Here is a 98,695-nt window from a genome sequence, read left to right as displayed (position 1 = left end):
GGGCCGGCCGGCGCGGCGCCGTGGCCGGCGCTCGGCGGGCCCGCGGGGGCGCCGCCGTCGCCGGGCGGGGGCGGCGGGGTCGACTTGCGCGGCGCGAACCAGTTGCTGGCCGGCTCCTCCGAACCCCCCGAGGAGGGCGGGGCCGACTGCGGGGGGCGCACGGGCAGGGGCGCCGGGGCAGGGGCCGGCGCGGGCGGCGCGGCGGACTCGCCGGCGCCCGGCGCGGCATGCTCGGCGCCGCCCTCGGCGTCCTTGACGGGCTTGCGCACGACGACGGGCGGGATCGGACGCGAACCCGGGATGTTGATCCGGATCCGGGTCGTCAGGGTGGTCTCGGTCTTCGGCCCGTCGGAGTCGGGCGTGGACGGCTTCGAAGTCACAGAGTTCTCCTCCGGGGTGGTCGCCGCAGCGTCCGTGGACGGATACTGGCCGGTTCCATACGGCGGCGTACCCGAGGGGTAGGCGGCTCCACCGCGCCCTTGGGGCCCGGGGGACGGACTGTCGGTTTCACGGCTCAAGGCAGGTTCTCCCGGTTGGCTCCGCCGCCCGTCATACCGTGCGCGGGCAGCTCGGCGGCCCGTCCACCATACTGGCCGTCGCCCGGGCGCAACTGTTCGCGGGGAATCGGGGATTCCCCTTGACCCGCTCCGAGAGGGTACTCAACGATCCGTCAAACCCCCTCAAGCCGTCCCCGATCGGATCGCGTCCACGCTCAACGGCACGTCACGGGCGGGGCTTCGCGGCCGAAACCGGCCGGTCGACCGGGCCGCGCATCGTGGCGCAGATCACAGCGATCACCGTCCCGCCCAATAGGTACGCGTACATGCCGATTCCGGACGAACCGAGCAGGAAGTCCCCTTCGGGGCGCGGCAGGCTGAGGAGTACGTAGGCCAGGAACCAGCCGATCACCGCGGCGCCCACGCCGATGCCGGTTCCGGTGGCGATCCGGCCCGCGAGGAACACGCCGAAGAGCGCCGCCAGCGCGAGCAGCAGTCCGCCCGGGAACCACAGGCCCACCACGAGCCAGCCCGCCGCGCCGGCCACCGCGCCGGCGACGAGCAGGCCGAGCAGGGCGGCGATCCGGCCGGGGGTCCAGGTGGTGGTCATGCCGACACCCCCGCGAAGAGGTCCCGCTCGCGTTCGCCGGCCGGTGCCCCCGGCTCGCCCGCGACGAGTTCGTAGTACTCGCGGGCGAAGAGCGGCTGGGCCAGGTCGTTCGACAGGGCGAAGAAGGGCCCGTCCACGGCGATCTGGGTGGCGTGCGCGCGCATCGCGGCGGCCTTGGCCGCGACGAACGCCTCGCCGGCGACCCCGTCGCCGATCTCGGCGGTGATGCGCTCGTCGGCGACGACTCCGGGCACGTCGTCCGGCGCGGCGAGGCCGGGGAAGGGCGCCTTGCCGGCGGCGCGCAGTCGGGCGAAGCCTTCCTCGACCACCGAGCGCGGCACCCGGTTCCAGTAGATCTTCCCGATCGTGTGCGCCGTGCCGAGATCGCGCCGGTACGCGCCCTCCGCGGCGAGTTCCGCCGCGCGCGTGGCGACGCGGTGGGCCTGGATGTGGTCGGGGTGTCCGTAGCCGCCGTCGGGGTCGTAGGTGACGAGGACCTGCGGGCGCAGCTCCCGGATGACCTCGACGAGGTACGCGGCGGCCTCGTCCACGTCGGCGGACCAGAAGGCGCCGGGGCGGTGGTTCTGCTCGGCGCCCATCATCCCGGAGTCGCGGAAGCGACCGGGGCCGCCGAGGAACCGGTGGTCGGTGACGCCCAGTTCCCCCATGGCCGCGGCGAGCTCGCCGATGCGATGGGGGCCGAGGGTGTCGTCGCGGTCGGCCGCGAGATGGGCGAGGTCGGGCGGGATGACCTCGCCCTCCTCGCCCAGCGTGCAGGTCACCAACGCGACGTGGGCGCCCTCGACCGCGTACTTGGCCATGGTGACGCCGTTGTTGATGGACTCGTCGTCCGGGTGCGCGTGCACGAGGAGCAGACGACGAGCGGGAAGACCGTTCATGGGGTCAGCCTACGAGCTGAGTCCTAGAACTTGAGGCCACTGATCATGCTGGCCACGTTGGACGTCAGCTGGCTGAGCGTCGGCGCGATGGTCGAACTCGCCAGATAGAAGCCGAGCAGCACACACACGACGGCGTGTCCTGCCTTCAGTCCCGACCTCCGAACCAGCAGGAAGACGACGATCGCCAGCAGCACCACGGCCGAGATCGAGAGTGCCACGGCGTTTCACCTCCACGTCGAGCGGACATCGGTACGCGCATTCGTGCCTCGGCGGACTCATACCCACCGTGCGCTACGGATCATAACTATCCGTACCAGCGCATCGATCGAATTCCGGCAGCACAAGGGGCGCACGCCGTGCATGCGCAGGGTCACGGGGGAGGCCGGCCGGGGAGGCCGTACGCCTGCCCGGCCGGCTGTCGGCACCCGCACGGCCGCACCCGACCCAGGCTGCCCGGTTCACATCTCGGGCCAGAAACGGTCAAGTTGCCACCAGGTAAACCGAGTTGTCGTCACCCTGGGCCAGGCTCTCCGCATATTCGGGGGTGGCTGGAAATGATCGCCGGGTGTGAGCCCCCGTGCTGCCACCGGCCCGATCGGCTACTCCTCGGACGGGGGGTCTCCGGGTGACGGACCGGCTGACGGAGGCTCCGGGGCCGGTGGGCCGGCGGGTGGCGGGTCCGGCGGCGGCGGGAGTTCGCCCGGTCCCGGGACCACCCGCTTCTCGGCCGCGAAGTGGCAGGCCGACGGGTGCGCCGCCGGGCCCGAGGGGAAGACCCGCGGGATCGCGAGCAGCGGCACCTCCGCCGCGCACCGCGCCTCGGCCTTCCAGCAGCGGGTGCGGAAGGGGCAGCCCGAGGGCGGATCGGCCGGGGAGGGGACGTCCCCGGAGAGGATGATCCGGTCCCGGTGGGCGCGGGCGTCGGGGTCGGGAACGGGCACGGCCGAGAGCAGCGCCTGGGTGTAGGGGTGGGTGGGGTGGTCGTAGATCTGGATGTCGCTGCCGATCTCGACGATCCGGCCCAGGTACATCACGCCGACCCGGTCGGAGATGTGCCGGACGATCGAGAGGTCGTGCGCGATGAACACGTAGGACAGCTCGAACTCGTCCTGGAGCCGGGCCAGCAGGTTGATCACCTGCGCCTGGACGGAGACGTCGAGCGCGGAGACCGGTTCGTCGGCGACGATGACCTCGGGGCGCAGGGCCAGGCCGCGGGCGATGCCGATGCGTTGGCGCTGACCGCCGGAGAACTGGTGCGGGTAGCGGTTGATGTACTCGGGGTTGAGGCCGACGACGTCCAGCAGGTCCTGGACCTTGCGGCGCCGGTCCCCCTTGGGGGCCACCTCGGGGTGGATCTCGTACGGTTCCCCGATGATGTCGCCGACCGTCATGCGCGGGTTCAGCGAGGTGTACGGGTCCTGGAACACCATCTGGATGTTGCGCCGTACGGCCTTCAGGGCCCGCCCGGACAGCCTGGTGATGTCCTCGCCCTTGTAGGAGATGGCCCCGGAGGTCGGGCGCTCCAGGTTGACCAGCATCTTCGCGACGGTGGACTTGCCGCAGCCGGACTCGCCGACGATGCCGAGCGTCTCGCCGGGGGCGAGGTCGAAGGAGACGCCGTCGACGGCCTTGACGGCGCCGATCCTCTTCTTGAAGAGGACGCCGCGGGTCAGCGGGTAGTGCTTGACCAGGTCCCGCACTTCCAGGATGGGTTCAGGCACCGATGCACTCCTTCCAGAAGAAGCACGCGCTGGTGCGGTCCGGGGCGACGTCGGCGAGCGGCGGGACCTCGGCCCGGCAGGCCGGCCGGGCCATCGGACAGCGGGGGTTGAAGGCGCAACCGGGCGGGATGGCGAGCAGGTTGGGCGGCAGGCCCTTGATGGCGTAGAGCTCCTGGCCCTTCTGGTCCAGGCGCGGGATCGAGTCCAGCAGGCCGCGGGTGTACGGGTGCGCCGGACGCTTGTAGATCTCGTGCACGGGGGCCGCCTCGACGATCCGGCCCGCGTACATGACGGCGATCTTGTCGGCGACGTCGGCGACGACGCCGAGGTCGTGGGTGATCAGGATGAGTCCCATGTTCAGCTCGTGCTGGAGTTCCGCGAGCAGGTCCATGACCTGGGCCTGGACGGTGACGTCGAGGGCGGTGGTCGGCTCGTCGGCGATGATCAGGGAGGGTTCGAGGGCCAGCGCCATCGCGATCATGATGCGTTGGCGCATGCCGCCGGAGAACTGGTGCGGGTAGTCCCCCACCCGCTGCCGGGCGGCGGGGATCCGCACCCGGTCCATCAGCTCGATCGCCCTGGCCTTGGCGTCCTTGCGGGACATCCCGCGGTGGACCTCGTACATCTCGCCGAGCTGCGCGCCCACGCTGAGGACGGGGTTCAGGGAGGACAGGGCGTCCTGGAAGATCATGGCCATCTCGGCGCCGCGGATCCTCCGGCGTTCCTCCTCCTTGGTCTTCAGGAGGTCCTTGCCCTTGAACAGGATCTCGCCGTGGGAGATCCTGCCCGGCGGCATGTCCAGGATGCCCATGACGGCCTGGGCGGTGACGGACTTGCCGGAGCCGGACTCGCCGAGCACGGCGAGGGTCTCGCCCTCGTCCACCGAGTAGCTGACGCCGTTGACGGCCTTGGCGACTCCGTCCCTCGTGTGGAACTCCACGTGGAGGTCGCGGACTTCGAGCAGCATGGTGCCCACTCCTCAGCGCAGCTTGGGGTCGAGGGCGTCGCGCACCGCGTCGCCGAGCATGATGAAGGCGAGCACGGTGATGCTCAGCGCGCCGGCCGGATAGAGCAGCATGTGCGGGGCGTTGCGGATCTGGGAGGCGGCGTTGGAGATGTCGATCCCCCAGGAGACCGTCGGCGGGCGCAGACCCACGCCGAGGAACGACAGGGTGGCCTCCAGGGCGATGTAGGTGCCCAGGGCGATGGTGGCGACGACGATGACGGGCGCGACGGCGTTGGGCGCGACGTGTCGCAGCATCATCCGGCCGTTGCCGGCGCCGAGGGCGCGGGCGGCCTGTACGTAGTCGTTCTGTTTGGCGGTGATCACCGAGCCGCGGGAGATGCGGGCGATCTGCGGCCAGCCGAGCAGCACGATGAAGCCGACCACGGGCCAGACGGTGGTGCTGGTGACCACGGACAGGAAGACCAGGCCGCCGAGGACGACCGGGATGCCGAAGAAGATGTCCGCGACCCGGGAGAGCAGCGAGTCGCCCCAGCCGCCGAAGAATCCGGCGAGCCCGCCGAGCAGGGAGCCGAGCAGGGCGGCGCCGAGGGTGGCGCAGATGCCGACCGTGATGGAGGCGCGGGCGCCGTAGACGGTGCGGGTGTAGACGTCGCAGCCCTGGGTGTCGTAGCCGAAGGGGTGGCCGGGCGAGGCTCCCTGTTGGGACTTCGACAGCTCGCAGTGCAGCGGGTCGCCGCTCGCGATGAGCTGCGGCCAGATGGAGATGATCACGAGGAAGAGGATCAGCAGCGAGGAGACGATGAAGACGGGGTTGCGACGCAGTTGGTACCAGGCGTCGGACCACAGTGAGCGGGCCTTCTCCCCCGGGCCGGAGGGTGCGTCGCCGAGTGGCTTCTCCAGGCTCTCGGCCTCCTCCAGCGCGAGATCCATGGGTCCGCCCTGTCCGGTCGGGGCGATGGCTTCCCCCTCTCCGGGTTGCAGCGGGTCGTAGGCGGGATGCTCCGGCTCAGGCATAACGGATCCTCGGGTCCAGGACCGCGTAGAGCAGGTCGACGAGCAGGTTCGCCAGGAGGAAGACGATGACGAGGATGGTCACGAAGCCGACCACCGTCGGGGAGTTGTTGCGCAGGATGCCCTGGTAGAGCTGGTAGCCGACGCCGTGGATGTTGAAGATCCGCTCGGTGACGATGGCGCCGCCCATGAGGGCGCCGATGTCGGTGCCGATGAAGGTGACCACGGGGATCAGCGAGTTGCGCAGCAGGTGCCGGGTGATGACCCGGCGGCGCGGCAGTCCCTTGGCGACGGCGGTGCGGACGTAGTCGGCCTTGACGTTCTCCGCGATGGAGGTGCGCGAGAGCCGGGTGACGTACGCGAGGGAGACCAGCGCGAGCACGATGCCGGGCAGGATCAGCTCACCGAAGGCGACCTCCCCGGAGACGGTGGGCCGGACCCAGCCCCATTTGACGCCGAAGAGGAACTGGAGCAGGTACCCCGTCACGAAGGTGGGCACCGAGATCACGACGAGGGTGAGCACCAGCACGGTGGTGTCGATGCTCCGGCCCCGGCGCAGGCCGCTGATCACGCCGAGGGTGATGCCGACGATGACCTCGATGACGATGGCGACCAGGGTCAGGCGCAGGGTCACGGGGAAGGCGGACGCCATCAGTTCGGTGACCGGTTGGCCGTTGAAGGCGGTGCCGAAGTCGCCCTGGAAGATCTGCCCCATGTAGTGCAGGTACTGCTTCCACAGGGGCTGGTCGAGGTAGAGGTCCTTGCGGATGCGCGCGGCGGTGGCGGGGTCGGGCGCCTTGTCGCCGAAGAGGGCGGCGACCGGGTCGCCCAGCGCGTACACCATGAAGAAGATCAGGAACGTGCTGCCGATGAACACGGGGATCATCTGGAGCAGCCGCCGGATCACGTAGCGTCCCAAGGAGTGCTCCGGGGTGTCGGTGGGCCCTCCGGAACCGAGGGGGTGCCGGAGGGCGCGGGATCCGTGTGGGGGTCAGCTGACCTTGATCGCGTTGTAGACCGGGACGCTGAACTGGTTGAGGGCCACGTCGGAGATCCGCTCGGAGTGGCCGGCGCTGCCGTTCTGGTACCAGAGCGGGATGGCGGGCATCTGCTCGGCGAGGATCTTCTCGGCGTCCTGGAAGGTGGCCGTGGCCTTGGCCGTGTCGCTCTCCTGGTTGGCCTGGTCGACGAGCTTGTCGAACTCCGGGTTGGAGAACTTGCCGTAGTTGGAGGAGGCGCCGGTGTAGTACAGCGGCTCCAGGAAGTTCTGGATGAGCGGGTAGTCGGCCTGCCAGCCCGAGCGGAAGGGGCCGGTGAGCTTGAAGGCGCTCTGCTGGTTGCGGAAGTCCGCGAAGGTGCCGACCGGGTTGACCGTGCAGACCGGGCCCTCGCCGAGGGCGTTGTTGACGCTGTTGCAGACGGCGTCCATCCAGTCGCGGTGCGAACCGGTGTCCACGTTGGAGGTGAGCGTCATCTTGCCGCCGGGCAGGCCGCCGGCCTCCTGGATGAGCTTCTTGGCCTCGGTGGGGTTGAAGACGCAGGCGTCGCCGCAGAGGGTGGCGTTGAAGCCGCCGTCCTCGCCGAGGGCCGGCGAGGTCCAGTCCTTGGCCGGGGTGCGGGTGTCGCGGAAGATCTGCTTGGTGATCTCGTCGCGGTTGATCGCCATCGAGATGCCCCGGCGGACCTTCTCCATGCCCTCCTTGCCCCACTGCGGGTCGTACAGCGGGAAGGTGAGGGTCTGGATGATCAGGGCGGGCTGGTTGATGTAACGGTCGCCGAGGTCGTTGGCGACGTTCTTCAGCTGCTGCGCCGGGATGTCGTCGACGAGGTCGAGGTTTCCGGAGATCAGGTCCGTGTAGGCGGTGTTGTTGTCGGTGTAGACCCTCAGGTCCACCCCGCCGTTCTGCGCCTTGTCCTCACCGGTGTACCCGTCCCACTTGCGCAGGTTCATCGCGGTGCCCTTGGTGTACGAGTCCACCGTGTAGGGGCCGTTGCCGATCGGCTTGGAGAGCCAGCCGGCGTGGTCGGTGAAGAAGGCCTTGGGCAGCGGGGAGAACGCCTGGTAGCCGAGGGTCTCGGGCCAGGTGGAGAACTTCGACTTCAGGGCGACCGTGAAGGTCTTGGCGTCCTTGACGACGAGTCCGGACATCGTCTTGGTCTTGGGTTCGCCGGAGGCTGGGTGCAGGTTCTCGTAGCCGACGATGTCGGAGAAGAACGGCGAGTTGTTCTGCTTGTTGCGCACGTCCGCGCCGTAGTTCCAGGCGTCGACGAAGGACTGCGCGGTGACCGGCTCGTCGTTGCTGAACTTCCAGCCGTCCTTCAGTGTGACCGTGAAGTTCTGACTGTCCGTCGTGTCGATCTTCTCCGCGACCATGTTGACGGCCGCGCCGGTCTTCGGGTCGTAGCGCTTGAGGCCCCGGAAGATCATGTCGAGGACCTTGCCGCCCTGCACCTCGTTGGTGTTGGCGGGTTCCAGCGGGTTCTGCGGGTCACCCCACGAGGAGCTGACGATCCCCGATTCGCCTCCGCCACCGTCGCTTCCGCCGCCGCCGCAGGCCGTCGCCGCGAGGGCGACGGCCACCGCACATGCGGCCCACTTGGCGTGGGTGGCTCCGCGCATGGAGTGCCTCCTAGGGATCCCAAGTCTCACTTAGGGGCCAATGTCACCCTATGAGGGGTCCCATACACCTCCGGTTGGACCGATTGCACCCTCGCGTCACCCGCCTGTCACCCCTGCGAGTGCAAAGGCAGCTCCCATGTGTCCACGGCGTAGTGCAGGCCCATTCCGTGCGCCTCGTACAGCGCCAGTGCGCCGCTCTCGTTGTGGGTGTCCACGCCCAGTCCCACGGTGTCCCGGCCGCGTTCCGCGTAGGCGGCGAAGGCGTGGCGCAGCAGGAATCCGCCGATGCCCCGGCCGCGGACGTCCCCGCGCACGCCGATGTGGCTGATCCAGCCCATGCTGATGCGGTCGTCCCGGGTGAGCAGGACGGCTACGTCGCCCCGCGCCGGCAGGGCGGCGATCCAGACCAGGGACCAGTCGAGCCGGCGGGCGTCGAGGTGGTCGAGCCAGGGTTCGTACGCGCGCTCCACGTGCCCGTAGTGCGCCGCGAAGGTCTCCTCGACCAGGGCGTGGGCCCGGCGGGGGTCGGCCGCGTCGGCGGCGCAGTGACGCAGGGTCAGCCCGTCGGGGGGCTGCGGCGACCGTTCGCGGGCGGCGTCGAGCCGACGGGTCATCACCTGGTACCGGCGCACGGAGCGGTAGCCGCGGCGGGTCAGGAGGCCGGTGTCGAGGGTGGGGTTCACGTTGAGCTGGAGCCGCAGTGCGGCGGCGCGGGTCGCGCCGGCCATCCTGCGGGCCCGGACCTCCATCAGCTCCAGGAGTCGTACGGCGGCCTCGGGGTCGCCGGGCAGCACGTAGTGGTCGCCCTCGACCCGCCCCGGCCGGGCGTCGGCCCAGACCAGCGCGTAGGCGACGAGCCGGCCGGCCCGGAAGGCGAGCCAGGAGTCCCTCGCCAGGTCGACGCCGGGGTGGTGCAGGTCGGCCTTGACCGTGCCGAGGTCCGTTTCCGGTCTGCCGATCTCGATGACGTCGACGGCGTTGAGCAGTGCGCAGATGTCGGACGCGTCCCCGGGCCCGGCGGGTCGGACGGTCAGCATGTCGGTCATCGGCCCACTGTCGGTGGCGGCGGGCCCCGAAGGCAACCGGCTTCCGTTCCCGCCCGCACGTCAGGGCGCCCGGTACCGGAAGGATCCGGTACCGGGCGCCCTGAAAAGACGTGCGTCCCGCGGGAGATCAGACGGCCAGGACGGCCTTCTCCTCCGCGAAGTGGCACGCCGACTCGTGCGCGGCCAGGGTGTCCAGGCCCTTGAAGCGCTCCGGGATCGCCAGCAGCGGCTCCTCGGTGGCGCACTTGTCCTGGGCCTTCCAGCAGCGGGTGCGGAAGCGGCAGCCCGACGGCGGGTTGGCCGGGGACGGGACGTCGCCGGTGAGGATGATGCGATCACGGCCCTCGCGGGCGTCCGGGTCGGGGACCGGGACGGCCGACAGCAGCGCCTGGGTGTAGGGGTGCGTCGGGTGCTCGTAGATCTGGCCGTCGCTGCCGATCTCGGCCATCTTGCCGAGGTACATGACGCCCACGCGGTCCGAGATGTGCCGGACGATCGACAGGTCGTGCGCGATGAAGAGGTAGGACAGGTTGAACTCGTCCTGGAGCTTCTCCATCAGGTTGATGACCTGCGCCTGCACCGACACGTCGAGCGCGGAGACCGGCTCGTCGCAGATGATGATCTCCGGGTTGAGCGCGAGGCCGCGGGCGATGCCGATGCGCTGGCGCTGACCGCCGGAGAACTGGTGCGGGTAGCGGTTGATGTACTCGGGGTTGAGGCCGACCACGTCCAGCAGGTCCTGGACCTTGCGGCGCCGGTCGCCCTTGGGAGCCACCTCGGGGTGGATCTCGAAGGGCTCCCCGATGATGTCGCCGACCGTCATGCGCGGGTTCAGCGAGGTGTACGGGTCCTGGAACACCATCTGGATGTTGCGCCGTACGGCCTTCAGGGCGCGCCCGGACAGCTTGGTGATGTCCTGGCCCTTGTAGAAGACCTCGCCCGCGGTGGCCTTCTCCAGGCTCATCAGGAGCTTGGCGACGGTGGACTTGCCACAGCCGGACTCGCCGACGATGCCGAGCGTCTCGCCGCGGTAGAGGTCGAAGGAGACCCCGTCCACGGCCTTGACCGCTCCGACCTGCTTCTTGAACAGGATTCCCTGGGTCAGCGGGAAGTGCTTGACCAGGTTGCGCACCTGGAGGATCGGCTCGCGCTCGGGGGCGTTCTTGGTGAGCTCAGCCATGGATCTGCTCCTTCCAGAAGTGGCACGCGCTGCCGCGGCCGGGCAGCACGGCGCCGTCCTGCTCGGTCACCTGCTGCAGGGTCGGTACGTCGGTGCGGCAGATGTCCTGCGCCTTGGGGCAGCGCGGGTTGAAGGCGCAGCCCGAGGGGATGTTCAGCAGGTTGGGCGGGAGGCCCTTGATCGCGTAGAGCTCCTGGCCCTTCTGGTCCAGGCGCGGGATCGAGTCCAGCAGGCCGCGGGTGTACGGGTGCGCGGGACGCTTGTAGATCTCGTGGACCGGGGCGTTCTCCACGATCCGACCGCCGTACATGACGGCGATCTTGTCCGCGACGTCGGCGACGACGCCGAGGTCGTGGGTGATCAGGATGAGGCCCATGTTCATCTCGCGCTGGAGTTCCGCGAGCAGGTCCATGACCTGGGCCTGGACGGTCACGTCGAGAGCCGTGGTGGGCTCGTCGGCGATGATCAGGTCGGGCTCCAGGGCCATCGCCATGGCGATCATGATGCGCTGGCGCATACCGCCGGAGAACTGGTGCGGGTAGTCGCCCACGCGCGCCTTGGCGGCGGGGATCTTGACCCGGTCCATGAGCTCGACGGCCTTGGCCGTGGCGTCCTTCTTGGACATCCCGCGGTGGACGCGGAACATCTCGCCGAGCTGGGCGCCGACGGTGTGCACCGGGTTCAGCGAGGACAGCGCGTCCTGGAAGATCATGGCGATCTTCTGGCCGCGGACCTTGCGGAACTCCTCGGCGGGCAGCTTCAGCAGGTCGGTGCCCTGGAACAGGATCTCGCCGTGCGGGATCTTGCCCGGAGGCATGTCCAGGATGCCCATGATGGCCTGCGCCGTCACGGACTTGCCGGAGCCGGACTCGCCGAGGACGGCGAGGGTCTCGCCCGCGTTCACGGAGTACGAGACACCGTTCACGGCCTTGGCGACACCGTCGCGGGTGTGGAACTCGACGTGCAGGTCGCGCACTTCGAGAAGGGGGGTGCCCTCCGGCGCCGAACGGGGCGCGGGGACGTTCGAGGTCTTGTCGATGATGGTCAACGTACGCCCTTCCTCAGCGCAGCTTCGGGTCGAGGGCGTCGCGCACCGCGTCGCCGACCATGATGAACGCGAGCACGGTGATGCTCAGCGCTGCGGCCGGGAACAGCAGCATGTAGGGAGCCTGGAGGAAGCGCGCCTGGGCGTCGCTCACCATGAGGCCCCACGAGATCTCCGGCGCCTGGACGCCGACACCCAGGTAGGACAGGGCCGCCTCGGCGGAGATGTACACACCCAGGCTGATCGCGCCGACCACGATGACGGGGGCGATGGCGTTCGGCAGGATGTGCCGGAGCGTGATGCGCCAGGTGCCCGCGCCGAGGGCGCGGGCCGCCATCACGTAGTCGTTGTGCTTGTTGGCCAGCACCGAAGACCGCATGATGCGGAAGATCTGCGGCCAACCGAGGGTCGCGAGGACCAACGAGACGGTCCAGGCGTTGCCCTTGCCGAGGCCCGACATGATCAGCATGCCACCGAGCATCAGCGGGATGGCGAAGAAGACCTCGGCGAAGCGGGAGAGCACGGTGTCGACGAAGCCGCCGAACCAGCCCGCGAGCAGACCCGACGTGACGCCTACCAGGACCACCATGGCGGTCGTGGCGATGCCGACGATGATCGAGTTGCTGGCCGCGTAGACGGTCTTCGCGTAGACGTCACAACCCTGCACGTCGGTCCCGAAGATGTGGTCGCCGCTGGGCTTCATCATCGAGTCGCGCAGGTTGCAGGCCGCGTACGCGTCGACGCCGGTGAAGATGCCGGGCAGCAGCGAGACCACTGCCATGAACAGCACCAGCGCGCCGCCTATGAGGAAGACGGGGTTGCGGCGGAGGTCGTAGAACGCGTCCGACCAGAGACTGGCCTCGCGCTCCTTCTTCCGCTTCCCGCCCTCCTTGGGGCTCTTGACGTCGGTGGAAGGGGCGCCGACGGTCTGGGTCTCGGTCAACTCGTCCCCCACCGTGGTTGTGTCACGCATAACGGATCCTCGGGTCGAGCACGGCGTACAGCAGGTCCACGATCAGGTTGGCGAGCATGTAGACGAGAACCAGGATGGTGACGATGCCCACCACCACCACGCCCTGCTTCTGCCAGACGTACATCGCCAGCGTGCCGCCGATACCGTGAATGTTGAAGATCCTCTCGGTGATGACCGCGCCACCCATGAGGGAGCCGAGGTCCGCACCGAGGAAGGTGATGATCGGGATCAGCGCGTTGCGCAGCGCGTGACGCACGACGACGCGGCGGCGGGGCAGGCCCTTGGCCGTGGCGGTGCGGACGTAGTCCGCGCGCATGGTCTCCATGAGGCTGGTACGGGTCAGTCGGGCCACGTACGCCAGTGAGGTCGTGGCGAGCACGAACCCGGGCAGGAGATAGGCGCGGAGACCGTCGTTCTCGTTGAAGGAGACGGGGAAGAAGTCGATTCCCCAGGCTTCCTTCAACTCGACGCCGAGGACGAGCTGGAGCACGAAACCGAAGACGAAGACCGGGATCGAGATCACGAGCAGCGTGGTGATCAGCACCAGCTGGTCGATGAACTTGCCGCGGCGCAGGGCCGACATGACACCGGCGGTGATGCCGACGAGGGCTTCGATGACGAAGGCGACGACGGCCAGGTTGACCGTGTACGGGAACGCCTCGGTGATCAGGTCGATGACCTGACGACCCTGCAGGGTCTCACCGAAGTTCCCCTGGAACAGGTTGGTGATGTAGTGCCAGTACTGGAGCAGGAACGGATCGTCCAGGTTGTACTTCGCCCGCAGCATGGCCGCGACGGTGGGGTCGGCCTTCTTGTCGCCGGCCAGCGCCGAAACGGGGTCGCCGGGCAGGCTGAAGGCGAGGTAGTAAATGAGGAACGTGGCACCGAGCAGTACAGGGATCGCCTGTATGAGTCGGCGGATGAGGTAGCGGCCCATCAGACCTCCAACGGAAGAGCAGGGGGAAAGGGCGGGCTGGCGGAAACCTGATTCCGCCTGCCCGCCCCCGCGGTCCCCTTGGTGAAGAGGGGTGTCAGCTGAGTTCGACGTTCGCCAGGTCCATGCGGCCCTGGGCGTCGACCTCGACGTTCTTCACGGACTTGGAGTAGGCCGAAGAAGACATGTACGTGAAGACGGGGATGTACGGAAGGTCGCGGATGATGATGTCATCGGCCTTCTGGTACAGCTTCAGGCCCTCCGCGGGGTCCTTCGCCTCGTCCGCCTGCTTCATGACGGCCTCGAACTCGTCGTTCTTGTAGTGGCCGTAGTTGGAGCCGTTCTCGATCGCGACCTTCGAGAAGATCGGACGGAGGTAGTTCTCGGCCGCCGGGTAGTCCATGGACCACGCCATGCGGAACGCGCCCTTGTACTTCGAGGCGCCCAGGTCGTCCAGCATGTCGCCGAACTTGGCGTACGGCTTGGCGGTGACCTCGATGCCGAGGTTCTGCTTCAGCTGGTTCGCGACGGCCTCGATCCACTCCTTGTGGCCGCCGTCGGCGTTGTAGCCGAGCTCCATCTTGTTGCCCGGGATGCCGCCGGCCTTCTCGAAGATCTCCTTCGCCTTGGCCGGGTTGTACGTGCCGAACTCGCCGAGCGCGCCCTTGCGGTAGCCGGGGACGATCGGGCTGATGAAGTCGTCGGCCGGCTTGCGGGTGCCGTTGAAGATGCTCTTGCCGATGGCGTCCCGGTCGATGGCCATGGAGATCGCCTGACGGATCTCCAGCTTGCCGAAGGTCTCGGGGTTCTGCTCGAGCGGCAGGCCGACGTAGCCGACACCGGACTCGGGCTTGTAGATGTAGCGCTCGCCGAACTCCTGGGAGACGGTGGCCATCGCCGAGATGGGGAGCTTGTCCAGGATCTGGATGTTGTCGGCGCGCAGGTCGTTGTACGCCGTGTCCAGGTTGTCGTAGATCTTGAAGGTGACGCCGGACAGCTTGGCGCGACCCTCGGCCGGGTACTTGTCGTACCGCTTGACCTTGATCTGCTTGTTGTGGTCCCAGACGCCGTCCATCTGGAAGGCACCGTTGCCGATGGGGGCCTCGCCGAACTTCTTCGGGTCGGCCTCGAAGGCCTTCGGCAGCGGGTAGAAGGCGTTGTAGCCCAGCATCGTCTTGAACTGGGAGAAGGACTCCTTCAGCGTGACGGTGAAGGTCTTCTCGTCAACGACCTTGAGGCCCTTGAGCTCCTTGGCGGTGGGCTTCTTGTCCTTGCCCGGGGCCAGCTCGTCGGAACCGTCGATCTTCGAGAAGAACGGCAGGCCCTCGGCGGCGTTGTCCTGGTTGGCACCCCAGTTCCAGGCGCGGACGAACGACTGGGCGTCGACCTTCTCGCCGTTGTGGAAGGTGAAGCCGTCCTTGATCTTGATCGTCCAGGTCTTCGAGTCCGTGGTCTCGATGGACTCGGCGACCGCGAGCTTCGGCTCGTTGGTCTTGTTGTCGTACTTGACCAGACCGGTGAAGAGCGCGTTGAGGACCTCGGCACCTTCGGACTCGGCGGTGTTCTGACCGACCAGGCCGTGCTGCGGCTCACCAAGCTGAACGGTGATGTTGCCGCCACCCTCGCCTGCGTTGTCCTTGCTGGTGCTGCAAGCCGTGGCAGCCATCGCCACGATGACGGCACCCGCGACCCACTTGGCGCTCGTTGCTCCGCGCATGGGTAATTGCCTCCTCAGGAGTCACTGTCGATTCGTGAAGGACCCGGCTCGCTGACACCCCTGACAGCGAAATCCGGTCCCATCGTGTGTGCTCGTGAGTCGACGCTCCCCACAGCGTGTGACCCATTGACCCGAGCTCAATGGAGCCATCCTCGGGGACTGCCAGACCGTAAACCACACTTAAGTGGTCTCGTTTTCACAACATCACCGCATGGCGAAAACCCGAAATCCGGACAAACGGATAGGAGACAGACACGTGCGAAACGGACGGTTAGCTCATCATCCGGAGTGTCACGGTCGGTATCCGGACACCAGAACGAAATAATCCGGTTGACAAACGCGAACGGCCCCGCCCCTCACGATGATCCGTGAGGGGCGGGGCCGTGCCACAGGGACGGGTTTCGGCCGGCCGCGGGGCGGCGGCCGACAAGCCCTGTGGCTACGTGCCTACTTGCCGGACTTGGCGCGCGAAGCGGTGCGCGAGCGGTCCTTCTGGTCCAGGACGACCTTGCGGATGCGGACGGCCTCCGGGGTCACCTCGACGCACTCGTCGTCGCGGCAGAACTCCAGGGACTGCTCCAGGGAGAGCCTGCGGGGCGGCACCACGTTCTCGGTGTTGTCCGCGGAAGCCGCACGCATGTTGGTGAGCTTCTTCTCCTTGGTGATGTTCACGTCCATGTCGTCGGAACGCGAGTTCTCACCGACGATCATGCCCTCGTACACCTCGGTGCCGGGCTCGGTGAACAGGACACCGCGCTCCTGGAGGTTGATCATCGCGAACGGCGTCACGGAGCCGGCGCGGTCGGCGACCAGGGAACCGTTGTTACGGGTCACCAGCTGTCCGAACCACGGCTCGTGGCCCTCGTGGATCGAGTGGGCGATGCCGGTGCCGCGCGTGCCGGTCAGGAACTCCGTACGGAAGCCGATGAGGCCGCGCGACGGGACGACGAACTCCATGCGGACCCAACCGGAGCCGTGGTTCGACATGTTGTCCATACGGCCCTTGCGGACGCCCATGAGCTGCGTGACCGCGCCCATGTGCTCCTCGGGGACGTCGACGGTCATGCGCTCGACCGGCTCGTGCACCTTGCCGTCGATCTCCTGCGTGACCACCTGCGGCTTGCCGATGGTCAGCTCGAAGCCCTCGCGGCGCATCTGCTCGACCAGGATGGCCAGCGCGAGCTCACCGCGGCCCTGGACCTCCCAGGCGTCGGGGCGCTCGGTGTCGAGGACGCGGAGCGAGACGTTGCCGATGAGTTCGCGGTCGAGGCGGTCCTTGACCTGGCGGGCGGTGACCTTGCGGTCCTTGACCGCGGCCTTGGCGTCCGCGCCCTTGCCGCTGCCGCCGCGGCCGACCATCGGGGAGGTGTTCGTGCCGATGGTCATGGAGATCGCCGGCTCGTCGACCGAGATCAGCGGGAGCGCGATCGGGTTCTCCGGGTCGGCGAGGGTCTCGCCGATCATGATGTCGGGGAAACCGGCGACGGCGCAGATGTCACCCGGGCCCGCCACCTCGGCCGGCTTGCGGGTGAGCGCCTCGGTCATCATCAGCTCGGTGATGCGGACGTTGGAGATCGTGCCGTCACGCTTGATCCACGCGACGGTCTGACCCTTGCGGAGCTCACCCTGCTCGACGCGCACCAGGGCGATGCGGCCGAGGAAGTTGTCGGCGTCCAGGTTGGTGACGTGGGCCTGGAGGGGGGCCTCCTCGTCGAACACCGGGGCGGGGACGTGCTCCAGGATGGTGGAGAAGAACGGCTCCAGGCTGTCGCTGTCCGCGGGGACGGTGCCGTCCTCCGGCTTGGTCAGCGAGGCGACGCCGTCACGGCCACAGGCGTAGACGATCGGGAACTCGATCTGCTCCTCGTCGGCGTCCAGGTCGAGGAAGAGGTCGTACGTCTCGTTGACGACCTCGTCGATCCGGGAGTCCGGACGGTCCGTCTTGTTGATGCAGAGGATGACCGGCATCTTCGCCTGCAGGGCCTTGCGCAGGACGAAGCGGGTCTGGGGCAGCGGGCCCTCCGACGCGTCCACCAGCAGGACGACCGCGTCCACCATCGACAGACCGCGCTCGACCTCTCCACCGAAGTCGGCGTGGCCGGGGGTGTCGATGATGTTGATCGTGATGGGCGCCCCGCCGTCCTTGGGGTGGTACTTCACCGCCGTGTTCTTGGCGAGGATCGTGATGCCCTTCTCACGCTCCAGGTCGTTCGAGTCCATCATGCGGTCGTCGAGGTGCTGGTGGGCGGCGAAGGCACCGGCCTGCTTGAGCATGGCATCGACGATGGTCGTCTTGCCATGGTCGACGTGGGCGACGATGGCGACGTTACGGATGTCGTGGCGCGTGGGCACTTCGGCGCTTCTCCCGGGATCGTGGATGGCGGCGCGTACGGTCCGGCACGCGAGCCTCGACCGGGCGGAAAACCTGCCACGGCCTTACCCCATCGTACGTCGGATGGCGGGAACCGGCTGCCGGGGGGTCTGTCAAGAGGCCGGACGACTGAGCGGGACCGAGGGTGAGGTGGGGTGTCTCGGTCGCGCCCGACGCCTGTGTCCACTGGGGATTCACGCAGGTCCACAAGGTGTTCTACAGGGTGTTCACGCGGGTCAACGGGTATCGACGACCTTGCCCGCCGGGTGTCCGGCGGGCAAGGGACTTGAGTCACTTCTGAGCTTGTGACCCGTGGGTCAACCTTCCGAACCCCCCTTTGTCACCACTTCTTCTCCCCGCGTCCTACTTCTTCTTGTTCTCGTCGCCCTTGGCCGGGGCGGCCTTCTTCCAGCCGATGTCCTGGAAGCGGGGGGCGCCCAGGCCGAAGGCGCCCGCGTTCACCAGGTTCGGTTTGACGGCGACCAGCTCGGGGCGCTGGTACAGCGGGACGGAGCCGGCCGCGGCCCAGATCCGGGCGTCGGCCTTGCGCATCAGCTCGCGGGACTGGTCCTCGTCCAGTTCGCCGACCGCCTGGTCGAAGAGCTGGTCGATGTGGTCCGTGCCGACCCGGGTGTAGTTCTGTTCGACGAGGAGGGATCCGTCGGCGGCGGGCTCCGGCTTCGCGAAGATGGGCCGGGCGTCGGTGGCCGGGTAGGCCGTCGCCGGCCAGGAGTACAGGGCCAGGTCGTACTGGCCCGAGGCGATGTGGTCCTTGAAGAAGCTCTCGTCCGCCACCTTGGTCAGCTCGGTGTTCACGCCGAGCTTGCGCAGCATCTGCGAGATCCGCTCGCCGACCGCCCGCAGGGCCTCCGAGCCGGGGCCGGAGGGAAGGACGAAGCGCAGGGTGAGCGGCTTGCCGTCCTTGGCGAGCACGCTGCCCGAGGTGTGGGCCTGCTTGGCCGGGGCCGGGCTGGCCTTGGCGGGCTCCTTGTCGTCCTCGCCCTCCTCGCCGTCGAGGGTCGGGCCGCGCTTCCCGTCGTCCTGCGCCTGGTCCTCGGTCCCGGCTTCCTCCTGGGCCCGGGCCTGGGCCTGCGCCTGACCGAGCAGGGTCTTCTCCTGCGCGGCCGCGAACGGGGCCGGGGCCAGCACCGGGGAGGGCCGCTCCTCGGCGTCGGGTGCGGAGGCGTCCGCGTCGACGACCTCGCCGTCCGGCAACCGACCCTCGGGCAGGTCCCACTCGCGTTCGCCGTCGGCGTCCTCGTGGTCGCCGGGCGCGCGCGCCGGCGCCTTGGCGTCGCCGGCCTTCCCGTCGTCCTGGCCGACGATGTAGAGGCCGTCGTTGCCGGTGCCCGGGCCCGAGGGGGTCTTGCCGTCGTCCTGCCCGGGGGCCGTCTTGTCGCTCTCGGGGCCGGCCTTGGTGCCCAGCGGCGCGGTGAGCTTGCCGCCCGGGCGCCATCCGGCGTCGGCGAGCAGGGCCTGTGCGGCCCGGGTGTCCTGGCCGCCGAGCGCGTCGCTGTTGTCGGCGTACGCGCGCTGCCCCGCGAGCGCCAGGTGGCTGCCCACCGGCTTCGCGGGCAGGCCGAGCGGCTTCAGCACGATCTCGGCCAGCGCCTTGCGGTCCAGGGCGCGGGCCACGGCCCGTCGGACCCGCTCGTCGGCGAGGGGGCCGGAGGCGCCGTTCATCGCGAGCTGCGTGTAGGCGGGCTCCAGCGACTTGCGCACCGTGAAGGAGCGCAGGGCCACCTGCTCGTCCGCGTACTTCGTGACCGCCTCCGCGTCCTTGCGGCGGGTCTCCTGTTCGGCGGCGGCCTTGCTCTCGTCCTGCCCGTACGCCACCGCCCAGGACAGGGTCGCCTGGGCGGCCGTCTCGGAGGTGCCCGGGCCGTGCGCGCCCTTGGCGCCCGAGGCGCGGCCCCCGTCGCGCAGGGCGAGGGCGATCCGGTCGGCGCCGGCGCGGTCGATCTCCGCCATGTCGAGGCGGCCGGCGGCCAGGGCGGCCGGGCGTTCGGCGCGGGGCACGGCCGTGAGGACCAGTGTGTCCAGCTTGGCGGGGCGACCCCACCAGCGGGCGTTGCGGGTGAGCGCCACCGTGCCGGTCTTCTTGTCGACGGCTCCGAGGTTGAAGGGTCCGGCGGTCACCTTGAGGGCGCCGCGGGCGCCTTCGTTGAAGGCCTCGGGGGTGCCCGTGACCTGCTTCGGATAGAGCGGGCTGAAGAGGGAGCGCCAGTCGGCGTAGGGCTTGGCGAAGGTGACCTTGACCTCCAGGTCGGTCTTGCCCCGCTCGATCTTCTCGATGCGCTCGTAGCCGGCGTTGCGGGCGGTCCAGTACGCCGAGTCCTTGCCGTTCAGGGACCTCCACTGGGCCACGAAGTCGGCGGCCCCGATCTCCCGGCCGTCGCTCCACACCGCCTGCTGGTTCAGCTTGTACAGCACGACCTGCTTGGGCTCGCGCTCCGTGACCTCGGCCTTCTCCAGGTAGTCCGGGTTGACCACCGGCCGTCCCTTGGCGTCCATGACGAACAGTTGGGGCAGTACCGCCCCGGCGATCCGGCCGGTGGTGGCGTCGGCGTCGGCCTGGAAGGTGTTCAGGGTGTTCGGGAGGTTGTCCACGGCCCAGCGCAGGACACCGCCGTCGACGACCCGGTCGCGGGTGGTCGTCGCGATGTCCTGGCCCGCGGCGGCCGGGCCGCCGTCGTCCTCACCCGCGCCGCATCCCGCGAGCAGCGGCAGTGCGAGGACTCCCGAGGTCAGGAGCGCCAAGGACCTGCGCCTTCTCTGGGTCATGGGTGGTACCTCCGGGGCGGGGCGTGGGGGTGCGTGAGCAGGGGGGAATTGATCACGTTCGGCGGTATATGGAGCTGATCACACTGGGTGCCGAAGCCCACTGAAATCCACGGCCCCCCGGGTCTCCCGCACCACACCCTCGCCACGCCGCGAACCCCACCCGTGCGGACCAATCGCCCCGGCGCGGCGGGCGCGCGTTCCCCCGGAAGGGGGACGGGGGCGGGGGGGCGGGGGCGCACGGATCAAGCCCTCGCGCCCGCAATCGGTGCACGTGCCTTCACAACCGGGGACGGGAGGGGCGACACTCTCAGGCGCCCGTGAGCACGGCCACCGCACCTGCGGAAGTGAGGGCAAGTCATGTCCCTGCACGATGATTTGACCGCCGTACGACGCGATCTCGACGAGCTTGCCCGCAAGGTCGAGCGGCTGGAGCGCACGGTGGGGCGTCAGGATCCGGGGGGCCGCCGGCCCGCGGCCCCCGACCCGTCCCGGATGGTGACCATCCCGGACGCGCCGTACGACAGCACGCTGTGGACGGACACCGACGACGAGGGTCTCGGCGCCCGCGACCGGCGTGCCCCCTGACCGACCCGGTACCGCGCCGCCCCCGGCGCTTTCCCCGCCGCACGCGCGTCCCGCACCACCCGCGTAGCACCGGCGCACGCCGTGGCGACGACCACTCCCTCATCACTCCACCCGGAGTCCCCCTTGGCCACAGGCACGGAACCATCCCGACAGCGGACCGGCGGGGTCCACGGGCCCTCCCGGGCTTCGATCGCCGCCCGACATCTGCGGACCGACCGGTGGTGGCTGTCGCCCGCCGGCACCGCGGCGGGACTGCTCGCCTTCATCGTCTACTCGACCTGGCGGGCCTTCTCGAACGCCGACTACTACGCGGCCCCGTACGTCTCGCCCTTCTACTCCCCCTGTCTGGCGGAGAACTGCGCGACGATGCGCGGCGGCCCCAACGCGGACCTCTTCGGCAGCTGGTGGGGCCTGTCCCCCGCCCTGCTGATCCTGATCTTCCCGCTCGGCTTCCGGCTGACCTGCTACTACTACCGCAAGGCCTATTACCGGGGCTTCTGGGCCTCGCCGCCCGCCTGCGCCGTCGCCGAGCCGCACGCGACGTACACCGGTGAGACCCGCTTCCCACTGATCCTCCAGAACGTGCACCGGTACTTCTTCTACGCGGCGGTGCCGGTCGCGGGGATCCTCACCTACGACACCGTGCTGACCTTCCGCGACGACCGTTACGAGTGGGGCCACATGGGCCTCGGAACGCTGTTGTTCCTGGTCAACATCGTGCTGATCTGGGCCTACACCCTGTCGTGCCACTCCTGCCGGCACATCATGGGCGGCCGCCTGAAGCACTTCTCCAAGCACCCGGTGCGCTACCGGCTCTGGGGGTGGGTGAGCCGGCTCAACACCCGTCACATGCAGCTCGCGTGGGCCTCGCTGATCAGCGTCGCCGCGTGCGATTTCTACGTCTACCTGGTCGCCGGCGGCGCCCTCACCGACCCGAGGATCTTCTGACATGGCTCAAGTCGACCGACAGCAGTGGGACGTGGTCGTGGTCGGTGCGGGCGGCGCCGGGCTGCGGGCCGCGATCGAGGCCCGCGAACGGGGCGCCCGTACGGCCGTGATCTGCAAGTCCCTCTTCGGCAAGGCCCACACGGTGATGGCGGAGGGCGGGATCGCCGCCTCCATGGGCAATGTGAACGAGGGCGACAACTGGCAGGTGCACTTCCGTGACACCCTGCGCGGCGGCAAGTTCCTCAACCAGTGGCGCATGGCCGAACTGCACGCGAAGGAAGCACCAGACCGGGTCTGGGAGTTGGAGACCTGGGGCGCGTTGTTCGACCGGACGCCCGACGGGAGGATCTCCCAGCGCAACTTCGGAGGACACGAGTACCCGCGCCTCGCGCACGTCGGCGACCGTACCGGCCTGGAGCTGATCCGCACCCTCCAGCAGAAGATCGTCCAGCTCCAGCAGGAGGACTTCAAGGAGTTCGGTGACCACGAGGCCCGGCTCAAGGTCTTCCAGGAGTGCACGGTCACCCGCGTGTTGAAGGATCGCAGCCTGAAGGACGGCGGGAAGGTCTCGGGGACCTTCTGCTACGAGCGCGAGAGCGGACGCTTCTTCGTCCTGGAGGCGCCGGCCGTGGTACTGGCCACGGGCGGGATCGGGAAGTCCTTCAAGACCACCTCGAACTCCTGGGAGTACACGGGCGACGGTCACGCGCTGGCCCTCCTCGCGGGCGCGCCGCTGCTGAACATGGAGTTCGTGCAGTTCCACCCGACCGGTATGGTCTGGCCGCCCTCGGTGAAGGGGATCCTCGTCACCGAGTCGGTGCGCGGCGACGGCGGGGTGCTGCGCAACAGCGAGGGCGAACGGTTCATGTTCGACTACGTCCCGGACGTCTTCAAGGAGAAGTACGCGGAGTCCGAGGAGGAGGGCGACCGCTGGTACGAGGACCCGGACCACAACCGGCGCCCGCCGGAACTGCTGCCCCGCGACGAGGTGGCGCGGGCCATCAACTCCGAGGTCAAGGCGGGCCGCGGCTCCCCGCACGGCGGGGTGTTCCTGGACGTCTCCACCCGGATGCCCGCCGAGCGGATCAGGCGGCGACTGCCGTCGATGTACCACCAGTTCAAGGAGCTGGCGGACGTGGACATCACGGCCGAGGCGATGGAGGTCGGCCCGACCTGTCACTACGTGATGGGCGGGATCGCGGTCGAGTCCGACACCGCGGCCACCCTGGGGGTGCCGGGCCTGTTCGCCGCCGGCGAGGTCGCGGGCGGCATGCACGGCTCGAACCGGCTGGGCGGCAACTCCCTCTCCGACCTGCTGGTCTTCGGCCGGCGGGCCGGGCTGCACGCGGCGGCGCACGCCGCCTCGTGCGCCGAGCGCCCGGCCGTCTCCCAGGCGGAGATCGACGCGGCGGCGCGGGAGGCGCTGGCCCCGTTCCACGCCGCGGAGGGCGCGGAGAACCCGTACACGCTCCACCAGGAGCTCCAGACGACCATGAACGACCTGGTCGGGATCATCCGCCGGGCCGGCGAGATGGCCGAGGCCCTGGAGCGGCTCGCGGGTCTGCGGGCGCGGGCGGCGCGGGCCGGGGTCGAGGGCCACCGGCAGTTCAACCCGGGCTGGCACCTGGCGCTGGACCTGCGGAACATGCTGCTGGTCAGCGAGTGCGTGGCCCGGGCGGCCCTGGAACGCACCGAGAGCCGCGGCGGGCACACCCGCGAGGACTGCCCGTCGATGGAGCGGGACTGGCGGCCGGTGAACCTGCTGTGCCGGCCGGTGGAGCCGGCTCCCGCCGATCCCGCGGCCGACCGGATCGAGCTGACGCGGGTCCGCACCGAACCCATCCGTCCCGACCTGCTCGCCCTGTTCGAGAAGGACGAGCTGGTCAAGTACCTCGCCGAAGAGGAGCTCTACGAGTGACTGACTACGACGCCCACTTCCGGATCTGGCGGGGCGACGCGGAGGGCGGGGAGCTGCGGGACTTCACCGTGGAGGTGCACGACGGGGAGGTGGTCCTGGACATCGTGCACCGGCTCCAGGCCACCCAGGCGTCCGACCTCGCGGTCCGCTGGAACTGCAAGGCGGGCAAGTGCGGCTCGTGCAGCGCGGAGGTCAACGGCCGGCCGCGACTGATGTGCATGACCCGCATGTCCGTCTTCGACCGCGAGGAGACGATCACGGTCACCCCGCTGCGGGCCTTCCCGGTGATCCGGGACCTGGTCACGGACGTGTCGTTCAACTACGAGAAGGCGCGCGAGGTGCCGGCCTTCGTGCCGCCGGAGGGGGTGGCCCCCGGCGCGTACCGGATGCGGCAGGTGGACGTGGAGCGCTCGCAGGAGTTCCGCAAGTGCATCGAGTGCTTCCTGTGCCAGGACACCTGTCACGTGGTGCGCGACCACGAGGAGAACAAGACCTCCTTCGCCGGTCCGCGCTTCCTCATGCGGGTGGCGGAGCTGGACATGCACCCGTTGGACGCGGCCGCCGAGGCGGGCCTGGACCGCAAGCGCACGGCCCAGGAGGAACACGGGCTGGGCTACTGCAACATCACCAAGTGCTGTACGGAGGTCTGCCCCGAGGGCATCAAGATCACGGACAACGCGCTGATCCCGCTGAAGGAACGCGTGGTGGACCGCTCCTACGATCCCCTGGTCTGGCTCGGGAACAAGATCGGCCGGCGTTCGAACCGGTAGCGGTCGCGTGCGTGCGATCCGGTGATCACTCCGGGTGCGGGGGCAGGAAACCGCCCATACGCTCCGAAATGTGACTCCGCCGAAGAGACGCACCACCGCCGGGCCGGCAGTACGGGCCGCACTCGCGCTCTGCGCCGCGCTGCTGGCGGTCGGCGGGTGGGGGGTGTCGTCGGCGCCGCCCGCCCGCGCCGACGATCCCGTGACGCTGTCCAAGCAGGGGCAGATCACCGACCGGGTCGGGGCGCTGGGCGACCGCGCGCCGGCCGTCGTCTCCGCGCTGGACAAGCTGTACGCCGACCGCAGGATCCAGCTCTTCGTCACGTACGTGCGCGACTTCTCCGGGCGTTCCCCCCAGAGCTGGGCGGACGCCACGGCGCAGAAGAACGGGCTCGGTCAGAACGACGTCCTGCTGGCCGTGGCGACCGGCGACCGGCAGTACGCCTACTCGGCCGACGTGGACTCCGGCTTCACCGAACAACAGCTGGCCTCCGTCGCGAGCACCGCCATCGAGCCCGCCCTGCGGGAGAACGACTGGGCGGGCGCCGCGATCGGCGCGGCCAACGGCTACAACGCCGTCCTGGGCGGCCTGCCCGTGCCCGTGCCCACGCTCACCCCCGGCGAGGCCGATCCGGGCGGGTCCACGAGCGACGAGGGCGCCGGGGACTTCGTCCTGCCGGTGGTCGTCGTCGGCGCGGCGGGCGCGCTCGGCGCGTACGCGTACAGCCGCCGCAAGCGCGGCAAGGGCGCCGGCGCCGGGCGCGGGACGACGACCGGGCCGGGCTGGGGCGGTCAGGGCGGTGCGGCGGCGCCCCTCGCCCTGCCGGACCTCGACGCGCGGGCGAGGGCGCTGCTCGTGGAGACCGACGACGCGGTCCGCACCAGCACCGAGGAACTCGGTTTCGCCTCGGCGCAGTTCGGCGAGGAGGCCGTGGGGGCCTTCACCGGGGCCGTGGAGTACGCCAAGGGCGAGCTGACGCACGCTTTCCGGCTGCGTCAGCAGTTGGACGACGCCTACCCGGAGGACGACGCGACCCGCCGCCGGATGCTGGACGAGATCGTGGCCCGCTGCACGGAGGCGAACCGACGGCTCGACGCCGAGACGGCCGACTTCGACCGGTTGCGGGACCTGGAGAAGAACGCCCCGCAGGCACTGGAGACCGTCGAGGCGCACTTCCGCGCGCTGACCGGCCGGACGACCACGGCCGTGGCCACCCTGACGGCGCTGACGGGTCGGTACGCGGACTCCGCGGCTGCCCCGGTCGCCTCCAACCCGGAACAGGCCAAGGACCGGCTGCTGTTCGCGACGACCAGCCTCGGCGAGGCGCGGGCCGCGATCGACGCCGGCGACAACGGCAGGGCCGCCGTCCACGTCCGGGCCGCCGAGAGCGCCGTCGACCAGGCGACGACCCTGGTGGACGCGGTGGAGCGGCGGGCGCGGGAACTCGCGGAGGCGGCCGGGAAGCTGCCCGTGGCGCTGAGCGAGACCGACACGGACCTCGCGGACGCCCGCGGTCTGCTGACGGGTACCGCGCAGGGGACCTCGACGGCGGACCTGCGCGGGCGGATCGGCCGCGCCGAGTCGGTCCTGGCGGACGTGCGGCGGGAGCAGGCGGCCGGCCGGTACGACCCGATCGACGCCTTGCGCCGGGTCGAGGAGGCCGACGCGGCCCTCGACGAGGCCCTCGCGGGGGCCCGTGAACGGGAGAGCGGCCGGCAGCGGGCGGCGGGCCTGCTGGACCAGGCGCTGCTGTCGGCCCGCAGCGCGATCGGCGCGGCGACGGACTACGTCACCACCAGTCGGGGCGCGGTCGGCAGCCAGGCCCGGACCAGGCTGGCGGAGGCGCAGCGCCACCTGGAGCGCTCCCTCGCCCTGACCGGCACGGATCCGGCGGGCGCGCTGGCGGAGGCCCAGCAGGCGGACTCGCTCGCGCGGCAGGCCCAGCAGCTGGCCGAGCAGGACGTACGGGCCTACCAGGACCCGTACGGCGGCGGCGGCCGGCCGCGGCAGGGCGGCATGGGCGGCGCGGTGCTCGGCGGGATCATCCTCGGCGAGATCCTCGGCGGCGGCCGGAACCGGGGCGGAGGCTTCGGGGGCGGTTTCGGGGGCGGCGGGGGTTCCTTCGGCGGGGGCGGCGGCCGCGGGCCGGGCTCCTTCGGCGGCGGCGGCACCCGCGGCCGCATGGGCGGCGGCGGCCGCTTCTGACGTCATCCCACCTCCGTCATCCCACCTCTACCCGGGAGTACAGGCACATGAGCAAGCAGACCATCCTCGGCCGTGTCACCCAGCTCGCCAAGGCGAACATCAACGCGCTGCTGGATCAGGCGGAGGACCCGCAGAAGATGCTGGACCAGCTGATCCGGGACTACACGAGCAACATCTCGGAGGCGGAACAGGCCGTCGCCACCACGATCGGCAACCTGCGGATGCTGGAGGCGGACCACAAGGAGGACGTGGAGGCGGCCTCGGAGTGGGGCGACAAGGCGCTCGCGGCGAGCCGGAAGGCGGACGAACTGCGCGCGGCCGGTTCGGCGGCCGACGCGGACCGGTTCGACAACCTCGCCAAGGTCGCCCTCGGCCGGCAGTTGCAGTCGGAGAGGGAGGCGAAGACGGCGGAGCCGACGATCGCCGCCCAGACGGAGGTCGTCGGCAAGCTGAAGTCCGGCCTGGACTCGATGCGGAACAAGCTGACCGAGCTGACGTCGAAGCGCGACGAGCTGGTGGCCCGCGCCAAGACCGCGCAGGCGCAGAACACGATGATGGACGCGGTGAAGAACATCGACGTCATGGACCCCACCAGTGACCTGAACCGGTTCGAGGACAAGGTCAGGCGCGAGGAGGCCATGGCGCTGGGCAAGCAGGAACTGGCCGCGTCCTCGCTGGACGCCCAGTTCGAGTCCCTGGACGACCTCGGCAAGACCTCGGAGATCGAGGCCCGCCTGGCCGCGCTCAAGGCCGGCCGGGCGGCCTAGGCCCTGTCGGGCCCGGGGCGGGGCGGCCGGCCCGGGCCCGGCCGGGCGGCCCGGGCCCCGGCGCGGGATCAGCCGTACATGCCCAGCAGCTGTTCCGCGGACAGTTCCGCCGGCCCACCGGTTCCGCCGCCCGGCAGGGGCAGCTCGAACCACACCGTCTTGCCGCGGTGGGTGCGGCGGGTGCCCCAGCCGGCCGACAGCAGGCCGACCAGTTGCAGACCGCGACCGCCCTCGTCGGTGTCCCGGGCGCGACGGCGGCGCGGCTGGGCGAGGTTGGCGTCCCACACCTCGCAGACCAGGGTGCGGTCCAGCAGCAGCCGCAGCCGGATCTCCCCCTCCCCGTACCGCAGGGCGTTCGTGACGAGTTCGCTCACGAGGAGTTCCGTGGTGTCCAGGAGCCCTTCCAGCCCCCAGGCGGGCAACTTCGCCCGCGCGAGTTCCCGTGCGCGGCCCACCGAGCGGGCCTCCCTCGGGAGCTGCCAGTCACCGACCGCGTCCACGGGCAGTCCCTGGACCCGGGCCATCAACAGCGCGATGTCGTCCTCCCCGTGCCGGGTGTGCAGCGTGTTCAGCACGTGGTCGCAGACCTCCTCCAGGGGCCGCGACGGGTCCGCGACGGCCTCCCGCAGCCCCCGCAGGCCCTCCTCCAGCGGATGGTCCCGGGACTCGACGAGTCCGTCCGTGTAGAGGGCCAGCATGGCGCCCTCGGGGAGTTCGATCTCCACCTCCTCGAAGGGTTCGCCGCCGACGCCCAGGGGCATCCCCGGGGGGATCTCCAGCAGCAGCCCGGGGCGCGGCGGCGCGCCTTCCTCGGCCGGTTCCACCAGCACCGGCGGCATGTGGCCGGCGTTGGCGATGGTGCAGCGCCGCGTGACCGGGTCGTAGACGGCGTAGACGCAGGTGGCCAGGTAGAGCTCCGAGCGGTCCGCGTCCCGCGAGTGCAGGGCGGCCCGGGAGGCCTGCTGGGATCCGCCGGGCGCCCCGAGTCCGCGCGCGACCTCGTCCAAGGCGCTGAGCACCTCGGCCGGTTCGAGGTCCAGGAGGGCCAGGGTCCGTACGGCGGTGCGCAGTTCGCCCATGGCCACGGCGGCCCGCAGCCCCCGGCCCATGACGTCGCCGACGACCAGCGCGGTGCGGTGGCCGGGCAGTTCGATGACGTCGAACCAGTCGCCGCCGACCTCGGTGGCCGCGTTGCCGGGCAGGTAGCGGCAGGCGATGTCCAGGCCGGCCGCCTCCGGGTCGCCGGGGGGCAGCAGGCTGCGTTGCAGTATCAGCGCCCGTTCGTGCTCGCGCCGGTAGAGCCGGGCGTTGTCGATGCACACGGCGGCCCGCGCGGTCAGTTCCACGGCCACCGCCCGATCCCGTTCGCCGAACGGTTCGCTGCCCTTGGTACGGGAGAACTGGGCCAGGCCGACCACCGTGTCGTGCGCGACCAGCGGCACGACCAGCGTGGACTGCACCAGGTCGTCGGAGCCGCCGCCCTCGATGAGGCGCGTGCGCGCCGTCCGCAGGGCCAGTGCCCCGGGCGAGGCCGCCGGATAGCGGTGGATCTCCCCCACGGCGACCGACGCGCCCGACCCCGACCCCAGGGCGTCGGACACGGCCGAGGCGAACGCCACCCGGCGCAGGGGTGCCGACGGCGCCCGTCCGGTCCCCTGCCCGGGCAGGGAGGGCACCCCCGGTCCCTGCGGCCGGGCGGGGCGGTCGTCGTCGCCGAGCAGCAGCCCCTGGTAGAGGTCGACGGAGGCGAGGTCGCAGAAACCGGGGACGGTGACGTCGAGGAGTTCCCGGGCGGTGGTCTCCAGGTCCAGGGAGTTCCCGATGCGGTGTCCGGCCTCGTTGAGCAGGGCCAGGTTGCGCCGTACGCCGGCGGCCTCGCGGGCGGCGAGGTGCCGACGGGTGACGTCGATGCCGATGCCGGCGACACCGACGGGTCGTCCGGTGCCGCCGTGGACGCGGTAGAGGTTGATGGCCCAGTGGCGGTTGTCCCGGCTGCGCGGGGTGGCTCCGGTGATCCGCAGGTCGGTGACGGATTCGCCGGTCTCCAGCACGCGACGCAGGGCGTCGGACATCCGGTCCGCCTCATGGGCCGGGAGGTAGTCGTGAACCGTCCGGCCGCGGTGTTCCTCGACGGCGCCGCCGAAGACGGTCGCGAAGCGGCGATTGGCGCGCTGCACGGTGAGGTCGGTACCGAAGAGCAGGAAGCCGAAAGGAGATTGACCGAATATCGCCTGTGAGGCCGCCAGATCGGATTCGATGCGTCGCAGCGCGCGCACGTCGACGACGACGCACAGCGCGGCCCGCTCGGCGGTCTCGGTCCGTGTGGGCATCACGTAGATCTCGGCGACGCCGTGCGCGCCGTCGCCGCCGGGGATGCGGAAGGGGATGAGGCCCGTCCATTCCTCGCCGTCGAGGATCTCCGCGACCTTGCGGTGTCCCCCGGCGCGCAGCTCGGGCGGCATGAAGGCGTCGACCGGGTCGCGGCCCACCGCCTGGGCGGGTGTCAGCCCGAACAGTTCCTCGGCGCGCAGGCTCCACTGATCGATGAGCCCGTCCGGGCCGATCGAGAAGGACGCGACCTTTATGTAGTCATATATCGAGCCAGGCGGGCTGGTGTGCCACAGGGCGTCGTGCCACGTCGCCCCGGACACTCGGGCCTGATGTGCCTGCGCAGGTATCTCGCTCACGCGACCGTCCCCTCCAGCTCACCGCAACCGGACCGGCCATGACCGAAGTATTCAGCACCACGGCCCCGGCCCGCATGGCGTTCACGATCACAAAAAGGTCCCGACTGTTTCGAGCCACCCCCGGTGATCGCCGGCCACCCTTCCCCTTGTTACTCACCAGGAAGTGCCAACTCGAACCACACAGTCTTGCCCGACTTCCCGTGCCGGGTCCCCCAACGCTGCGCCGAGACGGACACCAGGTGCAGCCCACGCCCCCCTTCGTCGTCCGGCGTGGCGACGCGTTCCCGGGGTGGATCCGGAAGCGGATCGGAAACCTCCACGAGAAGTGCCGGACTCGCGGCCGCGTCCTCGGCGGCCGAATCGCGTCGTTCGAGCCGGACCCCGATGGGGCCGGAGGCGTAGCGCAGGGAATTGGTGACGAGCTCGCTGACCAGCAGGACGGTCACGTCTCCGACGGAGTCCAGGCCCCAGGCCCGGAGCTTGCCCCGCACGGCGTGACGGGCGGTGCGCACGCTGCCGGGCTCGGCGGGAAAGGCCCACTCGGCGCATTCACCGTCTGTGTCGATCACGCCGATCACTTCCCGGGCCGCGACGACCCCAGTCGGATTCAGCAGGGACGATAGGGGGATGAGATGAAGATGAGATGGTGATTAATAGCGACATACCCGATATTCAGGGCCTCGTACCACTCCTTCCCCATGCCCCGGCCCGCCGTGGCGCATACGGCCTACAGCTCAAGCCTCACAGACCGGGGACCCGGTCGCCCGGCGAGCCGTCCGCGCGCGCCCGCCTGATCAAAGCGCGCGTGCGCCGGCGGGTCCGTCCGCCGGTCCGTTCGCCGTCCCGTCCGCCGGTCCGCGCGCCGGTCCGTCCGCCTGATCGGGGGACGAGCGCAGTCGGCGTCCGATCTCCTCGACCGCCGGGCGGTCCTGGTCGAGCCAGTCCACGGAGTCCAGCTCGTCCGGCCGGAGCCAGCGCAGTTCGTCGTGGTCCTCCAGCGGGGCCGGCTCCCCGGACAGCAGTCCGGCGGTCCACACGTGCAGGACCAGGTCGGGGCGCAACGGCCACTCCCCCGGGAGGCGCTCCAGGGCCTCGGTCTCCACGCCGAGCTCCTCGCGCAGTTCGCGCACCAGGGCCTCGGGGACGGACTCGCCCGGTTCGGCCTTGCCGCCCGGGAGCTCCCACCGGCCGGCCAGCTCGGGCGGCGCGCTGCGGCGGGCGGCCAGCAGGCGCCCGTCACGACAAAGGGCTCCGCCCACGACCACTCGTACAGTCATGGACGGAGCCTATGCCAGTGCGTCGACGGCCCGACGCTCAGTTCCTCGTGGCGGCCTGGCTGCCCTGAGCCACCCGCTCGACCCAGTAGAGCTGCTTGTGTGCTCGGTCGTCGAGACTGTCGATGACCTTCTGGGCCTCGGCCCGGGTGGGGTACCGGCCCACCCGGTAGCGGTTGCCGTTGTCGTCCTGACGTATGACCAGCCATGGGAGCAGGGCACCGCTGTCGTTCATCGCGTTTCACCCTCCGCCGATGTACCTGCCCGGGAAACCGCATTGCGCATATGCCCGAGCTTACGCCCGACCTTTACTGAGCGGATACGGTTTTTCACGAAGAGGTACCTCGCAGGCGTACGCATCCGGCCATGCGTACGGGTGCGCCGTGCGACCCGGCTCAGAACCGGCGCACGACCGGCATCGGAAGCACCACCGCGCCCCCGGCCGCGCCCTCCTTCGCGCCCTTGCGGCAGGCGTCCCCGCAGGTCGCGTCGAGGGAGCAGCAGAGCGAGCAGATCGGCCCGGATTGGACGGGACAATCGGCGATGTCGGGGAGTTCGTACGCCGTCTCACAGACGGAGCAGGTGTGCGTGGCGGTGATGTCCGGGACCTCGACACCGGGGCCGTTCACCCCGTTCGGCCTGGCCAGGTAGTACTTGCCCTTGGTCGCCCAGGCGATCAACGGGCAGAGCACGAGGGACAGTCCGGCGGCGATGAAGGTCGAGAAGGCCTCGGGGCCGGTCCCGAAGAGCCCGAAGAACGCAAGGATCGAGACGGTCGAGGCGATCACCATCGCGCCGAAACCCGCCGGGTTGACCGCGTACAGATAGGCGCGCTTGAACTCGATGTAGGGCGGGCTGAGTCCGAGTCGCTTGTTGATGACGAGGTCGGCCGCCACGGCGGCGATCCAGGCGATGCCGACGTTGGAGTAGAAGCCCAGCAGCTTGCCGAGCATGGAGAACATGTTCAGCTCCATCAGCGTCAGCGCGATGCCGAGGTTGAGGAAGATGTACCAGACGCGGCCCGGGTGGCGGTGGGTGACGCGGGAGAAGAAGTTGGACCAGGACAGCGAACCGCTGTAGGCGTTGGTGACGTTGATCTTGATCTGGGAGACGATCACGAACAGCGCGGCGGCCGGCAGGGCGAATCCGCCGAGCCAGGGCCGCAGGGCCTCGATCTGCGGGGCGATCGGCTCCAGGGCGTGCGTCGTGCCGACCGCTTCGAGCGCGACGAAGGCGAGGAACGCGCCGCCGAGCTGCTTGGCCGCGCCGATGATCACCCAGCCGGGACCTGCGGCGAGTACGGCGAGGTTCCACCGGCGGCTGTTGGCCGGGGTCTTGGCGGGCATGAACCGCAGGTAGTCGGCCTGTTCCCCGATCTGCGCGATGAGGGAGAGCGCGATGCCCGTCCCGAAGCCGAAGCCGATCCAGGAGAAGCCGGAGCCGGCGCCCTCGGTGCCGCCGAAGTCGGCGAAGGCGCCCCAGGAGCCGGGGGCGTGGAAGGCGAGCACGAGGAAGGGCAGCACGAGCCCGATCAACCAGATCGGCTGGGTCCAGGCCTGGACCTTGGCGAGGGCGCCCATGCCCTTGAAGACGATCGGGATCACGATGAGCGTGGTGATCAGGTACCCGACCTGGAGCGGCAGGCCGACGGCCTGGTGCATGGCCTGGGCCATGATCGAGCCTTCGAGGGCGAAGAAGATGAAGGTGAAGGAGGCGTAGATGAGCGAGGTGAGGGTGGATCCGAAGTACCCGAAGCCGGCGCCGCGCGTCACCAGGTCCATGTCCAGGCCGTACTTGGCGCAGGCGCGGGCGATCGGGATGCCGGTGAGGAAGATGATGGTGGCGGCGGCCAGGATCGCGGCGAGTCCGCTGGTGAATCCGTAGGCGAAGACGATGGAGGCGCCGATGGCGAAGTCGGCGAGGTACGCGATCCCGCCGAGCGCCGTGCCGGCGACGGTGCCGGGGCTCCAGCGGCGGAACGCGTGGGGGGCGTAGCGGAGGGAGTAGTCCTCGCGGCTCTCGTCGGCGGCGAGTTCGGCGTAGCTCCGACGGGGCGGCGACTGCGGGGGCGCGGCGGTCTCGGTCATACCGCCGGACGGTAGGGCCGAGATGTGACCCCCCGTCACACGGTGGCGTTGCCCGGGGGTTACGCCCCGGGCCGTCAGGTCACCGCCCGGTTAACGGTCCGGTACGGGCTGTCCGCCTTCCGGTGCGGCCTCCGGGCCCCCCGCCCGGCGGCGTCGGGCGCCACCCCGGGCCCGGCCGCCGATCCGGCCGGTCACCGCACCGGCAGGTGGTAGGCCAGGCGGTAGCGGTCCGCCGGGACCACGACGTCGGCGGTCTCCACGGCCAGCCCGGAGGCGAAGTAGGTGCGGCTCACCACCAGCACCACGTGCCCGGGCACCCCGCCCAGGGAGAGGATCTCCTCCGCGAGACCGGGCCGCGCCCCGACCTCCTCCACCACGTTGTCCACGACGACGTCGATCGCGGCCATCCGGTCCACCACCCCGGACCCGCCCAACGGGCCCTCCTCCGGCAGCATCACGGGCGTCCGACCGGTGACGGCCAGCGGCTCCCAGGAGGTCGACAGCATCATCGCCTCCCCCGCGTCGCGGAAGACGTACCGGGTGCGCATGACCCGGTCCCCCGGCTCGATGCCCAGCCGCGCCGCGATGTCGGCCGAGGCCTCCGTCTGCTCGCTGCCGGACTCCCAGGTGCCGCGGGCGCCCGACTCCGCCTGCTCCTGCCGGAAGGGCGTGGAGGCGCCCCCCGTGCGGTAGCCGGAGCGGGCGACCCGCCGGGGCACGGGCTGTTCGCGGACGTACGTGCCGGACCCGGACCGGCCCTCGACGAGCCCCTCCGCCATGAGGACCTTGCGCGCCTCCAGCGCCACGGTGTCGGAGACCCCGTACTCCTCGCGGATCCGGGCTTGCGAGGGGAGCCGGGCGTGCGGGGGCAGGGACCCATCGACGATCTTTTGTCGCAGATCCCCGGCGACGCGCAGATAGGCCGGCTGCTCACCGAAAGTCACTGGCCACTCCCATCAGGTTGACAGACAGCTACACCCTGGCAACCGACGGTTGTGCACCGCAAGCAAGGGCCAGAGTTTCACTCGAAGTGATGAAGCCAGGTCACTCAAACCCGTTACCGCGCGTTACACGGAAGCCCTCAGGTCGACTCCATCCGCGGACCGCGCGAGGGCTCGTCCCCCGGGTCCGCCAGCCAGTCCGGAACCCGCGTCGAAAGCCCGTACGCCCCGCGCAGTTCCTTCTCCGTGTCGACGTCGAGCGACCACACCGCCCGGTCCCACGCCTCGTCGAATTCGGCCGGCTTCGTCGCCCTCGCCGCGCGCTGCCACTCCTTGCGCGCCGCCTCGACCTCGCCCAGCTGCGCGCCCGCCGCGGCGCCGATCCCGGGCCGCCCCGAGACGCGTCGCAACAGCGCGGCCTGCACGGCGAGCGCCGTGTCGACCTCCCGGGCCCATGTGCGGCACTCGGACAGTGCCTCCTCGGGACCGCCCTCCGGTTGGCGCGCGAAGGCCTTGTCGACCCCGTTCATCGCCCGCAGGAACTCCGCCTGCTCCGGTTTCAGCATCCCGGCATCCTTGCGCAGGCTGCCCCGGTGTTCCTCACTCGACGTGCCGATGACGCACAGCAGACGCCGGTCGCCCTCGCGCCACAGCGCGCGCGTGGGGACGAAGTAGTACATCTCCGCGTAGGCGGGCACCGCCCACGTGTCCATCGCGTACGCGTCCTGCGCCTCCCAGCAGACGTCCGTCGCGGTGGACTCCAACCCGTCGTCGCCCGGGAAGGGTCCGTCGTCCAGGAGGGTCGAGGAGGTCACCTCGGCGTGGTGCACCTCCGTGCAGTCGACCGCGTGGACGAAGGTCGACTGCTTCATGAGGTCGCCGCCCGGAACGTTGAAGCAGTCGCCCGGCGCCATGTCGTCGATGGCGGTCCGGGAGCCCTCCGCGTCGTCGCGCGCGACCACCGAGGAGTCGAGGTACCGGGAGAAGGAGTCCGCGTACTGCTGCGTGACGTAGGCCGCGACCACGGTCATCACCACGGAGACGACCAGGCCCACGACGGCCAGCGCCCTGCCGCGCTCCCGCTTCCGCGCGATCTGCACCAGCGCCACGACGCCGAAGACGATGCCCAGCGGCGGCAGGCAGAGCAGGCCGACCAGCAGCGAGGCGAGGGCGAAACCGTTCAGCGCCGGCGGCCCCTGGGGCGGGGGCGGGGCCCACAGGGCCTGCGAGGAGGGCGGGGCCCACGGATTGGCCGGACCGGTGGGAGGGGTCGGCGGGGGCGGGTAGGTCACGAGGCGTGGTGCTCCATCACAAGGGCGCGAACGAATGCGCGAATAGTACGCAGCGGGGGCGACCGCCCTGTGGTCGCCCCCGCGGTTCATCGCCCGGCCGTACGGGTCTCCCCGCACCGCCTGCCCCTCCTCAGGGGCGCCCGGTCAGAACTGCAGCGCCCAGGAGTCGATCTTTCCGGTGTCCGCGCCCGCGAGGTCCGCGACGCGGAGCTTCCAGACGCCGTTGGCGACCTCGGAGGAGGCGTTCACGGTGAAGGTCTGGACGATGTTGTCCGCGCTGCCGCCGGTGCGGTTGCGCAGGTTGTACAGGGTGCCGTCGGGGGCGACCAGGTCGACCTTGAGGTCACCGACGTAGGTGTGCTTGATGTCCACCGGCACGCTGAGGGTGGCCGGGGCGTTGCCGGAGATCCCGCTGACCGTGATCGGCGACTCGACGGTGGAGTTGTCGTTGATCGCGTAGTCGGTCAGGTTCTCGAAGCGGGTGCCCGGGTTCGGCGGGGTGGTGGAGTTCCCCACGTTCAGCAGGCGGTTCGGGGAGCCGGTGCCGGCGCCGGTGACCACGTTCGGGGTGGCGGCGGCCACCAGGCCGGCCGAGACCTGCGCCGGGGTGCTCGTCGGGTTCTGCGACAGGTACAGGGCGGCGGCGCCCGCCACGTGCGGCGAGGCCATCGAGGTGCCGGAGATGGTGTTCGTGGCGGTGTCCCCGGTGCCCCACGAGGAGGTGATCGAGGAGCCCGGCGCGAAGAGGTCGAGGATGGAGCCGTAGTTGGAGTAGCTCGCCTTCGCGTCGGTGTTGGTGGTGGCGCCGACCGTGATCGCCTCGGGGACGCGCGCCGGGGACTTGGTGCTCGCGTCGGTGGACTCGTTGCCCGCCGCGACGGCGTAGGTGATGCCGGCCGCGATCGAGTTGCGGACGGCGGTGTCGAGGGCGGAGTCGGCGCCGCCGCCGAGCGACATGTTGGCCACGGCCGGCTTGACGGCGTTGCGGGTCACCCAGTCGATGCCGGCGACGACCTGGGCCGTGGTGCCCGAGCCCTGGTTGTTGAGGACGCGAACGCCGACGATCTTGGCCTTCTTGGCCACCCCGTACGCCGTGCCGCCGACGGTGCCGGCGACGTGGGTGCCGTGGCCGTGGCCGTCCTGGGCGGTGTTGTCGTTGTCGATGGCGTCGTAGCCGTAGGAGGCGCGGGTGCCGAAGTCGGTGTGCGAGATCCGGACGCCGGTGTCGATGATGTACGCCGTGACGCCCTCACCGGCCTTGTCCGGGTACGTGTAGCTGTTGTCGAGCGGGAGTGCCCGCTGGTCGATGCGGTCCAGGCCCCACGACGGCGGGTTGGGCTGGGTGGCGTCGACGGTGAAGGTGCGGTTCTGCACGACGGACTTGACGGCCGGGTCGGCGGCGAGCTTTCTGGCCTGCGCCTCGGAGACCTCGACGGAGTAGCCGTTGAGGGCGGCGCTGTAGGTCCGGTCGATGCTGGCCCCGTACCGCTTGGCGACGGCCTTCCCGCTGTCCGCGGTGGAGCGGGCGGCCGAGTCGTTCAAGGTCACGATGTAGCTGCCGGGGACGGCGCCCGAGGCGCCGGCGTTCTCGATGACGCCCTGCGGGCCGTCCGCCGCCGAGGCGGGTAACGCGGCGGCGGCGGCGAGCACGAGGGCCACGCCGGCGGTGGCGCTGATGCCGGCGATCTTCCGGCGGGTGTGACGCATCACGGACATGTGAGGGGTCCTCCTCATAGGTGGTGCGCTGCGGGGGGTGCGGTGCGTGGGTGGGTGCGATGCGGTGTGGTGCGGCGGGTGTGGCGGGTGTGGCGGGGCGCACGGGAACGGGACCCGAAAAGACATGGCCATGACAAGCCGTCGGATCCAACGGGCCCTCGCCTACGAAAGGTTGACCCACCCTCTCGCCATCCCACAAGAGGACAACGGACGCGTAACATCCGTGCCATACAACGGCCATGAAAGAGCAAAGGCGATCCGCACATGACGCACGCACTGCCTGGCTACGTCTGCCCCGAGGACGGCACCCGTGCCGACGTCCGCACGGCGCCGTGGTGCTGCCCGGTGTGCGCCGGACCCTGGGACCTCGACTTCACACCCGATCCGGCCGGCCCGCTGGAACCGTCGGCCGGACCCAACTCGCTGTGGCGCTACGGCGCCGCGCTCCCCCTGCCGGGGGCGTTCTCCGTAACCCTCGCGGAGGGCAACACTCCGCTCGTTCCGCTCGTGGAGCGGATTCACGCCAAGCTCGACTTCCTGATGCCCACGCTGTCCTTCAAGGACCGGGGCGCGGTCATGCTCGTGGAACTGGCCCGGCGACTGGGCCCGGAGCGGGTCGTCGCCGACAGCAGCGGCAACGCCGGAACGTCCGTCGCGGCCTACTGCGCCCGCGCCGGCCTGAGTTGTGAAGTTTTCGTGCCCGAGGGCACCTCGGAGAAGAAGACCGCGCAGATGCGGGCGCACGGGGCGACCGTCCGGGTGGTGCCGGGCGGCCGCGAGGCCACCGCCGCGGCCGCCCGGGCGGTGGCGGACGAGCCGGGGGTCTTCTACGCGAGCCACGTCTTCAACCCGTACTTCCTCCAGGGCACCAAGACGTACGCGTACGAGGTCTGGGAGGAACTGGGCGGGCGGCTGCCGGAAGCCCTGGTGGTCCCCGTGGGCAACGGCACCCTGCTGCTCGGGGCCGCGCTGGCGGCGGAGGAGCTGGCCCGGCGCGGGGTACGGCCGCCCGCGCTCATCGCGGTGCAGGCGCGGGAGGTGTCCCCGCTGGCGGCGGCCTTCCACGCGGGCGCCGAGGACGCCGCCCCGGTGCCGCAACGGCCCACCCTGGCCGAGGGGATCGCCATCCCGGCGCCGCCGCGCGCCCGGCAGATCCTCGCGGCGGTCCGCAAGTCCGGCGGGACCTTCGTGACGGTGTCGGAGGACCGGCTGCGGGCGGCCCAGCGGGACCTGGCGGCGCGGGGCCTGTTCGTCGAGCCGACGGCGGCGGCCTGCTGGGCGGCGGTCGCGCCGGGCGCCCCCTCGGACCCGCTCCAGGGTCGGACGGCGGTCGTCCCCCTGTGCGGCGCGGGCGCCAAGACGGGGCTCGCACCCTGACCGCCCGGCCGGCTGACCGCCTGCCCGCCCGCCCGGAGCCCCGCGGGGCCCGCCCGGGGGCGGCCGGGCGGCGGAACGGCCGGGCAGGGAACGGGCGGACACCGTGCCTGCCGGGCACCGGACACCGGACACCGTGCCTGCCGGGCATCGTGACGGAAATTCGCCGGCCGCCGGCCGCCCCGGCTGCTGGACTGACCCCGTGAACGACATCCTCGATCCCGCCCGCCGGGCCGCCCAGGTCGCCCGTGCCACCGCCTTCGCCGGCCTGCACACCCCCGCCTCCCCACTCGCCCTGGCCAACGCCTGGGACGTGGCCGGTGCCCGTCTCGTCGAGGCGGCCGGCGGGGCCGCCGTCGCCACCACCAGCGCCGGGGTCGCCTGGTCCCTCGGCGCGCCCGACGGGGACGCCCTGGCCCGGGACCGCGCCCTGGACCTCGTCGCCCGGGTGGCCGCCGCCGTGTCGGTGCCCGTCACCGCGGACATCGAGGGCGGCTTCGGCGCCGACGCCGCCGGGGTGGCGGAGACCGTGGCCGGGGTACTGGCCGCCGGCGCGGTCGGGATCAACATCGAGGACGGCAACCGGGCGCCCGCCGATCACGCGGAGCGGCTGGCCGCGGCCCGCGCCGTCGCCGAGACGGCCGGCGTCCCGCTCTACGTCAACGCCCGCGTGGACACGTACCTCTTCGGCCTCGGGGAGCCGGGTGGCCGGCTCGACGAGACCCTGAGGCGTGCCGCCGCCTACCTGGAGGCCGGCGCCACCGGAATCTTCGTCCCCGGAGTCACCGATCCCGCCACCGTCGCCGAGCTCGCCAAGGGCATCGACGCCCCGCTCAACGTCCTCGTCGGCCCGGGCGCCCCCACGGTGGCGGAGCTCGGCGCCCTCGGCGTCGCCCGGGTCTCCCTCGGATCGTGGATGGCCGAGGCCGCGTACGCCGTCGTCCGCCGGGCCACGGAGGAGATGCTCCGGGAGGGCACGTACACCTCCCTCGCCGGGTCCCTCCCCTACGGCGAGTTGAACGCCCTGCTCAAGGGCTGAGCACCGGGCCGGGGGTGAGGGTCGGGGGGATCGGAGATCGGGGGCAGGTCAGCAGCCGGGTTCGGCCCGGGGCCCGGGCGGGTCAGCCGCGCGCCGCGCTCTCGTACAGCGCCTTGGCGCGCTCGTCGTACAGCGCCGCCGTGGAGTCCACGTCCGTGTCCCCGCCGCTCAGCACCCCGATCAACCGGCCCGGCTGCCCCGACCCGCCCCGGTCGGCGATCCAGGGGCTGCCGCTCGTCCCCGTCCAGAAGCCCGAGCAGGCGATGTACAGCATGTCGGGGTCGTTCTCGTCGTGCCGGGTCTGGGTGGTGCAGGAGACGGGCTGGTTCCGCGGGTTGTGCCCGGACTCCGGGTAGCCGACGACGGTGACGTCCCGTTCGTACCCGGAGGTCCAGTCGGCCTTCGGTGCCTCGCCGCGGCCGACCCGGTCCTGGAGGCTGCGCCCGTTCTCGTCCGGCTCGACGGTGAGGAAGGCGAAGTCGACGGTGTCGTCGCCCCACTTCCTCCAGCGGTCGTCGACGTGGACCGAGCGGACCTTCCACACGCCGAGGGGCGGATGGCCGTCGCCCTCGCCGGAGAAGGCGGGCGCGAAGGCGAGCGCGCCGATGGCGAGGCCGTCGTGCGCGACCTGGCCGGGCACCCCGTCCTCGCCGGCGGGGACCACGCAGTGCGCGGCGGTGGCGACGACGTTCCCCTCGGGGCTGTCGACGACGCTCGCCGTGCACCAGTGCTCCCCGTTGGCCGTGAGCACCCCTACGGTGGGGAAGGGGTGCACCGGCCGCTCCTGGAACGGCTTGAGGAATCCGAGGGCGAACACGGCGGCGAACACCGCGGCGATCCCGGCGGCCGCGGCCGCGGACACGCCCTTCGCCCTCGTGCTCATCTCGCCTCGGGCGCGCCCACGCTGGTCGGGGTCGGCGCGGCCATCACCTTGCTGATCCACGCGAGGGAGCCCTCCTTCATGCCGCGTACGTACGACTTTCCGTTGTGCTCACCATCCTGGATCACCTGGAGGCGGGTGTGCACGGGGCCCTTCCCGTAGCTGTTCATGAACTTCTCGGCGAGAGCGCGACCGCTCTCCTTGGTGCCGATCTGGAAGTTGACGTATACGTCCGGGCCACCCTCCTTGATCAACTTCGCGGCCAGCCTCTCCGGGTTGTTCGCGTCCATGGCCTGCCTGTTCCCCTTCCACAGCGGGGAATCGGGGACCATGTCCACTCCGCTGGCGATGACCGCCTTGAAGCGGTCGGGGAACTTCAGGACGTGCTTGAGGGCACCGAAGCCGCCGGAGGAGGAGCCCATGAAGGCCCAGCCGTCACGCGAGTCGAAGGTGCGGAAATTGGCCCGGGTGAAAGCGGGGATGTCCTCGGCCATCCAGGTGCCCATCTTCGGCTGGCCGGGAATGTCCGAGCCGTCGAAGTGGTGCTTGGTGTCCGCGTTGATCACCGGCATGACGAGGATGAAGGGCAGGCTGGTACCGGTCTTCACCCCGTTGCTCACGGCCTGCTGCAGACCGAGGCCGGGACCCGTCCCCCAGTAGTTCTTGGGGTAGCCGCGACCGCCGGGGAGCGAGATCAGGACCGGGAAGGCGCTCTTGGCGTACCGCGGGTCGTCGTACTCCTTCGGCGCCCACACCCACACGTCGCCCTTGAATCCCGACTTCGCGCCGGTGATGGTCGTCTGGGCGATCTGGGTGCCGTCCGGCAGCCGGGAGCTACGGACGAACGAGGCCTTCGGACCGGTGGGCATGCGCACGCCCGGTGTGACGTCCCCGGTGGCCGCGGCCGGCTCGTGGGACGCGCCGAAGGACACCGGATCCCCTATGTCCGAGAAGACGCCGAACGCGTAGGCCGCCGCGCCGCCCCCCGCGAGGGCCACGGCGAGGGCTCCGCCGATCAGGGCCGGGCGCCTCCTTGGGCGACGTCGTCCGTCGGTCGCGAGATGCCGTCCATCGGTCGCATGGTCGGCGTCACGTTGTTGTTCTTGCAGCACGACTTCTTTTCCCGTTCCTTCTCCTGCGCTCGCACCGAGCGCGGGTCGGACCGACAGGTCCCCCCTGTGCACACCTGTCAGAGTTGTGAACGACGTGATGGGTTGCCTGGGAGCGGGGCGACGTGGCGCGCGCCACCCGGACCGGTGTGCGGACCGCTCGGGCGCGGGGCGGGGTCTGTCGGGGCCGTGGTCCGTCGGGGTCGGGGCCCGTCGGGGGACCTGTCGGGGTCGGGGCCTGTCAGGGGGGTCTCGGGGTGGGTCACCCGGCTTCCGGCTTCGGGCCCTTCAACACCTTGCTGATCCATTCCAGCGAGCCTTCCTTCATGCCGCGCACGTAGTGCCAGCCGTTGTGCTCGCCGTTCTGTATGTCCCGGATGGTGATCTTGACGGGACCCTTGCCGTACTCCCGCTGGAACTGGAGCATCCGGTCCTTGCCCGTCTCCTTCGTCCCGACCTGAAAGTTGATGTAGACCTCCGGGCCGTTGGCGTCGATCAGCTTCTTGGCGAGCTTCTCGGGATCGTTCGCGTCCATCTCCGCCTGGTGACCCTTCCAGAGCGGGGAGTCGGGAACGATCTCGCCACCACTGGCGATCACGGCTTTGAACCTGTCCGGGTGCTGGAGGACCTGCTTCATCCCGACGAAGGCGCCGGAGGAGGAGCCCATGAAGGCCCAGCCGTCGCGGGACTTGTACGTACGGAAGTTGGCGCGGGCGAAGTCCGGTATGTCCTCGGCGAGCCACGTGCCCATCTTGGGCCGGCCCGGGATGTCCGCGCCGTCGTAGTAGTACTTGTTGTCCGGGTTGAGTACGGGCATCACCAGGACGAACGGCAGGCTGGTGCCGGCGCGGACGCCCTCACTGACGGCCTTCTGCAGACCCAGGCTGCGGTCGGCCCAGTAGTTCGCCGGGAAGCCGTTGCCCCCGGGGAGCGCGATGAGCACCGGGAAGGCGCTCTTCTCGTACTCCTTCTCGCCGTACTCCTTCGGCGTCCACACCCAGACGTCCCCCTCGAAGCCGGACTTGGCGCCGGCGAGGCGGGTCTTGGCGATGATCGTGCCGTCGTCGAGCTTGGCGGTCTGCTTGAAGTCGGACTTCGGTCCGACGGGCAGCGACACGTCCGGATCACCGGTCGGCGGCGCCGGCGCCGCCGGGGAGGAACCGCCCGGCTTCGGGTCGTCGGACCCCACCGCCGCCGGGACGTCCTTGCCGAAGCTCACGCTCTCCCCGTTGCCGGAGAACCACTCGTTCTTCCAGGCGGCGAACCCGCCGGCGCCGAGCACCACCACGAGCACCAGGGGCACGCCGACCCACAGGGCGCGCCGGGAACGCCTGGGCCCGCGCGGCTCGGGCGACGGCCGGTCCCCCTCGGGCGGCTGGTACGACCGGTCCGGACCGTACGACCGGTCCGGCCCGTGGTACGACCGATCGGGATCGTACGGCTGGTCATCAGGCCGCGGGCGCTGCGGGTACTGGTGCACGAACTTCGCTCCGAACGGTCATGGCTGCCCCAGCGGGACAGAACGGCTGGGCATCCCTTCAGTCCTGATGCACGAGAACTGCCGGGAGTTCCAAACCAGACAAAAACATGACACGGATCTCACCGCGGGAGCACGGGGTCAGCAGGCGGGGACCGGGGTGCGCCCCGGGTCGCCCTCACTCACTTCAGGGTGCCGAGCACCCGTGTACACCGGCCCAGCAGCTCGACGAGCCGCTCGCGCTCCTCATCCGTGAACTCCGCGGCCAGCGCCCGCTCCACCCGTACCGCACCCGCGTCGGCCAGCTCCATCACGGCCCGCCCCTCGATCGTGAGCCGCGTCTCCAGGACGTTGCCGTGCCATTCATGCGCGGTCCGCTCGACGAGGCCGCGCTCCTGGAGGTTCTTCAGGACGGTGTTCATCGTCGGCGGGGTGACTCCGCACAGCCGGGAGAGCGCCGCGGCGGAGATACCGGGCTTCTCGGCGAGCCAGAGCAGGGCGGCGTACTGCGGAACCGTCACCGCCGCCGGCTTGCACGCGGTGTTCTTCGCCGCGAGGAGGGCCTGCTCGGCGCGCTTGAGGTGAGAACCGATGCGCTCCTCGGCGGGCATGGAAGTCATTCCGGCATCCTACGACCCTTGCCAATCATTAGACCTCTAACATACATTCGCACTCGCCTGATCGAATGCCCCCTCACGATGCCATGCATCCGATCAGCCATGCCCGCGCGCCACGCCCCTTGGCCGACGACCGATGCCCACTGCTGCCCACTGATGCCGACTGATGCCGAGAACGGGAAACCGACGATGAAGCTCGCACCTGCCACCAAGCTCCTGACCCTGCCCCTGACCGCTGCCCTCGCCGGCGTTCTCGCCCTGGGCACCGCGCCCGCCCAGGCAGCCTCGGACACCCGCGTCTCCACCGCCTTCTCCCTCCCGGGCGCCAAGATCTACCCGGAGGGCATCGCGGCGGACGCCCGCACGGGCACGGTCTACGTCGGCTCGTACGCCGACGGCACCGTCTACCGCACCCGCCCCGGCCACCGCACCGCCGAGGTCTTCCTGCCCGCGGGCACCGACGGCCGCGACACCGCGAACGGCCTCTTCGTCGACGACCGGGGCCGCCTGTGGGTCACCGACTCCACCACGGGCGTGGCGGTGTACGACACCCGCACCGGCACCCGCCTCGCCCACTTCGAGGTCACCGGCGGCGAACCGTTCTTCGTCAACGACCTGACCGTCACCCCGGACGGCACGGCCTACCTGAGCGACAGCGTCCGCGCCGTCGTCTACCGCGTCACGCCCGCCCAACTGGCCACCGGCTCCGGCCCATTGGAAGCGGCGTACGACCTGAGCGACCGGCTGACCCCGTCACCGGCCGGCAGCTTCCCCCTCAACGGCATCGTCGCGGACCCGGCCGGCCGCTACCTGCTCACCGTCGACATGACCGCGGGCGACCTCCACCGCATCGACCTGCGCACGGGCGCCCTCTCCCGCGTCGCCCTCAGCGGCGGCGACCTCAAGGCCGCCGACGGCCTGCACCTCTCCCCCGGCGGCGTCCTGCGCGTGGCCCACAACACCACCAACACCCTGACCCGCTGGCAGCTCACCCCCGACGGCACCCGTGCCCGCCTGACCCGCACCCTGACGGACCCGGGCCTCCAGATCCCCACGACCCTGACCCGTACGGCCGGCCGCACCCTGATCGTCCGCTCCCAGTTCGACCAGGGCGGCCCCATGAACCCGGGCCACGGCACCCCGACCACCTTCACGATCGCCTCGACCCGAGCCCTGTGACACCCAGCCACCCCGGCCCCGGCCGCCCCACGACCATCGTCGACCTCCTCGATCAGCAGAAGGAGACACCATCGACCCCTCCCGGCATGAGCCGCGGGCCGCTACGTGAAGCCGTGACCGCACTGCCGGACCGGATGCGCCCGCCACGCGCGGAGGGCTGGTTCACGGAGGGCTGGTTCGCGGAGAACCCGGACCGCCTCCCCGAGGCACCACGCCACACCGAGCTGATCGACGGAGCCGTAACAATCCGCGTTCGGTTGCTCACACGAGCTGCACAGGTGCACGCCGCAAGGCGCCCCGCAGGTCAGCACCAAGTCGGCACGGGAATGCAAAAGGGGTCGGACTCGCAAGAGCCCGGCCCCTTCTGAAGTGCGCATCTGACGAAACTACCTACACGTTGAAGCGGAACGTTCAGCACAGGGCTCCGACCTGCAGAAACGCGGTTCTGAACGTGGCCATCCAGCACCGATCCAGCACGGTGCGAGTTCATCCAGCACGTCCAGCACACCCCCCGCGTTGTGTACACATGGCACACTCTGTACGCTTGGGCGCATGAGTCAGATGCCCATAGAGTCCATCCGCGACGTGCGCGCACACCTGGCCGAGGTCGTGGAGCGCGCGGACCGCGACGACGTGCCCACGGTGATCACGCGCCGAGGCAAGGAAGTCGCCGCCGTCGTCTCCATCGACGTGCTGCGCAAGTATCAGGAGTGGGAAGAGCGCGAGATCAACCGGATCATCGACGAGCGCATGGCCAACCCGGCGCCCGGAATCCCGATCGAGGACATCATGAGGGAGACGCTGGCGCGCAGTGAGTGAGTACCGGACCGTCTTCCGGCCCGAGGCGCAGGCCGAGCTCCGGAAGATCCCTCGCGACGTGGCGCTGCGCATCCTGGCCAAGCTGACCGAGCTGGAAACCGACCCTCTCGGCTTCAACACCACCGCACTCGTGTCCCAGCCCGAACGTCGCCGCCTCCGCGTCGGCGACTACCGCGTCGTCTACACGATCGACAACGGGGAATTGGTGGTCTGGGTCGTTCACGTCGGACACCGGTCCACCGTTTACGAGGCCTGATCGCCGCTGACCCCGCGTCAGAATATCCAGCACCAATCCAGCACGGTGACGACGAAGGGGTCGGGCTCAACAGAGCCCGACCCCTCCTGACCTGCATGTTTGCCACGTCAGCGACGTGGTGTTATTTCATCCGCTCAGACGTTGAAGCGGAACTCCACCACGTCGCCGTCCTGCATGACGTAGTCCTTGCCTTCCATGCGGGCCTTGCCCTTGGCGCGGGCCTCGGCCACCGAGCCGCAGTCGACCAGGTCGGCGAAGGAGATGATCTCGGCCTTGATGAAGCCGCGCTGGAAGTCGGTGTGGATGACGCCGGCGGCCTCGGGGGCGGTGGCGCCCTTCTTGATGGTCCAGGCGCGGGTTTCCTTCGGGCCGGCCGTCAGGTAGGTCTGCAGGCCCAGGGTGGTGAAGCCGACGCGGCCCAGCGTGGCCATGCCCGGCTCCTCCTGGCCGACCGACTGGAGGAGTTCGAGGGCTTCCTCGTCGTCGAGCTCGATCAGCTCGGCCTCCAGCTTGGCGTTCAGGAAGATCGCCTCGGCCGGGGCGACCAGGGCGCTCTGCTCGGCCTTGAAGGCGTCGTCCGTCAGCTCGTCCTCGTCGACGTTGAAGACGTAGAGGAAGGGCTTGACGGTGAGCAGGTGCAGTTCGTGGAGGAGGTCGCCCTGCTCCGCGCCCTTGCTGATGCCCTGCGAGAAGAGGGTGTGGCCCTCTTCGAGGATCTTCTGCGCCTTCTCGACCGCGGCCAGGACCGCGACCTTCTCCTTCTGGAGGCGGGACTCCTTCGTCAGGCGCGGCACCGCCTTCTCGATGGACTGGAGGTCGGCGAGGATCAGCTCGGTGTTGATCGTCTCGATGTCGTCCTTGGGCGAGACCTTGCCGTCGACGTGGACGACGTTCTCGTCCTTGAAGGCGCGGATGACCTGGCAGATCGCGTCCGACTCGCGGATGTTCGCGAGGAACTTGTTGCCCAGGCCCTCGCCCTCGGAGGCGCCGCGGACGATGCCCGCGATGTCGACGAAGTCGACGGTGGCCGGGAGGACCTTCTGCGATCCGAAGATGCCCGCGAGGACGGCCAGCCGCTGGTCCGGGACACCGACGACGCCGACGTTCGGCTCGATGGTGGCGAACGGGTAGTTGGCCGCCAGCACGTCGTTCTTGGTCAGGGCGTTGAACAGGGTCGACTTGCCGACATTCGGCAGGCCGACGATTCCGATCGTGAGCGACACGTTGGCGACTTCCCGTAGCTGGAGGGGGCGGCGGCCCGGGATGGGCCGTCGGACAGTTTACTTTCCGATGAGTGGCGCTCGTTGTACGCGTGTCCGGGCCCTCGGACAGGGGCCTCCCCGCCTAGTTTGGTGGGGTGGAGCACTACAGGGCGCGTTCAGTACGTCACCCGCGGGAGCAGATCCCGAGGCAGCAGACCCCGGGGGCGGCTCGCCCGACGAAGCCGGCCCCTGCCCGGCGGCGGCTGCCCCGGCCGCGGCTGACCGGCCTCGGTGGCGGGCTCTTCGCGTGTGTGGCGATGGCGGTGGTCGCGGGGATCGTCTGGCTGCTGTTCGACGCGTCGCTGTTCGCTTACGGGCTGCTCTTCCTGCCCGTGGCCGCCACGACCGCGCTCTGGGTGCGTCCCGCCGACCTGATCACCGCCCCCATCAGTGCCCCGATCGCGTTCGCGGTCGGGGTCTGGCCCGTCTCCGGGGGTTCCGGTGGCATCGGCGGGCAGCTGATGGGGATCGTGTCGGCGTTGTCCCTGCACGCCGGCTGGCTGTACGCGGGAACGGTCGTCGCGGCCCTGATCGCGCTGGTGCGCAAGGCCGTGCTGATCGGGAAGCGCCGCATGCCCCGCCGGGTGGTCTGAGCCCACCCGGGCCGGGTGGTCGCAGCCACCCCGCCCGTGACCTGACGGCCGCCCCCCGACCCCGCCGCCAGGCCTAGGCCGACGGGCCGCGGGCCGCCATCGCCGCTCCGACGATGCCCGCGTTGTTCTGGAGCTTCGCCGGCACGATCTCCGCGCGGATCCCCTCGATCAAGGGCAGGAACTTCTCCGGCTTGCGGCTGACGCCGCCCCCGAGGATGAAGAGTTCCGGGGAGAAGAGCATCTCCACGTGTTCCAGGTACTTCTGGAGCCGGTGCGCCCAGCGCTCCCAGGTGAGGTCGTGGTCCTCCTTGGCCTTGACCGACGCGCGCTTCTCCGCGTCGTGGCCGTGCAGTTCCAGGTGGCCCAGTTCGGTGTTGGGGACGAGTCGGCCGTCCGTGAAGAGCGCGCTGCCGATGCCGGTGCCCAGGGTGAGCAGGATGACGGTGCCGGAGACCCCTTTGCCGGCGCCGTACGTCATCTCCGCGACCCCGGCCGCGTCGGCGTCGTTCAGGACGGTCACCGCTTGGCCGTCCAGGCGCTCCGACAGCAGGGCCGCCGTGTCGACCCCGATCCAGGCCTTGTCCATGTTGGCGGCCGTACGGGTGACCCCGCCGGTGACGACGCCCGGGAAGGTGACTCCCACCGGGCCCTTCCAGTCGAAGTGGCGGACCACGTCGACGACACGGTCGGCCACCCCGTCGGGGGTGGCCGGCTGTGGTGTCAGTTCCTTGTGGCGCTCTTGCGCCAACTCGCCGCGCCCCAGGTCCACGGGAGCGCCCTTGATACCGGATCCGCCGATGTCCACGCCGAAGATCTGCATGGGACCACCGTAGAGAAAACGGCGGCGAAGGGCCTACTTCTCGGTCGCGCCGGTCGCACCCGTAGCGCCGGCCGTTCCCGTCGCCCCGGCAGCGCCCGCCTCGGTGTCGCCCGCCCCCGCGACGAGTCCCGCCGCCTCGGCGCGCAGGTCGCGGCGGAGTTCCTTGGGCAGCGAGAAGACGATCGACTCCTCGGCCGTCTTGACGATCTCCACGTCGGCGTAGCCGCGCTGCGTCAGCCACTCCAGTACTTCCTCGACCAGGACCTCCGGCACCGAGGCGCCCGAGGTCAGGCCGACGGTGGTGACGCCCTCCAGCCAGGCCTCGTCGATCTCGCTCGCGAAGTCGACCAGGTGGGCGGCGCGCGCGCCGGCGTCCAGGGCCACCTCGACGAGGCGGATCGAGTTCGAGGAGTTCTTGGAGCCGACGACGATGACCAGGTCGGAGTCGGCGCCCATCACCTTGACCGCGGCCTGGCGGTTCGAGGTGGCGTAGCAGATGTCGTCGCTCGGCGGCGAGACCAGCAGCGGGAACTTGGTCTTCAGGGCGTCGACCGTCTCCATGGTCTCGTCGACGGAGAGGGTGGTCTGGGAGAGCCAGACGACCTTCGACTCGTCGCGGACCCGCACGTTGGCGACGTCGTCGGGGCCGTCCACGATGGTGATGTGGTCGGGGGCCTCGCCGGAGGTGCCGATGACCTCCTCGTGGCCCTCGTGGCCGATGAGGAGGATGTCGAAGTCGTCGTTGGCGTAGCGGATGGCTTCCTTGTGGACCTTGGTGACCAGCGGGCAGGTCGCGTCGATCGTCGCGAGCCGGCCGCGGGCCGCCTCCTCGTGGACCACGGGTGCCACGCCGTGCGCGGAGAACATCACGATGGAGCCCTCGGGGACCTCCTCCGTCCGCTCGACGAAGATGGCGCCCTTCTTCTCCAGCGTCTGGACGACGTACTTGTTGTGGACGATCTCGTGGCGTACGTAGACCGGCGCACCGTACTGCTCAAGGGCTTTCTCGACGGCGATCACGGCTCGGTCGACGCCCGCGCAGTATCCGCGCGGGGCGGCGAGCAGGACGCGGCGGGAAGCGGGAGCAGAGGAGGGAGCAGTCATACGCTCCATCGTACGGGGGTCTCCAGCAGGCCGGTCGTCGCCCGTTCGGCACAAACTGGGTCGAACCTCTGTCCTGCTGCTCCCCCGGAGGAACGATGGCGTCCGTGACGGATTCCGGTTCGGCGTCCGAGGCTCCCGCGACGTTGCGGCGCAGCCTCGGCTTTCGCGATCTGGTGGTCTACGGGCTGCTGTTCATCGCCCCGATGGCCCCGGTCGGGATCTTCGGCACCCTCGACGCCAAGTCGCACGGCGCGGTGGCCCTCGTCTACCTCTGCGCGACCGTCGCGATGGCGTTCACGGCGTTCTCGTACGCGCAGATGGTCCGGGTGGCCCCGCAGGCCGGTTCGGTCTTCACGTACGCCCGCAAGGGGCTCGGCGAGGGGCCGGGGCTGATCGCCGGGTGGATGGCGATGCTGGACTACCTGCTGATCCCCGCGGTGGCGTACCTGTTCTCCGGCATCGCGATGAACGCCTTGGTGCCGGAGGTGTCCCGGTGGGTGTGGACGGCGCTGGCGGTGGTGGTGACCACCCTGCTGAACCTGTGGGGCGTACGGGCGGCCGCGCGGGTGGGTTTCGCGGTGCTGGCCATGGAGATCGTGGTGCTGCTGGTATTCCTGGTCGCGGCGGTGGTGGCGCTGGCCGAGGGCGGGGCGCGGCGCGGCTGGCTGTCGCCGTTGACGGGGGACGGTTCGCTGGGCTTCTCGACGGCGGCCGTGCTGGGGGCGGTGTCGGTGGCCGTGCTGTCGTACCTGGGCTTCGACGCCATCGCCTCCTTCGCGGAGGAGGTGACGGGCGGCAGTGCGAAGGTGGCGCGGGCGGTGCTGTTCTGTCTGGCGCTGACGGGGGTGCTGTTCATCGCGCAGACCTATCTGGCGGCGCTGCTGAGCCCGATGACGGCGGCGGAGCTGGCGGCCGATCCGGGTGCGCAGGGACCGGCGTTCTACAACACGGTGGAGTCGGCGGTCGGGTCCTGGTTGCACGACCTGGTGGCGGTGAGCAAGGCGATCGGGGCGGCGTTCGCGGCGTTGGCCGGGCAGGCGGCGGCGGGTCGGCTGCTGTTCGCCATGGCCCGGGAGCGGCGGCTCCCGCACGTCCTGTCGCGGACCTGGGGCGGGACCCCGCGGGCGGCGCTGCTGGTGGCGGCGACGGTGACGCTGGTCGCGGCGGTGTGGGCGGCCCGGCGCGACGACGGGCTGGACCATCTGGTGTCGGTGGTGGACATCGGGGCGCTGGTGGCGTTCACGCTGCTGCACGCGTCGGTGGTGGGCTGGTTCGTGGTGCAGCGGCGGGAGGGGCCGCCGAACTGGTTCAAGCACCTGGTGATCCCGGTGCTGGGTGCGGCCGTGACCGTCGCGGTGATCGTCGAGGCCTCGCGGGCGGCGCAGCTGGTGGGTGCCGTGTGGCTGGTGGTGGGGTTGGGGGTGTGGGTGGTCCAGCGGGGCCGACGCGCCGGGGATCGGGTCGCCGGGCCCGGGGACGGTGTCGGTTCTGGCGGTTAGCCTGCCTGCATGGGTCTGAATACGTCGGCTGACGCGCCGCTGCCGGTCGGTCGGGTGTCCCGACTCATCGGGGGCTGGATCGACAAGCTCGGTCAGGTGTGGGTGGAGGGGCAGATCACCCAGTTGTCCCGGCGGCCGGGGGCGGGGGTGGTCTTCCTGACGCTGCGCGACCCGTCGCACGACATCTCGCTCAGCGTGACCTGCTTCCGCCAGGTGTTCGACGAGGTCGCGGACGCGGTGACGGAGGGCGCGCGGGTCGTCGTCCTGGCCAAGCCGGAGTGGTACGCCCCGCGCGGGCAGTTGTCGCTGCGGGCCACGGAGATACGGCCCGTCGGCATCGGGGAGTTGCTGGCCCGCCTGGAGAAGCTCAAGCGGTCGTTGGCCTCCGAGGGCCTGTTCGCGGCGGACCGCAAGAAGTCGTTGCCGTTCCTGCCGCAGCTGATCGGGCTGGTGGTGGGGCGGGCCTCGGCGGCCGAGCGGGACGTGTTGGAGAACGCCCGGCGGCGCTGGCCGGCGGTCCGTTTCGAGGTGCGCAACGTGGCCGTGCAGGGGGTGCACGCGGTGCCCCAGGTGATCGAGGCGGTCAAGGAGCTCGACGCGCTGCCGGAGGTCGACGTGATCATCGTGGCGCGCGGCGGGGGCAGCGTGGAGGACCTGCTGCCGTTCTCCGACGAGGAGGTCGTGCGGACGGTCGCGGCCGCCCGTACCCCGGTGGTCTCGGCGATCGGGCACGAGCCGGACTCCCCGCTGCTGGACCTGGTCGCGGACCTGCGGGCGTCGACGCCCACGGACGCGGCGAAGAAGGTGGTCCCGGACGTCGGGGAGGAGCTGGAGCGCGTGAGCCAGCTCCAGGCGCGCGGGCTGCGCGCGGTGCGCGGGCTGCTCGACCGGGAGGAGCGGGGGCTCGCCCACGCCCTGGCCCGGCCGGTGTTCGTGCATCCGCAGCGGATGGTGGAGACCCGGGAGGCCGAGGTGGAGGCGCTGCTGGCGCGCGGTCGGCGGACGCTGGGGCACCTGCTGGACCGGGCGGATTCCGAGCTGGCGCACACCCGGGCCCGGGTGGTGGCGCTGTCGCCGGCGGCGACCTTGGAGCGCGGGTACGCGGTGCTCCAGCGGGCCGACGGGCACGTGGTGCGTTCGCCGCGGGACGTCGCGCCGGACGAGGTGCTGCGCGCGCGGGTGGCGGCGGGCGAGTTCCACGTACGGGTCGAGGCCGAAGCGGCCCCGGACGGCGGCGAGGGCCCGGCCGAGGGCGTAACCGACGGCCCGGCCGAGGGCGTGGCCGACGCCGGATGAGCCCGGGGGACGTCGACACGTTCCGGCAACAAAATCGTTGTACTACACATATAAGGTGGCACGGGAATGGCTGAAACCGAGACGGCGCCGGGTTACGAGCAGGCCCGCGACGAGCTGATCGAGGTCGTCCGCAAGCTGGAGGCGGGTGGCACCTCCCTGGAGGACTCGCTCGCGCTCTGGGAGCGCGGCGAGGAGCTGGCGACGGTGTGCCGGCACTGGCTGGAGGGGGCCCGGGCTCGACTGGACTCGGCCCTGGCCGCCCGGGACGGGGCGACCGAGGACGCGGAGGGCGCTCGCGGGGAGTGATCCCGGTCACCCCCGGAGCCATTTAGTTGAAAGTTCACATACCTCGGGTCTACGGTGATGACATCGCGCCACACCTCCGTACAGAAGAAGGCTTTTCGATGTCTCTCGTTCTCGACGCCGCCGCTCAGGACCTGCTGTTCCGCGAGGCCCGCACCGCCAACTCGTTCGCCGACGAGCCGGTGACCGAGGAGCAGGTCCAGGCGATCTACGACCTCGTGAAGTACGGCCCCACCGCGTTCAACCAGACGCCGCTGCGCATCACCCTCGTCCGCTCCCCCGAGGCCCGCGAGCGCCTCGTGAAGCACATGGCCGAGGGCAACCAGGCCAAGACCGCCGCCGCCCCGCTGGTCGCGATCCTGTCGGCGGACAACGAGTTCCACGAGGAGCTCCCGCAGCTCTTCCCGCACTTCCCGCAGGCCAAGGACGCGTTCTTCTCCGAGCGCCCGGTCCGCGAGCAGTCCGCCCTGGTCAACGCCTCGCTGCAGGCCGGCTACTTCATCCTCGGCGTCCGCGCCGCCGGCCTGGCCGCGGGCCCGATGACCGGCCTTGACTTCGCCGGTGTCCAGAAGGAGTTCCTGGACGCCGACCACACCCCGCTGATGGTCGTCAACATCGGCAAGCCGGGCGAGCCCGCCGCCTTCGGTCGCTCCCCGCGCCTGGAGTTCGACCAGGTCGTCACCACCGTCTGAGTCGAGACCCGGCCGCCGCGACTCGCGCGCGCCGAGTCGTGACACGACAAGAGGCCGCCCACCCCGAATCCCGGAGTGGGCGGCCTCTTCCGTCGTTCACGAGCCCGTGCGTCACGGCACGGATCGGCCCGAACTCAGCTCCCCTGCTTGAACTCCAGCGCCGACACCATCGCGCCGAGCCCGTCGAAGGAGGCCGTCCCGGTCACCACGGTGACGTATCCCTGCTCCTGGCGGACGAGGGCGTCGTACTTCTCGCCGTCCCACAGCTCCCAGGACCGGTCGCCGATCTGCCGGGTCTCCCCCGTGGCCTTCGCCTGCTGTGTCAGCTTCGCGAGGCGCTTGGCCGAGGCGTCGGTGCTCTGCTCCACGGCCACGTACTGCTTCTGCGGGTCCAGGAAGCCCAGGTGCCAGGCGTTGTCGTCCTTCCGGTCGAAGGTGACCGAGGTCGCGCGCCACTGCGCGGGGAGCCCCGCGGGCGCGGCGACCGGGTACGGCGCCGCGCGGCGGGCCGTGGCCGTCTCCACCCGGTAGTCGACCACCCGTGTCGGGTCCGCCTTCTCGTCGTGCGGGATGAACATGTATATCCCCGCGACGACGACACCGATCACCGCCAGCGATCGGACCATGTCCCAAACCGTCTGCTTGCCCTTCATACCTGCCACGGCTCCATGGTCCCCCATCGGCCGGGGCGATCACCCCCGGGGTGGGGCGTCGTGACACCCGCCGGGAGGCCCCGCCGGCGCAAGGCGTCCGCTCAGGCCAAACGGCTGACCGATATTCCGCTCATTCGTGACCCGCTCTGCTCAATATGTCGACGTACCGATAGAGTTCCAGCACCCTCACATCCCGGCCGTCGCCGTACAGAAAGGTGCGCTCCGATGACCGAGCACAACCTGCCGCCCCAGCTCGAAGTCTCTCCCGAAGCCCCCGACCGCAACCTCGCCCTGGAGCTCGTCCGGGTGACCGAGGCCGCAGCCATGGCCGCGGGCCGGTGGGTCGGCCGCGGTGACAAGCTCGGCGCGGACGGCGCCGCGGTCAACGCGATGCGGACCCTCATCTCCACCGTGTCGATGAACGGCGTCGTCGTCATCGGCGAGGGGGAGAAGGACGAAGCCCCCATGCTCTTCAACGGCGAGCGGGTCGGCGACGGCACCGGCGCCGAGGTCGACATCGCCGTCGACCCGATCGACGGCACCACCCTGAACGCCAAGGGCATGCCGAACGCCATCGCCGTCCTGGCCGCCGCCGACCGCGGCACCATGTTCGACCCGTCGGCCGTCTTCTACATGGAGAAGCTGGTCACGGGCCCCGAGGCCGCCGACTTCGTCGACATCAACGCCCCCGCCTCGGTGAACATCCGTCGCGTCGCCAAGGCCAAGCAGATGGCCGTCGAGGACGTCACCGTGGTCATCCTCGACCGCCCCCGACACGAGGGCATCGTCAAGGAGATCCGCGAGACCGGCGCGCGGATCAAGTTCATCTCCGACGGCGACGTCGCGGGCTCGGTCATGGCGGTGCGCGAGGGCACCGGCGTGGACCTGCTCCTCGGCATCGGCGGCACTCCCGAGGGCATCATCTCGGCGTGCGCCATCAAGTGCCTCGGCGGCACCATCCAGGGCAAGCTGTGGCCCAAGGACGAGGCGGAGCGCCAGAAGGCCATCGACGCGGGCCACGACCTGGACCGGGTCCTGCACACGAACGACCTGGTGTCCGGCGACAACGTCTTCTTCGTCGCCACCGGCATCACGGACGGCGAGCTGCTGCGCGGTGTCCACTACCGCTCGGCGACCGCGACCACGTCCTCGCTGGTCATGCGTTCCAAGTCGGGGACGATCCGCCAGATCGACTCCACCCACCGGTTGTCGAAGCTGCGCGCGTACAGCGCGATCGACTTCGACCGCGCCCAGTAGGAGCGGACGGGCCGGCGCAACGGCGCGGCGAGAGGGGCGGTCCCGTGTGCGGCGGGCCCGCCCCTCTCGCGTACGTGCCGGTTCGCCCCGTACGAGCTCTCGCGTTGCCCCGTACGAGCTCTCGCGCTCCGGGGCTCAGCCCGCTGCGGCGATCGTGCCGGCGCCGCTGCCGGGGCGCAGTTCCGCGGCCCGCCGGCGCCGGCGGGCCAGTACGACGCGCCGCTCGGCGGCGGTGAGTCCGCCCCATACCCCGTAGGGCTCGGGCTGGAGCAGTGCGTGCTCCCGACAGGCGACCATCACGGGGCAGCGTGCGCAGACCCGCTTGGCGGCCTCCTCGCGGGCCAGACGGGCCGCGGTGGGCTCCTTGGAGGGCGCGAAGAACAGGCCCGCCTCGTCCCTGCGGCACACCGCCTCCGCGTGCCAGGGGCCGTCCTCTTCCCTCGCCGGCACCCGCGGCCTCGGCACGGCGGTCGGACGTGCCTGAAGACTCTTGACGGCGGCTACCTGCAGGGACTGATGCGGCGGATGCGGCACGGTCTACTCCTGACGACGTATACGCGAGCGAGAGACGATGCACCTGTCCCTACCCGCTGTACGCCCCCCTATGCACTGCGTGCCGCGCGTCGGCCGCTCCGGCGAAGTTCGACCGAAACGCGCCCCCCGCACCACGCGCACGCCGGTCAAAGTCCGTTCGCGGTCCGGTCGGAGGCCGCTCGGGGTCCGCCCGGAGCGCCGCCGCCGGCTCTGCCGTCAGCGGTCGAAGCGCTTGCGCATCCGGTCCGCGAGGTCGACGAGACGGGCGCCGAGCCTGGGCCTGGCCTCGATGTTGGCCAGCAGCGCGAAGCCCCGGACGATCACCACCGGGGCCTGGGGGTCGGTCTCCCCGCGACTGCGGCCGTGTACCTCGAAGTTGCCGAGGACCCCGCTGCCGTAGCCACGGAGGGTGACGTTCTCCGGTACCAGGACCTCGACGTTGCCGAGGACGGCGGTGACGTTGATCTCGGTGACCTGCTGCTCGAAGACGGCCTCGGTGAGGTCGATGGTGATGTCCCCGAAGACCGACACGGCGCGGGTGTGCGCGCCCGGGCGCCAACGGCCCCGGCGGGAGGAGCTGCTGAACACGGCGACGACCGTCTCGACCGGTCCGGACGCCGGCGCGGCGACGGGGGTGGCGCTCGCGGGGCCGGAGCCGGCGACCGCGGGAAGGTCCCTCACGAGCACGTCCAGTTCCCCGACCGTCTTGACGGCGTAGAGGGTGTCCAGGCGGTCGGAGTGCTCCTCGGCGGTCAGTCGGCCCTCGGCCACGGCGTCGGCGAGGATCTGCGCGATCCGGTCCCGGTCGGCGTCGGAGGCGCGCAGCTCGGCGGCCGGGGCGGCAGCGGATGCGGCGGGGGCGGCGGTGTGCTTTTCCAGGTCCACGCGGACCAGCATAGCGAGACACGATAGATCGCGATACTCCCCGTCACCCGTCCAGTGAGCCTTACCTCACAAGCGCCGCCCGGGACGGAGGTCCTACGCTGGTAAGCCGCGCTGCCAATTGGTCGCCAGCGCCGTCTGCCGAGTGAGGAATGACTGCCGTCATGCCAGAGTTTGCGTACACCGACCTGTTGCCCCTGGGCGAGGACACCACCCCCTACCGGTTGGTGACGGCGGAGGGCGTCTCGACCTTCGAGGCCGACGGCCGTACGTTCCTCAAGGTCGAGCCGGAGGCGCTGCGCAAGCTCGCCGAAGAGGCGATCCACGACATCCAGCACTTCCTGCGTCCCGCGCACCTCGCGCAGCTGCGCCGGATCATCGACGACCCCGAGGCCTCCGCGAACGACAAGTTCGTGGCGCTGGACCTGCTGAAGAACGCGAACATCGCGGCGGCCGGCGTCCTGCCGATGTGCCAGGACACGGGCACGGCGATCGTCATGGGCAAGCGCGGTCAGAACGTGCTCACCGAGGGCGGTGACGAGGCGGCCCTGTCGCGCGGCATCTACGACGCGTACACCCGCCTGAACCTGCGCTACTCGCAGATGGCCCCGCTCACCATGTGGGAGGAGAAGAACACCGGCTCGAACCTGCCCGCGCAGATCGAGCTGTACGCGACGGACGGCGGCGCGTACAAGTTCCTCTTCATGGCGAAGGGCGGCGGCAGCGCCAACAAGTCCTTCCTCTACCAGGAGACCAAGGCGGTCCTCAACGAGGCCTCCATGATGAAGTTCCTGGAGGAGAAGATCCGTTCGCTCGGCACGGCGGCCTGCCCGCCCTACCACCTGGCGATCGTGGTCGGCGGCACGTCGGCGGAGCACGCGCTCAAGACGGCGAAGTACGCCTCCGCGCACTACCTGGACGAGCTGCCGCGCGAGGGTTCCCCGCTGGGCCACGGCTTCCGCGACGAGGCCCTGGAGCAGCAGGTCTTCGAGCTGACCCAGAAGATCGGCATCGGCGCGCAGTTCGGCGGCAAGTACTTCTGCCACGACGTGCGCGTGGTGCGCCTGCCACGCCACGGCGCGTCGCTGCCCGTCGCCATCGCCGTGTCCTGCTCGGCCGACCGCCAGGCCACCGCGAAGATCACCGCCGAGGGGGTCTTCCTGGAGCAGCTGGAGACCGACCCGGCGCGCTTCCTGCCCGAGACGACGGACGATCACCTCGACGACGCGGCGGACGTGGTGTCGATCGACCTGAACCGGCCGATGGACGAGATCCTGGCGACGCTGACCCTGCACCCGGTCAAGACCCGCCTGTCCCTGACCGGACCGCTGGTCGTGGCGCGCGACATCGCCCACGCCAAGATCAAGGAACTGCTGGACACCGGCGCGGAGATGCCTCAGTACCTGAAGGACCACCCGGTCTACTACGCGGGCCCCGCCAAGACCCCCGAGGGCTACGCCTCCGGCTCCTTCGGCCCGACCACGGCCGGCCGCATGGACTCCTACGTCGAGCAGTTCCAGGCGGCGGGCGGCTCCAAGGTCATGCTGGCCAAGGGCAACCGCTCGCAGCAGGTGACGGACGCCTGTGGCACGCACGGCGGCTTCTACCTGGGTTCGATCGGCGGCCCGGCGGCGCGGCTGGCCCAGGACTGCATCAAGAAGGTCGAGGTCCTGGAGTACGAGGAGCTCGGCATGGAGGCGGTCTGGCGGATCGAGGTCGAGGACTTCCCGGCGTTCATCGTCGTGGACGACAAGGGCAACGACTTCTTCCAGAACCCGGCCCCGGAGCCGACGTTCACCCACATCCCGGTCCGCGGCCCGGGTCTGTGACACGCCGGTCCACGTGACCCGGACCGGGACGCGCACCGGTTCGTGACGCCCCGTGAGGGCCCTTCCGCCGATCGGTGGAGGGGCCCTCACGCGTGTCCGCCGACCGCGGATGGGCGCCCGGGGGCCCGTGCACGGCCCCCGGCCCCTTCGCATCGGTCGCGCCGGGCGGATTCGACGTCACTCGCCCGCCGCTGCCGCCGATCAGGCCCTGAGCCGGCGGGTCCGGTTAACGTCGGGGTGACAGGGACGCACCGCCCCGTTCACCCCGGTTCGCAAGGATCTCCGCATGACCGCGACACCCTCGCCCCGCGCCGTACGCGTGATCGCCCACCGCGGGGCCTCCCACGAGCACCCCGAGCACACCCTGGCCGCCTACCGGCAGGCCGTGGAGGACGGCGCGGACGCCCTCGAATGCGATGTCCGGCTCACCGCCGACCACCGGCTGGTCTGTGTGCACGACCGGCGCGTGGAGCGGACCTCCGACGGGCGCGGGGTGGTCTCCGCGATGACGTACGAGGAGCTGCTCGCCCTCGACTTCGGGGCGTGGAAGGGGTCCGGGCACGCCGGCGCCCGGGTGCTGCTCTTCGAGGACCTGCTGAGGGAGGCCCTGGCCGCGCCGCGGCCGGTAGGGCTCGCGGTCGAGACGAAGCACCCGTCGCGCGCGGGCGGCCGGCTGGAGGCCGAGCTGGTGCGGATGCTCCGGGAGTACGGGCTGGCCGACGGGTCCGCCGGCCGCGTCGAGGTGATGAGCTTCTCCCGCACCGCGCTGACCCGGCTGCACCGGCTGGCCCCGGGGCTGCCCGCCGTGTACCTGATGGAACGCCGGCTGCGGCCGGTGCGCCCGCCGTACGCCACGCACGCGGGCCCGGGCATCGAGCTGGTACGCCGCTCCCCGTGGCTGGTGGGGCGGTTGAAGGAGAAGGGGCTGTCGGTACGGGTGTGGACCGTGGACGAGCCGGAGGACGTGGAGCTGTGCGTGCGGCTCGGCGTGGACGCGCTCATCACCAACCGGCCGCGGGACGTGCGCAAGCTGCTGCGGGACATGTGACACCCGGCCGGGGTGCGCCGGCCGGGTGTGGGGGGTGAACGGGGTGGGTGGTGCGGGGCGGTTACGCGAAGCGCTGGTTCGCCGAGCCGTCGCAGGTCCGCAGGCGCAGCTGCTCGTGGGCGGCGGCCACGGTCAGGCACATGCCGGGCGCGGCCGCGGGGCGCAGGGTGGCGCCGTCGCGGACGAACTGCTGGTTGGCGCCGCCGTGGCAGTTCCACAGGATCAGGCCGGTGCCGTTGCCGTAGGCGCCGCCCGGGGCGTCCACGCAGCGGTCCTGGGTCAGCTCGACGTGGAGGGCCTTGCGGGCGGTGTCGTACCACCAGCCCTGGTTGCGACCGCCGTGGCAGTCCCAGGCCACCACCTTGGTGTTGTTGGCGCTCGCGCCGCCGTTGGAGTCCAGGCAGTTGCCGGTCGCCTCGTTCCTCAGCGGCTTGTACAGGTCGTCCCAGGCCCCGGCCTGGAGGACCGGGGTGCCGGTGCTCGCGGGGTCGGCGCAGGAGGCCTCGCGCAGGCCCGAGGTGTAGAGCTGGGTCAGGCAGGAGGCGAAGGCGCCGTGCCCGCGGTAGTTGGGGTGGAAGGACTGTCGGGCGGTGTTCTCGTCCCACGGGAAGTGGTCCCCGAGGTCGAGGTAGAGGCCGCGGGCCCAGGCGTCCTCCATGCACACCTCGTGGCCGTGGAAGAGACGGGAGTTGTCCAGGTAGGTGGCGCCGGAGGCGAGGGCGGCGGCCCGCATGCCCTTCTCGAAGGCGGGTACCGCGTAGTTTCGGCCCCAGGTGGCGTCGGAGTCGTAGCCGGCGCAGCCGCCGGGGAGCTTGCCGGGGAAGTTCGGGTTGTCGTTGAAGTCGGGGCCGATCGGGCTGGGGTAGCCCATCACGACGAGCTTGTAGTCGGTGTCGGCGTAGCCCGCGTCGCGCATGACCGTCTTGAGGTCGGCGACGGTGGCTTCCACCTTGGGCTTCAGGCCGTCGACGCGCGCCTGCCAGCCGGGGCCGTACTTGGGTTCGCAGGTGCCCTGGATCAGCACCCAGCGGGTGACGCAGTCGGTCATGACGGGGCCGAACTGGAGGTCGTCGTTGGCTCCCGCGACCAACAGCACCATTTTGATCTTCGTGTTGCGGGCCTTGACGGCGAGGTTGTCGCTCTGCACGAGTTCGTCGGCGTACTGCTTGCTGCCGCCGATCCTGATGTTTCCCGTGTAGCCGCCGGAGCAGGCGACGTTGAAGGTCAGGTCGGCGGGGATGCCGGTGCGGTGGATCGCGGAGTCCGGCGAGCGGTGGCACTGGTTGTTCGGGGTGTTGGTCGCGGGGTCGTAGGTGCCGACGCCCTCGCCCGAGATCTCGCTGTCGCCGAGCGAGATCAGGCCGGTCTTGCGCTCCGCGAGCGGGCGGATGGCAGAGTCACCGTAGATCTTGGTCGCCTCGGCGGCCCGGATCGCCTCCAGTTCGGGCGAGAGGGGGGTGACGGCGGCGACGGGCGCCGCCTGGGCCAGGGGGGTGACGGCGCCGACGCCGCCGAGGGCGGCCGCCATCGCCGCGACCGCGACGACGGTACATCTGAGCATGGGTCTGGTACGCGCACGTGCCATGAACGCCTCCCCGAGATCGGTGTTACCCCCGGTATTTACTGGCCGGTAGATGACTTGGGAACAGTTCGAACAAGACAATTGCTCAACTTTTTGAGGAGGCCATGGAAATGACAGAGGACCAGCAGGCCGCAGGAACACCCGGCGCGTTCCGGATCGAGCACGACTCCATGGGCGAGGTACGGGTCCCCGCCCACGCGAAGTGGCGGGCCCAGACCCAGCGCGCGGTGGAGAACTTCCCGATCTCGGGGCAGCGCCTGGAGCACGCCCACATCGCCGCACTGGCCCGGATCAAGGCCGCCGCCGCCGTGGTGAACGCCCGGCTGGGGGTCCTGGACGCGGATGTGGCCGAGGCCGTCCGGTCCGCCGCCGAGGAGGTCGCGGACGGGCGTTGGGACGAGCACTTCCCGGTGGACGTGTTCCAGACCGGATCCGGCACCTCGTCGAACATGAACGCCAACGAGGTGATCGCCACCCTCGCCGGCGAACGCCTCGGCCGCCCGGTCCACCCGAACGACCACGTCAACGCCTCGCAGAGCTCCAACGACGTGTTCCCGTCCTCCATCCACATCGCCGCGACCGCCGCCGTCATCGGTGAGCTGATCCCGTCCCTGGAGCACCTCGCCGACGCGATGGAGCGCAAGTCCGCCGAGTTCGTCGCGGTGGTCAAGGCCGGCCGCACCCACCTGATGGACGCCACCCCGGTCACGCTCGGCCAGGAGTTCGGCGGATACGCCGTCCAGATCCGCTACGGCGTCGAGCGGTTGCGCGCCGCGCTGCCGCGACTGGCCGAACTCCCCCTGGGCGGAACGGCCGTGGGCACCGGCATCAACACGCCGCCCGGGTTCTCCGCAGCCGTGATCGCGGAGGTGGCCGAGGCGACCGGACTGCCGCTGACCGAGGCGCGGGACCACTTCGAGGCCCAGGGCGCCCGGGACGCGCTGGTGGAGACGTCCGGAATGCTCCGCACGATCGCGGTCTCGCTCACCAAGATTTCCAACGATCTGCGCTGGATGGCCTCCGGACCGCGCACGGGATTGGCCGAAATCAATCTCCCGGATCTGCAACCGGGGTCCTCGATCATGCCCGGAAAGGTCAATCCGGTGATCCCGGAGGCCGTCCTCATGGTCGCCGCACAGGTGATGGGCAACGACACCGCGGTCGCCGTCGCGGGCGCCGCCGGCAACTTCGAGCTCAATGTGATGCTCCCGGTGATGGCCCGGAACCTGCTCGAATCGATCCGCCTGCTCGGCAACGCGAGCCGGCTGCTCGCCGACCGGACGGTGGACGGGATCACCGCGAACTCCGAGCGGGCCAGGGAGTACGCCGAATCCTCGCCCTCGGTGGTGACCCCCCTGAACCGCTACATCGGCTACGAGGAGGCGGCCAAGGTGGCGAAGCGGTCGCTGGCGGAACGGAAGACGATCAGGGAGGTCGTGCTGGACGAGGGTTACGTCGAACGCGGCGCGTTGACCCTCACCCAGTTGGACGAGGCGCTGGACGTCCTGCGGATGACCCGGCCCTGAAATCGCCCCCCGCCGGGGGCCGGATTCGGTCGTTTCCCGTCCCCGGGCACCTCCGTGACCTGCGTCGCGTCGCGCGTGCGGACCTCAGCCCTAAGATCTGCGCATGACAGGTATCGGAGGCCGCCGGGGCGGCGGGACGCACGACGGGGCCCGGGGCTCGCACTGGGCGCCCGGTGAGCAGATCCTCTGGCGCTACCGCGACCACGCCCCGGGGCCCGCGGGTCGGGTCCACATCTGTCGGCCCGTGACGGTGGTGCGGGACACCGACGAGTTGCTGGCCGTGTGGATGGCCCCCGGCACCGAGTGCGTGAAGCCGGTGCTGGCCGACGGCACCCCGATCCACGCGGAGCCCCTCGCCACCCGGTACACCGCGCCGCGCACCACCGCCCGGTCGCACTGGTCCGGCGCCGGGGTGCTGAAGTTGGCCCGCCCCGGGGACCCGTGGTCGGTGTGGCTGTTCTGGGAGCGGGGCTGGCGCTTCAAGAACTGGTACGTGAACCTGGAGGAACCGCGGACCCGCTGGGCCGGCGGGGTGGACTCCGTGGACCACTTCCTGGACATCGCTGTGGCCCCGGACCGCAGTTGGAAGTGGCTGGACGAGGACGAGTTCGCGCAGGCGCGGCGGAGCGGGCTGCTGGCTCCCGAGCGGGCGCGCGAGGTGGAGGCGGCGGGCCTGGCGGCCGTGGAGCTCATCAAGGAATGGGGGGCGCCGTTCTCCTCAGGATGGGAGAAGTGGAGGCCGGATCCGGCCTGGAGGGTGCCGGTTCTCCCCGGGAACTGGGACCGCACCCCGGCGCATATGACCTCATGAGACCCTTGATGCGCCCCCGGGGTTCAACCGTAGGATCGTCCTCCGCCGGGTCGTCTGCGGCGTTGCCGCCAGGCTGTACATCCGTAATTGACGTGCCGTACACGGGACTTGACCGGAGATCAACGCTGGGCGAGAGGTAACGAGCGGGACGCGGAACCGCGGGGCGGTGGTGCCCCTGCCGCTGAGCGGGTATACCGCGACTGACCGATTGAGTGCAGCGCACATCGAGCGCAAACGGACGGAATTCCACGCGTGACGGAGTACCCCACCTCCCAGGAGGGCCCGCAGCCCGTCGCCTCCGGCGGAGGTACGGACGATGCCGGCCACGGCAAGGCCGCCGTCGCGGCCACCGAGGCCGTACGCACGCATGCGCAAGGTCCGGGTTCGGAGCGCGGTGCCCCCGCGTCCGCCTCGGCCGGCGAACTTCCCCGGCCGCGCACCGCGGCCGCCTCACCGGCGGACGTGCCGGCCGGCGGGGAGCCGGGGCAGGGCGGCGCCCGGACCCGGGACGGCGAGGCCGCCCGCAACGCGGCCGCCGCGGCGCAGGACCGCGCGCCCGAACCGATCCGCCCCCGGGGCGGGGAGGACCGGATCACGCACGGCGCCCGGCCGGGCAGCCGCCCCGACCCCACCGCCCCGACCGGCGACCTCGACGGCGCACCGGCCGACGAGGTCCAGGTGGACGGTGTGGGCGGCGGCGCGGGCCGGCACGGCGGCGGCCCGATCTCCGGCGCGGAAACCGGCACGGCCCGCAGGGAGGGCGACCGGCTGCGCTTCGTCGGTGCGGCCACCCGCCGGATCGCCCGGGGCATCGACCTCGACGAGATCGTGCTGGGCCTGTGCCGGGCCACCGTGCCGACGTTCTCGGACGCGATCCTCGTCTATCTGCGCGACCCGCTGCCGGTGGGCGACGAGCGCCCCGTCGGACCGGTCGTTTTAAGGCTTCGGCGCACCGACCGGCTCCGGCCGCTCGACGATCTGACCGGGGGCGATCCCGCCGGGGCCGCGGGGGCCGCCGGCGAGCTCGACTTCAGCCAGATGACCCTGGTCGGCCCGCAGGGCGACCTGCCGGCGGCCGAGTTGTGCGAGATCCGGCCGGGCGGGGCGCTCGCCGAGGTGCTGCGCGGCGTACGGCCGGTCTTCGGATCGGCCGCAGGAGCCAAGGACGCCCTCCCGGAGCTGCTCGGGGCCGACCATCCCGTCCCGCGCGGTCAGCGGGCCATCCTGGCCCCGCTGCGGGGCCGCCGGCGCGTGATCGGCGCGGCGGTGTTCCTGCGCACCCCCGACCGGCCCGCCTTCGAGACGAACGACCTGCTGGTCGCGGCCCAACTGGCGACCCACACCGCGCTCGGCATCGACAAGGCGGTGCTGTACGGCCGTGAGGCGTACATCGCCGACGAGCTCCAGCGCACCATGCTCCCGGACAGCCTCCCCCAGCCCACCGGGGTCCGGCTGGCCTCCCGCTATCTGCCCGCCGCCGAGACGGCCCGGGTCGGGGGCGACTGGTACGACGCCATACCGCTGCCCGGCAGCCGGGTCGCGCTGGTCGTCGGCGACGTCATGGGGCATTCCATGACCTCCGCCGCGATCATGGGCCAGCTGCGCACCACGGCGCAGACCCTGGCGCAGCTCGACCTGCCGCCCGCCGAGGTCCTGCACCACCTGGACGAGCAGGCGCAGCGGCTCGGCTCCGACCGGATGGCGACCTGCCTGTACGCGGTCTACGACCCCGTCTCGCACCGGATCACCATCGCCAACGCCGGCCACCCGCCGCCCGTCCTGCTCCACCTGGGCGGTCGCGCCGAGGTGCTCCGGGTGCCGCCGGGCGCCCCGATCGGCGTGGGCGGCGTCGACTTCGAGGCCGTGGAGCTGGACGCCCCGGCCGGGGCCACCCTGCTGCTGTACACCGACGGGCTGGTCGAGTCCCGGCTGCGCGACGTGTGGACGGGCATCGAGCAGCTCCGCGAGCGGCTGGCGACGACCGCCCAGCTGACGGGCCTGGACCACCCGCCGCCGCTGGAGGCGCTGTGCGACGACGTCCTGGACATGCTCGGCCCTGGCGACCGGGACGACGACATCGCGCTGCTCGCGGCCCGTTTCGAGGGGATCGCGCCCAGTGACGTCGCGTACTGGTTCCTGGACCCGGAGGAGACCGCGCCGGGCCGGGCCCGCCGGTTCGCCCGCCGGGCGCTGACCCGGTGGGGTCTGGAGGAGCTGAGCGATTCGCTGGAGCTGCTGGTCAGCGAGGTGGTCACCAATGCCGTGCGGTACGCCGAGCGGCCGGTGACCCTGCGGCTGCTGCGGACGGACGTGTTGCGCTGCGAGGTCGGCGACGACTCCCCGCAGCTGCCGCGCCAGCGTCGGGCTCGGGACACCGACGAGGGCGGTCGGGGCCTGTTCCTGGTCAATCGGATGGCCCGCCGCTGGGGTGCGACGCGGCTGAGCAGTGGAAAGGTGGTGTGGTTCGAGCTCCCGTTGCCGGGGGCGCATGATCGGCGTTGACTGGGCAGGTGAATGCGTGCGACCCAACCGACCCCTACGGGAGGACGCTCGTGACCCAGGACGCGCAGAAGATTCCGTACACGACGAACAACGTCGGGATTCCGGTGGAGAGCGACGAGCACTCGCTCACCGTGAGTCCGGACGGCCCGATCCTGCTCCAGGACCACTATCTGATCGAGAAGATGGCCCAGTTCAATCGGGAACGGGTCCCCGAGCGGGTGGTGCACGCCAAGGGCGCGGGCGCGTACGGCGTCTTCCAGGTGACCAACGACGTCAGCCAGTTCACCAAGGCCGACCTCTTCCAACCGGGCCGCAGGACCGAGATGCTGGCCCGCTTCTCGACCGTCGCGGGCGAGCAGGGCTCCCCCGACACCTGGCGGGACCCGCGCGGTTTCGCCCTGAAGTTCTATACCGAGCACGGCAACTACGACATGGTCGGGAACAACACCCCGGTGTTCTTCGTCCGTGACCCGAGCAAGTTCCAGGACTTCATCCGCTCGCAGAAGCGCCGGCCGGACAACGGTCTGCGCGACCACGACATGCAGTGGGACTTCTGGACCCTGTCTCCGGAGTCCGCGCACCAGGTGGCCATCCTGATGGGCGACCGGGGCATCCCGAGGAACTACCGCACGATGGACGGCTTCAGCTCGCACACCTACCTGTGGGTGAACGCGGGCGGCGAGAAGTTCTGGGTGAAGTACCACTTCAAGACGGACCAGGGCAACGAGTTCCTGACGCAGGAGGAGGCGGACCGGCTGGCGGGCGAGGACCCCGACTACCACCGGCGCGACCTCTTCGACGCCATCGCGGGCGGCAGTGCCCCGACGTGGACGATGCACGTGCAGGTCATGCCCTTCGAGGACGCCCCGGGCTACCGGTTCAACCCGTTCGACCTGACCAAGGTGTGGCCGCACGGCGACTACCCGCTGATCGAGGTCGGCCGGATGACGCTGGACAAGAACCCGGACGACTACTTCATCCACATCGAGCAGGCGGCCTTCGAACCGTCGAACCTGGTCCCGGGCATCGGCCCGTCGCCCGACAAGATGCTGCTGGGCCGGCTGTTCTCGTACCCGGACACGCACCGCTACCGGATCGGGGCGAACTACACGCAGCTCCCGCCGAACCGGGCCCGGTCGCTGGTCTCCTCGTACGCCAAGGACGGCGCGATGCGCTTCGAGGCGTCGGCGGCGGCGCGCCCGTACGCCCCGAACTCCTACGGCGGCCCGGCCGCGGACACGGCCCGCTTCGGCGAGCCGGCGGGCTGGGCGACGTCCGGCGAGATGGTCCGCGAGGCGTACACGCCGCGCTCCGAGGACGACGACTGGGGCCAGCCGGGCACGATGGTGCGGGAGGTCTTCGACGACGCGGCGCGCGAGCGCCTCGTCTCGAACGTCGCCGGGCACCTGCTGGACGGGGTGAGTCCCCCGGTGCTGGAGCGTGCCCTGCAGTACTGGCGCAACATCGACAAGGCGACCGGCGACCGGATCGCGGCGAAGGTCCGGGACGGCGGCTGAGGTCCCGCGCCCGACCCGGTACGACACAGGACCGCCCCGCGGCGTGCTCGCCGCGGGGCGGTCCTGTGTCGTGGGCTCCGGCGGTCCCTACTCCTGCGGGTCGGGAGCCGGGGGGAAGAGCGGGGACCTGGTCGGGTCCGGGCTCTTGGTCGGGTTCGACTTCGTCGGATCGGGAGAGTTCGACGGCTTCGTGGTGCTCTTCGTCGGATCCGGCTTGTGCGAGCTCGTCGACGGCTTCGGCGGGGTGGAGCTCTTGCTGGGGGTGGTGCTCGGGGAGCTGGACGACTGGCTCGGCGTGATGGACGGGGAGCTGGTGCGCGGCGGGGCTTCCACCGTGCCCATCTCGGCATCCGGCAGGCTGAACTCGTCGGTGCTCTGGCCCTTGAGCGCGGCCAGCGTGTAGGCGCGCCAGATCTCGGCCGGGAAGCTGGAGCCACCCGCGCGGCCCTTGCCGGCGGTGCCGGTCAGGGTGACCTGCTTGTGGCTGCTGGGCTCCTCGCCGAACATCGCGACGACCGTGACGAGCTCCGGGGTGTACCCGGTGAACCAGGCGGCGACGTTGGACTCGGTGGTGCCGGTCTTGCCCGCGGCTTCGTAGGCGGAGCTCTTGACCACTTCGCCGGAGCCGTCGTTGACCACGCCGGTGAGCACCTTGGTGACGGTGTCGGCGGTCTTGCGGGTGAGGACCTGGCTGCCGACCGCGCCGGCCGGCTTGAAGTCGGAGTCCTTGTGCTCGGCCGACTTCACGATGGTCGGGGTGATCTTCTTGCCGTGGTTGCCGAGGGTGGCGTAGACGCCGGCCATCTCGACGGTGTTGGCGCTCATGGTGCCGAGCGACATGGCGGGCTTGTCGGCGGGCCAGCCGTCGCGGTCGACCATGCCGAGGGCCAGCGCCTGCTTCTTCACCTTCTCCGGCTTGGTGTCCACGATCATCTGGGCGTAGACGGAGTTGACGGAGGCGTTGGTGGCCTTCTGGACCGTGAGCATCGGGTCGCCGTAGTCGCGCTCGTCCTGGTTCTGCGGGGCGAACGGGATGTCGCTGCCGACGACCGGGCGCTTGCTGGTTCCGTCGTAGAGGGCGTTGGGGGTGATCTCCTTGCCCTCCTGCGTCCGCGCGCCGGTCTCCAGGGCCGTCGCGAGCACGATGGGCTTGAAGGTCGAGCCGGGCTGGAAGTCGGTGCGCAGGGCGTTGCTCTCGTACTTGTCGGAGAGGCCCGTGCCGCCGTACATCGCCACGATCGCGCCGGTCTTGGCGTCCACCGAGGTGGCGCCGGCCTGGACGCTCTGGTCCTGGGGGCGGCCCTTGGTGTCCTTGCGGTCGAGCTTGGACTCCAGCTCGTCGGCGACCGCCTTCTCCATCGCGGCCTGCTTCTTCTTGTCGATGTTCAGCCGGAACGTCCAGCCGCCCGCCGCGATGGCGGCCTCGTCGATGCCCTGGCGGTCGAGTTCCTTCTTGGCCGCCTCGACGAAGTAGCCCTTCTGGCCGTCCATGCCCGGGGCGGGCTTGGGCTTGATGGGCTCCTGGAACTTCAACGTCTTGCGCTTGGCGGGGTCCAGCTTGCCCATCTCGACCATGTTGTCGAGGACGGCGTTGAAGCGGATCATGACCAGCCGCTTGCCGTTCGGTCCGGCGGTCGCCCAGTCGTACTGGCTGGGGGCCTGGATGACGGCGGCGAGGTAGGCGCCCTGCTCCAGCGTCAGCTTGTCGGTGTCGACGCCGTAGTAGGCCTGTGACGCGGCCTGGATGCCGTAGGCGTTGCGGCCGTAGAAGTTGGTGTTCAGGTAGCCGAGGAGGATCTCGTCCTTCTTCATGCGCTGGTCGACCTTCAGAGCGATGATCAGCTCTCGGGCCTTGCGCGTCGCCGACTGGTCCTGGGTGAGGTAGTAGTTCTTGACGTACTGCTGGGTGATCGTCGAACCGCCGGCCTTGCCCTTGCCGGTGACCGTGTTGAACAGGCCTCGGGCGACACCCATCACGTCGACGCCCTGGTCCTCGTAGAAGGACTTGTTCTCGATCGCGATGAAGGCCGTGCGCACCTGCTCCGGGATCTTGTCGATCCCGACCTTCTCGCGGTTCGTCTTGCCCGTGCGGGCCATGATCGAGCCGTCGGAGTACTCGTAGGTGTTGCTCTGGAGTTCGGCCTGCTCGTTGGCCTTGTCCGGCGGTTCCACCATGTAGTAGAGGACGACCAGGGCGCCCATCATGAGCAGGACCAGCCCGAAGAAGTACCCGAGGATCTTCTTCCAGGTGAAGAAGCGGCGTATGCCGGAGGGCTTGCCCGCCGGCTTTCGGCCCGCCTTGCCCGCGCGCCCGTTGGAGCGCCCGCTCGGTGCTTTCCGCGCTCCGCGCTGCTGCTGCGCCCGTCGCGCTTCTGCTCGGCCCATCGCTCCCGCTCCGCTCGATTACCCCCCCGACGTCAGCTCAGAAAACTAACACCGCAGGCTGTGACAAAGGTCGACTAACCCTGATCAATACCGGTCAATTCGGACGTGACAATCAGCACCCACGCCAATGGAACCGACGCACATAAGACCGCAAGGGTTGCGGTGTACGCAAAAAGTGATATCACTTTGCTAGGCGTTCTGGCCGAACAGGTCCGGACACGGCATGACAAACGGGGGCATTACATGAGCAGCACATCGGCTTCTCCCGACACCGGGAACACCACGGACACCAGGCGTGCGACGACCGCATCGGCAAGCCCCACAAGGGAGTTCGCGGCGCGCAGCGTCGGCGGCGGAGCGGCCCTGCTGCTCGGACTGGTCGGAGTCCTCGTCGGGGCCGGCCTCATCGCGGGCGGCGCGATCGTCGCCGCGACGGCGGCCAAGGCCGTACTGATCACGCTCGGCGTGCTGCTGATCCCCGCCTCGATCATCGCCATGTGCGGGCTGAACACGGTGGCCCCGGGCGAGGCCCGGGTCGTCCAGCTCTTCGGCCGCTACCGGGGGACCGTCCGGACCGACGGGCTGCGCTGGGTCAACCCGCTGACCTCCCGCAGGAAGATCTCCACCCGGGTCCGCAACCACGAGACGGCCGTCCTGAAGGTGAACGACGCGTACGGCAATCCGATCGAGCTGGCGGCGGTCGTGGTGTGGCGGGTGGAGGACACCGCGCGCGCGGTCTTCGAGGTCGAGGACTTCACGGAGTTCGTGGAGACGCAGACCGAGGCCGCGGTCCGGCACATCGCGATCGAGTACCCCTACGACTCGCACGACGAGGGCGGGCTGTCGCTGCGCGGCAACGCCGAGGCGATCACCGAGGAACTCGCGGTGGAACTGGCGACCCGGGTCGAGGCGGCGGGCGTGCACATCATCGAGTCCCGGTTCACGCATCTCGCGTACGCTCCGGAGATCGCCTCCGCGATGCTCCAGCGCCAGCAGGCGGGCGCCGTCGTGGCGGCCCGCAAGCAGATCGTCGAGGGCGCGGTGGGCATGGTGGAACTCGCCCTGACCCGCCTGGCCGAGGAGGACATCGTGGACCTGGACCCGGAACGCAAGGCCTCCATGGTCTCCAACCTGATGGTCGTCCTGTGCGGTGATCGCGCGGCGCAGCCCGTCATCAACACGGGCACCCTCTATCAGTGAGCCCCATCCGCGGCACGCACCCCGACCCCGCCGCCGGGCCCGGCGGGGAGCCCGGCCGCCGACCCGGCACCCGGCCCGCCGCGCAGTCCGGCACATCGTCCGGCGCCGCCGCGCAGTCCGCCCCGCAGTCCGGCGGGGCGGTGGCCGGGGGCTCCGACAGCAGGTCCGGCGGGGCGTCCGACGCCCCGCCGGCGCGGGGCACCGAACGCACGGCGCGGGCCGCGCGCCAGGCCCGCAAGCAGGTCCTGCTGCGGCTGGACCCGCAGGTGTACGACGCGCTGGCGCGTTGGGCCGGCGAGGAGCTGCGCAGCGCCAACGCGCAGATCGAGTTCCTGCTCCGACGGGCCCTGGCCGACTCCGGCCGACTGCCGGGCGGGGCGGCGCCGATTCCGCCGCGCGGCCGCCCCCGCACCTCCTCCGATTCCTGATCCCCGACCCCTGACACGGACGGAATCCTCCCCACCGAACCCCTCCTGAGCAGGCAGAACACCGATCCGGCGAGTTATGCACGGGAGGTATACACAGCGCGTATACCTCCCGTGTATAGTCGCCGCCATGTCCATCGGTCACACCCTTCTGGGTCTACTGGAAGCCGGCCCCCGGCACGGCTACGACCTCAAACGCGCCTTCGACGAGAAGTTCGGCCACGACCGCCCCCTCGCCTACGGGCAGGTCTACTCGACCATGTCCCGGCTCCTCAAGAACGGCCTCGTCGAGGTCGACGGGATAGAGGCCGGCGGCGGTCCCGACCGCAAGCGGTACGCCATCACCGACGCCGGGATCACCGACGTCGAGACCTGGCTCGCCCAGCCCGAGAAGCCCGAGCCGTACCTCCAGTCCACCCTGTACACCAAGGTCGTACTGGCCCTGCTCACGGGCCGCGGCGCGCAGGACCTGCTGGACGCCCAGCGCTCCGAGCACCTGCGGCTCATGCGCCTGCTGACCACCCGCAAGCGCAAGGGCGACCTCGCCGACCAACTCGTCTGCGACCACGCCCTCTTCCACCTCGAAGCGGACCTGCGGTGGCTCGAACTCACCGCCGCCCGGCTCGACCAGCTCGGTCAGGAGATACGCCGATGACCCCGGCCGGCAGCCTGCTGTGCGCCACGGACCTGCGCAAGGCCTACGGGTCCGCCAAGGCCCTCGACGGCGCGGAGTTCTCCATCCACCCCGGCGAGGTCGTCGCCGTCATGGGGCCCTCCGGCTCCGGCAAGTCGACGCTGCTGCACTGTCTCGCCGGCATCGTGGCGCCCGACTCCGGCACCGTCACCTACGCCGGCCGCGAGCTGTCCGCGATGAACGACTCCGAGCGCAGCGCCCTGCGCCGCGGCGAGTTCGGCTTCGTCTTCCAGTTCGGACAGCTCGTGCCGGAACTCACCTGCGTGGAGAACGTCGCCCTCCCCTTGCGCCTCGCCGGCGTGAAGCGCAAGGAGGCCGAGCGGACCGCCCTCGGCTGGATGGAGCGGCTCCAGGTCGACGACCTGGGGGCCAAGCGGCCCGGCGAGATCTCCGGCGGCCAGGGGCAGCGCGTGGCCGTGGCCCGCGCCCTGGTCACCCGGCCCCGCGTCATCTTCGCGGACGAGCCGACCGGCGCCCTGGACTCCCTCAACGGCGAACTGGTCATGCAGCTGCTCACCGAGGCCGCCCGCTCCGCCAACGCGGCCGTCGTCCTCGTCACGCACGAGACCCGGGTGGCCGCCTACTCCGACCGGGAGATCGTCGTCCGCGACGGCAGGTCCCGCGACATGGAGCGCATCGTATGAACACGCTCCGCACCTGGTACCGCGACCTGGCCATGGGCGTGCGGTTCGCCCTGGGCGGCGGCCGCGAGGGCTGGACCCGGACCCTGCTCACCGGCGTGGGCGTGGGCCTGGGCGTCGCGCTGCTGCTGATCAGCACCGCCGTCCCCGGCGCGCTCACCGCCCGTGACGAGCGGGCCGACGCCCGGTCCACGACGACCGCGCCGACGGCCGCCGCTCCCGGCCGGGACACCCTCCTGACCGCCGCCGCCCGGCAGACCTACCACGGGCAGGACATCGAAGGCAGCCTGCTCCGGGCCGAGGGCCCGGACGCGCCCGTCCCGCCGGGCCTGAAGCGGATCCCCGCCCCGGGCGAACTCGCCGTCTCCCCCGCCCTGGACAAGCTGATGAAGTCCGCCGACGGCGCCCTCCTCAAGGAGCGCCTGGACGGCCGGATCGGCGAGGTCGTCGGCGACGCGGGCCTGACCGGGCCCGGCGAACTCCTCTTCTACCTGGGCAGCGACCAACTCCGGACCGACGGCGAGCACGGCTACCGCGTGGAGCGCGTCACCGGCTTCGCGAACGACGCGGGCGGACGGGCACTCGATCCCGTGTTGATGCTCATGGTCGTGCTCACCTTCGTCGCCCTGCTGACACCGGTCGCCGTCCTCATCGCCGCCGCCGTCCGCTTCGGCGGCGAGCGTCGCGACCGCCGGCTCGCCGCGCTCCGCCTGGTCGGCGCCGACAGCCGCGCGGTGCGACGGATCGCCGCGGGCGAGGCGCTCGCCGGATCCGTGCTCGGGCTGGGCTTCGGTGTCGGCTTCTTCCTGATCGGCCGGCGCCTGGTCGGCAATCTGACCCTGGAACAGCGCAGCGTCTTCCCCGCCGACCTCGACCCGACGCCGTGGTTGGCGGGCCTCGTCGCCGTCGCGGTGCCGGCGGCGGCCGTCGCGGTGACCCTGTTCGCCCTGCGCGGCGTGGTGATCGAACCGCTGGGTGTCGTCCGTACGGCCAAGCCGGCCAAGCGGCGCGTCTGGTGGCGGCTGCTGCTGCCGCTCGGCGGACTCGGCCTGCTCACCCCGCTGACGGGACGCGGCTCCGAACACGGGCAGTTCAACCAGTGGCAGGTCAGCGGCGGCGTGGTGCTCTTGCTCGTCGGGATCACCGCACTCCTGCCCTGGGTACTGGAACGCGTCGTCGGCGGGACGCCCGGCGGCCCGGTCTCCTGGCAACTCGCCGTGCGCCGGCTCCAGATCAGCAGCGGGACGGCCGCCCGCCTCGTCAACGGCATCGCCGTGGCGGTCGCCGGGGCCATCGCCCTGCAGATGCTCTTCTCGGGTGTCGAGGGCGAGTACCGCAACGAGACCGGCCAGGACCCGACCCGGGCCGCCGTGTCGATCCTGCTGCCCAGCGGCGGCGAGCACCGGCTGGACGCCCTCGCCGCCGAGATCGACGGCACCGACGGCATCGCCCGCACCGTGCCGCTGGCCTCGTTCAACGCCGCGCACCAGGTCCCGGCGGACGACACCATCGCGGTGACCGTCGGCGGCTGCGAGGCGCTCAGGGAGATCGCGGAGCTCGGCGCGTGCAAGGACGGCGACGCCTTCGTGCTCGACGGCCCCGTCGCCGAGGGCACCGCCAAGGCCGGCGACCAGCTCCTCGCCGGCAATGTCATGGGGTTCAAGGGGGGCCCGTTCGAGCACAAGGAGGCCGTCAAGTGGGCCTTCCCGGCCGACGCGCGCACCGTCCTCTCCCGTGAGGACCCCAACGGGACCCGGCGCACCGGCCTGATGGTGACTCCGTCGGCGGCGCCCAAGGACCTGGGCTTCGACCAGTCCGCGCAGATCTTCCTCCAGCTGGACGAGTCGGTGCCGGACGGGTTGGAGCGAGCCCGCACGGCCGCTTTCAAGGCCGACCCGTTCGCCACGGCCATGACCCTGAAGTCGACGACCACCGTGGCCGGTTACTCCTCGATCCGCACCGGGCTCTTCTTCGGCGCGACCGGCGTCCTGATCCTCATCGGGGCGAGCATGCTCGTCTCCCAACTGGAGCAGTTGCGCGAACGGAAGAAGCTGCTGTCCTCACTCGTGGCGTTCGGCACCAGGCGCTCCACGCTGAGCCTGTCGGTGCTCTGGCAGACGGCCCTGCCCATCGGCGTCGGTCTGGCGCTGGCGATCGGGGTGGGCGTCGGGCTGGGCTCGGTACTGATCCGGATGGCCGGCCGGCCCGTCGGGATCGACTGGGGTCCGGTGCTGGCGATGGCGGGCGTGGGAGCGGGCGTGGTCGTGGTGGTGACCCTGCTCAGCCTGCCGCCGCTGCTGCGGATGATGCGCCCGGACGGGCTGCGCACGGAGTGACGCGCGGCGGATGACCCGCCCGAGGCGACCGGGCCCGAGGCCGTACGGCCGCCCCCGCGACCGACCGGATCAGTCGGTCGGCCAGACGGGGAGCGGGCGTACGGCTTCGCGCAGCGCGGCGCCGATCGCCTTGAACTCCTCCTGTCGGGCGGTGCCCGTCCGCATGGCCAGCGCGATCCGCCGGGAGGGGGCCGGCTCGGCGAAGTACCCGGTGGCGAGGTACTCGTTGCGCGTGGTCTCCAACCGCAGCGCGGTACGCGGCAACAGCGTCACCCCCAGTCCCCCGGCGACCAGTTGTACGAGCGTGGACAGTCCGGCGGCGGTGGTGGTGACGTCCGCGCCCGCCGTGCGGCCCGCCTCCCGGCAGATGTCGAGGGCCTGGTCGCGCAGGCAGTGGCCTTCGTCGAGCAACAGCAGTTGCAGGCCGCGCAGTTCATCGCGCGGGATGTCGCGGCGCCCGGCGAGCGGGTGCTCGCGGGGGGCGAGGAGCACGAAGTCCTCGTCGAAGAGCGGCAGTTCGCTGACCCCGGGCACCCCGAGCGGCACCGCGAGCAGCAGCAGGTCCAGCCGCCCGCCGGCCAGTCCCTCCAGCAGCGAGGCCGTCTGCTCCTCGTGGACCTGGAGATCCATCCGGGGATAGCGCCGGTGGAAGAGCCCGAGCACGGTCGGCAGCAGGTACGGGGCCACCGTGGGGATCACCCCGAGCCGCAGGACGCCGGTGAACGGGGCCCGTACGGCCTCGGCCTCCTCCAGCAGCCCGCCCATGGCGTCGAGCACGCCCCGGGCGCGCACCGCGATCCGCTCCCCCGCCGGGGAGAGCAGCACCTTGCGGGTGGTGCGCTCCAGCAGTTGCACCCCGAGCGCCTCCTCCAGCGCGGAGACGGCTCCGGACAGGGCGGGCTGGCTCATGCCGATGGCGGCGGCCGCGTCCCGGAAGTGCAGATGCTCCGCCACGGCCACGAACGCGCGCAGCTGCGCGAGCGTCGCCTGCTTGAGTCCCCTATTACCGACAGCCACTGATAGGCACCTCCGATCACCAGACACAAGAGTAGCTATTTCCGTAATCAATGCAGCTGTGCCAGCATGTGAGATCCGTCCAACCCCTTCGGAAAGCCCCCAAAAGGGTCACTTTCCCGTTTGCAAGGAGAGCACGTGCTCACTGTCGGTGACAAGTTCCCCAGCTACGATCTGACCGCTTGCGTCTCGCTCGAAGCCGGCAGCGAGTTCGCCCAGATCGACCACAAGTCCTACGAGGGCAAGTGGCGCGTGGTGTTCTTCTGGCCGAAGGACTTCACCTTCGTCTGCCCGACCGAGATCGCCGCCTTCGGCAAGCTGAACGAGGAGTTCCAGGACCGCGACGCGCAGGTCCTCGGCGTCTCCGGCGACTCCGAGTTCGTCCACCACGCCTGGCGCAAGGACCACGCCGACCTGCGTGACCTGCCCTTCCCGATGCTGGCCGACTCCAAGCACGAGCTCATGCAGGCCTGTGGCGTGCAGGGCGAGGACGGCTTCGCGCAGCGCGCCGTCTTCATCGTCGACCAGAACAACGAGATCCAGTTCACGATGGTGACCGCCGGTTCCGTGGGCCGTAACCCCAAGGAGGTCCTGCGGGTCCTCGACGCCCTGCAGACCGACGAGCTGTGCCCCTGCAACTGGAACAAGGGCGAGGGCACCCTGGACGCCCCCGCGCTGCTGGCCGGTGAGTGACGGATGTCCCTCGACTCCCTGAAGTCCGCCATACCGGACTTCGCCAAGGACCTGAAGCTGAACCTCGGTTCGGTCATCGGCAACAGCGACCTTCCGCAGCAGCAGCTGTGGGGCACGGTCCTGTCCTGCGCGATCGCCGCCCGCTCCCCGCGCGTCCTGCGCGAGCTGGAGCCCGAGGCGAAGGCGGCCCTGTCGCCGGAGGCGTACACCGCCGCCAAGTCCGCCGCCGCGATCATGGCGATGAACAACGTCTTCTACCGCACCCGTCACCTGCTGTCGGACCCGGAGTACGGCACCCTGCGCGCCGGCCTGCGGATGAACGTCATCGGCAACCCGGGCGTGGAGAAGGTCGACTTCGAGCTGTGGTCGCTCGCGGTCTCCGCGATCAACGGCTGCGGCCAGTGCCTCGACTCGCACGAGCAGGTGCTGCGCAAGGCCGGTGTCGACCGTGACACGATCCAGGAGGCCTTCAAGATCGCCTCGGTGATCCAGGCCGTCGCGGTCACCCTCGACGCCGAAGCGGCCCTCGCCGCCGAGTAGTGCTCCGCGTCCGCGCGGAAGGGGCCCCCGCAGCCGTCACCGGTTGCGGGGGCCCCGTCGTTCACCCGTTCACTCGCGCAGCCGGGTCGTCAGCGCCCGCATGTCCTCGATCATCGCCGTGTGGACCGCGTCCTCGTCCACGAGGTCCCTGTCCACGTTCCACTCCACGCGGAGCGTGAACACCACACCGCCGTCCAGCACCGCCAGTTGGGCGTCCGTGCCCGGTTGCCGCCTGAGCAGCGCCCGTTCCCCGAGGCCGGGCACCTCCTCCACGTCCGAGGCGCCCGTGCGGCGGGGATCCAGTCCGGGCCGGGCCTCGAACTCCGGCCGGGGATCGCTCTTCTTGTGCCGCTCGACCATGACCTCGACCCCGTACCAGGGCCGGCCCTCGGTGTACCCGCCCGTCGCGCGGCAGTAGGACCAGTCGAGTGCGGGACTCGTCTCCTTGCCCGGCCACGTCATGTCGAAGGCCGTGCCGTTGATCGTGCCGAGGGCCTTCAGGGGCGCCTGCGAGCAGAGGTCGTCGACGTGCCGGTAGGCGATCCCCGGAGCCGGGACGGAACGATTCTGCGCGACCAGGGTCCCGCCCCACACCGCCGAGGCCAGCACCGCCCCGCCCAGCGCCCACAGCCACCGCGCACGCGGTCCTCGTCCCGACGCGCGCGCCGACCCGGGCTCCACAGCGGGTACCGCCGTCTCTGACGCCCGGTCCGTACGCCACTCGCCGTCCAGTTCCGGCTCGCCGATCACCCGTCGCCCCTCTCCCCGCCCCCGGCCGGCGCCGCGGCGCCGTCAGACCCGCTGCTCACCCTGGCTCGTCTCCCCCGGCGTGCGCGGCGACGCGTCCAGCGCGGTGGCCCCGTGCGGGGCGGGCCCCACCTCGGCCATGCCCGGGTGGAGTTGCTCGCGCGAGTACGCCTTGAGGAAGCCGACCACCGTGTTGGTGACGGCGACCAGCGGAACGGCGACCACCGCTCCGCCGATGCCCGCGATCATCCCGCCGGCGGCCACGGACAGCACCACCGCGAGCGGGTGCACCCGTACCGCCCGACCCAGGATGAAGGGCTGGAGCACGTGGCCCTCGATCTGCTGCACGGCGAGCACCACGGCCAGCACCATCAGCGCGATGAACGGCCCCTGGGTCACCAGGGCCACGACCACCGCGAGGGCGCCGGAGATCACGGCTCCGACGAGCGGGATGAAGGCGAACAGGAAGATGAACACGGCCAGCGGTACGGCCATCGTGACGTCGAGGAAGTACAGGCCGAGGCCGATGAACACGGCGTCGATGAGCGCCACGAGGACGGTGCCCCGTACGTACGCGGTCAGCGTGCGCCAGGCGCGCGGACCGGCGCCGGCCATGCCGGGACGGGCGGCGGCCGGTACCAGGCCGAGCACCCAGGTCCAGATCCGCTTGCCGTCGTAGAGCAGGAAGAGCGTCGAGAACATCGCGAGCAGCATGCCCGTCAGCACCTCGACGAGCACCGTCACGCCTTGCAGTCCGGCGGAGGTGATCTCCTCGGTGTTGGTGCCGATGGTGTCGGTGAGGTTCTTCGCGATGTCGTTGATCTGCTTCTCGGTCACGTGGAACGGACTGTCCAGTGCCCAGACCTTGAGTTCGTTGATGCCGTCGCGGACCCGGTCGGAGAGGTCGTCGAGGTTCTCCATGACCTGCCAGACCACGAACCAGCCGACCAGCCCGATGACCACGAATCCGAGGATCGCCGTCACGGCGGTGGCGAGGCCCCGCGGCAGCCCGAGCCGGCGCAGCCGGACGACGAAGGGCTGGAGCAGGGCGGTGACGAGCAGGGCCGCGGCGAAGGCGAGGACGACGAGGCGGACCTCACTGATCACCTTCATCAGGACCCAGAGCATCCCGGCGAGCAGCAGCAGCCGCCAACTGGCCTCCGCGGCCACGCGCATGCCCCAGGGGATGACGGTCACCGGGTCGGGGCGCACCCGCCGGCCGGACGCGTCGCGGACGGGGCCGGTGCTTCCCGGGGGCGGGAGCGGCGTCGGGGAGGCCTGGGCCACCGGTCGGTCGTCGGAGGTCTCCGCCTCGACCTCGGCCCGCCGTTCGTCGAGGCGAGCCTCCACCTGGCTGAGCTTTCTCCCGACCCGGCCGAGCCAGCCTGCCCTCTTCGACATGTCTTTCCTTTCCCCCCGCCCGTGAACACACCTCGAAGACCGTACACGCGAGGAGCCCCGCACCGTAGGACGGTGCGGGGCTCCCGGAGGTTGTGCGGTGGCGCGTGCCTAGTACCAGTCGTTGGCGTCGTGGAAGCTCAACGCCGCGCACGGGCTGCCGTAGCGCTCGTTCATGTAGCCCAGGCCCCACTTGATCTGCGTGGCGGGGTTGGTGCGCCAGTCGGCGCCGACCGAGGACATCTTCGAACCGGGCAGTGCCTGGACCAGACCGTAGGCGCCCGAGGACGAGTTGACGGCCTTGTAGTTCCAGGTGGATTCCCGGTTGACGATCTCCGAGAAGCACTGGAACTGGCCCGCCGGGACGATCTGCCGGGCGATCGACTTGATCTCGGAGATCGTGTAGGAGCCCTGGACGTCGAAGTCGCCGGCGTCGCGCGCCGAGGAGCGGCTGGCGACCTCGCCGGCCTCCTCGCGCTCCTTCTTCAGCTTCGCGGCGGCCTCGGCCTCGGACTTCTTCTTGGCCTCCGCGTCCGCCGCGGCCTGGGCGTCGGACTTCTTCGCCTTGGCGGTCTCGGCGGCCTCGATGCGTGCGGCTTCCTCGGCCGAACGCTTGGCGTCGGCGTCGGCGGCGTGGGCGATCGTGTCGGCCTGCTGCGTCAGGGAGCCGCTCTGGACCTGGGCCTGCTCGCCGACCGGGATTTCAGTGAGGAGAGTCGCACCCGACGCGGTGGTCTCGAGGTCGTTCGTGGTGGCGTCGCCGGTGGCAACGCCCACGACTGCGCCGACGGTGGTGACAGCGGTGGCCGAAGCCACTGCGAACCCTCGAACCGAGATCCGGCTCACACGGTGTCCTTCCAGCAGCGTCCGCAGTGACCTCGCGGGCGCAAAAGTGCCCCTGGACACTGGCCTCCATGAATCCGCGGTCACTGGAGGCTCGGGCCCGTGGGCAACTCCCCTGCGGGAGCTGCCGCGTGAAACTCGGGCGACATACGGCAGACGACTGTGGAGTTGTGGTACTGCGCGTATCTCACGAGAGATACAGGTGTGCCGTATGTGGGGCCTGACGGAAATCAGACTCTGCCGGACCTCGACGCCGCAGGGCAATTCCACGTTGCGTGGGAAAGGTCACACCTGCGCAGAGGCCGTTGTTTTCGACAAAGGCCTGTGCAGCACAGCGCCGCCCGGCTAGGCTTCTGGGCCTTTGCCGGGCGGCGCCAACTCTACTTCCCCCTATGGGGGTTCTGTCCCCTTTGCGGTTACAGGGTCTCCAGCATCTCCGTGACGAGCGCGGCGATCGGCGAACGCTCGGAACGAGTCAGCGTGATGTGCGCGAAGAGCGGATGGCCCTTCAGCTTCTCAACGACGGCGACCACTCCGTCGTACCGGCCCACCCTCAGGTTGTCCCGCTGGGCCACGTCGTGGGTCAGCACGACCCGCGAGTTGGCGCCGATCCGGGACAGCACCGTCAGCAGCACGTTCCGTTCCAGCGACTGCGCCTCGTCCACGATCACGAAGGCGTCGTGGAGCGAACGACCGCGGATGTGGGTGAGCGGCAGGACTTCGAGCATCCCGCGGTTCAGCACCTCCTCGATGACCTCGCGTCCGGCGACCGCCGAGAGCGTGTCGAACACCGCCTGCGCCCACGGGCTCATCTTCTCGGAGGCGTCCCCGGGCAGGTAGCCGAGGTCCTGGCCGCCCACCGCGTACAGCGGCCGGAAGACCATCACCTTCTGATGCTGCCTCCGCTCCAGCACCGCCTCCAGGCCCGCGCACAGCGCGAGCGCCGACTTTCCGGTGCCGGCCCGGCCGCCCATCGACAGGATGCCGATCTCCGGGTCGAGCAGGAGGTCGAGGGCGATGCGCTGCTCGGCGCTGCGGCCGTGCAGCCCGAAGGCCTCGCGGTCGCCGCGCACGAGCTTCACGTTGCCGTCGGCCGTGACCCGGCCCAGCGCCTTGCCGCGCTCGGACTGGAGGACCAGCCCGGTGTGGACGGGCAGCTCGGCGGCCTCGGGCACGTAGAGCCGCTCCTCCGAGAAGAGCAGGTCCACCTGTTCGCCGGAGAGGGCCAGCTCGCTCATGCCGGTCCATCCGGCGTCGGTGATGGCGAGCTCCGCCCGGTACTCCTCGGCGAGCAGCCCCACGGAGGAGGCCTTGATGCGCAGCGGGAGATCCTTCGAGACCACCGTGACGTCGTAGCCCTCGGCCTGGAGATTGCGGGCGACGGCGAGGATCCGCGAGTCGTTGTCCCCCAGCCTGAAGCCGGCGGGCAGGACGCCCGGGTCGGAGTGGTTGAGCTCGACACGCAGGGTGCCACCCAGATCGCCCAGCGGGATGGGGGCGTCGAGACGTCCGTACCGGACCCGGAAGTCGTCGAGCAGGCGGAGGGCCTGGCGCGCGAAGTAGCCGAGTTCGGGATGGTGCCTCTTTGCCTCCAGCTCGGTGATCACCACGATCGGGAGCACGACCTCGTGCTCGTCGAAGCGGGAGATCGCGTTGGGGTCTGCCAGCAGGACGCTGGTGTCGAGGACGTAGGTCCGCCTGTCGGGCAGGCGGCGCTTTGTGCTGGTCACCACGGAAGGACGTACCCCCTCGGAAGAGGTCGGGCCATGAAGACCGGACCGGTCATCGGCACCCATGCGCGGGCCGATTCCCGGCCCTCCACTCCGTCCGTGCGAACCGCACGTGCGTCCTGGTGCAAAGGGCCTCCCGGGCGGACGACCCCATGCCGTCCGCTGAGACTCGACACCCGTGGATCGGACGTCGACCTGCCAGGGTTATGCCCTCGAACGGGCAAGGCCATGCCATGGCATATGACGGACGCTCGGTGAACCCCTGGTGAAGGCTTGAGAGGGGGGCGACGGGGCGCGCGGGGACGTGCCGAACCGGAAGGGGCCGCGGTCACGGCGAACTCCCGTCGAGGAGCCCGCCGTCCGTGGATCAGCTGCCGTACCGCCGGTGGCGCGCGGCGTAGTCGCGCAGTGCCCGGAGGAAGTCGACCTTGCGGAAGGCCGGCCAGAAAACCTCGCAGAAGTAGTACTCCGAATGTGCGCTCTGCCAGAGCATGAACCCGGACAGCCGCTGTTCGCCGCTGGTGCGGATGACCAGGTCCGGGTCGGGCTGGCCCCGGGTGTAGAGGTGCTCCGCGATGTGGTCGATGTCGAGGACCTCGGCGAGCTCCTCGAAGGAGGTGCCCTTCTCGGCGTGCTCCAGCAGCAGCGAGCGGACCGCGTCGGCGATCTCCTGGCGGCCGCCGTAGCCGACGGCGACGTTGACCAGTATCCCGTCGACCTCGTGGGTGGCCTGCTCGGCCTCCTTCAGCACGGACTGGGTCCGCGCGGGCAGGATGTCGAGGTTGCCGACGTGGTGGACGCGCCAGCGGCCGTCCGCCGCGAGGCCCCGCACGGTGTTCTCGATGATGTTGAGCAGCGGACGCAGCTCGACCTCGGGACGGTCCAGATTGTCCGTGGAGAGCATCCACAGGGTGACGACCTCGACGTCCGTCTCGGTGCACCAGCCCAGCATCTCGGAGATCTTGTCGGCTCCGGCCTGGTGGCCCTGCTCCGTGGTTCCTCCGGACGCCTTCGCCCAGCGCCGGTTCCCGTCCAGGATGACGCCGATGTGCTTGGGTGCCTCGTCATGGTCGAGGCGGCCTTCCACCCGGCGTGCGTAGAGCCTGTACACCAGGTCGCGCAGCTTCACGATCTTCCAGCCCCTCCGTGCAATGCCCCCGTGCGAATTGCGGTCCCCCGAGTCCGCCACATTACTGGGATGTGGGAAGGGGTACCCAACTCGGTCGATCACAAGTCCGTGATAGGGAGGACAACGTGACTGATACCAATCCCTATCGGGCAGAGCCCTCGCGCTACGACTCCATGGAGTACCGGCGCACCGGCCACAGCGGCCTCAAGCTCCCCGCCATCTCCCTCGGCCTCTGGCACAACTTCGGCGACGACACGTCCCTGGCGCCCCAGCGGGCGATCCTGCGGCGCGCCTTCGACCTCGGTGTCACCCATTTCGACCTGGCCAACAACTACGGGCCGCCGCCCGGGTCCGCCGAGCTCAACTTCGGCAAGATCTTCGCGCAGGACTTCGCGTCCCACCGCGAGGAACTGGTGCTCTCCACCAAGGCCGGCTATCTGATGCACGCCGGCCCGTACGGCGAGTGGGGCAGCCGCAAGTACCTGCTCGGCTCGCTGGACGCCTCGCTGAAGCGGATGGGCGTCGATTACGTCGACATCTTCTACTCGCACCGCTTCGACCCGGAGACCCCGCTGGAGGAGACCATGGGCGCCCTGGCGTCCGCGGTCCAGCAGGGCAAGGCCCTCTACGTGGGCGTGTCCTCGTACACGGCCGAGCAGACGGCCGAGGCCGCGCGGATCCTGCGCGACATGGGCGTGCGCCCGCTCATCCACCAGCCCTCGTACTCCATGATCAACCGCTGGACGGAGGAGGACGGGCTGCTGGACACCCTGGAGGAGGCCGGCATGGGCTGCATCTCCTTCGCGCCGCTCGCCCAGGGCCTCCTGACGGGCAAGTACCTGAAGGGCATCCCGGAGGGCTCGCGGGCCAGTCAGGGCAAGTCCCTCAACCCGGACCTGCTCTCGGACGACGTCCTGCGCCGGCTCAAGGGACTGAACGAGATCGCGGTGCGGCGCGGGCAGTCGTTGGCGCAGTTGGCGCTCAACTGGGTGCTGCGGGACGAGCGCATGACGTCGGCTCTGATCGGCGCGTCGAGCGTGAAGCAGTTGGAGGAGAACGTGGCCGCTCTGGCCGGTGCCCCGCTCACGGAGCAGGAGTTGAAGGAGATCGACTCCTTCGCCGTCTCCACCCCCGGCGCCAACATCTGGGCCCAGCGCGGCTGACCTGCGCTGATGCCGCGCCTTCGGAAACCGGCGCGGGGAAACAAAAAACGGGCCGGTCCGTGGGGGGGATACGGACCGGCCCGAGGGGGGGGTTCCACCATAACCCTTCGTAAAGCGTGATGCGTGCATTGACGCAAAACGATTACGCTCCGAATCCGCCCAGCAGCACTCCGGTGAGCGCGCCGGCGGCCATGAAGGGGCCGAACGGGAAGGCCGTCCGGCGCCCCGCACGGCCGCGCAGCAGCAGGCCCAGGCCGTACACGGCTCCGTAGAGGAAGCCGAGGAAGGCCCCCAGCGCCCATACCCCCCAGCCGTACCACCCAAGAGCGACCCCGAGGGACAGCGCCAGCTTGACGTCCCCGAAGCCCATGCCGGCGGGGTGGATCAGGTACAGCACCAGGTACGAGCCCGCGAGCGCGGCCCCGCCGAGCAGCGCCGACCGCCACGACCCGGCGGCGCCCGGCAGCAGCCCGGCGCACCCGAGCAGTACGGCCGCGGCCGCGGCGAGCGGCAGGGTCAGCGGGTCCGGCAGCCGGTGCACGGCGACGTCGACCAGGCCGAGCAGGACGAACGCGGGCGCGAGCCCCACGAACGCCACCGCCTCGGGCCGCGCCCCGACGGCCCACGCGAGCAGGGCGCAGACCCCGGCCACCAGACACACGACTCCCGCGGGGCGGACCCCGTAGCGGTGGGGCGGCGGGCCGGTGGTCGGGGCGTCGGGGTCCGCGGGGACGGGCCCCGAAGGCGGCGCGCCCGCCCCGGGGCCGGGGCGCCCGGGCGCGGGCGCCGACCGGGACACGGACGGCGCTGCGGGGAGCCGGCAGCGGGCGCGGCCCACCCAACCCGGCAGTGGATGCCCGTCGGGGCACGCGTCCCGCCAGGGCTCCCCCGGCTCCACGGACAGCCGGTACGCCGCGCGCGGCAGCAGGAGGCCCGCGCCCGCTCCGTACGCGGCGGCGAGGATGATCACGACCAGGCCCATCCGACGACCGTAGGCCCGGTCCCTCGCGGGGGCATGGGTCCGGGGGCCCATTGCCCCTACCCTGACCACCCGGTCGGACGGGTCGGACGGGAAGGGGCGGGGGCACATGGGGCGTTGGCGTGACGGCGGAGCCGTCCTGCGCGTGGGCGGGGCGGACGGGGCGCCGGTGCCGCTGGAGATCGCCGCCTCCTACCGGGCCCGTACCCGCGGGTTGCTCGGGCGCGACGGGATCGCGGGGGCGCTGTTGTTGACGCCGGCGGGCAGCGTGCACACGTTCCGGATGCGGTTCGCGATCGATGTCGCGTACCTCGACCGGAACCTCGACGTGATCGCCCTGACCACGATGGTCCCCGGCCGGCTGGGGCTGCCCCGTCCGCGCTCCCGGCACGTCCTGGAGGCCGAGGCGGGTGCGATGGCCTGCTGGGGCCTGCGGGTCGGGACCCGCGTCGAGGTCGAACCGCGACCGGACGGAGCCGGAACCTGACGTCCGTCTCACCTCCCGCTAGGCGGTGAACCGCCTCGGGGGTAGGTTGGGGCGGTTGAGCTGGGGTGTCAGGGGAGCGGCATGACGGAGAACGCGCGGATCAAGGCGCTGGAGCAGATCATGCCGGCGACGCACGGCGCCGACGAGGACATCGACTGGCGGGCCGCCGAGGCGGCCTGGGGGACGAGGTTCCCGGCCGACTTCATCGCGTTCATGGGGCGCTTCGGCTCCGGGTCCATCAACGGCGAGGCCGGCATCCTGTTGCCCCTGCCCAAGCCCGGACTCCAGTGGGATCCGGCCGAGATGGCCGAGGAGACCGCCAACGCCCGCCAGGTCTGGAAGACCGAGGGCGGCCGGGCCGTCTTCGACGTGGACCCGGAGTCCATCCTCGCGTGGGGGGTCACGGGCGGCTCGGACATCCTGTGCTGGTTGACGACCGACCCCGACCCCGACCGCTGGCCGGTCCTGGTGGTCGGGCGGCACACCGCCGAGTCCTTCGCGGTGTATCCGTACGGCATGGCCGAATTCCTGCTCCGGCTGTGCTCGGACGAGTTCGACGTGAGCCCCGTCAGCATCACCTTCTGGGACGGCGGCCACCTGAGCTTCGTCCACTGGCGCAAGGCCCAGCGCCGTTGGCAGGAGGGCCGCAACCCGGAGACGGGCGAGCCGGACCCCTACGCGGGCGATTTCGCCGACTGACCGTCCCGAGGACCCGACGGCCGGACGGCCGGTGGCCGGATGGCCCGACCCCCTGACCGCCTGACCGCCCGACGCCCCCGCCACCCCGACAGCCCGTTCCATGGCCGGAAACGGGCTTTTCGGCATGTCTACGCGCGTGGGAATTGTGGATCACATATCGGAAAACACCATGTGGAAAAGCCCCAGTTGGAGCATTGACCACAACCACCACCCCAATGGAATCAACCGCCCCACCCTCGGGAGAGAATTCCGGCCAACGGGCCACGGACGGACACCCCAGCCCGGAGTGACTCATAAGTAACAACGGGACTCAAAGAAAATCAGGGGAATCCATCCGTGCGACGAAGAATGTTCACCGCGACGACCGGGGCGGCCGTGCTCGGTCTCCTCATCCCGCTAGCCGGCTGCGGCAGTTCCGACGAGGCCGCCGGTGACGGCGGCACACTGAGGCTGGTCGCCGCCGAATACGGCGACGGTCCGGGCAACAGTTCCAAGGCCTTCTGGGACAAGGTGACGGCCGATTTCACCAAGGCCAACCCCGCTCTCAGGGTCGAGGTCCAACTCCTCCCGTGGGCGGACATCGACAGCGAGGTCACGCGCATGGTGCGGGACGACAAGGCACCGGACATGGCCCTGATGGGCTCTTACTCGGACTTCGCGGCGCAGGGGAAGCTCTATTCCGCGGACGAGCTGCTCTCCGTCACCGCCGAGGCGAACTTCCTGCAACCGCTCGCGGAGGCCGGTACGGTCGGCAGCACCCTGTACGGCCTGCCGTTCGTCGCGAGCAGCCGCCTGCTCTTCTACAACAAGGCACTGTTCGACAAGGCCGGCGTCACGAGCGAACCCAAGACGTGGAACGACCTGAAGACGGCCGCCAAGGCGCTCAAGGAGCAGGGCGTGAAGTTCCCCTACGCCATGCCGCTCGGTCCGGAGGAGGCCCATGCCGAGGCGCTGATCTGGGAGTTGAGCAACGGAGGCGGCTACTCCGACAACAGCGGCAACTACAGCCTCGCCTCCGACCAGAACATCCAGACCTTCAAGTGGATCAAGGAGTTCATGGTCGCCCCGGGCCTGACCGGTCCGGTCCCGCCGTCGCAGCTCAACCGCGCCGACGCGTTCGCCGCCTTCCTGCGCGGAGAGGTCGGCATGCTCAACGGCTACCCTTCGCTCGCTCACGAGGCACGCGCCAAGGGCATCTCCGTCCGTGCCGTCTCGATGCCGGTGTCGGACACCCTCGGCCCCGGGGAGACTCCGCCGACGGTCGGTGTCGCCGACTGGATGATGGCGTTCAACCAGAACGGCAAGCGTGAGGAGATCGGCAAGTTCCTGGACTTCGTCTACCAGGACAAGAACCTGTCCGACTTCGCGGGGCGCTACCACCTGCTGCCCTCGACGGTGTCCGCCTCCCGCACCCCGGCCGGCGGTGGCCTCGACCAGAACGACGTGCAGTTCCTGACCGCCTTGCGCGGCGCCCAGCTCTACCCGGTCAACGACCCGTCCTGGGTGACCGTCAGCGACACCATCAAGCGCAACATCGGTCGCGCCGTGGAACCGTCCGGCGACCCCAAGGGCGTCCTTGAGGGCATCGCCGCGAAGGCGACCGAGGCCGGCCGCAAGAGCTGACCGGCGAGACGTACGTACGGAAAGCCCCCTGGGAAAAGGGACTTTCGCCCCCTGCCGCATCCCACCCCGTGCGGCACCATGGCAGTCACGGCACTTGATCCAAGGCCGCGGCCCTGCCGCCCGACGAGCACCCACAAGGTGCGCGGGGCGGCCGGCCTCTCCCCCTGCGCACCTGTCGGCCCGTCGGGCCTGTCGGATCTGTCGAACCTGTCGGACCTGTCGGACCTGTTGCGGCTACTTCTGCCGGCCGTTGTCCTGCGAGAACGCCGTGCGGTACTGCCCGCAGTCGGAATTCCACTTCAACGTGCCCGTGAGCGTCCCGTAGCCGGTCCGGGTGACCGACCACTCCACCGTGTAGGTGCCGGTGTCGCAGGCGATCCGCTTTCCGCCGGGAACCTTCGTGCGGCCCGTCGCCGGTCGGTCCGTCAGCTCCTGCCGCACCTCGCCCGCCTTGGCCCGCCTCGCGTCGCGCAGCACGGCGTGCACGACGATCGGGTGCCTGCCGTCCTTCGTGGTCACCGCCCGCTTGACGAGCTTGGAGTCGGACACCGCCCACGCGAACTCGTACGAGGGCAACCAGGCCAGCGTCTTCGGGTCGGCGACCTTCCGCTCGTACTCCGGGGCGCCGTCGGGGCCGGGCTTCGTGACCGTCTTGTACTGGACCGTCGGGTAGAAGCGGAACTGCCCCTCCACCTTGTGCATGTCGTCCTTGGTCCACATCGACTTCATCGCCTTCTCCTCGCCGCCCGGGTCCTGGAGGTACGCCGCGCCCTGCGCGGCGGTGGCAGTGGACTGGCCGAGGGCGGGGGCGAGGGCGGCCACGGCGGCGGCGAGGGCGAGAGCGGCGGTGCGGGTGCGCTTCATGCCCGACCCAACGGGGGCTTCCGGCGGGCCGGAACGACGCGGGGCGCGCGTTCACCCGTACGGGAAAGGGGGGCGGACCCGAAGGTGACGGTTCCCGCGCGCGGCCAGGCATACGAGCCGATGAACGCCGGTTGGGGCGACGGAACGCGGGAGGAGTTCGAGGCCTTCGGGCACAGCGGCGCGGCGGGGGCGGCCGGCTTCCCCGGGCCGGGGCAGGCGCGGTCAGGCCCGGGTCAGGCCCGGCCTCGGGTCATGCCTGACCGGTCTCGAAGCGGCTGACGCGGCCGTCGGCGGTGACGTCGAACCGCCAGGCGGTGCGCATCTCGCCCCAGGTGTCGTTGCGGTAGTCGACGACGAGGGCGCGACCGTCCTCGGATTGCGAGGCGACGGCCATGTGACCGGCCGAGGAGAAGACCTCCTTCTCGGTCCACTCGCCGAGGTCCCGGTCGGAACCGTCGTCCGACATGGTCGCGCCCGGGGCGAGCGCGGCGTTGAACGCCGCCCGGTCGCCTGCGTTCACGGCCGTGACGAAGGCGCGGACGGCTGGGTCGGTGAGTTGCTCGGGTGCGATCACGGGTCGGTCCTCCGGCGGGTCGTGCGCGGGATTCGGTACGCGCGGGGTCTGGTGCGCGCGGGGTCTGGTGCGCGGTGATGCGTACGCGGTGATGCTTGCGCGGTGATGCGTACGCGGGATCCTGCCCGCGGTGATGCGTACGCGGTTGCGTGCGGCCACGTGCGGCCGCGTGTGCGACCAGGGAACACCGGGGGTGGGGCCGGCGGGGCGACCCTCACCCGTTCGCCGCCGGACGGCGTGTCAGGGGGCCGTGCGGACCGGGAAGCCGGTGGGGCGGCCCTGGTCTTCGAGCCAGGACAGGACCTTGTCGAGAGCCTCGACGGTCTGCTCGCGGTTGCCGCCGCCGTCGTGGAAGAGCACCGTCGGACCGTTCTTCAGCTCGCCCTTGACCGTCTTGACGATCGCCGCGACGCCCGGCTTGCTGAAGTCCTTGCTGTCGACGTTCCAACCGAGCGGACGCATGCCGGCCGCGGCGGCGATGCGCCGGCTGTCGGGGGTGAAGGCGCCGCCCGGGGCGCGGTAGTACTCCACCTTGGCGTCGCCGCCCGCGGCTTGCTCTATCTGCCGTTGCGCGTCGAGTATCTGCGCCTTCTGGTAGGCGACGGGCTTCTTGTCCATCGCCGTGTCGTGGGACATGGTGTGGTCGCAGAGCCGGTGCCCGCCCGCGACGACCTGCTTGACCAGGTCCGGGTGGGCCGCGGCCTGGGGGCCGACCATGCAGAAGGTCGCCTTCACGTCGTGCTCCGCGAGGACGGAGAGGATCCGCGGCGTCCATCGGGGGTCGGGTCCGTCGTCGATGGTGACGTTGACCGTGTCCCCACCGCCCTCCGAGGCGTGGGCTATCTCCTCGGGCATGTGCTGCCGGGGTGCGTTCGGGGACCCGGGCGATCCCGCGGAGCCGCCGCCTGCGGGGTCGTCAGCCCGACCGGCCGCGTTCTCCTGTCCGACGTGGTGGTCCGGTCCGACGATCGCCGTCGCGCCCCATACGGTCGCGGCGACGGCCACGGCGGCCGCCACGACGGTCAACCGGGACTGTGCGGCCTGCTTGCGCGTGCGTGCCAAGAACCCCATGAGTCTGTCCACTCCCCTTCACCTCGTGGGCGCCTCCGACCGCCGCCGGTGGTGGTGCCCCCTCGTCTTCCAGACGCCGGGTGACGAGGAGGGGTTCCAGTGAATTCCCCCATAAATTCCAAGTAATGGGACATTCGTCCCCGATCGTCCGCATTTTCGGCCACGTTGAAACCGGGCCGAATCGTCCCAACCTGCTACCCATCACCTCGCGGCTCAATCTCCCCTCCCGTGGACGGGATTCACTCGACCTCGCGCGAGGCGACTCCGGACCCGGGCGTCACAGCGGGCGCGGGCACGGCAGGGGTGGGCGGGGGCACGGGAAGAGCCCGGCACCGGCGGATTGGTTCATCCGCCGGTGCCGGGCTCGTTCGATTCCCACGTTGTCGCTTACGTCACACGGGGCGTGCCCGTCGCGCACGTCATGCGCGGCGCGCGCGTCGCTCAGTGGGCGATGGACTCCTGGGGAGCCTGGGCGGTCTTGCCCTCGCCGCCCTCGCCGCCGCCGGCGGCCTGGGCGGGGCCCGCGCCCCGGAGCGGGACCTCCTTGACGAACCAGGCGGCCACGAAGCCCAGTACGGCGATGGCCGCGCCGAGCAGGAACGCGGAGTGGGTACCGGCCGCGACCGCGTGCTGGTAGGCATCGCGCATGGCTTCGGGCAGCTTGGCCAGGCTCGCGGCGTCCAGTTGGGCGGATCCCGCCTTCTCGGCGGCCTCGGGGCCCAGTCGCTCGGTCATGGTGTCGGTCACCTGCGAGGTGAACAACGAGCCCATCAGGGCGACACCGAAGGAACCGCCCAGGGTGCGGAACAGGGTTGCGGAGGAGGACGCGACGCCCATGTCCTTCATGTCGACGCTGTTCTGCGCGACGAGCATGGTGATCTGCATCAGGAAGCCGAGGCCCGCGCCGAGGACCGCCATGTAGACGCCGGACATCAGACGGGTGGTGCCGGTGTCCATGGTCGCGAGCAGGAAGAGCCCGACGACCATGAGCGCGCCGCCGGCGATGGGGAACACCTTGTACTTGCCGCTGCTGGTGGTGATGCGGCCCGCGATCAGCGAGACGACCATCATCGAGAGCAGCATCGGCAGGAGCAGCAGGCCGGAGTTGGTGGCGGAGGCGCCCTGTACCGACTGCTGGAACAGCGGGAGGTAGAGCACGCCGCCGAACATCGCGAAGCCGACGAGGAACCCGATCACCGACATGAGCGTGAAGTTGCGGCTGCGGAAGATGTGCAGCGGCATGACCGGCTCGGCGGCCTTGGTCTCGACGTAGAGGAACGCGGCGATGGACACGATGCCGAGGATGATCAGGCCGATGACCTCACCGGAACCCCAGGCGTACTCGGTGCCACCCCAGGTGGTGACGAGCACGGTGGAGGTGATGGCGATGGTCAACAGGGCCGCGCCGAGGTAGTCGATCTTCCCCTGGGCCTTCTTCTTGGGAAGGTGCAGGACCGCGGTGACCATCGCGAGGGCGACGGCGCCGAGCGGGAGGTTGATGTAGAAGGACCAGCGCCAGCCCATGTGGTCGGTGATGGTGCCGCCGACCAGCGGGCCGCCGATCATGGCGAGGGCCATCACGCCGGCCATCATGCCCTGGTACTTGCCGCGCTCACGGGGCGGGATCAGGTCGCCGATGATCGCCATGACGCCGACCATCAGACCACCGGCTCCGAGGCCCTGGATCGCGCGGAACCCGATCAACTGACCCATGTCCTGGGCCATGCCGCTGAGCGCGGAACCGATCAGGAAGATCACGATCGAGGTGAGGAAGGAGCCCTTCCGGCCGTACATGTCGCCGATCTTCCCCCAGATTGGGGTGGAGGCGGCCGTGGCCAGGGTGTACGCGGTGACGACCCAGGAGAGGTGCTCCAAGCCACCGAGTTCGCCGACGATCGTCGGCATGGCGGTGCCGATGATCATGTTGTCGAGCATGGCCAGCAGCATCGCAATCATGAGCGCCATCAGTACGACGCGGACACTGCGCGGCTTCACCTCCTCCGAGGCTTCGGCCGTCTTCGTCATTTCCGCCATCTCGTCCACTCCCCTGACCCCCGGGGCTTACTTGCCGCCCGGCTAGTTCACTACACTGGGGAAGGTAGACCCGTAACTAGCCGGGCGTCAAGTAAGTAATTTTGGGGAGCGCCATGACCAGCAGCAGTCCGCAGCAGCGCCGTGGCAACACGCGCCAGCGCATCCAGGACGTGGCTGTGGAGCTCTTCGCCGAGCAGGGGTACGAGAAGACGTCGCTGCGCGAGATCGCGGAGCGGCTGGACGTCACGAAGGCGGCGCTGTACTACCACTTCAAGACCAAGGAAGACATCATCATCAGCCTCTTCGAGGACGTGACGCGTCCGATCGACGAGCTGATCGCGTGGGCCGAGGAGCAGCCGCGCACGCTGGAGACCAAACGGGAAGTGCTGCGGCGCTACAGCGAGGCGATGGCGGCCGGGGCCTCCCTGTACCGGTTCATGCAGGAGAACCAGGCGACCATGCGGGAGCTGAGCATCGGGGAGACCGTGAAGAAGCGGCTCTTCACCCTGGTCGAACTGCTGCGGACGGACGACGGGCCACTGACGGACCAGGTGCGCTGCGTGAGCGCCCTGTTCACGCTGCACGCCGGGATGATGTTCCTCCAGCACGTGGAGGGGAACCCGGAGGAGACGCGCCAGGCGGCCCTGGAAGTCGCGACGGACCTCATCACGCAGGCGCACGGGATCACGCAGGCGCGCGGGCAGTAGCCGCCCGTTCCGGGGCCGGGCGGGGGCGCCGGGGCCGGGGCATCAGGTGTCGTGGCGCGTCCGGGCCAGCCGGCAGTCCTCCTCGGCGATGGGGACGTCGTTGATGCTCGCCTCCCGGCGGCGCATCAGGCCGTCGTCGTCGAACTCCCACTGCTCGTTGCCGTGGCTACGCCACCACTGACCGGCGGTGTCGTGCCACTCGTACACGAAGCGGACGGAGATCCGGTTCCCGGTGTACGCCCAGAGTTCCTTGCGGAGCCGATACTCCAGCTCGCGCTCCCACTTGTCGGCGAGGAACTCCCGGATCTCGGCGCGGCCGGTCAGGAAGCGGTCTCGGTTGCGCCAGACCGAGTCCTCCGTATAGGCCTGCGCGACGCGGTCGGGGTCGCGACTGTTCCACGCGTCCTCGGCGGCCCGCACCTTGGCGCGGGCGCTCTCCTCGGTGAAGGGCGGCAGGGGTGGACGGGGTGCGGTGGTGGTAGCGGTCATTGGCTCAGCCCTCTCGACCAGGGGAGAACGATCGTTCTCCCTCTGGCCCGCCACCCTAGAGAACGATCGTTCTCCAGGCAAGCGTCCCTGGACTACGCTGCCCTCATGGACGACGAAGAGGCCCGGACCCGACTGCTCGACGCGGCGGAGACCCTGTTCTACGCCGAGGGAATCCAAGCCGTCGGCATGGACCGCATCCGCGCCGCATCGGGCGTCCCCCTCAAACGGCTGTACCGCGTCTTCCCCGCCAAGGAATCCCTGGTCACCGCCTACCTGGAACGCCGCGACCGACGCTGGACGACAAGCCTGCGCAGGGCGGTGAGCGAAGCACCGGACCCGATCCTCGGCGTCTTCGACTGGCTGGCGGACTGGTTCCGCGAACCGGACTTCCGGGGCTGCGCGTTCCTCAACGCCTACGGCGAACTCGGCACCGGCCCCGAGGCCGTGGTGGACGTCATCCGCCGCCACAAAGCGGAGCTGCGGAACCTCCTGGCCGAGCTCGCCGGCCCCGACCGCGAAACCCTCGCGGACCAACTCCTGCTCCTGGTCGAGGGCGCCACCGTCGTGGCCGCCCTCGACCCCGGCCCCGCGCCGGCCCACCGAGCCCGCGAGGCGGCGGCCGCCCTCATGAAGTAAGGACCGGCGGGCGAACCCTCACCGCCCGAAGGCCTCCCACCTGAAGGCCTACTGACCGAGGGCGTACTGGTCGAAGGCCTACTGGCCGCTGCCGCGCGGGAACGTGATCTCCACGCGCCGGTTCTTCTTCCGGCCTTCCTCGGTTCCGTTGTCGGCGATCGGGTAGTCCTCGCTGTAACCGCGGACGTCGAAGATGACGCCGGGGTTCGTCACGGTCTTGCCCAACTCCGCCTGCACGGCGTCGGCGCGCTGCTTGGACAGCTCCTTGCCGTGCTCATAACTGCCCTGGTCATCGGTGAACCCGAAGACGCGGACGCGGGTCGCCTTCTGCTGGTTGATCTCGTTGGCGATGGCCTGTATCCGCGCCGCCGCCTGCGCGTTGAACACCGCACTGTTCTCGGGGAACAGGACCTCGGACTGCAGCGCCATCATGACGGTCTGATTGGTCTCCTGCCGCCGCTCCTCACCCCCGAGGTCCTCGACGACCTCGGCGATGTCGAGCACCTTGACGGGCGCCAGGGTCCCACCCTGCGGGATCTTGAGCCCGGGGGCGTTCGAGTCGATGGCCACGGGGGCCGAAGCCGAAGGCTCGGTACCGGGCGGCACCGACGGCTTGACGTCGTCGGCGTGGGCACTGGTGGCCCCGATGAAGTGGGCGCCGGCGATGACGAGCCCGACGACGGCGGTGGACGCGGAGACACGGTGTCGTGTGGTCATGGGGTCACCCGGAGATTTTGACGGTCGCCGTGGCGAAGGTGGGGAGACTGAATTCCATTTCAGCGGTGCTGGCCGGAGGCGCTGGAAACTGGACGAAGATGGGCACGACCTGACCCGCACCCACACTGGAGACACCAGTGGTGCAGAGGCACCTGCCATCGGTGTCACGCAGCACGTAGTACCGCTTCTTGCCTGCCTTGTCGACCAATGTCGCACCGGCTACGGACTCACCGCTCTGGTTGAGTTCGTTACCCCGCCACGCCGCGGTCCCAGCGAACGATTGGCTTCCGTTGTTCTTGATCTGACCACTGATCGTGAGAAACCCTCCGGAGTCGCGCTTCGCAGAGTTGATCACGAGGACCATGCCATTCGCCCCCTCCACCGTGGCGATGGCCTCGGTTGGCGCAGATGTCTGGCTCCCGGAGGGCACGGGGGCCTTGGATCCGCCGCCTTGAGACCGTGCGGAAGAGGGCTTCTGCGGCTCCTTGCCCTTGGAGTCATCGCCGACACCGCATCCCGCGAGTGCGAGCGCCAAGACCGCCGTGACCACTACGACCGCTCCCCCACGGACGCCAGTCCTGTGCCGAGTGCTCATGTAGCCGCTTCCCCATCTCTCATTCGCTGTCAGTTGACCAGTCGCACGCTGAAGAGTTTCCTCGCCAGTTGAAGCAGGGAGCCCGGGCTCGAAGGATCCAGCTCCACCGATACGCCGCCCTTGCATGTCAACGCGACAGTGGCGGGCGGCGTCTCGGCGCCACCATCACTGGGTGGGGCTGTCGGGCTCGGCGTTGCGACCGGACCGGCCCCGAGGGAGCACCGAGGCTCGATCACGGCCTTCGCCGTGGCTTCGCCGTGCATGGCCTCCGTACCCGGGATGACCGAGTTCCCGACGGTCCCGTCGGTGGTCACCGCGACCGTGAACTCGGGTAGGGCAGCTTCACATTCCGCCGTGGCGGCGTTCAAAGCGGCGAACTCGACGGCCTTCGCGCAGGCGCTCGATCCATCGAGACGATCACCCCTGAGAAGCGCCTCCCAGTCAGCCGGCTTGAGGACGAGCAGATCTCGGTCCACGAAGACCTTGTCCCTGGCCTCTTGAGCCGCCGCAAGCGCCGCAGCGTCCGCCGCGCCCTGAGCGTCACTGCGAGTGGCTCCCGCCATTCCGACGACAAAGAAGGCGAGCGCAGCAAAGAGCAGACCCACCACCGCCACGACATAAACGGGAAAGGCCTGCCCGCGGTCATCCAGCCGTCTGCCCGAGGTCACTTGCCGGCTTTGATGTCCGTGATCGCTTGCTTGATCTTCGTGGTGATCTCGGTCCCGATACCCGTGCCGATGATCGCCCCGATGATGACCACCACCACCAGGATGATGCCCAGGTACTCGAAGGCCGTCTGGCCGCGGTCCGTGGTCGTGTAGCGCTTGCGGATGCTCGTCATCGCCGTGTCCGTCCATCCGCGCAGGCGGATGGACGTCTGCACGGTGGCCTTCAGCAGCGTGTTGTGTGACATGAGGGGTTCCTCCCGGGCCGGTGCCGCTGTCGATTTGCGGACCGTACGGGGAGTCACCGGTGATAACCAAGGGTCCCGGGGCCCAATTACGGACCCACTGCGCAGACTGTCTACCCATGGCCGGCCACCCCTGGGCGGGCGGTTCCCAGCCAGCGGGCTATGGCTTCGCTGCGGGTGGTGGTCTGGAGCTTGGCGAAGATGCGGTTGATGTGGTTCTTGACCGTCTTCTCGCTGATGAAGCAGGTGGCCGCGATCTGTTGGTTGTTCATCCCGGATGCGATCAGATCCATGACCTCCTCCTCACGTGAACTCAGCCCGAACGCGATGTGGTTGGGAAGGCGCTGAGAAGACTGTGCCACAATCCGTTGCGGTTGCGAAGAGGCCCGGAGCTCCGCGAGGACTGCGGTTGCCGCCGTCGGGGTGAAGTGGGCGCGGCCGGCGTGGGTGTCGCGGACCGCCGTGAGCAGGAGATCCGGCGTGAACTCGCCGTGGACCAGGTAGCCGCCGGCGCCCAGCAGGAGGGCTTCGCGGACGATTTCCGACTCCTGGTTGTACGTCAACATCAGTACGGGGGCCAGGCGCGCCAGGTGGGGCAGTGCCGAGATGCCGTCGACTCCCGGCATCCGGACGTCGAGGAGGATCACGTCCGGGGTGTGGGTCCGGGTGAGGTGGAGGGCCTCGCGGCCGTCCGTGGCCTGGGCGACGACCTCGATGTCGGGTGCGGTCGCGAGCAGGGCCGAGAGGCCGGCGCGGACGACGGGGTTGTCGTCGGCGATCAGGACGCGCAAGGGCGGCATCACGGGCTCCCGAGGGGCATTTCGAGGCGGACCCGGGTGCCGGGGCCGGTGGCCGGGGGGCCGATGGCGAGGTGGGCGCCGAGGGCCGCGGCGCGTTCCGTCATGCCGAGCAGGCCGAAGTGGCCCGTGGCGCGGAGGTGGGCCGGGTCGGGGCCGCCGGGCGGCAGGCCCCGGCCGTCGTCGGTGATGGTGAGGCACAGGCCGGTGGGTGAGGCGGCGGCCGTGATGTCGACGTGGGAGGCGGACGCGTGTCGGCGGGCGTTCTCCAGGGCTTCCGCGGCCACCGCGACCAGGTCGCGGGTGAGCGCGGGGGATACGGGTGGGACGGTTCCGGTGGTGTGCAGGGCGACGCCGGGGTGGGTGGCGGCGAGGGACCGGAGCTGCGCGACGAGGGGGGTGACGGGGGCGGGTGGGGCGGTTCCGTCGCCTCGGAGTTCCGTCAGGAGGTGCCTGGACTCGGCCGCGGCGCGGCGGGGGGCCTCGGGCTCCGTGCGCGCCTGGGGGGGGACCGCGGCCGGGGCGGGGGGGGGGGGCAGGGGGGCCGCCGCC

At 70.6% G+C, this 98,695-nt stretch carries 90 protein-coding genes and 1 pseudogene; 36 read left to right on the top strand and 55 right to left on the bottom strand.

Translation table 11 applies throughout. The features are described 5' to 3' along the window. The 17 genes and pseudogenes from ADK55_RS39145 to ADK55_RS09695 form a co-directional block, all read right to left on the bottom strand. Positions 1 to 518 (bottom strand): annotated as a pseudogene (locus tag ADK55_RS39145) (hypothetical protein); the annotation flags it as partial. A gap of 205 nt (positions 519 to 723) precedes the next feature. Beyond that, positions 724 to 1,107, bottom strand: coding sequence for a DUF6113 family protein (locus ADK55_RS09770; RefSeq protein WP_053677096.1), 384 nt, complete (start codon positions 1,105 to 1,107; stop codon positions 724 to 726). Then, complete coding sequence (mshB, locus tag ADK55_RS09765; RefSeq protein WP_053677095.1) at positions 1,104 to 2,006, bottom strand: N-acetyl-1-D-myo-inositol-2-amino-2-deoxy-alpha-D-glucopyranoside deacetylase; 903 nt, start codon at positions 2,004 to 2,006, stop codon at positions 1,104 to 1,106. Before mshB ends, ADK55_RS09770 begins: the two co-directional genes overlap by 4 nt. A gap of 23 nt (positions 2,007 to 2,029) precedes the next feature. After that, positions 2,030 to 2,224: a hypothetical protein gene (locus tag ADK55_RS09760; protein ID WP_053677094.1), complete on the bottom strand. Its 195-nt coding sequence runs from the start codon at positions 2,222 to 2,224 to the stop codon at positions 2,030 to 2,032. A gap of 381 nt (positions 2,225 to 2,605) precedes the next feature. Beyond that, complete coding sequence (locus ADK55_RS09755) at positions 2,606 to 3,727, bottom strand: ABC transporter ATP-binding protein (protein WP_053677093.1); 1,122 nt, start codon at positions 3,725 to 3,727, stop codon at positions 2,606 to 2,608. Beyond that, positions 3,720 to 4,694, bottom strand: a complete 975-nt coding sequence (locus tag ADK55_RS09750; RefSeq protein ID WP_053677092.1) for an ABC transporter ATP-binding protein — start codon at positions 4,692 to 4,694, stop codon at positions 3,720 to 3,722. Before ADK55_RS09750 ends, ADK55_RS09755 begins: the two co-directional genes overlap by 8 nt. A gap of 12 nt (positions 4,695 to 4,706) precedes the next feature. Beyond that, a complete protein-coding gene (locus ADK55_RS09745; RefSeq protein ID WP_053677091.1) occupies positions 4,707 to 5,708 on the bottom strand; it encodes an ABC transporter permease in 1,002 nt (333 codons plus the stop codon). Beyond that, positions 5,701 to 6,624, bottom strand: coding sequence for an ABC transporter permease (locus ADK55_RS09740; protein ID WP_053677090.1), 924 nt, complete (start codon positions 6,622 to 6,624; stop codon positions 5,701 to 5,703). Before ADK55_RS09740 ends, ADK55_RS09745 begins: the two co-directional genes overlap by 8 nt. A gap of 72 nt (positions 6,625 to 6,696) precedes the next feature. Continuing rightward, entirely contained in the window at positions 6,697 to 8,325 is a 1,629-nt protein-coding gene (locus ADK55_RS09735; RefSeq protein ID WP_053677089.1) for a peptide ABC transporter substrate-binding protein, read from the bottom strand. A 107-nt stretch (positions 8,326 to 8,432) separates the two neighbouring features. After that, on the bottom strand, positions 8,433 to 9,371 hold the full coding sequence (locus tag ADK55_RS09730; protein WP_053677088.1) for a GNAT family N-acetyltransferase: 939 nt from the start codon (positions 9,369 to 9,371) through the stop codon (positions 8,433 to 8,435). A 127-nt stretch (positions 9,372 to 9,498) separates the two neighbouring features. Then, complete coding sequence (locus tag ADK55_RS09725) at positions 9,499 to 10,551, bottom strand: ABC transporter ATP-binding protein (protein WP_053677087.1); 1,053 nt, start codon at positions 10,549 to 10,551, stop codon at positions 9,499 to 9,501. Further along, a complete protein-coding gene (locus ADK55_RS09720) occupies positions 10,544 to 11,599 on the bottom strand; it encodes an ABC transporter ATP-binding protein (RefSeq protein WP_053677086.1) in 1,056 nt (351 codons plus the stop codon). Before ADK55_RS09720 ends, ADK55_RS09725 begins: the two co-directional genes overlap by 8 nt. Before the next feature lie 13 nt (positions 11,600 to 11,612). Beyond that, positions 11,613 to 12,569, bottom strand: coding sequence for an ABC transporter permease (locus tag ADK55_RS09715; protein WP_053677085.1), 957 nt, complete (start codon positions 12,567 to 12,569; stop codon positions 11,613 to 11,615). Further along, the gene (locus ADK55_RS09710; protein WP_053677084.1) at positions 12,562 to 13,506 is read right to left on the bottom strand and encodes an ABC transporter permease; all 945 of its coding nucleotides are present in this window, start codon (positions 13,504 to 13,506) and stop codon (positions 12,562 to 12,564) included. Before ADK55_RS09710 ends, ADK55_RS09715 begins: the two co-directional genes overlap by 8 nt. A gap of 94 nt (positions 13,507 to 13,600) precedes the next feature. Further along, positions 13,601 to 15,220, bottom strand: a complete 1,620-nt coding sequence (locus ADK55_RS09705) for a peptide ABC transporter substrate-binding protein (protein WP_053677083.1) — start codon at positions 15,218 to 15,220, stop codon at positions 13,601 to 13,603. 447 nt (positions 15,221 to 15,667) lie between these two features. After that, positions 15,668 to 17,572: a translational GTPase TypA gene (typA, locus tag ADK55_RS09700; RefSeq protein WP_053677082.1), complete on the bottom strand. Its 1,905-nt coding sequence runs from the start codon at positions 17,570 to 17,572 to the stop codon at positions 15,668 to 15,670. A 382-nt stretch (positions 17,573 to 17,954) separates the two neighbouring features. Continuing rightward, positions 17,955 to 20,375 carry an ABC transporter family substrate-binding protein gene (locus ADK55_RS09695; RefSeq protein WP_053677081.1) on the bottom strand — a complete coding sequence of 807 codons (2,421 nt, stop codon included), beginning with the start codon at positions 20,373 to 20,375 and terminating at the stop codon, positions 17,955 to 17,957. 357 nt (positions 20,376 to 20,732) lie between these two features. Here ADK55_RS09695 and ADK55_RS09690 point away from each other — a divergent pair, with 357 nt between their 5' ends. From ADK55_RS09690 to ADK55_RS09665, 6 genes are all read left to right on the top strand, one after another. Then, on the top strand, positions 20,733 to 20,960 hold the full coding sequence (locus ADK55_RS09690) for a hypothetical protein (protein ID WP_053677080.1): 228 nt from the start codon (positions 20,733 to 20,735) through the stop codon (positions 20,958 to 20,960). A 123-nt stretch (positions 20,961 to 21,083) separates the two neighbouring features. Beyond that, positions 21,084 to 21,908, top strand: a complete 825-nt coding sequence (locus ADK55_RS09685) for a hypothetical protein (RefSeq protein WP_053677079.1) — start codon at positions 21,084 to 21,086, stop codon at positions 21,906 to 21,908. Position 21,909: 1 nt separating this feature from the next. Then, entirely contained in the window at positions 21,910 to 23,826 is a 1,917-nt protein-coding gene (locus tag ADK55_RS09680; protein WP_053677078.1) for a fumarate reductase/succinate dehydrogenase flavoprotein subunit, read from the top strand. Continuing rightward, positions 23,823 to 24,596, top strand: a complete 774-nt coding sequence (locus tag ADK55_RS09675) for a succinate dehydrogenase/fumarate reductase iron-sulfur subunit (RefSeq protein WP_053677077.1) — start codon at positions 23,823 to 23,825, stop codon at positions 24,594 to 24,596. Before ADK55_RS09680 ends, ADK55_RS09675 begins: the two co-directional genes overlap by 4 nt. 70 nt (positions 24,597 to 24,666) lie before the next feature. Next, complete coding sequence (locus ADK55_RS09670; protein ID WP_053677076.1) at positions 24,667 to 26,799, top strand: TPM domain-containing protein; 2,133 nt, start codon at positions 24,667 to 24,669, stop codon at positions 26,797 to 26,799. Between the two features lie 47 nt (positions 26,800 to 26,846). After that, entirely contained in the window at positions 26,847 to 27,566 is a 720-nt protein-coding gene (locus tag ADK55_RS09665; protein ID WP_053677075.1) for a PspA/IM30 family protein, read from the top strand. A gap of 68 nt (positions 27,567 to 27,634) precedes the next feature. Here the strand turns inward: ADK55_RS09665 and ADK55_RS09660 are convergent, their stop codons facing one another. From ADK55_RS09660 to ADK55_RS09625, 8 genes are all read right to left on the bottom strand, one after another. Then, positions 27,635 to 30,253, bottom strand: coding sequence for a SpoIIE family protein phosphatase (locus tag ADK55_RS09660; RefSeq protein WP_420713610.1), 2,619 nt, complete (start codon positions 30,251 to 30,253; stop codon positions 27,635 to 27,637). 149 nt (positions 30,254 to 30,402) lie between these two features. Then, entirely contained in the window at positions 30,403 to 30,831 is a 429-nt protein-coding gene (locus ADK55_RS09655) for an ATP-binding protein (protein ID WP_053677074.1), read from the bottom strand. A gap of 216 nt (positions 30,832 to 31,047) precedes the next feature. Beyond that, positions 31,048 to 31,530 (bottom strand): (deoxy)nucleoside triphosphate pyrophosphohydrolase, encoded by a 483-nt coding sequence (locus ADK55_RS09650; protein WP_053677073.1) that lies wholly within the window; start codon positions 31,528 to 31,530, stop codon positions 31,048 to 31,050. 37 nt (positions 31,531 to 31,567) lie between these two features. Further along, a complete protein-coding gene (locus tag ADK55_RS09645; RefSeq protein WP_053677072.1) occupies positions 31,568 to 31,762 on the bottom strand; it encodes an SPOR domain-containing protein in 195 nt (64 codons plus the stop codon). Between the two features lie 160 nt (positions 31,763 to 31,922). Beyond that, on the bottom strand, positions 31,923 to 33,614 hold the full coding sequence (locus ADK55_RS09640; RefSeq protein ID WP_053677071.1) for a purine-cytosine permease family protein: 1,692 nt from the start codon (positions 33,612 to 33,614) through the stop codon (positions 31,923 to 31,925). A gap of 191 nt (positions 33,615 to 33,805) precedes the next feature. After that, positions 33,806 to 34,558, bottom strand: a complete 753-nt coding sequence (locus ADK55_RS09635) for a GntR family transcriptional regulator (RefSeq protein ID WP_053677070.1) — start codon at positions 34,556 to 34,558, stop codon at positions 33,806 to 33,808. A gap of 137 nt (positions 34,559 to 34,695) precedes the next feature. Next, positions 34,696 to 35,847 carry a DUF4190 domain-containing protein gene (locus tag ADK55_RS09630; RefSeq protein WP_053677069.1) on the bottom strand — a complete coding sequence of 384 codons (1,152 nt, stop codon included), beginning with the start codon at positions 35,845 to 35,847 and terminating at the stop codon, positions 34,696 to 34,698. A gap of 144 nt (positions 35,848 to 35,991) precedes the next feature. Next, positions 35,992 to 37,563, bottom strand: coding sequence for a S8 family peptidase (locus ADK55_RS09625; RefSeq protein WP_053677068.1), 1,572 nt, complete (start codon positions 37,561 to 37,563; stop codon positions 35,992 to 35,994). A 264-nt stretch (positions 37,564 to 37,827) separates the two neighbouring features. Here ADK55_RS09625 and ADK55_RS09620 point away from each other — a divergent pair, with 264 nt between their 5' ends. After that, entirely contained in the window at positions 37,828 to 38,940 is a 1,113-nt protein-coding gene (locus tag ADK55_RS09620; RefSeq protein ID WP_053677067.1) for a pyridoxal-phosphate dependent enzyme, read from the top strand. A gap of 199 nt (positions 38,941 to 39,139) precedes the next feature. Beyond that, a complete protein-coding gene (locus ADK55_RS09615) occupies positions 39,140 to 39,976 on the top strand; it encodes an isocitrate lyase/PEP mutase family protein (RefSeq protein WP_078998704.1) in 837 nt (278 codons plus the stop codon). A gap of 82 nt (positions 39,977 to 40,058) precedes the next feature. Here ADK55_RS09615 and ADK55_RS09610 read toward each other — a convergent pair whose 3' ends face one another. From ADK55_RS09610 to ADK55_RS09595, 4 genes are all read right to left on the bottom strand, one after another. Next, the gene (locus ADK55_RS09610) at positions 40,059 to 40,859 is read right to left on the bottom strand and encodes a trypsin-like serine peptidase (protein ID WP_053677066.1); all 801 of its coding nucleotides are present in this window, start codon (positions 40,857 to 40,859) and stop codon (positions 40,059 to 40,061) included. Then, positions 40,856 to 41,854, bottom strand: coding sequence for an alpha/beta hydrolase (locus ADK55_RS09605; protein ID WP_420713609.1), 999 nt, complete (start codon positions 41,852 to 41,854; stop codon positions 40,856 to 40,858). The genes ADK55_RS09610 and ADK55_RS09605 overlap by 4 nt, the downstream gene beginning before the upstream one ends. 373 nt (positions 41,855 to 42,227) lie before the next feature. Further along, entirely contained in the window at positions 42,228 to 43,262 is a 1,035-nt protein-coding gene (locus ADK55_RS09600) for an alpha/beta hydrolase (RefSeq protein WP_420713612.1), read from the bottom strand. A 362-nt stretch (positions 43,263 to 43,624) separates the two neighbouring features. Continuing rightward, positions 43,625 to 44,062, bottom strand: coding sequence for a MarR family winged helix-turn-helix transcriptional regulator (locus ADK55_RS09595; RefSeq protein ID WP_199826480.1), 438 nt, complete (start codon positions 44,060 to 44,062; stop codon positions 43,625 to 43,627). Positions 44,063 to 44,248: 186 nt separating this feature from the next. Here ADK55_RS09595 and ADK55_RS09590 point away from each other — a divergent pair, with 186 nt between their 5' ends. The 3 genes from ADK55_RS09590 (at position 44,249) to ADK55_RS09580 (ending at position 46,313) form a co-directional block, all read left to right on the top strand. Next, positions 44,249 to 45,238 (top strand): SMP-30/gluconolactonase/LRE family protein, encoded by a 990-nt coding sequence (locus ADK55_RS09590; RefSeq protein WP_053677064.1) that lies wholly within the window; start codon positions 44,249 to 44,251, stop codon positions 45,236 to 45,238. A gap of 552 nt (positions 45,239 to 45,790) precedes the next feature. Next, positions 45,791 to 46,057 carry a type II toxin-antitoxin system Phd/YefM family antitoxin gene (locus ADK55_RS09585; protein WP_053677063.1) on the top strand — a complete coding sequence of 89 codons (267 nt, stop codon included), beginning with the start codon at positions 45,791 to 45,793 and terminating at the stop codon, positions 46,055 to 46,057. Then, entirely contained in the window at positions 46,050 to 46,313 is a 264-nt protein-coding gene (locus ADK55_RS09580; RefSeq protein ID WP_053677062.1) for a type II toxin-antitoxin system RelE family toxin, read from the top strand. The genes ADK55_RS09585 and ADK55_RS09580 overlap by 8 nt, the downstream gene beginning before the upstream one ends. Before the next feature lie 134 nt (positions 46,314 to 46,447). Here ADK55_RS09580 and ychF read toward each other — a convergent pair whose 3' ends face one another. Then, complete coding sequence (ychF, locus tag ADK55_RS09575; protein ID WP_053677061.1) at positions 46,448 to 47,536, bottom strand: redox-regulated ATPase YchF; 1,089 nt, start codon at positions 47,534 to 47,536, stop codon at positions 46,448 to 46,450. A 134-nt stretch (positions 47,537 to 47,670) separates the two neighbouring features. On the opposite strand from ychF, the gene ADK55_RS09570 reads away from it, so the two are divergent. Then, on the top strand, positions 47,671 to 48,168 hold the full coding sequence (locus ADK55_RS09570) for a DUF6542 domain-containing protein (RefSeq protein ID WP_371591441.1): 498 nt from the start codon (positions 47,671 to 47,673) through the stop codon (positions 48,166 to 48,168). A 73-nt stretch (positions 48,169 to 48,241) separates the two neighbouring features. Here ADK55_RS09570 and ppgK read toward each other — a convergent pair whose 3' ends face one another. Both ppgK and ADK55_RS09560 read right to left on the bottom strand, forming a co-directional pair. Further along, positions 48,242 to 48,988: a polyphosphate--glucose phosphotransferase gene (gene ppgK, locus ADK55_RS09565; RefSeq protein ID WP_053677060.1), complete on the bottom strand. Its 747-nt coding sequence runs from the start codon at positions 48,986 to 48,988 to the stop codon at positions 48,242 to 48,244. A 33-nt stretch (positions 48,989 to 49,021) separates the two neighbouring features. Further along, complete coding sequence (locus ADK55_RS09560) at positions 49,022 to 50,092, bottom strand: 4-hydroxy-3-methylbut-2-enyl diphosphate reductase (protein ID WP_078998701.1); 1,071 nt, start codon at positions 50,090 to 50,092, stop codon at positions 49,022 to 49,024. A gap of 95 nt (positions 50,093 to 50,187) precedes the next feature. On the opposite strand from ADK55_RS09560, the gene ADK55_RS09555 reads away from it, so the two are divergent. From ADK55_RS09555 to ADK55_RS09540, 4 genes are all read left to right on the top strand, one after another. Beyond that, on the top strand, positions 50,188 to 51,591 hold the full coding sequence (locus ADK55_RS09555) for an APC family permease (protein ID WP_053677058.1): 1,404 nt from the start codon (positions 50,188 to 50,190) through the stop codon (positions 51,589 to 51,591). 9 nt (positions 51,592 to 51,600) lie between these two features. Continuing rightward, positions 51,601 to 52,887 carry an exodeoxyribonuclease VII large subunit gene (gene xseA, locus ADK55_RS09550; protein WP_053677057.1) on the top strand — a complete coding sequence of 429 codons (1,287 nt, stop codon included), beginning with the start codon at positions 51,601 to 51,603 and terminating at the stop codon, positions 52,885 to 52,887. Positions 52,888 to 52,953: 66 nt separating this feature from the next. Beyond that, positions 52,954 to 53,193: an exodeoxyribonuclease VII small subunit gene (locus ADK55_RS09545; RefSeq protein ID WP_053677056.1), complete on the top strand. Its 240-nt coding sequence runs from the start codon at positions 52,954 to 52,956 to the stop codon at positions 53,191 to 53,193. 98 nt (positions 53,194 to 53,291) lie between these two features. Next, the gene (locus ADK55_RS09540) at positions 53,292 to 53,882 is read left to right on the top strand and encodes a malonic semialdehyde reductase (protein ID WP_053677055.1); all 591 of its coding nucleotides are present in this window, start codon (positions 53,292 to 53,294) and stop codon (positions 53,880 to 53,882) included. A 134-nt stretch (positions 53,883 to 54,016) separates the two neighbouring features. Here ADK55_RS09540 and ADK55_RS09535 read toward each other — a convergent pair whose 3' ends face one another. Then, positions 54,017 to 54,535, bottom strand: a complete 519-nt coding sequence (locus ADK55_RS09535; RefSeq protein ID WP_234349978.1) for a DUF4245 domain-containing protein — start codon at positions 54,533 to 54,535, stop codon at positions 54,017 to 54,019. Positions 54,536 to 54,760: 225 nt separating this feature from the next. On the opposite strand from ADK55_RS09535, the gene glpX reads away from it, so the two are divergent. Then, a complete protein-coding gene (glpX, locus tag ADK55_RS09530) occupies positions 54,761 to 55,792 on the top strand; it encodes a class II fructose-bisphosphatase (RefSeq protein ID WP_053677053.1) in 1,032 nt (343 codons plus the stop codon). Positions 55,793 to 55,927: 135 nt separating this feature from the next. Here glpX and ADK55_RS09525 read toward each other — a convergent pair whose 3' ends face one another. Together ADK55_RS09525 and ADK55_RS09520 are read right to left on the bottom strand one after the other, a co-directional pair. Then, a complete protein-coding gene (locus ADK55_RS09525; protein ID WP_053677052.1) occupies positions 55,928 to 56,326 on the bottom strand; it encodes a WhiB family transcriptional regulator in 399 nt (132 codons plus the stop codon). Positions 56,327 to 56,542: 216 nt separating this feature from the next. Further along, a complete protein-coding gene (locus ADK55_RS09520) occupies positions 56,543 to 57,211 on the bottom strand; it encodes a DUF1707 SHOCT-like domain-containing protein (RefSeq protein WP_053677098.1) in 669 nt (222 codons plus the stop codon). A gap of 161 nt (positions 57,212 to 57,372) precedes the next feature. Here ADK55_RS09520 and ADK55_RS09515 point away from each other — a divergent pair, with 161 nt between their 5' ends. Together ADK55_RS09515 and ADK55_RS09510 are read left to right on the top strand one after the other, a co-directional pair. Next, positions 57,373 to 59,037: a fumarate hydratase gene (locus tag ADK55_RS09515; RefSeq protein ID WP_053677051.1), complete on the top strand. Its 1,665-nt coding sequence runs from the start codon at positions 57,373 to 57,375 to the stop codon at positions 59,035 to 59,037. Between the two features lie 286 nt (positions 59,038 to 59,323). Beyond that, positions 59,324 to 60,085: a glycerophosphodiester phosphodiesterase gene (locus ADK55_RS09510; RefSeq protein ID WP_053677050.1), complete on the top strand. Its 762-nt coding sequence runs from the start codon at positions 59,324 to 59,326 to the stop codon at positions 60,083 to 60,085. Positions 60,086 to 60,146: 61 nt separating this feature from the next. Here ADK55_RS09510 and ADK55_RS09505 read toward each other — a convergent pair whose 3' ends face one another. Beyond that, the gene (locus tag ADK55_RS09505) at positions 60,147 to 61,670 is read right to left on the bottom strand and encodes a ricin-type beta-trefoil lectin domain protein (protein WP_053677049.1); all 1,524 of its coding nucleotides are present in this window, start codon (positions 61,668 to 61,670) and stop codon (positions 60,147 to 60,149) included. A 107-nt stretch (positions 61,671 to 61,777) separates the two neighbouring features. On the opposite strand from ADK55_RS09505, the gene ADK55_RS09500 reads away from it, so the two are divergent. The 4 genes from ADK55_RS09500 to ADK55_RS09485 all read left to right on the top strand — a co-directional run bounded on the left by ADK55_RS09500 (position 61,778) and on the right by ADK55_RS09485 (position 68,023). Continuing rightward, entirely contained in the window at positions 61,778 to 63,193 is a 1,416-nt protein-coding gene (locus tag ADK55_RS09500; protein ID WP_053677048.1) for a class II fumarate hydratase, read from the top strand. Positions 63,194 to 63,296: 103 nt separating this feature from the next. Next, complete coding sequence (locus ADK55_RS09495; protein ID WP_053677047.1) at positions 63,297 to 64,004, top strand: DUF402 domain-containing protein; 708 nt, start codon at positions 63,297 to 63,299, stop codon at positions 64,002 to 64,004. 252 nt (positions 64,005 to 64,256) lie between these two features. Further along, on the top strand, positions 64,257 to 66,506 hold the full coding sequence (locus tag ADK55_RS09490; protein WP_053677046.1) for a SpoIIE family protein phosphatase: 2,250 nt from the start codon (positions 64,257 to 64,259) through the stop codon (positions 66,504 to 66,506). A gap of 50 nt (positions 66,507 to 66,556) precedes the next feature. Beyond that, on the top strand, positions 66,557 to 68,023 hold the full coding sequence (locus ADK55_RS09485; RefSeq protein ID WP_053677045.1) for a catalase: 1,467 nt from the start codon (positions 66,557 to 66,559) through the stop codon (positions 68,021 to 68,023). Positions 68,024 to 68,110: 87 nt separating this feature from the next. On the opposite strand, the gene ADK55_RS09480 is transcribed toward ADK55_RS09485, so the two are convergent. Next, complete coding sequence (locus ADK55_RS09480) at positions 68,111 to 70,408, bottom strand: transglycosylase domain-containing protein (protein ID WP_053677044.1); 2,298 nt, start codon at positions 70,406 to 70,408, stop codon at positions 68,111 to 68,113. A 243-nt stretch (positions 70,409 to 70,651) separates the two neighbouring features. On the opposite strand from ADK55_RS09480, the gene ADK55_RS09475 reads away from it, so the two are divergent. The 5 genes from ADK55_RS09475 to ADK55_RS09455 all read left to right on the top strand — a co-directional run bounded on the left by ADK55_RS09475 (position 70,652) and on the right by ADK55_RS09455 (position 75,704). Further along, positions 70,652 to 71,608 carry an SPFH domain-containing protein gene (locus ADK55_RS09475; RefSeq protein WP_053677043.1) on the top strand — a complete coding sequence of 319 codons (957 nt, stop codon included), beginning with the start codon at positions 70,652 to 70,654 and terminating at the stop codon, positions 71,606 to 71,608. Positions 71,609 to 71,748: 140 nt separating this feature from the next. Then, positions 71,749 to 72,036: a hypothetical protein gene (locus ADK55_RS09470; protein WP_053677097.1), complete on the top strand. Its 288-nt coding sequence runs from the start codon at positions 71,749 to 71,751 to the stop codon at positions 72,034 to 72,036. Positions 72,037 to 72,163: 127 nt separating this feature from the next. After that, positions 72,164 to 72,688, top strand: coding sequence for a PadR family transcriptional regulator (locus tag ADK55_RS09465; protein WP_053677042.1), 525 nt, complete (start codon positions 72,164 to 72,166; stop codon positions 72,686 to 72,688). After that, positions 72,685 to 73,371 carry an ABC transporter ATP-binding protein gene (locus ADK55_RS09460; protein WP_053677041.1) on the top strand — a complete coding sequence of 229 codons (687 nt, stop codon included), beginning with the start codon at positions 72,685 to 72,687 and terminating at the stop codon, positions 73,369 to 73,371. The genes ADK55_RS09465 and ADK55_RS09460 overlap by 4 nt, the downstream gene beginning before the upstream one ends. Further along, a complete protein-coding gene (locus tag ADK55_RS09455; protein WP_053677040.1) occupies positions 73,368 to 75,704 on the top strand; it encodes an ABC transporter permease in 2,337 nt (778 codons plus the stop codon). Before ADK55_RS09460 ends, ADK55_RS09455 begins: the two co-directional genes overlap by 4 nt. Positions 75,705 to 75,773: 69 nt before the next feature. On the opposite strand, the gene ADK55_RS09450 is transcribed toward ADK55_RS09455, so the two are convergent. After that, on the bottom strand, positions 75,774 to 76,721 hold the full coding sequence (locus ADK55_RS09450) for a hydrogen peroxide-inducible genes activator (protein ID WP_053677039.1): 948 nt from the start codon (positions 76,719 to 76,721) through the stop codon (positions 75,774 to 75,776). A 135-nt stretch (positions 76,722 to 76,856) separates the two neighbouring features. Between ADK55_RS09450 and ADK55_RS09445 the strand changes: the two genes are divergently transcribed. Together ADK55_RS09445 and ADK55_RS09440 are read left to right on the top strand one after the other, a co-directional pair. Further along, complete coding sequence (locus tag ADK55_RS09445; RefSeq protein ID WP_053677038.1) at positions 76,857 to 77,411, top strand: peroxiredoxin; 555 nt, start codon at positions 76,857 to 76,859, stop codon at positions 77,409 to 77,411. 3 nt (positions 77,412 to 77,414) lie between these two features. Next, on the top strand, positions 77,415 to 77,951 hold the full coding sequence (locus ADK55_RS09440; RefSeq protein ID WP_053677037.1) for an alkyl hydroperoxide reductase: 537 nt from the start codon (positions 77,415 to 77,417) through the stop codon (positions 77,949 to 77,951). A gap of 69 nt (positions 77,952 to 78,020) precedes the next feature. Here ADK55_RS09440 and ADK55_RS09435 read toward each other — a convergent pair whose 3' ends face one another. The 5 genes from ADK55_RS09435 to ADK55_RS09415 form a co-directional block, all read right to left on the bottom strand. Beyond that, positions 78,021 to 78,701: a hypothetical protein gene (locus ADK55_RS09435; protein WP_053677036.1), complete on the bottom strand. Its 681-nt coding sequence runs from the start codon at positions 78,699 to 78,701 to the stop codon at positions 78,021 to 78,023. A gap of 42 nt (positions 78,702 to 78,743) precedes the next feature. After that, positions 78,744 to 80,099, bottom strand: coding sequence for an AI-2E family transporter (locus ADK55_RS09430; RefSeq protein ID WP_053677035.1), 1,356 nt, complete (start codon positions 80,097 to 80,099; stop codon positions 78,744 to 78,746). 108 nt (positions 80,100 to 80,207) lie between these two features. Continuing rightward, complete coding sequence (locus ADK55_RS09425; RefSeq protein ID WP_420713611.1) at positions 80,208 to 80,960, bottom strand: transglycosylase SLT domain-containing protein; 753 nt, start codon at positions 80,958 to 80,960, stop codon at positions 80,208 to 80,210. Between the two features lie 395 nt (positions 80,961 to 81,355). Next, on the bottom strand, positions 81,356 to 82,672 hold the full coding sequence (locus ADK55_RS09420) for a PhoH family protein (protein WP_053677033.1): 1,317 nt from the start codon (positions 82,670 to 82,672) through the stop codon (positions 81,356 to 81,358). A gap of 364 nt (positions 82,673 to 83,036) precedes the next feature. After that, complete coding sequence (locus ADK55_RS09415) at positions 83,037 to 83,798, bottom strand: isoprenyl transferase (RefSeq protein ID WP_053677032.1); 762 nt, start codon at positions 83,796 to 83,798, stop codon at positions 83,037 to 83,039. Positions 83,799 to 83,923: 125 nt separating this feature from the next. Between ADK55_RS09415 and mgrA the strand changes: the two genes are divergently transcribed. Continuing rightward, positions 83,924 to 84,961, top strand: a complete 1,038-nt coding sequence (mgrA, locus tag ADK55_RS09410; RefSeq protein WP_053677031.1) for an L-glyceraldehyde 3-phosphate reductase — start codon at positions 83,924 to 83,926, stop codon at positions 84,959 to 84,961. 142 nt (positions 84,962 to 85,103) lie between these two features. Here the strand turns inward: mgrA and ADK55_RS09405 are convergent, their stop codons facing one another. Continuing rightward, on the bottom strand, positions 85,104 to 85,943 hold the full coding sequence (locus ADK55_RS09405; RefSeq protein ID WP_053677030.1) for a prepilin peptidase: 840 nt from the start codon (positions 85,941 to 85,943) through the stop codon (positions 85,104 to 85,106). 106 nt (positions 85,944 to 86,049) lie between these two features. Here ADK55_RS09405 and ADK55_RS09400 point away from each other — a divergent pair, with 106 nt between their 5' ends. From ADK55_RS09400 to ADK55_RS09390, 3 genes are all read left to right on the top strand, one after another. Further along, positions 86,050 to 86,427 carry a DUF192 domain-containing protein gene (locus ADK55_RS09400; protein WP_053677029.1) on the top strand — a complete coding sequence of 126 codons (378 nt, stop codon included), beginning with the start codon at positions 86,050 to 86,052 and terminating at the stop codon, positions 86,425 to 86,427. An 81-nt stretch (positions 86,428 to 86,508) separates the two neighbouring features. Continuing rightward, on the top strand, positions 86,509 to 87,126 hold the full coding sequence (locus ADK55_RS09395) for an SMI1/KNR4 family protein (protein WP_053677028.1): 618 nt from the start codon (positions 86,509 to 86,511) through the stop codon (positions 87,124 to 87,126). 348 nt (positions 87,127 to 87,474) lie between these two features. Then, entirely contained in the window at positions 87,475 to 88,749 is a 1,275-nt protein-coding gene (locus ADK55_RS09390) for an extracellular solute-binding protein (RefSeq protein ID WP_053677027.1), read from the top strand. A 234-nt stretch (positions 88,750 to 88,983) separates the two neighbouring features. On the opposite strand, the gene ADK55_RS09385 is transcribed toward ADK55_RS09390, so the two are convergent. The 4 genes from ADK55_RS09385 to ADK55_RS09370 form a co-directional block, all read right to left on the bottom strand. After that, entirely contained in the window at positions 88,984 to 89,613 is a 630-nt protein-coding gene (locus ADK55_RS09385; RefSeq protein WP_053677026.1) for a hypothetical protein, read from the bottom strand. Between the two features lie 250 nt (positions 89,614 to 89,863). Beyond that, positions 89,864 to 90,187, bottom strand: coding sequence for a hypothetical protein (locus ADK55_RS09380; protein ID WP_053677025.1), 324 nt, complete (start codon positions 90,185 to 90,187; stop codon positions 89,864 to 89,866). 240 nt (positions 90,188 to 90,427) lie between these two features. Next, positions 90,428 to 91,258, bottom strand: a complete 831-nt coding sequence (locus ADK55_RS09375) for a polysaccharide deacetylase family protein (RefSeq protein WP_053677024.1) — start codon at positions 91,256 to 91,258, stop codon at positions 90,428 to 90,430. A 441-nt stretch (positions 91,259 to 91,699) separates the two neighbouring features. Then, the gene (locus tag ADK55_RS09370; RefSeq protein ID WP_053677023.1) at positions 91,700 to 93,292 is read right to left on the bottom strand and encodes an MDR family MFS transporter; all 1,593 of its coding nucleotides are present in this window, start codon (positions 93,290 to 93,292) and stop codon (positions 91,700 to 91,702) included. A 113-nt stretch (positions 93,293 to 93,405) separates the two neighbouring features. Here ADK55_RS09370 and ADK55_RS09365 point away from each other — a divergent pair, with 113 nt between their 5' ends. Then, a complete protein-coding gene (locus ADK55_RS09365; protein ID WP_053677022.1) occupies positions 93,406 to 93,999 on the top strand; it encodes a TetR/AcrR family transcriptional regulator in 594 nt (197 codons plus the stop codon). A gap of 42 nt (positions 94,000 to 94,041) precedes the next feature. On the opposite strand, the gene ADK55_RS09360 is transcribed toward ADK55_RS09365, so the two are convergent. Then, positions 94,042 to 94,488, bottom strand: coding sequence for a DUF1348 family protein (locus tag ADK55_RS09360; protein ID WP_053677021.1), 447 nt, complete (start codon positions 94,486 to 94,488; stop codon positions 94,042 to 94,044). Positions 94,489 to 94,593: 105 nt separating this feature from the next. Here ADK55_RS09360 and ADK55_RS09355 point away from each other — a divergent pair, with 105 nt between their 5' ends. Beyond that, positions 94,594 to 95,124: a TetR/AcrR family transcriptional regulator gene (locus ADK55_RS09355; protein WP_053677020.1), complete on the top strand. Its 531-nt coding sequence runs from the start codon at positions 94,594 to 94,596 to the stop codon at positions 95,122 to 95,124. Positions 95,125 to 95,202: 78 nt separating this feature from the next. Here ADK55_RS09355 and ADK55_RS09350 read toward each other — a convergent pair whose 3' ends face one another. From ADK55_RS09350 to ADK55_RS09325, 6 genes are all read right to left on the bottom strand, one after another. After that, positions 95,203 to 95,841 (bottom strand): OmpA family protein, encoded by a 639-nt coding sequence (locus ADK55_RS09350; protein ID WP_053677019.1) that lies wholly within the window; start codon positions 95,839 to 95,841, stop codon positions 95,203 to 95,205. A 4-nt stretch (positions 95,842 to 95,845) separates the two neighbouring features. Then, complete coding sequence (locus ADK55_RS09345) at positions 95,846 to 96,391, bottom strand: hypothetical protein (RefSeq protein WP_420713608.1); 546 nt, start codon at positions 96,389 to 96,391, stop codon at positions 95,846 to 95,848. Between the two features lie 74 nt (positions 96,392 to 96,465). Beyond that, a complete protein-coding gene (locus ADK55_RS09340; protein WP_053677017.1) occupies positions 96,466 to 97,104 on the bottom strand; it encodes a pilus assembly protein TadG-related protein in 639 nt (212 codons plus the stop codon). Next, on the bottom strand, positions 97,101 to 97,349 hold the full coding sequence (locus tag ADK55_RS09335; RefSeq protein WP_053677016.1) for a hypothetical protein: 249 nt from the start codon (positions 97,347 to 97,349) through the stop codon (positions 97,101 to 97,103). The genes ADK55_RS09340 and ADK55_RS09335 overlap by 4 nt, the downstream gene beginning before the upstream one ends. Before the next feature lie 110 nt (positions 97,350 to 97,459). Beyond that, a complete protein-coding gene (locus tag ADK55_RS09330) occupies positions 97,460 to 98,146 on the bottom strand; it encodes a response regulator (protein WP_053677015.1) in 687 nt (228 codons plus the stop codon). Beyond that, positions 98,146 to 98,695: sensor histidine kinase (locus ADK55_RS09325; protein WP_324611176.1), on the bottom strand; the 550-nt coding region annotated here is incomplete at its 5' end. The genes ADK55_RS09330 and ADK55_RS09325, both read right to left, overlap by 1 nt.

Source organism: Streptomyces sp. WM4235 (assembly GCF_001279725.1).
Lineage (GTDB): Bacteria > Actinomycetota > Actinomycetes > Streptomycetales > Streptomycetaceae > Streptomyces.
Note: the sequence above shows the minus strand (reverse complement) of the source record. Positions and strands in the feature narration are given on the sequence as shown.

What these genes read in the sequence shown, in the direction of transcription:
- ADK55_RS09770 (WP_053677096.1), bottom strand. Translation starts at nt 1,107, where the DNA reads ATGACCACCACCTGGACCCCCGGCCGGATCGCCGCCCTGCTCGGCCTG.
- mshB (WP_053677095.1), bottom strand. Translation starts at nt 2,006, where the DNA reads ATGAACGGTCTTCCCGCTCGTCGTCTGCTCCTCGTGCACGCGCACCCG.
- ADK55_RS09750 (WP_053677092.1), bottom strand. Translation starts at nt 4,694, where the DNA reads ATGCTGCTCGAAGTCCGCGACCTCCACGTGGAGTTCCACACGAGGGAC.
- ADK55_RS09745 (WP_053677091.1), bottom strand. Translation starts at nt 5,708, where the DNA reads ATGCCTGAGCCGGAGCATCCCGCCTACGACCCGCTGCAACCCGGAGAG.
- ADK55_RS09735 (WP_053677089.1), bottom strand. Translation starts at nt 8,325, where the DNA reads ATGCGCGGAGCCACCCACGCCAAGTGGGCCGCATGTGCGGTGGCCGTC.
- ADK55_RS09730 (WP_053677088.1), bottom strand. Translation starts at nt 9,371, where the DNA reads ATGACCGACATGCTGACCGTCCGACCCGCCGGGCCCGGGGACGCGTCC.
- ADK55_RS09725 (WP_053677087.1), bottom strand. Translation starts at nt 10,551, where the DNA reads ATGGCTGAGCTCACCAAGAACGCCCCCGAGCGCGAGCCGATCCTCCAG.
- ADK55_RS09715 (WP_053677085.1), bottom strand. Translation starts at nt 12,569, where the DNA reads ATGCGTGACACAACCACGGTGGGGGACGAGTTGACCGAGACCCAGACC.
- ADK55_RS09710 (WP_053677084.1), bottom strand. Translation starts at nt 13,506, where the DNA reads ATGGGCCGCTACCTCATCCGCCGACTCATACAGGCGATCCCTGTACTG.
- ADK55_RS09705 (WP_053677083.1), bottom strand. Translation starts at nt 15,220, where the DNA reads ATGCGCGGAGCAACGAGCGCCAAGTGGGTCGCGGGTGCCGTCATCGTG.
- ADK55_RS09695 (WP_053677081.1), bottom strand. Translation starts at nt 20,375, where the DNA reads ATGACCCAGAGAAGGCGCAGGTCCTTGGCGCTCCTGACCTCGGGAGTC.
- ADK55_RS09690 (WP_053677080.1), top strand. Translation starts at nt 20,733, where the DNA reads ATGTCCCTGCACGATGATTTGACCGCCGTACGACGCGATCTCGACGAG.
- ADK55_RS09680 (WP_053677078.1), top strand. Translation starts at nt 21,910, where the DNA reads ATGGCTCAAGTCGACCGACAGCAGTGGGACGTGGTCGTGGTCGGTGCG.
- ADK55_RS09665 (WP_053677075.1), top strand. Translation starts at nt 26,847, where the DNA reads ATGAGCAAGCAGACCATCCTCGGCCGTGTCACCCAGCTCGCCAAGGCG.
- ADK55_RS09650 (WP_053677073.1), bottom strand. Translation starts at nt 31,530, where the DNA reads ATGACTGTACGAGTGGTCGTGGGCGGAGCCCTTTGTCGTGACGGGCGC.
- ADK55_RS09645 (WP_053677072.1), bottom strand. Translation starts at nt 31,762, where the DNA reads ATGAACGACAGCGGTGCCCTGCTCCCATGGCTGGTCATACGTCAGGAC.
- ADK55_RS09640 (WP_053677071.1), bottom strand. Translation starts at nt 33,614, where the DNA reads ATGACCGAGACCGCCGCGCCCCCGCAGTCGCCGCCCCGTCGGAGCTAC.
- ADK55_RS09625 (WP_053677068.1), bottom strand. Translation starts at nt 37,563, where the DNA reads ATGTCCGTGATGCGTCACACCCGCCGGAAGATCGCCGGCATCAGCGCC.
- ADK55_RS09620 (WP_053677067.1), top strand. Translation starts at nt 37,828, where the DNA reads ATGACGCACGCACTGCCTGGCTACGTCTGCCCCGAGGACGGCACCCGT.
- ADK55_RS09610 (WP_053677066.1), bottom strand. Translation starts at nt 40,859, where the DNA reads ATGAGCACGAGGGCGAAGGGCGTGTCCGCGGCCGCGGCCGCCGGGATC.
- ADK55_RS09595 (WP_199826480.1), bottom strand. Translation starts at nt 44,062, where the DNA reads ATGACTTCCATGCCCGCCGAGGAGCGCATCGGTTCTCACCTCAAGCGC.
- ADK55_RS09590 (WP_053677064.1), top strand. Translation starts at nt 44,249, where the DNA reads ATGAAGCTCGCACCTGCCACCAAGCTCCTGACCCTGCCCCTGACCGCT.
- ADK55_RS09585 (WP_053677063.1), top strand. Translation starts at nt 45,791, where the DNA reads ATGAGTCAGATGCCCATAGAGTCCATCCGCGACGTGCGCGCACACCTG.
- ppgK (WP_053677060.1), bottom strand. Translation starts at nt 48,988, where the DNA reads ATGCAGATCTTCGGCGTGGACATCGGCGGATCCGGTATCAAGGGCGCT.
- ADK55_RS09560 (WP_078998701.1), bottom strand. Translation starts at nt 50,092, where the DNA reads ATGACTGCTCCCTCCTCTGCTCCCGCTTCCCGCCGCGTCCTGCTCGCC.
- ADK55_RS09555 (WP_053677058.1), top strand. Translation starts at nt 50,188, where the DNA reads ATGGCGTCCGTGACGGATTCCGGTTCGGCGTCCGAGGCTCCCGCGACG.
- xseA (WP_053677057.1), top strand. Translation starts at nt 51,601, where the DNA reads ATGGGTCTGAATACGTCGGCTGACGCGCCGCTGCCGGTCGGTCGGGTG.
- ADK55_RS09545 (WP_053677056.1), top strand. Translation starts at nt 52,954, where the DNA reads ATGGCTGAAACCGAGACGGCGCCGGGTTACGAGCAGGCCCGCGACGAG.
- ADK55_RS09540 (WP_053677055.1), top strand. Translation starts at nt 53,292, where the DNA reads ATGTCTCTCGTTCTCGACGCCGCCGCTCAGGACCTGCTGTTCCGCGAG.
- ADK55_RS09535 (WP_234349978.1), bottom strand. Translation starts at nt 54,535, where the DNA reads ATGAAGGGCAAGCAGACGGTTTGGGACATGGTCCGATCGCTGGCGGTG.
- glpX (WP_053677053.1), top strand. Translation starts at nt 54,761, where the DNA reads ATGACCGAGCACAACCTGCCGCCCCAGCTCGAAGTCTCTCCCGAAGCC.
- ADK55_RS09515 (WP_053677051.1), top strand. Translation starts at nt 57,373, where the DNA reads ATGCCAGAGTTTGCGTACACCGACCTGTTGCCCCTGGGCGAGGACACC.
- ADK55_RS09510 (WP_053677050.1), top strand. Translation starts at nt 59,324, where the DNA reads ATGACCGCGACACCCTCGCCCCGCGCCGTACGCGTGATCGCCCACCGC.
- ADK55_RS09505 (WP_053677049.1), bottom strand. Translation starts at nt 61,670, where the DNA reads ATGGCACGTGCGCGTACCAGACCCATGCTCAGATGTACCGTCGTCGCG.
- ADK55_RS09500 (WP_053677048.1), top strand. Translation starts at nt 61,778, where the DNA reads ATGACAGAGGACCAGCAGGCCGCAGGAACACCCGGCGCGTTCCGGATC.
- ADK55_RS09495 (WP_053677047.1), top strand. Translation starts at nt 63,297, where the DNA reads ATGACAGGTATCGGAGGCCGCCGGGGCGGCGGGACGCACGACGGGGCC.
- ADK55_RS09480 (WP_053677044.1), bottom strand. Translation starts at nt 70,408, where the DNA reads ATGGGCCGAGCAGAAGCGCGACGGGCGCAGCAGCAGCGCGGAGCGCGG.
- ADK55_RS09475 (WP_053677043.1), top strand. Translation starts at nt 70,652, where the DNA reads ATGAGCAGCACATCGGCTTCTCCCGACACCGGGAACACCACGGACACC.
- ADK55_RS09465 (WP_053677042.1), top strand. Translation starts at nt 72,164, where the DNA reads ATGTCCATCGGTCACACCCTTCTGGGTCTACTGGAAGCCGGCCCCCGG.
- ADK55_RS09460 (WP_053677041.1), top strand. Translation starts at nt 72,685, where the DNA reads ATGACCCCGGCCGGCAGCCTGCTGTGCGCCACGGACCTGCGCAAGGCC.
- ADK55_RS09455 (WP_053677040.1), top strand. Translation starts at nt 73,368, where the DNA reads ATGAACACGCTCCGCACCTGGTACCGCGACCTGGCCATGGGCGTGCGG.
- ADK55_RS09440 (WP_053677037.1), top strand. Translation starts at nt 77,415, where the DNA reads ATGTCCCTCGACTCCCTGAAGTCCGCCATACCGGACTTCGCCAAGGAC.
- ADK55_RS09430 (WP_053677035.1), bottom strand. Translation starts at nt 80,099, where the DNA reads ATGTCGAAGAGGGCAGGCTGGCTCGGCCGGGTCGGGAGAAAGCTCAGC.
- ADK55_RS09405 (WP_053677030.1), bottom strand. Translation starts at nt 85,943, where the DNA reads ATGGGCCTGGTCGTGATCATCCTCGCCGCCGCGTACGGAGCGGGCGCG.
- ADK55_RS09400 (WP_053677029.1), top strand. Translation starts at nt 86,050, where the DNA reads ATGGGGCGTTGGCGTGACGGCGGAGCCGTCCTGCGCGTGGGCGGGGCG.
- ADK55_RS09395 (WP_053677028.1), top strand. Translation starts at nt 86,509, where the DNA reads ATGACGGAGAACGCGCGGATCAAGGCGCTGGAGCAGATCATGCCGGCG.
- ADK55_RS09390 (WP_053677027.1), top strand. Translation starts at nt 87,475, where the DNA reads ATGTTCACCGCGACGACCGGGGCGGCCGTGCTCGGTCTCCTCATCCCG.
- ADK55_RS09385 (WP_053677026.1), bottom strand. Translation starts at nt 89,613, where the DNA reads ATGAAGCGCACCCGCACCGCCGCTCTCGCCCTCGCCGCCGCCGTGGCC.
- ADK55_RS09375 (WP_053677024.1), bottom strand. Translation starts at nt 91,258, where the DNA reads ATGGGGTTCTTGGCACGCACGCGCAAGCAGGCCGCACAGTCCCGGTTG.
- ADK55_RS09370 (WP_053677023.1), bottom strand. Translation starts at nt 93,292, where the DNA reads ATGGCGGAAATGACGAAGACGGCCGAAGCCTCGGAGGAGGTGAAGCCG.
- ADK55_RS09365 (WP_053677022.1), top strand. Translation starts at nt 93,406, where the DNA reads ATGACCAGCAGCAGTCCGCAGCAGCGCCGTGGCAACACGCGCCAGCGC.
- ADK55_RS09360 (WP_053677021.1), bottom strand. Translation starts at nt 94,488, where the DNA reads ATGACCGCTACCACCACCGCACCCCGTCCACCCCTGCCGCCCTTCACC.
- ADK55_RS09355 (WP_053677020.1), top strand. Translation starts at nt 94,594, where the DNA reads ATGGACGACGAAGAGGCCCGGACCCGACTGCTCGACGCGGCGGAGACC.
- ADK55_RS09350 (WP_053677019.1), bottom strand. Translation starts at nt 95,841, where the DNA reads ATGACCACACGACACCGTGTCTCCGCGTCCACCGCCGTCGTCGGGCTC.
- ADK55_RS09335 (WP_053677016.1), bottom strand. Translation starts at nt 97,349, where the DNA reads ATGTCACACAACACGCTGCTGAAGGCCACCGTGCAGACGTCCATCCGC.
- ADK55_RS09330 (WP_053677015.1), bottom strand. Translation starts at nt 98,146, where the DNA reads ATGCCGCCCTTGCGCGTCCTGATCGCCGACGACAACCCCGTCGTCCGC.